The sequence below is a fragment of the Streptomyces sp. 147326 genome (assembly GCF_045000215.1).
Classification (GTDB): Bacteria; Actinomycetota; Actinomycetes; order Streptomycetales; family Streptomycetaceae; genus Streptomyces.
This window is the reverse complement of record NZ_CP134201.1, coordinates 900,534-1,015,876: the sequence shown is the minus strand read 5'-3', so window position 1 is coordinate 1,015,876 and position 115,343 is coordinate 900,534. Positions and strand designations below refer to the sequence as shown.

General features: G+C 73.7%; 52 protein-coding genes and 1 pseudogene (2 of these 53 cut by a window edge). 40 read left to right on the top strand and 13 right to left on the bottom strand.

The annotated features are described in order from the left end of the window. The 14 genes from RIU97_RS04615 to RIU97_RS04550 form a co-directional block, all read left to right on the top strand. Positions 1-273, top strand: the end of a protein-coding gene (locus RIU97_RS04615) for an amino acid adenylation domain-containing protein (protein WP_404953479.1). Its footprint begins 2,139 nt before the window's first position; the window shows 273 of its 2,412 coding nt (coding positions 2,140-2,412); its start codon lies beyond the left edge, outside the window; it ends in the stop codon at positions 271-273. Further along, positions 270-989 carry a 4'-phosphopantetheinyl transferase family protein gene (locus RIU97_RS04610; RefSeq protein WP_404953478.1) on the top strand — a complete coding sequence of 240 codons (720 nt, stop codon included), beginning with the start codon at positions 270-272 and terminating at the stop codon, positions 987-989. The genes RIU97_RS04615 and RIU97_RS04610 overlap by 4 nt, the downstream gene beginning before the upstream one ends. 227 nt (positions 990-1,216) lie before the next feature. After that, complete coding sequence (locus RIU97_RS04605) at positions 1,217-2,464, top strand: tryptophan 2,3-dioxygenase (protein ID WP_404953477.1); 1,248 nt, start codon at positions 1,217-1,219, stop codon at positions 2,462-2,464. Then, positions 2,464-3,309, top strand: coding sequence for a hypothetical protein (locus RIU97_RS04600; protein WP_404953476.1), 846 nt, complete (start codon positions 2,464-2,466; stop codon positions 3,307-3,309). The genes RIU97_RS04605 and RIU97_RS04600 overlap by 1 nt, the downstream gene beginning before the upstream one ends. Continuing rightward, entirely contained in the window at positions 3,306-7,730 is a 4,425-nt protein-coding gene (locus tag RIU97_RS04595; RefSeq protein ID WP_404953475.1) for an amino acid adenylation domain-containing protein, read from the top strand. Before RIU97_RS04600 ends, RIU97_RS04595 begins: the two co-directional genes overlap by 4 nt. Further along, positions 7,613-12,232 carry a condensation domain-containing protein gene (locus tag RIU97_RS04590; RefSeq protein WP_404953474.1) on the top strand — a complete coding sequence of 1,540 codons (4,620 nt, stop codon included), beginning with the start codon at positions 7,613-7,615 and terminating at the stop codon, positions 12,230-12,232. Before RIU97_RS04595 ends, RIU97_RS04590 begins: the two co-directional genes overlap by 118 nt. Next, entirely contained in the window at positions 12,229-13,809 is a 1,581-nt protein-coding gene (locus RIU97_RS04585; RefSeq protein WP_404953473.1) for a GNAT family N-acetyltransferase, read from the top strand. Before RIU97_RS04590 ends, RIU97_RS04585 begins: the two co-directional genes overlap by 4 nt. Before the next feature lie 57 nt (positions 13,810-13,866). Continuing rightward, complete coding sequence (locus tag RIU97_RS04580; RefSeq protein WP_404953472.1) at positions 13,867-15,183, top strand: MFS transporter; 1,317 nt, start codon at positions 13,867-13,869, stop codon at positions 15,181-15,183. A gap of 198 nt (positions 15,184-15,381) precedes the next feature. Then, entirely contained in the window at positions 15,382-16,725 is a 1,344-nt protein-coding gene (locus RIU97_RS04575) for a class I adenylate-forming enzyme family protein (protein WP_404953471.1), read from the top strand. Beyond that, positions 16,722-17,489, top strand: coding sequence for an SDR family NAD(P)-dependent oxidoreductase (locus tag RIU97_RS04570; RefSeq protein ID WP_404953470.1), 768 nt, complete (start codon positions 16,722-16,724; stop codon positions 17,487-17,489). The genes RIU97_RS04575 and RIU97_RS04570 overlap by 4 nt, the downstream gene beginning before the upstream one ends. Further along, the gene (locus RIU97_RS04565; RefSeq protein WP_404953469.1) at positions 17,483-17,749 is read left to right on the top strand and encodes a phosphopantetheine-binding protein; all 267 of its coding nucleotides are present in this window, start codon (positions 17,483-17,485) and stop codon (positions 17,747-17,749) included. The genes RIU97_RS04570 and RIU97_RS04565 overlap by 7 nt, the downstream gene beginning before the upstream one ends. Before the next feature lie 12 nt (positions 17,750-17,761). Continuing rightward, positions 17,762-18,541, top strand: a complete 780-nt coding sequence (locus RIU97_RS04560; protein WP_404953468.1) for a thioesterase II family protein — start codon at positions 17,762-17,764, stop codon at positions 18,539-18,541. Next, positions 18,541-18,999, top strand: coding sequence for a hypothetical protein (locus RIU97_RS04555; protein WP_404953467.1), 459 nt, complete (start codon positions 18,541-18,543; stop codon positions 18,997-18,999). The genes RIU97_RS04560 and RIU97_RS04555 overlap by 1 nt, the downstream gene beginning before the upstream one ends. Positions 19,000-19,190: 191 nt before the next feature. Continuing rightward, entirely contained in the window at positions 19,191-19,946 is a 756-nt protein-coding gene (locus tag RIU97_RS04550; protein WP_404953466.1) for a thioesterase II family protein, read from the top strand. A 78-nt stretch (positions 19,947-20,024) separates the two neighbouring features. Here the strand turns inward: RIU97_RS04550 and RIU97_RS04545 are convergent, their stop codons facing one another. Then, positions 20,025-20,444: an arsenate reductase ArsC gene (locus tag RIU97_RS04545; protein ID WP_404953465.1), complete on the bottom strand. Its 420-nt coding sequence runs from the start codon at positions 20,442-20,444 to the stop codon at positions 20,025-20,027. A 71-nt stretch (positions 20,445-20,515) separates the two neighbouring features. Between RIU97_RS04545 and RIU97_RS04540 the strand changes: the two genes are divergently transcribed. The 4 genes from RIU97_RS04540 to RIU97_RS04525 are packed head-to-tail and all read left to right on the top strand — an operon-like array spanning position 20,516 to position 22,887. After that, positions 20,516-20,830, top strand: a complete 315-nt coding sequence (locus tag RIU97_RS04540; RefSeq protein ID WP_404953464.1) for an ArsR/SmtB family transcription factor — start codon at positions 20,516-20,518, stop codon at positions 20,828-20,830. Positions 20,831-20,871: 41 nt separating this feature from the next. Then, positions 20,872-21,648: an aquaporin gene (locus RIU97_RS04535; RefSeq protein ID WP_404953463.1), complete on the top strand. Its 777-nt coding sequence runs from the start codon at positions 20,872-20,874 to the stop codon at positions 21,646-21,648. Positions 21,649-21,696: 48 nt separating this feature from the next. Continuing rightward, complete coding sequence (locus RIU97_RS04530) at positions 21,697-22,089, top strand: molybdopterin-binding protein (protein WP_404953462.1); 393 nt, start codon at positions 21,697-21,699, stop codon at positions 22,087-22,089. A gap of 3 nt (positions 22,090-22,092) precedes the next feature. Then, positions 22,093-22,887 (top strand): TSUP family transporter, encoded by a 795-nt coding sequence (locus RIU97_RS04525; protein ID WP_404953461.1) that lies wholly within the window; start codon positions 22,093-22,095, stop codon positions 22,885-22,887. A 184-nt stretch (positions 22,888-23,071) separates the two neighbouring features. Here the strand turns inward: RIU97_RS04525 and RIU97_RS04520 are convergent, their stop codons facing one another. Continuing rightward, positions 23,072-23,434, bottom strand: coding sequence for a metalloregulator ArsR/SmtB family transcription factor (locus tag RIU97_RS04520; protein ID WP_404953460.1), 363 nt, complete (start codon positions 23,432-23,434; stop codon positions 23,072-23,074). 111 nt (positions 23,435-23,545) lie between these two features. Between RIU97_RS04520 and RIU97_RS04515 the strand changes: the two are divergent. The 10 genes and pseudogenes from RIU97_RS04515 to RIU97_RS04470 all read left to right on the top strand — a co-directional run bounded on the left by RIU97_RS04515 (position 23,546) and on the right by RIU97_RS04470 (position 39,343). After that, positions 23,546-24,915, top strand: a pseudogene (locus RIU97_RS04515) (NAD(P)-binding domain-containing protein). 745 nt (positions 24,916-25,660) lie between these two features. Next, a complete protein-coding gene (locus tag RIU97_RS04510; protein ID WP_404953459.1) occupies positions 25,661-26,527 on the top strand; it encodes a hypothetical protein in 867 nt (288 codons plus the stop codon). Beyond that, positions 26,524-29,649, top strand: a complete 3,126-nt coding sequence (locus RIU97_RS04505; RefSeq protein ID WP_404953458.1) for a non-ribosomal peptide synthetase — start codon at positions 26,524-26,526, stop codon at positions 29,647-29,649. The genes RIU97_RS04510 and RIU97_RS04505 overlap by 4 nt, the downstream gene beginning before the upstream one ends. A 22-nt stretch (positions 29,650-29,671) precedes the next feature. After that, entirely contained in the window at positions 29,672-30,673 is a 1,002-nt protein-coding gene (locus RIU97_RS04500) for a methyltransferase (protein ID WP_404953457.1), read from the top strand. Next, a complete protein-coding gene (gene fabD, locus RIU97_RS04495) occupies positions 30,673-33,996 on the top strand; it encodes an ACP S-malonyltransferase (protein ID WP_404953456.1) in 3,324 nt (1,107 codons plus the stop codon). The genes RIU97_RS04500 and fabD overlap by 1 nt, the downstream gene beginning before the upstream one ends. A gap of 79 nt (positions 33,997-34,075) precedes the next feature. Beyond that, positions 34,076-35,335, top strand: a complete 1,260-nt coding sequence (locus RIU97_RS04490) for a cytochrome P450 (RefSeq protein WP_404953455.1) — start codon at positions 34,076-34,078, stop codon at positions 35,333-35,335. After that, positions 35,335-36,540: a cytochrome P450 gene (locus RIU97_RS04485; protein ID WP_404953454.1), complete on the top strand. Its 1,206-nt coding sequence runs from the start codon at positions 35,335-35,337 to the stop codon at positions 36,538-36,540. Before RIU97_RS04490 ends, RIU97_RS04485 begins: the two co-directional genes overlap by 1 nt. Positions 36,541-36,554: 14 nt before the next feature. Next, positions 36,555-36,971: an aspartate 1-decarboxylase gene (gene panD, locus RIU97_RS04480; protein ID WP_404962753.1), complete on the top strand. Its 417-nt coding sequence runs from the start codon at positions 36,555-36,557 to the stop codon at positions 36,969-36,971. A 28-nt stretch (positions 36,972-36,999) separates the two neighbouring features. Continuing rightward, entirely contained in the window at positions 37,000-37,959 is a 960-nt protein-coding gene (locus RIU97_RS04475) for a class I SAM-dependent methyltransferase (protein ID WP_404953453.1), read from the top strand. Between the two features lie 34 nt (positions 37,960-37,993). Beyond that, positions 37,994-39,343, top strand: coding sequence for an acyltransferase domain-containing protein (locus RIU97_RS04470; protein ID WP_404953452.1), 1,350 nt, complete (start codon positions 37,994-37,996; stop codon positions 39,341-39,343). Between the two features lie 54 nt (positions 39,344-39,397). On the opposite strand, the gene RIU97_RS04465 is transcribed toward RIU97_RS04470, so the two are convergent. From RIU97_RS04465 to RIU97_RS04430, 8 genes are all read right to left on the bottom strand, one after another. After that, positions 39,398-39,952, bottom strand: coding sequence for a DUF2087 domain-containing protein (locus RIU97_RS04465; RefSeq protein ID WP_404953451.1), 555 nt, complete (start codon positions 39,950-39,952; stop codon positions 39,398-39,400). 72 nt (positions 39,953-40,024) lie between these two features. Continuing rightward, a complete protein-coding gene (locus tag RIU97_RS04460) occupies positions 40,025-40,360 on the bottom strand; it encodes a DUF6204 family protein (protein ID WP_327418669.1) in 336 nt (111 codons plus the stop codon). Positions 40,361-40,418: 58 nt separating this feature from the next. Next, positions 40,419-42,095, bottom strand: a complete 1,677-nt coding sequence (facT, locus tag RIU97_RS04455) for a factumycin efflux MFS transporter FacT (protein WP_404953450.1) — start codon at positions 42,093-42,095, stop codon at positions 40,419-40,421. Further along, complete coding sequence (locus RIU97_RS04450; protein ID WP_404953449.1) at positions 42,092-42,841, bottom strand: TetR/AcrR family transcriptional regulator; 750 nt, start codon at positions 42,839-42,841, stop codon at positions 42,092-42,094. The genes facT and RIU97_RS04450 overlap by 4 nt, the downstream gene beginning before the upstream one ends. 120 nt (positions 42,842-42,961) lie before the next feature. Next, complete coding sequence (gene ccrA / locus RIU97_RS04445; RefSeq protein WP_404953448.1) at positions 42,962-44,314, bottom strand: crotonyl-CoA carboxylase/reductase; 1,353 nt, start codon at positions 44,312-44,314, stop codon at positions 42,962-42,964. Between the two features lie 54 nt (positions 44,315-44,368). Next, positions 44,369-44,764 (bottom strand): DUF3037 domain-containing protein, encoded by a 396-nt coding sequence (locus RIU97_RS04440; protein ID WP_404953447.1) that lies wholly within the window; start codon positions 44,762-44,764, stop codon positions 44,369-44,371. Continuing rightward, the gene (locus RIU97_RS04435) at positions 44,761-45,540 is read right to left on the bottom strand and encodes a HipA family kinase (protein ID WP_404953446.1); all 780 of its coding nucleotides are present in this window, start codon (positions 45,538-45,540) and stop codon (positions 44,761-44,763) included. The genes RIU97_RS04440 and RIU97_RS04435 overlap by 4 nt, the downstream gene beginning before the upstream one ends. Before the next feature lie 202 nt (positions 45,541-45,742). Further along, positions 45,743-46,573 carry a 4'-phosphopantetheinyl transferase gene (locus RIU97_RS04430; protein WP_404953445.1) on the bottom strand — a complete coding sequence of 277 codons (831 nt, stop codon included), beginning with the start codon at positions 46,571-46,573 and terminating at the stop codon, positions 45,743-45,745. Positions 46,574-46,899: 326 nt separating this feature from the next. Between RIU97_RS04430 and RIU97_RS04425 the strand changes: the two genes are divergently transcribed. Genes RIU97_RS04425 through RIU97_RS04400 form a run of 6 tightly spaced genes read left to right on the top strand, consistent with a single transcriptional unit; the run spans position 46,900 to position 107,045 of the window. Beyond that, on the top strand, positions 46,900-52,998 hold the full coding sequence (locus RIU97_RS04425; RefSeq protein ID WP_404953444.1) for a beta-ketoacyl synthase N-terminal-like domain-containing protein: 6,099 nt from the start codon (positions 46,900-46,902) through the stop codon (positions 52,996-52,998). A gap of 57 nt (positions 52,999-53,055) precedes the next feature. Continuing rightward, positions 53,056-66,441 (top strand): SDR family NAD(P)-dependent oxidoreductase, encoded by a 13,386-nt coding sequence (locus tag RIU97_RS04420; RefSeq protein ID WP_404953443.1) that lies wholly within the window; start codon positions 53,056-53,058, stop codon positions 66,439-66,441. After that, complete coding sequence (locus RIU97_RS04415) at positions 66,438-71,117, top strand: amino acid adenylation domain-containing protein (RefSeq protein ID WP_404953442.1); 4,680 nt, start codon at positions 66,438-66,440, stop codon at positions 71,115-71,117. The genes RIU97_RS04420 and RIU97_RS04415 overlap by 4 nt, the downstream gene beginning before the upstream one ends. Beyond that, positions 71,117-90,778: an SDR family NAD(P)-dependent oxidoreductase gene (locus RIU97_RS04410; RefSeq protein ID WP_404953441.1), complete on the top strand. Its 19,662-nt coding sequence runs from the start codon at positions 71,117-71,119 to the stop codon at positions 90,776-90,778. Before RIU97_RS04415 ends, RIU97_RS04410 begins: the two co-directional genes overlap by 1 nt. Beyond that, entirely contained in the window at positions 90,775-97,824 is a 7,050-nt protein-coding gene (locus tag RIU97_RS04405) for an SDR family NAD(P)-dependent oxidoreductase (RefSeq protein ID WP_404953440.1), read from the top strand. The genes RIU97_RS04410 and RIU97_RS04405 overlap by 4 nt, the downstream gene beginning before the upstream one ends. After that, the gene (locus RIU97_RS04400; RefSeq protein ID WP_404953439.1) at positions 97,821-107,045 is read left to right on the top strand and encodes an SDR family NAD(P)-dependent oxidoreductase; all 9,225 of its coding nucleotides are present in this window, start codon (positions 97,821-97,823) and stop codon (positions 107,043-107,045) included. Before RIU97_RS04405 ends, RIU97_RS04400 begins: the two co-directional genes overlap by 4 nt. Before the next feature lie 40 nt (positions 107,046-107,085). Here RIU97_RS04400 and RIU97_RS04395 read toward each other — a convergent pair whose 3' ends face one another. Further along, the gene (locus RIU97_RS04395; RefSeq protein ID WP_404953438.1) at positions 107,086-107,643 is read right to left on the bottom strand and encodes a GNAT family N-acetyltransferase; all 558 of its coding nucleotides are present in this window, start codon (positions 107,641-107,643) and stop codon (positions 107,086-107,088) included. Positions 107,644-107,784: 141 nt separating this feature from the next. On the opposite strand from RIU97_RS04395, the gene RIU97_RS04390 reads away from it, so the two are divergent. Both RIU97_RS04390 and RIU97_RS04385 read left to right on the top strand, forming a co-directional pair. Beyond that, a complete protein-coding gene (locus tag RIU97_RS04390) occupies positions 107,785-108,273 on the top strand; it encodes a DUF6069 family protein (RefSeq protein WP_404953437.1) in 489 nt (162 codons plus the stop codon). 44 nt (positions 108,274-108,317) lie between these two features. After that, positions 108,318-108,665: a hypothetical protein gene (locus RIU97_RS04385; protein WP_404953436.1), complete on the top strand. Its 348-nt coding sequence runs from the start codon at positions 108,318-108,320 to the stop codon at positions 108,663-108,665. Between the two features lie 129 nt (positions 108,666-108,794). On the opposite strand, the gene gdhA is transcribed toward RIU97_RS04385, so the two are convergent. Both gdhA and RIU97_RS04375 read right to left on the bottom strand, forming a co-directional pair. Then, the gene (gdhA, locus tag RIU97_RS04380; RefSeq protein ID WP_404953435.1) at positions 108,795-110,198 is read right to left on the bottom strand and encodes an NADP-specific glutamate dehydrogenase; all 1,404 of its coding nucleotides are present in this window, start codon (positions 110,196-110,198) and stop codon (positions 108,795-108,797) included. A 441-nt stretch (positions 110,199-110,639) separates the two neighbouring features. Continuing rightward, positions 110,640-111,407: a DeoR/GlpR family DNA-binding transcription regulator gene (locus tag RIU97_RS04375; RefSeq protein ID WP_404953434.1), complete on the bottom strand. Its 768-nt coding sequence runs from the start codon at positions 111,405-111,407 to the stop codon at positions 110,640-110,642. Positions 111,408-111,575: 168 nt separating this feature from the next. Here RIU97_RS04375 and RIU97_RS04370 point away from each other — a divergent pair, with 168 nt between their 5' ends. The 4 genes from RIU97_RS04370 to RIU97_RS04355 all read left to right on the top strand — a co-directional run. After that, on the top strand, positions 111,576-112,802 hold the full coding sequence (locus tag RIU97_RS04370; RefSeq protein WP_404953433.1) for an MFS transporter: 1,227 nt from the start codon (positions 111,576-111,578) through the stop codon (positions 112,800-112,802). A 26-nt stretch (positions 112,803-112,828) separates the two neighbouring features. Further along, the gene (locus RIU97_RS04365; protein ID WP_404953432.1) at positions 112,829-113,449 is read left to right on the top strand and encodes an HAD family hydrolase; all 621 of its coding nucleotides are present in this window, start codon (positions 112,829-112,831) and stop codon (positions 113,447-113,449) included. Between the two features lie 83 nt (positions 113,450-113,532). Beyond that, complete coding sequence (locus RIU97_RS04360) at positions 113,533-115,059, top strand: monooxygenase (RefSeq protein ID WP_404953431.1); 1,527 nt, start codon at positions 113,533-113,535, stop codon at positions 115,057-115,059. Positions 115,060-115,083: 24 nt separating this feature from the next. Continuing rightward, positions 115,084-115,343: the start of a TetR/AcrR family transcriptional regulator gene (locus RIU97_RS04355; RefSeq protein WP_404953430.1), read on the top strand. 445 nt of this gene lie beyond the right edge of the window; only the first 260 of its 705 coding nucleotides appear in the window; the start codon lies at positions 115,084-115,086; its stop codon lies off the right edge, out of view.

Sequence of the window (115,343 nt, the reverse complement as noted above, 5' to 3'; positions counted from 1 at the left end):
GGGGTCAAGTCCGCTGTCGTCCTCGCCCCGGAGACCGCGCACGGGCGGGAGCTGGCGGCGTTCTACATCCCGGATCGGACATCGGCCGAAGGTGCTCCGGCGGTGACACCGGACGAGGTTCTGGCGGCTCTCGGCGGCCTCCTTCCCGCGTACATGCTGCCCAGCCGTCTCACCGACGTCCCCTCGTTCCCGGTCGGCCCCACCGGCAAGATCGCCAGGGACCGGCTCCTCGCGGATGCCGGACCGGGGAACACCACCGGCGGCTCACGGTGACCGAGTCGGTCCTGACCCGGACGAAGGGCCCCGGGCCCGTCGACGCCGGTGACCGTGACGACGGGATCCGGGTCTGGTCGATGCGTGTGCCGTCGGCCCGGGAACTCGACGCCTTCGACCTGTCCGTGCTCGACGCGGAGGAGCGCCGGCGCATGACGGCGTTCCGGCGCTCCGACGACCGCGTCCGCTACGGCTTCGCGCACGTCGCCCTGCGGCGGATCCTGGCCGCGCGGCTCGACGTCGAGCCGTACGAGGTGAGGTTCGGGCGTGACCCCTGCCCGGTCTGCGCAGGGCCGCACGGGCGACCCGTGCTGGACGCGCCCTCCACGCGGACGCGGTTCTCGCTCTCTCACTGCGGGCGGCGGGTGCTGGTCGCCGTCGCAGAGGTGACGGTGGGCGTCGATGTGGAAGGCATCCCGAGCGGCACGACGGTCACGGACGTGGTCCGCGCCCTGCACCCGGCAGAGCGTGCCGCGGTCGAGGCCGTGCCGCCCGCCGACCGGGGAGCCGCGTTCGCCCGCGTGTGGGCGCGCAAGGAGGCGTATCTCAAAGGCATCGGCACCGGCCTGGGCCGAGACCTGGCCCGGGACGACACCGGCGCGCCGATCCCGGGGTGGCGGCTCGTCGACCTGCCCGTGGACGACGAGCACGCGGCGGCCCTCGCCGTGCACTCGCCACATCCACCGAGCATCGGCATTCACCGTGCACTGCCGTAGGGAACGGCGTCGGAAATGATTTCTGCCGCTCTTGAATTAGTTGAGAAAAAGGTTGACAGAGCCGATCTCGGTCAACATAGTTAAGGTGAACTGATCAAGGAACCCCGCACTGATGGTGCGATGCCCCGCTTATGAGCGTGTCATCTTCCGCGTCGCCCACCGGGGATTTCTCCCAGGAACTCACCTGACACTCTTGTCGCTGCAAGACCATGCACGGGGGATTCTTTATGCATTTCGACGAAGGAGAACTCGGCCTCCCCGGACTCTTGCTGATGGAGCTCGATTCTTGGCGGAAGTCGCCGGTGGCCGAGGAATTTCCCTCTTCCAGGGTCGTGCGCTACATCAGGTCCGTCGGCAAGCACTTCCTCGCGACGCCCGTCGTCGAGGAGCTCGTCCGGGTTCGCGCCGGCCAGTCCGATATCGTCGGCGACGACGCAAGCCGCGAACACCTGCGGCGCTTCCTGTCCGTGGTGCTGGACAAGCACGACGGGACCTACGACTACACGACCTACACGGCCCTTGACCTGCTGCGGCCGCAGAACGCCGAGCCGCTTCCGGATTTCGAGGACGAGGTCGCCACCCGCATAGCGTTCCTTCTCTACGATGCTCTCGCATTCGAATGCGGGGCGGCCCTCGGATATCGCTCCCAGTTGCCGTGCATGCGGCCGTCCCGGGACGCCGTGGAAAAACGGCTGCGGCACGGGCTCCGTGTCGCAACCGAAATGGACAGGCTGAGCGCCAAACCCATCACGCCGAGGGTATCCTCCCTCCAGGAGCGGTACGATCAGCTCGTCGACGTACTCGAAGGAGCACCGCCCGGGATGGCTCCCAGGCTGGAGCAGACCCTTCTGCCCGTCTACATCATTCACGATGAATATCTCTTCATCCGAGTGCTCCAGTCGTTCGAGTCGATATTCGAGCACCTGGCCCGACTGGCGTCCGAGGCAATTCTCAGGCTTGAAGCCCGGGATGCGGAAGAGTCTCTTCTGCTGCTTTCCTCGATCGCCCGGGTGCTGAGTCACGGGCTTCCGCTCTTCTCCCTGCTCGCCACGATGCAGCGCGAGTCGTTCGAGTTCTTCAGGAAGTTCACCGAGGGCGCCAGCGCCATCCAGTCGGTCAACTACAAAACGTTCGAAGCCCTGTGCGGCACGCCCCCGCCGGCGCGCGTCGAGTCCCCGGCCTTCCAGTCCGTTCCCGAGGTGCGCGGCCGCGTCCTGCAGAGCATGACCACCGTGCGCGGGGCCGCGGACGCCCTGATCGCGAGCGGTGCCCACGACGCGGAGGTCGAAGCGCGCCTGGCCCGGGCGATGGCGCAGATCGAAGCCGTCCACCAACGCTGGAAGCGAACCCACTACCGGTTGGCCGTCCGCATGATCGGTTCGGTCAGCGGCACGGGCTACACCGAGGGCACCCCGTATTTGAGATCCGTCATCGACAACAGGCTGTTCCGCCGAGCTGAGGAGACTACGTACTAATGGCACGACGCATCGAAGAAGGCCGGCCGGGCGAGGCCAAGGCGGTTCTCAACCCCAGCGAGTCCAACCCGCTCCTGCGTTTCGAGTACGACCGCGGCAGCAACTACGAGATGGACACCCGGATCACCCTCGCGATGGCCGCGCTGGTCCCCGAGGCCGAACTGATCAACTCCGACCACCGGATGTTCCAGATCGTCCACCTGGTCAACGAGTACGTGTGGTGCTCGATGCACCACGAACTGGGACGCGTGGCCGGGGCCCTCGACAACGACGACTTCGGGCTGGCCGCCCGTCTCATCGCCCGGACGAACGGACTGGCGGAGTTGCCCGTCCAGTGCGTCCGGATTCTGATGGACCACCTGGCCCAGGCGAGCTTCCTGCGCATGCGCGACCACCTTCCGGCCAACACCAGCGGGCTGGACTCGCCGGGCGGACGCAACCTGCGCCGGGTCTGCCGGGCGGTGTGGAAGTCGTTCGAAGCCGCCATGAAGCGGCACGACGTGACGTCCAAGGACCTGATCGAGGAGTTCGCCCGTGAGGGCGGAGAGGCGTCGGCCGCGTGGCTGAGCGGGCTGTCGTCGGTACAGACCGGACTCCACGCGCTCGACTGCAAGCTCATGGAGTGGAACCAGCTTCACCTGCGTCTGGTCCGTCAGCACCTGGGCGGTCACCCGGCGGCGCGCGCCGAGTCCACCCCCGCGGCCGCAGACGGCCCGACCAGCCTTCGCGGTGAACCCGTGAACGAGCTCGAGCGGCTGTCCGAGCGGTCCGTCTTCCCGCTCCTGTGGAAGAGCGTCGACGACGCCTACCGGCAGGCGACCCCGGACCGGACCCCGCAGATATGAGCAATGTCGTCACCGCCGGAGCCGAACAGCTCGACCTCTGGCTGGCCGCGAGCCAGGAACCGGAATCCTCCCGCTACAACGTTCCCATCTGCCTGACGTTCCAGGGCCGGGTCGACGAAGCGGCCGTACGGGCGGCGCTCGTGCGACTGTACGAGCGTCATCCGGCACTGCGTTCGTCCTTCCGGACGGACGACGACGGTACGGTCAAGCAGGTCGTCGCCGCGCGCGTCGAGCCGTCCCTGCGGGTCGTCCGGTCCGCTGCGGACCTCGACGACGCGCGCCGGACGGCATGGGCCGAGCAGGTGGGACTGCGGCCCCTCGACATGACGACGCCCGGCCTGCTGCGATCCGATCTCCTGCTGGAGCCCGGTGGGGCCGTGCTGGTCATGACGGGCCACCACATCGTGCTCGACGCCGCTTCGGTCGATGTCCTCGTGGACGACCTCTGCTCGTTCTACGAGCAGACGATCGAGCCGCGGACTGGCGAGGCCGAGGAGAGCCGGCAGGACGCCGAGGAGCCGAGCGGGGATCCGGCGGAGGACCTCGCCTACTGGCTGGGGCTCCTCCAGGAGTCGTCCGAGATGCTGGAGCCCCTGCCGGACCTGGTCCGGGGCGTGCGGCCGTCGTCCGCGGGATGCGAGGAGGCCTCGATCACCGGCGGGTCGGTGCCGGCCCTCCGGGCTCACTTCGAGTCCGCCCTGGTCTCCCCGGCGATCGGGCTCCTCGCGGCGTGGACCGCGGTCCTCCACCAGTGGAGCGGCCAGGCCGAAGGTCTCCTGGGCATCCCGTTCAGCGGGCGGTTCGGTTCGGGCGGTGACGACACCGTCGGCCTCGTTGCGCGTGTACTCCCGGTGCGATCGTCCTTCGCCCCGGAGACACCGTGGATCGACCATCTCACGGCCGTCCGCGGCCAGGTGATCGAGTCCTTCGAGCATTCGGGCGTGGACACCGGCACCCTCCGTGCGGAGCTCGCGGCGAGGGGACAGCGGTACCCCACGTTCCGGGCCACCTTCACGCACCGCACCACGGCCGACGTCAGACGCCTGTGTTCCGGCACGACCGTCACACGGCTCGACGTGCGGCTCGGCGCCGTGAAACACGACGTCGCGCTGATGGCGGTCGAAAGCAACGACGGCCTCACGCTGAAGCTGGACTACGACGCCGGCATCTACCGGCAGTCGACCGCCCGGGCGATGCTCGACCAGCTCCTCGGCCTCCTCCTCGCGGCTGCGGAGAGTCCCTCGACGCACATGGGCGACCTCCTGCTGGAATCCGACGCCATGGCCGCACCCGCGGGCGGCGCCGCCGATCCCCGGAGCGCCCACCCGACCAGGACCCCGCCGGAGATGGTCGTCGACGCCGCGACGAGCGATCCGGACCGCATCGCGGTGATCCACGGCACGGAGTCCCTCACCTACGGAGAGCTGGTCGCGGCGTCCGCCCAGGTCGCCCGATGGCTCCTTCAAGACGATCACCACGCCTCGTGCTCCGGGCAGGAGCCCGAGGAACTCGTGGCGGTCCTGCTCTCCGAGGGCATCGACGCCGTCGTCGCGTTCCTCGGCATCGCCCTGGCGGGCAAGGCGTACCTTCCGCTGGAGCCCGGGTATCCCGACGAGAAGCTCGAGTCGATCCTCCGGGACTCCGGCGTCCGCCGGGTCCTCACCTCGCCCGACGGCGTGGAGCGCCTCGCGCGCCTCGGCCACCCCGCGCACTCCGTCGCCGACGTGAGAGCCGCGGCCTCCGCCCTCCCCGCCGCCCCGCCCGCCGTCGGGCTCCACCCCGACATGCTCCTCAACGTGCTCTACACCTCCGGATCGACCGGACGGCCCAAGGGCGTGATGCTCTCGCACCTGGGCGTCTCCCGGCTGATGCAGGGCGACGGCTACGTCCGGCTCGAACCGGACGACAGGATCGCCCACTTGTCCCCGTTGAACTTCGACGGCGCGACCTACGAGATCTGGGGTGCGCTGACCCACGGCGCACGCCTCGTGATCCTCGACCGGGAGCTGGCGCTCTCGCCCGCCGAGCTGCGCGACGCCGTCGCGGAACACGGCGTCACCATGCTCATGGTCACCACCCCCCTGTTCCACAACCTCGTCACCGAGGCCCCCGATCTCTTCCAGCACCTCCGGGTGATGGTCTTCGGCGGTGACACGGCCGCGATCCCGCAGGTGGCACGCGCCGTGAAGTGGTGCGGTCCCGGCGTGCTGCTGCACGGCTACGGCCCGACCGAGAACTCCTTCACGTCGATGTTCACCAAGGTCGACGCGGTGGAGGACGGGAGCCGCACGCTCTCGATCGGCCACTGCGTCCCGGGAACGGAGGCGTACGTCGTCCACGAGGGGACCTTCGACCTCGCTCCCGTGGGATGCCCCGGCGAGTTGCTGCTCGGCGGCGTCGGCCTCGCCCGGGGTTACCTCGGCGACCCGCTCCGTACGGCCGAGGCCTTCGTGCCGGATCCGTTCAGCGGCCGGCCGGGCCACCGTCTCTACCGAACGGGCGACCGGGTCCGCCGCCTGCCCGGGGGTGAGATCGAGTTCGTCGGGCGCATGGACGAGCAGGTGAAGATCCGCAGTCAGCGCATCGAGCTCGGAGAGATCCGGTCGGCCCTGCTCGCCGACCCCGCGGTCCGCGCCTGCCACGTCACGACCTGGCGCAATCCGCGTGACGAGAAGGAGATTGCGGCCTACCTGGTGTTGCAGTCGGGCGGCACCTGGCAGGACGTGCGATCCCGGATGGGCTCGGTCCTCCCGGACTTCGCCGTGCCGACCGCCTGGGCGGAACTGGACGAACTCCCGCTCAACGCCAACGGCAAGGTCGACTGGCGCCGGCTGCCCGCTCCGCACCGCCGGTCCGGGGCACGCCCGGCCGGCGTCCGCACGGTGGTCGCACAGCGCGGCCTCGACGCGGTGCGGGCCGCGTGGTGCGAGGTGCTCGGCGAGGTCCCGCCGGACGACGACGTCAACTTCTTCGAGGCCGGAGGCCATTCGCTGCTGCTGGTGCGCCTCCAGGCCATGCTGAAGAGGCACGCCCGTCTGGAACTGAGCGTCGCCGAACTGCTCAGGTTCACCTCCGTCCGCGCCCAGGCGGCACGGCTGGGGAGCCCGGACGGCCTTCCCCAGGCCGCCCCGGCCGCGGTCCCCACCGCCGCCGACGAGCCGATCGCCATCATCGGCGTCGCCGGACGCTTCGCCCTCGCGCCGGACGTGTACGCCTTCTGGGACAACCTGCGGGACGCGCGCGACTGCGTCGCGGGCGCGGGCACGCCGGCGGTCGCGCTCGGCGACGGACGGCTGCGCATCGACCGCTGGGGTCTGCTCGACACGGCACGCGCGTTCGACGCCGAGCTCTTCCGGCTGTCTCCGGTCGAAGCGCGTGCGACCGACCCGCAGCACGCGCTGCTCCACGAATGCCTGTGGGCGGCCATGGAGAACGCCGCGGTCACCTTGGACCAGCTGCGGGGACGCACCAGCATCTACGCGGGCTGTGCGGAGACCGAGGCACAGGAACCGCTCGGCGAGGACTCCCTCGCGGAAGGGCTCTCCCAGGCCTTCTCCTCCCGCCCCTCCTTCGCGGCCACCCGGTACTCCTACCGCCACGATTTCCAGGGCGAGAGCGTCATGGTCGACACGGCCTGCTCGACCTCCCTGGTGGCGGTTCACCTGGCCTGCGCGAGCCTGCGGTCCGGCGCCAGCGACTACGCCTTCGCAGGCGGGGTGTCGATCGCCGACCCGGCGGACGGCGGATACGTCTACGAGCCCGGCATGATCTACGCCACCGACGGCGTGTGCCGGCCCTTCGACGTCCGGGCCACCGGAACGGTGGGCGGGGACGGCGCCGGCGTCGTCCTGCTCAAGAGGCTCTCCGACGCGCTCCGTGACGGAGATCCGATCCACGCCACGATCGTCGGCTCGGCGATCAACAACGACGGCAACCGGAAGGCCGGTTACACGGCGCCCGGAGCGGACGGCCAGGTGGGCGTGTTCCGGAACGCTCTGCGGTTCGCGGGCCGCGAGGCCGGCCACCTCGGATTCGTCGAGACCCACGGCACGGGTACCCGGCTGGGAGACGCGGTGGAGGCGACGGCGCTGGGCGAGGTCGTCGGGGAGCGGGCCGCTCCGCTGCCCGTCAGCTCGGTCAAGTCCGCGATCGGCCACTGCAACACGGCAGCCGGTATCGCAGGCCTGCTCACCGCGGTCTACGCGCTGGGGGAGAAGGTCCTTCCGGGCACGGTCAACTCAGGCCGGCCCATCGAGGAACTCACGCAGAACGGGAGCCTTCGCCTGCTGACCGCGAACGAGGAATGGCCGGCCGGCGACGCACCGCGGCTCGCCGGAGTGAGTTCGTTCGGAATCGGCGGCACCAATGCATGCGTGCTCGTGGAGGAATTCATCGAGCCGACCGGGGGGACCCATCAGTGACTGCACAGAACAGGGTTGAACCGCCCTTCATCCTTCCTCTCTCCGCGCGGGGCGCAACGGCCTTGGCGCACACCTCGACCGGTCTCGCGGACTTTCTGGAAGACCGGTGGGGGACCGGCCTGGGGGACGCGGCGCACACGCTCGTCCACGGTCGGGAGAGGTTCGAGCACCGCCTCGCCGTACTCGCCGACGACACGGAATCCGCCGCGGCCCTGCTCCGGCACCCGCAGGCCCCTTCGGCCGGCGTCCGGACGGGCGTGGCCGCCGAAGGCGAGTGCCGTACGGTCTTCGCCTTCACCGGTCAGGGAGGCCAGTACACCGGCATGGCGGCGGGTGCGTACGCCGCCTACCCCGAGTTCCGGGAGTGGATCGACCGGGCCCACGCGCTGCTGGACGGGGTGATGCCGTATCCGCTCCTGGACTGCCTGTTCGACGCGGGCAGGGCGGCTCAGCTCGGCCGCACGGACGTCGCGGCCCCCGCGCTGCTCGCCGTCCAGCTCGGTCTGGTGCGCGTGCTCGCGCGGTACGGCATCCGTCCCGATGCGGTCCTGGGGCACAGCGTGGGCGAGTTCGCCGCCGCGGCCGTCGCGGGAGGTGTGTCCGAGGAGGACGCGCTCATGCTGGTCGCCGAGCGCGGCAGGCTGATGGTCGAGAAGACGGAGCCCGGCACCATGCTGTCGGTCCGGTGCCGCCCCGGTTCCGCCTGGGACACCGGAAGGGTGGCCGGTCTGGCCGCTGACGAACCCCTGGTGGCGATCGCCGCGGTCAACAGCCCCCGGGACCTGGTGCTGAGCGGTGACCGGCGGTCCCTGGAGCGGATCGAGGAGGTGCTGGGCGGCGAGGGCGTGCGGACGCGCCGGCTGCCGGTCTCGCACGCGTTCCACTCCCCGCTCCTCGCCCCGATGGCGGACGACTTCCACCGGGCGGCGGACGCGATCACCTGGTCGGCGCCCACCTCCGCCGCGTGGTTCAGCTGCGCCGCCGGCCCGATGGACGCGGCGCCCGACGCCGCGCACTGGCGGGAGCACCTGCTCCGGCCGGTGGAGTTCTGGAATGCCCTGTCACAGGTGTGCACCGCGGGAACGCCGACCGTCCTGGTGGAGATCGGCCCGCACCCCACGCTCATCCAGCTCGCCGGGCAGCTGGCCGACCCGCCGGCCCTGGTGCCGACGCTCGACCGTGAGCGCGACGCGGCCGTCGCCGTGGCGGGAGCCGCGGCGCAGGCATGGTGCCTGGGCGCCCCCGCAGACCTCACCGGCGGCGTGTCCGGGCGCAGGATCCACCTGCCGGGTTACGGATTCGACCGGCGGGTCCACTCGGAGCGACCGGCACCGAAGCCGAGCACGAGCACGAGCCCGGCTCCGGCCGTCGCGCCGGCCTCCGCCCGGCCCGTGGCGCGTGACGTGCTCGAAGGCATCTGGACCGACCTGCTGGCCGTCACCCCCGACGAGTGTGCCTCGTTCGTCGAGGCCGGCGGAGACTCGCTGGCCCTGCTGCGGCTGCGGCAGCGGCTCGAAGCGGAACTGGGCACCGCACCCGGCCTGGGAGACCTGCTGGACGCCGGGACCTTCGCGGGAATGCTCGCGTTGCTGCCCGACCACGCGGCAGAGCCCTCCTCCACGCCCCCGGCTCCGGCCGCCTCCTCGACGGTGGTCGCCTCGTACCCGCCGTCCCTGGCCCAGCAGCGGATGCTGTTCGTGGACCTGATGCAGGGCGATTCCAACCAGCACAACGTCACGCTCGCGGTGGACATCGCCGGCCGGGTGGACCCGGCAGCGATGCGCGAGGCCTTCACCGACGCCCAGCGCCGTCACTCCGGTCTGCGCACCGTCTTCCACCAGAGGGGCGGACAGTTCGAGACCGAGATCCTCGGCGAGCCGGGCGTGGAGCTCTCCGTCCTCGACACGGCGCTCGGACCGGAGCGGGAAACGCTCCGTCCGCTGGCCGGGGACGACGACGTCCGGGAATGGGTGCGCGAGCTGGGGGAACCTCCCCTGCGCTGCTTCGCCGAGCCGCCCGTACGCGCGACGCTGGTCCTCGGCCCGGCCCGGAGCCTGATGGTGATCACGGTGCACCACGCGGTGACCGACGCGACGTCCATGGGCGTCATGGTCGAGGACCTGGCGCAGGACTACCACCGCCGACGGGCAGGGGACCACACGCCGGCCCGGGCGAACGCGCACCAGTTCCACGACGTCCTCGCCGAACTGGAGCGGGCCGAGCAGAACGACACGACGCGGAGCAGCGCCTACTGGCGGGAACAGCTCGAAGGCGCGCCGGACCTGGTGCCCCTTCCCACCGACCGTCCCCGACCCGAGGTGCGGGCGGGCGCCGGCGCGATCTGGGGCTGCGACCTGGACCCCGAACTGGCGTCACGGATCCGGGCACTGTCCGCCGAGCTGAACGCCACACCGTTCAGCACCATGCTGGCCGCCTACGCGGTCCTCCTGCGCCACCACAGCGGCGCGGACGACATGGCGATCGCGACACCGGTCACCAGCCGGTCCACGGAGGCGTCGCAGCGGGCCTTCGGACTGATGCTGAACACCCTGGTGCTCAGGGTGGTGCTCGGCCACGACGACTCGTTCGCCTCCTTGGCGAAGACCGTGAGCGCGGTGGTACTCGAAGGGATCCGGCATTCGGCGTTCCCGTTCGACAGACTGGTCGCCGAGCTGAATCCGAAGCGGGACCCCGGCCGCACCCCGCTGTTCTCCGTGATGTTCGCGATGCCGGTGGACTTCCCCCTGCCCGCCTTCGACGGCATGCCCAGCCGCTCGGTGGAACTGCCCGGAATCGGCGCGAAGTTCGACCTGACCCTGTACGTCACCCCGGCTGCGGACGGCGGTCTGCACCTGGACCTGGAATACGATCCGGCGCTCTTCGGCGAGGCGACGGTCCGGCAGTGGGGCGCCGACTACACGCGGCTGCTGGAAGCCGTGGTCGCCGACCCCGGCGTCCGGCCGTCCCTGCCCGAGTCCGAGGCGTCCGCGGCGAAGGCCGGCACGACGGAAGGTGTGAGCATGACGGGAGGCGGCGACCGGCCGTTCAGCGACCTCGAACGCTACGTCGCGGACCTGTGGTCCGAAACGCTGCAGGCCGAGGTCAAGGGCCCCGAGGACGACTTCTTCGAGATCGGCGGTCACTCCCTGCAGGTGTTGGCCTGCCTGGTCGAGATCCAGGAGCGTTACCCCGACACCACCATCCAGGACTTCTTCGCGTACCCGACCGTGGAGCAGTTCGCCGCCCGCCTGGCGGAACTGGACGCGGAGGTGCCCGCGCCCTCCGTCCGGGAGACGGCCGGGCTCAGCGAGGCGGCCCCCGTGGCGCGACCGGTCCGGCACACCGCGGCGACGCCGGCCGATGGTGGTGAGGTCCTCCTCACCGGTGCGACGGGCTTCCTCGGCGCGCACGTGCTGGCCGCGCTGCTGCGCGAGCCCGGCCGTCCGCTGGCGTGCGTGGTGCGGCGGAGCGGCGAGGTCCCGGCGATGGACCGGCTCGCGCAGGTGGTCGCGTACTACGCGCCGGACGTTCTCTCCGAACTGCCCGGTCGGGTACGGATCATCGAAGGCGACCTCAGCACGATCAGCCCCGAAGAGCTGGCGGCTGCCACCGAAGGGGTCCGGGAGGTCATCCACGCGGCCGCCGAGGTGCGCCACTACGGCCGCGACGACCACTACTCCGCGAACAACATCGTCCCGACCGCCATGCTCGCCCACCTGGCCCTGGCCCGCGGCTGGCGCATGGCTCACATGTCCACGCTGTCCGCCGTCGGCCCCGCGCCCGGCGACGGACCCCTGGTGACCCTGCGGGAGGACGACTTCGACCGGGGCGAGGCCTTCGACAGCCCCTATGCCCGGTCGAAGTACGAGGCCGAACTCGTCGTCAGGAAGGCGATCGCCGACGGGCTGGACGCGACCGTGCACCGCGTGGGCACACTGGTCGGCAACACCCGGACCGGCACCTTCCTGCCCGATCCGAGCGCGAACATGATGTACCAGATCCTGCGGGTGATCCTCAGCTGCGGCCTCGTCCCCTCGGCACCGGGGTGGGGCATGGACCTGACCCCCGTCGATTTCGCGGCCGACGCCGTCCTGGAGCTCTCCCGGAACCCGGCCCACTCGGGCCGCACCTTCCACGTCAGCAACCCGGTGAGGCTCCCCTCGTCCGACCTCGTGGCGATCCTCCGCGACCTCGGCTATGCCGTGATCCCCGCCGCCCCGGAGGCGGTGGGGGAGTGGCTGGGACGGCCGGGAGCCGACGCCGTCGACGCCAACGCCTATGCGTTCCTGGCCCAGTTCGTCAAGCCCGTGCCCACCATGGTCGAGTACGACGCGCAGGCCACGGCGGACGCCCTGGGTGATCTGCGCTGCCCCGAGCCCGACGCGGCCCTGCTGCGCACCCTTCTGGGCCACGGCATCGAAACGGGCTTCTTCCCGAAGTCGCGGCTCTGGGACTTCGCCACTCACCTCGACAACCCGAATGCGTTTGGAGCAGCACAGTGATCTATGACGTCGTCACCAACGACGAGGGCCAGTACTCGACCTGGCCGGTCGGGCGAGAGCTGCCCGACGGCTGGAAGCCGACCGGCTTCCAGGGCGGCAAGGAGGAGTGCCTCAGCCACATCGGGGGAGAGTGGACGGACCTGACGCCCCTGTCGGTGCGCGAGCTCCTCGAACCGCAGACCAACTCGCTCACGACGGAACGCCTCACCCTCCGGGAGCTGACTCCCGCCCAGGTGGCCGTGCTGCTCGACGAGAACGCCACCTCCGACGACTGGATAGCCGGCTACCCGCTGCCCGGCAGCAAGTTCGCCGCCGGGGGCTTCGGGCGACGCACCCCCGACCAGATGAGGTACGGGTTCGGCATGTACCAGCTCGTCCGGGCAACGGACGGCCTGGTGATCGGCGAAATGGGCTTCCACGCGCCGCCGAGCGGCGGTGTCGTCGAGGTCGGATTCGGCCTCGCGGAGTCCTGCCGCGGCGCGGGCTACGCCACCGAGGCCCTGACCGAGCTCGTCCGCTGGGCCTTCTCCCAGGCGGGCGTCGACCAGGTGGTGGGTCGCACGATGGCCGACAACACGCCCTCCCAGGGTGTGCTGACCCGGACGGGCTTCCAGCACGTCTCCCGTGACGGGGACATCGAGCGCTTCGTCCTCGGCGCGGCGGACCTCGCGCCCGTCTCGGAGCCCCTCGACCTCGACGACGAGGGCCGCGCCCTGATCGCCGGGGTGATCGAGGGACGCTTGTCGAGCGGGCGGCGCCACGAGCTGGCCTTCGCTCCCGGGACCGACCCGATGATCCGGGCGATCCGCGAGGACGGCCACACGCTGGCGTTCGTCCAGTGCGGCGGCCTGAAGGGCGTCGACGACCAGGACAACCACTTCCTGGACATCGTGGTGCGCCCGGAGGCCGCACGCCGCGGCCTCGCCTCGCGCCTGCTCGCCGAGGCCCGTGTCTTCGCCCGCGGCGAGGGCAAGACCGGCCTGGTCGCCGCCACCGCCGACGAGGACGAGATCTCCGGCGCCTGGGTGCGCAAGCACGGCTTCGAGGTGATCGGCCTGCACGGCGTGAGCAAGCGGACGCCCGACGCCCCGACCGCCGAAGCTCCCGCCCACCTGACCGTCGAGCACGTGGACAGGAGCGACGCCGCGGCCGTCGAGGAGCTCGTCGCCCTCGCGGTGGTGACCTTCGCCCAGGTGGTGCTGCCCGGCGGCGTGAAGCTCAGGCTGGAGCCGGAGACGGTTCGGCAGATCGTCCTCGGAGACGGCGACGGCCTGCTGCTCGCCTGCCGCAAGGACGGGCGCCCGGTCGGCTGGCTCGCGTCGGACTCGGTCCAGGACGGCGCCGTGAACCTGGTGGACGCCCAGGCGCTCACCGAGTGCGCCGGCGAAGGAGTGCCGGACGCGCTGCTGGCCTCGGCGGCCCGATGGGCGGACCGCGAACGGATCACGGTGACCGCGATCGTCGAGGAGAAGGGGCAGGTCGAACTCGCGGAGGCCCTCCCCCGGTTCGGCTTCGACCGCAAGGACGGCAGGACGATCTGGCGGCTCACCATCGACACCGCCGCCGCCCAGTCCTGAACCGCTCTGCCGGGGCCCGGGCACCGGCAGTTCCCGTCGAATCGAAAGATGCGTCCCATGTCTTCAACCAAGCAAAATCCGCTGCGCGTGATCGGGTTGCTGCCACGCCGCGCTCAGGCGCTGCTGGTCGCCAACGCGGTGAACTCCTTCGGCGCGGGGCTGGTCATGCCCTTCCTGCTGGTGTACTTCGGAGACATCCGCGGCCTGGACATCCGGATCGGCCCCGCCGCGATCGCCGTCACCGGCCTCTGCTCGTTCGGATCCGGGCTGGTCTGGGGCCACCTGCTGGACAAGCTCAGCTACCGGCTCGTGATGCCGGTCGTCATGATCATCGCCGGTGTCGGAACCGGGCTCTACGCCATCGCCGACCGGCCGTGGATCGCGCTGGCCGTCTCGGCCCTGTACGGCCTCGGCATGGGTGGCGTGGGCACGGTCACCAAGACGATGTTCGCCACCGTGGTCCCGAAGGAGCAGCGCACGCTGACCTTCGGCCTCGAATTCACGCTCTTCAACGCCTTCGTCGGACTCGGGGTCCTGGTCGGCGGCCTCGTGGCCTCCGGCAGCCTGCGCAGCTACCAGTTGCTCTACTTGGGTGACGGGCTCTCCTTCGTCGTCACCGCGGTGGCCTTCCTGGTCCTCCTGCCGAAGACCGCGGAGAAGCAGCACCACAAGGCCAAGGCGGACGCCGACGCGCCCGCACCCTCCTACCGCTCCGTTCTTCGCATCCCCGCGCTCGCGCTGGCCCTGTTCTGCATGCTGCTGTGCGCGACCGTCTCCCTCAGCCAGTTCCAGTCCGCGCTCCCCGGCTACGTCACGGTCAACGACGCGGTCACGCCGCGCGGGATCTCGGTGGCCTTCATCGCGAACGTCGTGGTGATCGTCCTCGCCCAGTTCCTGCTCATGCCGCGGCTGGAGGGCGTGCGCAGGAGCACGCTGATCTCGGCGTCGGGCGTCCTCTCGGCGGCCAGTTGGGTGTGCGTCTTCTTCGCCGGCCTGACCTCCGGGACCGCCGCGCTGGTGACGCTCATCGCGGGTGTCGCGATCTTCTCGGTCGCCGAGGTCATCGTGATCCCCATCGTCGCCACGCTCATCAACGGACTGGTCACCGACGAGGTCCGCGGGCGCACCAACGCCCTGTTCTCCTTCGTCATCTCCGGGGGGATGATCCTGGGCCCGCTGCTCACGACCGCTCTCCTCGAGGTCGAACACGGCAGGGCGCTGATCGTGGTGCTGGCGGTCGGGAGCCTGCTCGTCCCGCTGGCCGGCCTCAAGCTTCGCCGGAGCCTGCCGGACGAGCAGGACCGCCCCGCGGCGAAGGCGGCAACCACGGCCGAGGCCGAGTCGGACGGCGAACTGGCCGCCGCGACGGCCTGACCTCCCGGGGCTCCGGGCCGGACGGCATCGTGCCTTTCGGCCCGGCGGCCCGGCGGCCCGGCGCCCCGAGCCGGGCGCCCCGAGCCGCCCCGGATGACGAGCCATCCCTCCTCGCCTGCGACGCGATGCCGGCGGTTCGCCGCCCCATGCCCTTTTCGAAAGAAGGCAACAGTTGATGACGAACACAACGAGGAACCCGTGACGAGTTCACTGATCGATCGATTCCGTGCCTTCGGGGACGGTGACGCCCTCGTCGTCGATGGAGTCCGGTACACGTACGCGGCGCTGGCGGAACGCGTCCGGGACTGGCAGGCCTACCTCGACGAGCACGACGTCGGCGCCGGCCACGTGGTCGCCCTTGAAGGCGCCTGTGATGTCGACGTGTGCGCCGCGTTCGTCGCACTGGCCGACCGGGGCGGGATCATCGTCCCGCTGCCCCGGTCCTCGGGTGCCAAGCGCGCCGAGTACCACGAGACCGCCGAGGTGGAAGTGGCCATCACCGTGGCCGGCGGAACGGGACGCGCCGTCGAGCGGACCGGCCTGCGGGCGACGCACGCACTCCACGGACGTCTCCGGGACGCGGGAACACCGGGCCTGGTGCTGTTCAGCTCGGGAACCACGGGACGCAGCAAGGCGATCGTGCTCGACCTGGGCACGATGCTGGCGCAGTACGGCGAACCGTCGCGGGCCCGGCGCACCCTGGGCTTCCTCAGCATCGACCACATCGGCGGGATCAACACCCTGCTGCACACGTTGAACCACGGCGGCACCCTGGTCACGCTCTCGGACCGCAGGCCCGACACCGTGTGCTCGGCGATCGCCGCCTTCGGTGTCGAGGTCCTTCCCACCACGCCGACGTTCCTCAACATGCTGCTCATCTCGCACGCTCACGAACAGCACGACCTGTCGTCGCTGGAACTGATCACCTACGGCACCGAGCCCATGCCCCAGCGCACGCTGGAGCTGCTCAACCAGGCGCTGCCGTCGGTGCGGTTCAAGCAGACGTACGGCCTCTCGGAACTCGGCATCATGGCGACCAAGTCGAAGGGCGACGGGAGTCTCTGGGTCAAGCTCGGCGGCGCCGGATTCGACTACCGGATCGTCGACGGAATCCTCTGGGTGCGCTCCGACACGGCCATGCTGGGCTACCTCAACGCGGCCGCTCCGTTCGACGACGACGGCTACTTCAACACCCAGGACGCCGTGGAGACCGACGGCGACTACGTGCGGATCCTCGGCCGCGTCACCGAGTTGATCAATGTGGCCGGAGAGAAGGTCTACCCGAGCGAGGTCGAGAGCGTCCTGCTCGAAATCCCGAACATCGCCGAGGCCACGGTCTCCGGCAGGCCCAGCCACGTGACAGGGATGGTGGTGAAAGCCACCGTGAAACTGGTCAGCCCCGCGGACGCGCGCGAAGTCGCCCGCGAGGTCCGCGAGTACTGCGGCCGACGGCTGGAAGCGTACAAAGTGCCGCTCGTCGTGGAGGTCTCCGACGCCGACCAGCACTCCGACCGGTTCAAGAAGGTGCGTACTCCCGCATGACAGAGAATCTCAGCACAGCAGTGGACGAGGGCGTCGGCGCAGGACGGGTGGCCGTCGTCAGCGGCGGCAGCCGGGGGCTGGGACGCGTCCTGGTCGAACGCCTGCTCGCCGACGGCTGGCGAGTCGCGACGTTCAGCCGCTCCACCTCCGAATTCATCGCCGAATCGAGCGCGGCCCACCCGGAATCCTTCTACTGGGAGGCAGTCGACCTGGGCGAGCCCACGACGGCGCGGACCTTCGTCCGCAACGTCCACCGCGCCTTCGGCAGGCTGGACCTGCTCGTCAACAACGCCGGCCTGGTGCGCGAGGAACTGCTCTTCACCATGCCGCCGAAGGCGATCGAGGCGCAGATCACCGCCAACCTGGTCGCCCCCATCATGCTCACCCAGGCCTGCGCGCGGCTGATGACCCGCCAGGGCGGCGGGAACATCGTCAACATCTCGTCCATCAACGCCATCCGCGGCTACCGGGGCGTCTCGGTCTACGCGGCGGCCAAGGCGGGCCTCGACGGGTTCACCCGGAGCCTCGCCCGTGAACTCGGCGGCAACGGAATCCGCGTCAACTCGGTGGTGCCCGGCTACTTCGACAGCGCGATGACCGCGGAGATGCCCGCCGCGTATCGCGAACGCATCGAGCGCCGGACCCCTCTCGGCAGGCTCGCCGCGGCGGACGACATCGCCGATGCCGTCCTCTACCTCAGCTCCCCCCGGGCGGAATTCGTTACCGGGCAATCCCTGGTCATTGACGGAGGTCTCACATGCTGAACGCACAAGAGTCGATCGAAGCGGAAATCCTTCGCCTGCTGCAGGGCCCAGACGGGGAAATCCCCACGATTTCCCTGACGAGCGACCTGGTCGGGCTCGGCCTCACCTCGCTCATGTTCGCCGAGTTGCTCATCGGCATGGAGATGGAGCTCGGGGTGGACCCCTTCCAGGGCGAGACCTCGATCGTCGAGATGCGCACGGTCGGCGACCTGGTCAACGCCTACGACACTGCGCTCGGCGCAGAGTCCGCACGAGGGTGAGGTAGCGAGACCTTGAGCATCTGCGTTCTCCGCGGCCGGTCGACCGTCGCCGTGGAACCCGCTGAACTGACCTTGGTCCTCCTGCACCACGCGGGAGGATCGGCGGGGAGCTTCGTACCCCTCCTGCCCCACCTCCCCGAGAGCTGGCGGATCCTGGTCCCGGAGCTGCCGGCGCGGGCGACCGCTCCCAAGCAGCCGGTCTGCCCGAGCATCGAGAGCGCGGTGGACTCGTTCGCCGAGGACCTGGCCGGAGAACTGTCCGGACCCTACGCGGTCTTCGGCCACTGCCTCGGAGCGCTGATCGCCTTCGAGCTCGTCCACGAACTCGCGAAGCGGGGGCACCAGCCGCTGTGGGTCGGTGTGTCAGGGAGCCCGGCGCCCCAACTCGTCGTCCCCGAACCGGCGAACGGCCGGCCCGAGGACTGGACGCGCGACCAGTACGTCGACTACATGCGCTGGCTGGGCAACACCCCCGAGGCGCTGTGGGCCAACACCGTCCTGGCGGACCGCATGATCGCCGCACTCCGCAACGACCTCATCGTGAACCACGGATACCGGTACGAGGGCCACGCACCCTTTACCTCTCCGCTCTCCGTCATGAGGGGAGACTCCGATCCGCTGGTCAGCGCCGAGGAGATGCGCGCCTGGTCCGATCACGCGGGCGCCACGGATTTCCGCACCTGGCCCGGGGACCACTTCTACGTCTTCGACCGCGCGCCGGAGGTGTGCGCCCGGATCGTCGGCGCGATCACCGAAGCAGCCGCACAAACCGACATGATGGGGAGTCGTTGATGGCGACCAGATCTGCCCGCGCCGTATGGCGGGGCCCGTTGTTCGGCGACCAGCCGCAGGATGCGGGGGAGGGCTCGGTCTCCCTCGATTCGGTGGGCGTCGGCCTGCGGATGCGATGGAGCAGCAGGACCTCCGAGCCGGCCGGGGAGAGCACCCCGGAGGAGCTCGTGGCGGCCGCGCTGGCCATGGACTACGCGCAGTGCCTCACCCACAAGCTCGAAGAGCGCGGCCACCTCGCGCGCGAACTCGATGTCGAGGCCACGCTCCACCTGGAACTCGTCGAACCCGGCCGCCACTCCCTCACCTCGGGCTCCCTGACCGTCCGCGGAGTGGCAGACGTGCCCCTCGCCCTGTTCCAGGACCTCTCCGTGATCGCGCACGAGGAGTGCTTCCTCGTCATAGCCCTGGACCTGCCCATCTCGGTCCGGGCAACCCTGGCCGGCCCGGGCGACAGATAGGCGGCCCCCGACCGGAGCCCGGGGCTCCGCCGCTTCACCGCGCGAGTCGGCCGGCCCGGGACGGCCACGCCGTGCCGGGGCGGCCGCCCGGGCCCCGATCCCCGGGGACGACACCTCCCCGCGGCCGCCTTGCGCAGCAGACCGCGTGAACATGAACAGCCGACAGACCCGACGACGAGGTGCACACGAGCATGACCATCGGCACGGACAGTGACACGTGGTTCCGCAGGTACTGCGCGACGGCCACGCCCCGGCACCGCCTGGTGGTCCTGCCGCACGCGGGCGGCTCCGCCAGCTTCTTCCACCCCTGGGGCCGCTCTTTCGGCAGCGACACGGAAGTCCTGGTGGCGAAGTACCCGGGCCGGCACGAGCGACTGGCCGATCCCTTCATCCACACCATGGACGTGCTCGCCGACCAGGTCACCGCGGCGCTGCTGCCGTTCGCGGACGTACCCATGACGCTCTTCGGCCACAGCATGGGGGCTTCGCTGGCCTACGAGATGGCGCTGCGACTGGAGGAGCGGCACGGCGTCCTGCCGGCGGCCCTCCACGTGTCCAGCCGCGAGGCCCCGCACCGGGTGCTCCCCCGTGAGCGCTACCGGGAGGCGGACGCGGTGCTGATCGCCGAACTGCGCAGGCTCGGCGGGACCGACTCCGCTCTCCTGGACGACCCGGACGTCCAGGACTTCGTACTGCCGGTGCTCCGGGCGGACCTCACCATCGCGGACACCTATGGTCTGCGCCCCGCCACCCCGGTCGCTTGCCCCGTCCACGCCTGGATCGGCGACGCGGACCCGTCCACCTCGGCGGGGGAGATGAATGCCTGGGGAGATGTCGCGCCCCGCGGATTCCAGCTGCGGGTCCTGCCCGGCGGCCACTTCTACCTGGTCGAACAGCACGACGTGGTGGTGCGCGAGCTCTCGGATCAACTGGCCACCGCGGGCTGACCGGCCAGGAGCCTTGGGCGATGAGTTGCGTCCGTCGTCCGTCGTCCGTCGGGGTCGTCGCTGTCACGCCGCGTCGGCTCAGGCCTCCGGCTTGGCGTCGATTTCGGCGATCAGGCCCTCGATGAGGCCCCTGATCTCGTCGCGGATGGGGCGGACGGCTTCGACGCCCTGGCCGGCCGGGTCCTCGAGCTGCCAGTCGAGGTAGGTCTTGCCGGGGAAGTACGGGCAGGCGTCGCCGCAGCCCATCGTGATGATGTAGTCGGACGCCTGGGCGGCCTCGGGGGTGAGGACCTTGGGCTTCTGGTCGGAGATGTCGATGCCCAGCTCGGCCATGGCGGCGACGGCGGAGGGGTTGATCTGCGCGCCGGGCATGGAGCCTGCGGACCGGACCTCGACGCGGTCGCCCGCCAGGTGGCGCAGGAACCCGGCCGCCATCTGGGAGCGGCCCGCGTTGTGGACGCAGACGAACAGGACGGAGGCTGTGGGGGCGGAGGACATCTGTTCTTCCTTGGGGTGAGGCGACTGCGGTGGGCTGGTGTCAGTCTCAACTGATGTGAAAGTATCAGTCCATGATGACGTCAGTCGACACTGATCTGATCCGGGTTCTGGCCGACCCGCTCAGGCTCCGCATCGTGACCCTGCTCGCTCGCGAGACGCTCTGCACCACCCACCTCGTGGAAGAGACGGGCGCCAAGCAGACGAACCTCTCCAACCACATGAAGGTGCTGCGGGAGGCCGGGGTCGTGGACACGGAGCCATGCGGCAGGTTCATCTACTACCGCCTGCGCCCGGAAGTCATCGAGGTCCTCGCCGGTCAGTTCGCCGACCTCGCCCAGACGGCGCGGGCCACCGCCGAAGCGAACCTCAAGCGGTCCTGCCCGTAGTTTTTTCTCGCTCTGCCCCACCTGCCCGAGGAGAACCCGCCTTGACCGCCACCGAGCCCGTCGGCATCCCCATACCTGCCGGCGTGCCCCAGCCCGCACCCGGCGCGACCCCGCCCCGCACCCCGCTGATCGCGCGTGCCGCCGCCGAGCTGGTCGGCACCGCAGCCCTCGTCGCGGTCGTCGTCGGATCGGGCATCCAGGCCACGAAGCTCACCCAGGACGTGGCCCTGCAGCTGCTGGCCAACTCCACCGCCACGGTCTTCGGGCTCGGCGTCCTCATCGCGCTCCTCGGCCCGGTGTCGGGGGCGCACTTCAACCCGGCCGTGACGCTGGCCGAGTGGTGGACCGCCCGCCGCGGCGGCGCCGGCGTCAGCGCCCGCGGGGTGGCCGTCTACGTGCCCTCGCAGATCGTCGGCGCGATCGCGGGCGCGATCCTGGCGGACGCGATGTTCGGCGAGCCGCTGGTCAAATGGTCCACCCACGACCGCTCCGCCGGGAACCTCCTCCTCGGCGAGGTCGTGGCAACCGCGGGCCTGATCCTGCTGATCTTCGGCCTGGCCCGCACCGACCGCCTCCGCTTCGCCCCCGTCGCCGTGGCCTCCTACATCGGCGCCGCGTACTGGTTCACCTCCTCCACCTCGTTCGCCAATCCGGCGGTCACGATCGGCCGTGCCTTCACGGACACGTTCGCGGGCATCGCTCCGGCCTCGGTGCCCGGCTTCATCGGCATGCAGCTCGTCGGCGCCGTGGTGGGCCTGGCCCTGGTGGCGGTCATCTTCATGCGCGGCAAGACGGACACCCGGACGCCTGCGGCATGACGCGGCGCACGGGCGAGACGATTGACCTGCTCCTCTAGGGTGTGGCGCATGGAGTCCTACACCATTGGCCAGGCTGCCGACTTGCTGGGCGTGAGCATCGACACCGCCCGGCGCTGGGCGGACGCCGACCGGTTTCCCACCCGCCGTGAGGGCAAGCGGCGCATCGTCGACGGCCCCGATCTCGCCGCTTTCTGTGCCGAGTTCGCCCAAGAAGGCGCGGAGGACGAGGACGCTCCGTACACGTCGGCCCGGAACGCCTTCCCCGGCATCATCACCGGCATCAAGGTCGGCGATGTCGCCGCCCAGGTCGAGATCCAGGCCGGCCCGCACCGGGTGGTGTCCCTGCTGACTCGCGAGGCCGTCGAAGAACTCGGGATCGAGATCGGGATGCGGGCCACCGCACGGGTCAAGTCGACGAGCGTGCACATCGAACGCAGCTGACCCGTGGAGTGGGGGACAGGACTGGCCGGGCTGGCCGCAGGGCTGCTGATCGCCGTCGTCACCGCGCCGGTCGGCGTCTCGGGAGCAGTCTTCCTGCTGCCCGTGCAGCTGAGCGTGTTCGCAGTACCGAGCCCGGCGGTGACGCCGACCAATCTCCTCTACAACGTCGTCGCCGGCCCGGGCGCGCTCCTGCGCTACCGCCGCACCGGCGCGCTCCACGGTCCGCTGGTCCAGCAGCTGGTGCTCGGTACCCTGCCGGGGGTCGTCACCGGCGCTGTCATCCGCGTGTTCGCCCTACCGGGCCCGGCCGTCTTCAAGGCCTTGGTGGCCGTGTTCCTCCTGCCGCTGGGCGTGTGGCTGATCGCCCGGACGCTCCTGCCACCCCCGGACCCGGAACCGAAGCCCTCCGGTGGCGAGCCGTCGGCGCGTACGGTCACCGGCCTGGCCCTGGCCGTGGGGGTGGCCGGAGGGATCTACGGCATCGGCGGCGGCTCGCTCCTCGGCCCGATCCTCGTCGGACGCGGGATGCCGGTCGCCAAGGTCGCCCCGGCAGCCCTGGCGTCCACCTTCGCCACCTCCGTAGTCGGAGCGGCTACCTACGCACTGCTGTCGCTTGCCGACCCGGGCAACATCGCGCCCCACTGGTTCCTCGGCCTGGCCTGCGGCCTGGGCGGACTGATCGGCGGCTACCTCGGCGCCCGCCTTCAGCCCCACCTTCCGGAAAGGGCGCTGCGGTTGCTGCTCGGGACGCTGGCCGCAGGCGTCGGGGCCCTCTACGCAGTCGAGACGTTCAGCTGATCCGAAGGCGCCCAGGAGCTGACCTGCGACACCAAGCCGAGGGCGTTCGACGACTCTGGTGCAGGCGCAGAGGTCGGAGACCTTCGCGGCCGCGATCCAGCCGCGCACCTTGCCGTCGGCGTCGAGCCGGTAGATCGCCAGGGCCTCGTCCGGTGCACGCCGGTGAGTGGCGTGATCGTGATGGTCATGCAGTGGCCGCGCGGGTGAGGAGCTGGCCCATTGCAGCGAGGACGGACGGCTCGACCCGGTGATAGACCCAGGTCCCGCGCCGCTCGGAAGACAGCAGTCCGGCCTCGCGGAGCTTCTTCAGATGGTGGGAGACCGTCGGCTGGGAGACGCCGACGTCGGAGATGTCGCACACACAGGCCTCCCCGCCCTCATGGGACGCCACCAGGGAAAACAGCCGCAGCCGCACCGGGTCGCCGAGGGCCTTGAACATGACCGCGGTCCGCTCGGCTTCTTCGGCGGTCAGCGGACGCTCCGACAGCGGCGGGCAGCACGGTGCCACGGTTTCCGGCTGCAGCAGCGGCAACACCTTCGTAGTCATGCGTCCATCATCGCGGCAATTTCGATGGATGTCTATGTTGACGAACGTCGATGTCTGGTGTCACGCTGGAACCAGAACATCGACAACTGTCGAATCAAAGGGGAGCCCATCGTGAACGCATCCATCGAAGCCCTGCCCGTCGTCGTCATCGGGGCCGGACCCGCCGGACTCGCGGCCGCCGCCCACCTCGTCGACCGCGGCATCGAGCCCCTCGTCCTGGAGGCCGGCCCCGCCGCCGGATCCGCGGTCCGCGAGTGGTCGCACGTACGGCTCTTCTCGGCCTGGGGCGAGGTCGTCGACCCGGCCGCCGAGAAGCTCCTCGCCCCCACCGGCTGGGCCAAGCCCGATCCGGCCACCTACCCGTCGGGTGGGGACTGGGTCGGGCGTTACCTCCAGCCCCTCGCCGACGTCCTCGGCGAGCGGGTTCGCTACGGTGCGACCGTCACCGGGGTCTCCCGCGCCGGCCGCGACCGCATCGTCGACGCCGACCGCGAGGCCCAGCCCTTCGTCATCCAGTACGAGAGCGCCGACGGACGGGAACAGCGAGTCCTGGCGCGCGCCGTCATCGACGCCTCCGGCACCTGGTCCACTCCCGGCCCAGCCGGCGGCAGCGGCCTGCCCGCCCTCGGTGAGCAGGCGGCCCAGGACCGGATCTCCTACCGCGTCCCCGACCTCAAGGACCCGTCCGTCCGTGCGCGGTACGCCGGCAAGCGCACCGCCGTCATCGGCTCCGGCGCCTCGGCCTTCACCGCACTCGCCTACCTCGCCGACCTCGCCGAGGACGAGGGCGAGGAGCAGGGTGGGGGAACGCACGCGGTGTGGATCCTGCGCCGCGGCATTTCCGGCTCCACCTTCGGCGGCGGCGAAGCCGACCAGCTCCCCGCCCGCGGCGCCCTCGGCCTCGCCGCCAAGGCCGCTGTGGACGGCGGGTACGCGGACGCGGTCACCGGTTTCCGTACAGACGTCGTCGAACGCGACGGCGGCGGCGCCTTGTCCTCGTCGGCGAGGACGGCCGCCGCCTCGAACCGGTCGACGAGGTGATCGTCCTCACCGGCTTCCGCCCCGATCTCACCTTCCTCGACGAGCTCCGCCTCGCCCTCGACGAGCGCCTGCAGGCCCCGGTCGAGCTCGCCCCGCTGATCGACCCCAACCAGCACTCCTGCGGCACGGTCTACCCCCACGGCGTGAACGAGCTCTCCCACCCGGAGAAGGACGTCTACCTCGTCGGCATGAAGTCCTACGGCCGCGCCCCGACCTTCCTCGCCATGACCGGCTACGAGCAGGTCCGCTCCATCGCGGCCCACCTCGCCGGCGACCACGAGGCCGCCGAGCGCGTCGAACTCACCCTCCCCGAGACCGGAGTCTGCGGCGGAGCCGGTCTCTTCGACCAGCCCGAGGCCGCGGAGGAGGCCGGAGGCGGTTGCTGCGCAGCCCCGACGACCCTCACCATCGGCGCCCCGGCCCGTTCCGGCGGCTGCTGACCGGATTCACCGGGATCGACCGTTCTCGAGATGGTCGCCTACGACATCCTCGCGGACGCCCGCCGGCAGCGTCCGGCTTGGCTGATGTCTTCCATGTCCCTCGCAACGATGAGGCCGGGCCAGGGTGCGGGGATCCATTACCGGCGGTTTTTGGGATTCACGGCCTGGTGCCTGCAGTCGGCGAGGCGTGATCCCGGAAGGCCCGCGAGAGAATTCTGCGGGTGGCGCTTGCGGTGAAGTGAACCGGCTGAATTTCGTCTGGCCGGCCGTCATCCGTCGCGAACAGGTACGCAGGGCCCGGGCCGCGGCCCGGGCCGGAGGGCGCCGCCCGCCGACCCGGTGCCTCGGCCGCGTCAGGGGAATCCGGAGGCGGTCATTGCCGTCGGAAGCTGTCTCGTATGGTGGCTGTCACACGGCATATCGGGACATTCGGGAGGTTCTTCCCGGGGGGTTCCGGTCAGCCTCCCGGGTGGTCGCTGCGGGCTCGAGGGGGTGCGTGTCCTATGAAACTTCCTGGGAATGGGGCCGGGGCGTGATGCTGCTTGGCGGAAACTCCTTCCCTCGTGTCCGAAATCCTTTGGCGTGATTCTCTCGCGGTTCGGAGTTTCCCCGGCCGGATCGCGGGCAGTTCATGATCAGTTCTTTGTGGACAGCTTCGATTGACGACCCTAGGATCTGGCCTGGTCTGGCCGGAGATGGTCGAGAAAATAAATCGATGAAACTTTTACTTTCGGGGGATCTTGATATGCCCAGCCCCACCGTGTGGAATATCGTTTCGGATGCAGGATCCAGCGCCGGCACCGGCGCCGACACCGATATCGTGCTCGCGGCCGATTTCCCGGTGACGGGGAGGAACGAGGGGGGATTCGCCGATCTGGCGCCCGGTCTGAAGCTGGACTGCGACCTGTGGCAGACCGTCGCCCCGGTCCGCGATCCCGAGACCGACGCCCTGGACGACAGCTACCTGGAGCCCTGGCTCTCCGAGGTGGCCGCCTCCGGTCGCACGGTCCGCGCCGTGCTCGGCTACTGCGCGGGCTCCGTCTTCGCCGGCGTGCTCGCCGAGAAGATCGGCGCGCGGCAGGCGACCGCCCCCCGAGTGGTGCTGTTCGACCCCGAACTGGTCGACGTGCCCACCGTCCACCTCCAGTTCGGCCGGGTCGTCGGCAACATGACCACCGTGCTGACCCCGGAGGAGATAGCCGAGCTGTCCGGCGCCGCCGAGCGGCTCGCCGCGCGGCCCGACATCACCCCGGCCGCCTTCGCCGCCGGGCTGTACGCGGCCTTCCGCCCGATCGGCACCGCCGCGCTGCGCCGGGCCGGACTCGACGAGGACTACGCCGGCGAACTGGTCCGGCTGGTCGGCTCGTTCATGTCCTACCTCGCCACCGCCGCCGGTCTCGACCCGCGCCCCGGCTGGGAGGGGGCCACGGTCGTCACCTCCGCCAGTGTGACCAGCGGACTGAACCGCATGCGCACCACGCCCGGCGTCGCCCCCATCGAGGTCGCGGACGAGCGACGCTTCGAGGTCGAGCACCGGGACCTGCTGCGCACCCCCGCCATCGCCGAAGCCGTGGGCGGCGTCCTGGCAGGCAGCCCGGGGGAGCACGCGTGAGCGCCGGAACCACGGCCACCCCGGCCCAGGACGGCTCCGGTCCCGCGGCCGGGCGCGTACCGGCGAGCCGCAAGGAGACCACCCTCTGGCTCCTCGACGAGCTGGTTCCCGGCAGCGGCGCCAACAACCTGTCGCTGGCCCTGCGCGTACGGGGCCGCCTCGACGCCGCCGCCACCGCGCACGCCCTGCGGCTCCTGACGGAGCGCTTCGAGGTGCTGCGCACGGTCTACCACCGCGAGGGCGCCGAGCTGACCAAGGCCGTCGTGCCGTCCCTGGCCGTCGGGCTGGAGGAGGCGGAGCACCACGGTGGCCCGGAGGACGAACCGGCCGTCCTGACGGCCTTCGTGGCCCGCCCGTTCACCCCCGACGGCAGCCCCCTCTTACGCGCCCTGCTGCTGCACGGGCCGGACACCGACGTGCTGTGCCTGGCCCTCCACCACGCCGTGTCGGACGTGCAGTCGACGGCCATCCTGCGCGCCGAGTTCGCCACCCTCTACGAGGCGGTACTGGAGGGCGGCCACCCCGCCCCCGCCGAGGTGCCCGCCCTGCGCGAGCCCGCCCCGTCCCCCGAGAGCCGCGGCTACTGGCAGGAGCGCATGGCCGGCTTCCGCTCCTCGGGCCTGGAACTCCTCTGCGAACAGCGCGACCAGCCCGTCACCACCCTCCGGGGCGACGAGGTCACCCACGTCCTGTCGCCCGAGGCCCACCAGGTCGTACGCCGTCTCCAGCGCGAGCTGCGGGCGCCGGAGTCCGTCGTCCTCCTCACCGCCTACGCGGTCCTCCTCGCCGCGCACGGCGCCGGGCCCGACCTCACCATCGGCTCGCCGGTCAACACCCGCCCCCGCGAGGCGGTGGACGCGGTCGGCTACCACAGCAACCTCGTCGTCCTGCGCCTGCTGCTGGACCGTGACGCCACCTTCCGGGACCTCACGGCCCTGACCCGGCGGACGTTCATGGAGGCGATGGCGCACAAGGACGTACCGACCGACGACGTGCTCGACATGGTCGAACGCGACGGCTCCGGCTGGCGCAACGCGCTGTTCAAGCACGTCTTCAACTACGTCCCCTTCGCCGAGGACCAGCGCACCTTCACCCTCGCCGGCGCCGAGGCCGAACTCCTCGTCGTCGAGAACGGCTTCAGCCAGTTCGACCTCGAATTCTTCGTCTCGGCCAACCAGGAGACCGCCACGGTCCGCGCCGCGTTCTACACCGGGGTGCTGGACCGGCCGGACGTCGAACTGATGGTCCAGCGCTACGACGCCCTGCTGGTCGCGCTGGGTACCGGGGCGGACACCCCGATCGCCTCCCTGCCGTCCTGGTCGGCCCGCGACCACGCGGTCATCGACACCGCCAACGCCACGGACCGCGCGATCGGCCTGCCGTCGGTGCTCACCGGCTTCGCCCGCCGCGCCGCCGCCGACCCCACGGCCGTGGCCGTACGGGAGGGCGACCGCACGGCCACCTACGGCGCCCTGTGGTCCGCGGCCGTCGACACGGCCGCCCGGCTGGCCGAGGCCGGCGTACGCCCCGGCGACGTCGTCGCGCTCCTCCTGCCGCGCGGCGGCGCGCTGGCCGCCTCGGTGTTCGGCACCTGGCTCGCGGGCGCGGCCTACCTGCCGCTCGACCCGAACCACCCCGTGGAGCGCCTGACCTACCAGCTCGACGACACGCGGGCCCGCGTCGTCATCGTCGGCGCCGGGATCACCGCCCCGGACGGCCACGCCGCCGTGCCCGCCACCGAATGGGACCAGGTCCCCCCGGTGCCGGTGGACGAGGCGGCGGTGAAGGCCGACCCCGACGCCCTCGCGTACGTGATCCACACCTCCGGCTCGACCGGCAAGCCCAAGGGCATCCCGATCCGGCACGGCAGCCTCGTCAACCACATCGTCGACTACGCCGAACGCTTCGGCGTGGCCGGCTCCACGCGCCCCACCGGCTGGCTCAGCACGTACAGCTTCGACACCTCCTCGCTCGAACTGATGATGCCGCTGCTCCACGGCGGCCACACGGTGGTGCTCCCGGACGAGGCGCGCACGGACGGCACCCTGCTGGCGGCCGCCGTCACCGCCCACGACATCGGCCTGCTGCAGGCGACCCCCACGACGTGGCGGCTCGTCGCCCACGAGGCCGCGGAGGTGACGGCCGGACGCGTCCTCCTCACCGGCGGTGAACCCCTGCCGGCCGAACTGGCCACCCGGCTGCTCGACGCCGGCGCCGAACTGTGGAACGTCTACGGACCCACCGAGAGCACGATCTGGGCGACCGCCGGCCGCGTCCCGGCCGGCCACGGCGGAAGGGTGGACGTCGGTTCGCCCGTCGCCAACACCCGGATCTTCATCGCCGACCCGCACGGCAGGCCGCTCCCGGTGGGCCTGCGCGGAGAGCTGTGCGTCGCGGGCGTCGGCGTCGCCTCCGGCTACCACGAGCGGCCCGACCTGACCGCGGAACGCTTCGGGGAGAACGCCGAGTACGGGCGCTTCCACCGCTCGGGAGACGTGGCCCGCTGGCGGACCGACGGCAGGATCGACCTGTTCGGCCGGATGGACCGGCAGGTCAAGCTGCGCGGCAACCGCATCGAACCCGCCGAGATCGAGGCGGTCCTGCTCGCCCACCCGGACGTCGAGGCGGCGGCCGTGGTGGTCGTGGGCGATCCCGGGGCGGACGGTTACCTGGCCGCCTTCGTCCGCGTCCCGGGCCGCCCCGAGGCCGTGGACGAACTGTGGGACCACGCGCACGGGCAGCTCCCGCGCTCGGTCGTCCCGCACCGGTTCATCGCCGTCGACGCCTTCCCCCGTACCGGCAGCGACAAGGTCGACCACCTGGCCCTCGCCGAACAGGCGGCCCGGCACTCCGGCCCGGCCGTCGGCGGCCACGGCGGCGATGCCGGTGCCGGGGCCCAGGACGACCTGACGGCCACCGTCGTCGGCCTGTTCGCCGAACTGCTGGACCGCAGCGACCTCGATGCCGGCGCGCACTTCTTCGCCAACGGCGGGCACTCGCTGCTGGCCGTCGCCCTCGCCCAGCGGATCAAGGACATCACCGGTGTCCGGCTCGCGCTGACCGACGTGTTCGAGACCCCCACCCCCGCCGCCCTGGCCGACCGGCTGCGCCGGCTCGCCTGACGGAACCGAAAGAGACGCTCTCATGGAAATCCTCAAACTCGCCGTCAGCGGCTGGTTCGCCCGGGCCCTCGCGGTCGCCGCCCGACTGGAGATAGCCGACATCCTCGACGGCGGATCGATGACCTCGGCCGAACTCGCCGAGCGCACCGAGACCGACCCCGAGATCCTGCACCGCCTCCTCCAGATGCTCACCGTGCCGGGAGTGCTGGAGCGCGACGGGGAGAAGTTCCGGCTGACCGAGGCCTACGCGCCGCTGCGCGCGGACCACCCCTTCACCCAGCGCCACTTCGCCATCCTCGCCGCCGAGCTGTACGACGACGCGTTCGCCGGCCTGATGCACACCGTGAAGACGGGCAAGTCCGGCTTCCAGGAGGTGTTCGGGGAGTCCCTCTACGGTTACCTGGAGACCCACCCCGAGACGGCGGACCTGTTCGACAAGGGCATGGTCGACCTGGCGACGCCGGTGGCCCAGTGCCTGCTCGGCGTGCACGACTTCAGCGCCGTGAAGACGGTCGTCGACGTGGGCGGCGGGAGCGGCGGCCTGCTCCCCGGGCTGCTGGCCGCCCACCCGGACCTGCGCGGCACCGTCGCCGACCGGGCCAGCGTCTGCGCCAGGGGCCGCACGGCCCTGGAGCGGGTCGCGAAGCAGGACGTGCTCGACCGCATCGACTTCGCCCCGAGCGACTTCTTCGTCGGGCTCCCCGCCGGAGCCGACCGCTACCTGCTGAAGAACGTGCTGCACGACTGGACGTACGAGAACTGCGTCCGGATCCTGCGCACCGTCGCCACCGCCATGGCCGACAGCCCCGCGGACGCCCGGCTGCTCGTCGTGGAGCCGCTGGTGGAGAACGACATCGACGGCTGGCGGGCGATGTTCCAGGCCGTGGCCTGCGACGAGGGCACCACCGGGCTGGACGAGCCCGCCATGCGGCGCGCCCTCGAGGAGGCCGGCTTCGTCGTGGAGTCGGTCGGGCAACTGCCCACACAGCACAAGGTGTTCGAATCGTCCCTGCGTGTCTCCTGATGCTCACGCCGGTCTTCCTGTTCGCGGGGCAGGGCTCCCAGTACCACGGCATGGGCAAGTGGCTCTACGGGGCCGACGACGCCTTCCGTGAAGCCCTCGACTCCCTGGACGCTACGGTCCGCGAGGTGCGCGGCGATTCGGTGATCGAGGCGATCCACGGCGCCGGCCGCGGCCCCGAGCACCCGATGACGCGGTTCTCCCTCACCCAGCCGGCCATCTTCATGGTCGAGTACGCGCTGGCGCGGATGCTCCGGAGCCACGGGTTCGAACCCGGCGCGGTGCTCGGTGCCAGCCTCGGGGAGGTCGCGGCGGCGGCCGTCGCGGGCGCCGTCGACCCGGACGAGTGCCTGCGCTCCCTGCTGCGCCAGGTCGACGTGTTCGAGGCCGAGTGCCCGCGGGGCGGAATGCTCGCGGTCCTGGCCGACGCGGGACTCGCCGACCGCGACCCGGCCTTCGCGGGGGCGCACGTCGCCGCTGTGAACTCGCCGGAGAACTTCGTCCTGGCCGGCACCGCCGGGGTCCTGGACCGGATCGAACGGCACCTCCACGACACCGGCACGCTCTGCCAGCGGCTGCCCGTCCTGTTCCCCTTCCACTCGCCCCTGATCGACCCGGTCGAGGGCGTGTTCAAGGACCTGATCGGCGACCTGGCCATGAAGCCGGCCGCGATCCCGCTGATCTCCGGCACCACCGGCACGACCGTGCGGATACCCGACCCCGCACACCTGTGGCGGGTGCTCCGCGAACCCTTCGACCTGACCCGGGCGCTGGGCCCGCTCCTGGAACGGGACGACCTGCTCTTCCTCGACCTGGGACCCTCCGGCTCCATGGCCAACCTGGTGCGGGCCGCGCTGCCGGAGGGCAGCGGTTCCCGCGTGCTGCCCCTGCTGTCCCCGTACGCCCGCGACGAGGTGCTGTACCGGGCCGTCCTCGACGCCCGCCCCCGCCTCGCCGCCACCCCCGCAAGAATCGAGGTGAACCCCGTGAGCGCTCCCGCAGCGACCGCCGCGCACCGGTCCGCCGCCGCACCGACGCTCGACGTCCACGTCTTCCCCGGGCAGGGCGCGCAGGCCAAGGGCATGGGCCGGGAGGTGTTCGACCGCTTCCCCGACCTCGTCGCCCGCGCCGACGACGTCCTCGGCTACTCCGTCCGGGAACTGTGCCTGGAGGACCCGGGCCGCAACCTGCGCAACACCCGCTACACCCAGCCCGCGCTGTACGTGGTCAACTCCCTCACCTGGCTGGCGGCCGTGGGCGAGGGAGGCCGCCTGCCCGACTACGTCCTCGGGCACAGCCTGGGCGAGTTCTCCGCCCTGTTCGCCGCCGGCGTGTACGACTTCGAGACGGGCCTGCGCCTGGTCGCCGAGCGCGGCCGGCTCATGGGGCAGGTCACGGGCGGCACGATGGCCGCCGTCTCCTACGTCGACGCCGCGCTCGTGGAGCGGGTCCTGCGCGACGAGGGCCTCTCCGACCTCGACATCGCCAACTACAACGCGCCCACCCAGAGCGTGATCGCCGGTCCCGCGGACTCGGTCAACCGGGCGCTGCCCGCGCTGAAGGCGGCCGGGGCGCGGTGCGCGCCGCTGAACGTCAGCGCGCCCTTCCACAGCCGGTACATGGCCGCCGCCGCGGAGGAGTTCGGCCGGCTGCTGGACGCCACCGCCTTCGCGCCGCCGAAGATCCCGGTGATCGCCAACGTGGACGCACGGCCGTACGCGGCGGGAGAGGTGGCCGCCACCCTGCGACGGCAGATCGCCTCGCCGGTGCGCTGGACCGACAGCGTCCGGCTCCTGATGGGCCAGGGCGACTTCCGGGTGCGCGAGCTCGGTCCGGGGCAGGTGCTGACCAAGCTCATCGACCGGATCCGGAACGAGGCGACCCCCCTCCCCGCTGCGGAGTCCGCCGGGTCCGCCGCGCCCCGGCGGTCCGAGCCGGTCCGTACCGAGCCGGGCGGCACCGGGCGCGTACGTACCGAGCCCGTACCGGTCGCGCCCGTACGCCCAGCGACGGTCACGGCCCGGTCGCTCGGGTCGGAGGACTTCCGGCGGGACTACGGCGTCCGCCTCGCCTACGCCGCCGGAGGCATGCGGCAGGGGATCGGCTCCGTCGACCTGGTCGCCCGGATGGCCGGGGCCGGACTGCTCTCCTACTACGGAGCCTCGGGGCTCCCGGCCCGGGACGTGGCCTCGGCGGTCGCCACGATCCGCGCACGCGTCCCGGCCGGGGCGCCGTTCGGGGTCAACGTCACGCACGACCCCTTCGATCCCCGGGCCGAGTCCGAGCTGGTCGACGTACTGATCCGGGACGACGTCCGGTTCGTGGAGGCCTCCACCCACGTCGAGGCGACGCCCGCCCTCGTACGGCACCGGCTGACCGGCGCCCGGGTGCTGGCGGACGGCACCGTGCACGTGCCCCGCAAGATCCTCGCGAAGGTGACCCGGCCGGACGCCGCCCGGCTGTTCCTGGAGCCAGCGCCCGCCGCGCTGGTGAGCCGGCTGGTGGCGGAGGGGCTGCTCACCGCCGAGGAGGCCGAGGCGGGAGCACGCGTCGCGCTCGCCGACGACGTCTGCGCGGTGGGGGACGCCGGGGACCACTCCGACATGGCGACCCTGTGGGCGCTGCTGCCCGCCCTGCGCGGACTGCGCGCGGAGCTCGGCGCGGTGGCCGGAGCCGTGCGCATCGGGGCCGGGGGCGGCATCGGGGCCCCCGAGTCGGCGGCGGCCTCCTTCGTCCTGGGCGCCGACTTCGTCCTCACCGGCTCCATCAACGCGTGCACCGCCGAGAGCGGGACCAGCGCGGCGGCCAAGGACCTCCTCCAGGAGGCCGACGTCCACGACACCGCCTTCGCGCCCTACGGGGACCTCTTCGAACTGGGCGGCCGGGCGCGGGTGTTGCGCAAGGGCGTGCTGTTCCACGCCCGCGCGGGAAAGCTCCACGACCTGTGGCGCAACCACGACTCGTGGGAAGCGGTGCCCGCCGCGGTGCGCGCGAAGGTGGAGCGCGACTACCTGGGGGCCTCCTTCGAGGAGATCCTCGGCCGCCTCGGCGACTCCGCCGGGTCCGCCCTCGACCCCAAGCGGCGCATGGCGCTCGTCTTCCGCTGGTACTGCGCCCAGGCGGCCACCTGGGCGATCGAGGGCACGCCGGGCCGCGCCGCCGACTACCAGATCCCCTGCGGACCGGCCCTCGGCGCCTGCAACCGGTGGCTGGCCGGCACACCGCTGCACGCCTGGCGGGACCGGCACGCCGACGTGCTCGCCGATCGCCTGATGGCCGAGGCCGCCGAGGTCGTGGGCGGCGGGCTCCGCAGCCGCAGCTCCTGACCTTCGCAGGGGCGGCGCGACCACGCACACAGCCCCACCCGCACGACCGACATTCTCAGTAACGAGCGAGGCAGACCGCATGACCGAGACCCCCACCCCGGAACTCAGCACCGAATCCGACGACTTGGTGAGCGAGTTCGATCTGTCCGACCCGAAGTTCATCACCGACCCGAAGGCGGGGGAGCGCTGGCTCGGCGGCCCCCGGCCCGTCTGCCGCGGGAAGTTCGCCGACGGCAGCGACGTCTGGGTGGTCACCGGCCACCACGACGTCAAGACGGTGCTCGGCGAGCCGACCCTGCGCAGCCGCCCGCCGGGCGACTCCCACCGCGAGAGCATGCTCAGCCGGGGCATCCCCGAGGACATCGTCGACATGTTCGACTCCACCCTGCTGACCATGGACGGCGTGGACCACATGAGGGTCCGCCGCCTCGTCACCCGGGCCCTGTCCGCCCGGCGGATGCTGGCCCTGACCCCGGCCGTCGAACGCGTGGCGGAGCGCCTGCTGGACGGCCTCGCCGGCAAGTCCGAGCCCGACCTGATCGCGGACTACGCGCACCCGCTGGCCATCATCGTCATCTGCGAACTCCTCGGCGTCGACGAGGAGTACCGCGAGCAGTGGCGCGAGTGGAGCGAGACCCTCGCCCAGGCCCTGCGCCCGAACCCCGAGCAGTTCGCCCCGGCCGTACGGGGCATGGCCCGGGTGACCCGGGAACTGATCGCCGCCCGTCAGGCCGAGCCGCGCGACGACCTGATCTCCGAACTCGTGCAGGTCCACGAGGAGGACAGCGACCGGCTGACCGACGACGAGCTGACCGCCCTGGCGATGGTCCTCGTACAGGCGGGCCACGAGACCGTCCGCAACCTCGTCGCGCTCGGGGCCTTCACCCTGCTCCAGCATCCCGATCAGCTGGAACTGCTGAAGAACGACCCCTCCCTCGGCAGCCGGGCCGTCGCCGAACTGGTACGCCACACCGCGCCGGTGAAGCACACCTTCCGTCGCTTCGCCACCGAGTCCGTCGAGATCGGCGGAGTGAAGGTGCAGCCCGGAGAGGCCATCCAGGTGGTGCTGGCCGCCGCGAACCGGGACCCCGAGGTCTTCGAGGAGCCCGGACGCCTCGACGTCACCCGCGAGCAGAACCCGCACCTGGGCTTCGGCCGGGGTGCGCACTACTGCCTGGGCGCCAGCCTCGCCCTGATCGAGGGGGAAGTCGCCCTGACCGCACTGTTCAGGCGGTTCCCCGACCTGTCGCTGGCCGTCGACCCGCAGGAGATCGAGCCGCGCTACCTGCTCTCGATGCAGCGTCTTCCCGTCCGGCTGTCCCCGGAGAACGAGGTGTGATGACCGACGGCCTTCCCACGGTCCCGGGTCTGCCGATGACCCGGGGCCGGTGCCCCTTCGACCCCGCACCCGAGCTGGGCGTGCTCCGCGCCGACCACCCGGTCGCCCGCATGGAGTTCCCGGACGGGCACGTGGGCTGGCTGGTCACCGGCTACCCCCAGGTCCGCAGGCTGCTGGCCGACCCCCGGATGAGCTCCCGGGGCGACGCGCTGCGCGCGCCCATCCCGCTGCCCATGGCGACGGACCGCACCGAGCCGGCCCCGGGCATGTTCACGGCGATGGACCCGCCGGAGCACACCCGCTACCGGCGGGCGGTGGCCGCCTGGTTCTCGGCGCGCCGCACCCGCACCCTCGAGCCCCGGCTGACGGAGCTCGCCGGGAGCCACCTGGACGCCATGGCCGAAGGCAAGGGCGAGGGCCCGGTCGACCTGGTGACGGGGTTCGCGGAGCCCATGGCCGCATCGGCCATCTGCGAGCTGCTGGGCGTGCCCGTGTCGCAACGCCCGGCGTTCGCCCGGGCCATCAAGGCCCTCTTCGCGGTGCACTCCAGCGCGGAGGACGCCATCGCCGGCTGGCACACCATCACCGGCCTGCTGCGCGGCCTGGTCGAGGCGAAGCGCGCCGAACCGGCGGACGACCTCCTCGCCACCCTCGTCACCGACGGCCGGCTCACCGACGAGGAACTCGTCACGGTCGGCAGCGTGCTGCTGACCGCCGGATACGACACCAGCGCGAACATGATCGCCCTCGGCACCTTCGCCCTGCTGGAGCACCCCGAGCAGTCGGCCGCGCTGGCCGCCGACACCTCCCAGGCCGAGAGGGCGGTCGAAGAACTGCTGCGCTACCTGACGGTCGTCCACGCGGGCGGCATCCGCGCGGCGGGCGAGGACCTGGAGTTCGAAGGGCACCGGATGGCGGCCGGGGACGCGCTCTCGCTCTCCTTCGCGGCCGCCAACCGCGATCCGGTGCTCTGCGCCCGGCCGGACGCGCTCGACGTGACCCGCGAGCCCGTACCGCACCTCGCGTTCGGGCACGGCGTCCACCAGTGCGTGGGCCAGCAACTCGCCCGGCTGGAACTGCGGATCGCCTTCGAGGCCCTGTTCGGACGCTTCCCGGGGCTGCGCCTCGGCGTCCCCGCCGCCGAGGTCCGCACTCGCCCGGACATGATCATCTACGGCGTCCAAGAGCTACCGGTGACCTGGTGAACGGAGAGAACGTGCTGTACCGAGAGATGTTCAAGTCCAAGATCCACCGTGCGACGGTGACCCAGGCGGACCTGCACTACGTGGGCTCCGTCACCATCGACTCCACTCTGATGGCCGCCGCGAACCTGTTGCCCGGCGAGAAGGTCGACATCGTCGACATCGACAACGGGGCCCGCCTCAGCACCTACGTCATCGAGGGCGAGGCCGACAGCGGGGTCATCGGCATCAACGGCGCCGCGGCCCACCTCATCAACCCCGGCGACCTCGTCATCATCATCTCCTACGCCTCCATGAGCGAGGAGCACGCCCGCTCGTACGAACCGAGCGTGGTGTTCGTCGACGCCGGAAACCGACCCGTCACGACCGGCACCGACCCCGCCGACGTACCCGACGGATTCGGCCTGGTGCGCGGCGACACCGTCAGCGCCTGACCACCCACCCTGCTCACCGGAGACCCACATGAGTGCCACTCCTGACGTCATGACCGCCTTCACCAGCGGTCTCGCGGACATCAACCTCGACGAGTCCGGCACGGCCCGCCGCGGCGAGAACGCCGCCGGCATGAAGTCCGCCAGCGCCACCATCTACGACATGGCCGCCACGCTCTCCGGCCACGGGGCCCTGTGGAACTGGGGCATGCACGACCCCGCCCTCGTCGAGGAGATCCGCGCCCGCGTGCCCGGCTTCGGCGAGCCCTGGACCGACGGCTTCAGCGAGCAGCTCTACTTCCTCGCCCTGCGCGACCTCCCCATCGACCTCGACGACTACGCCGGACGCCACGTCCTGGAAGTCGGCTGCGGCATGGGGGAGGGCCTCAACCTCCTCTCCCGCATCGCCCCCGGCGCCCGCATGACCGGCCTGGACCTGTCACCGAAGGCCGTCGCACGGGCCACCGCCACCCTGTCCCGGGGCGACGCGCTCACCTTCGTCCACGGCGACGCGGAGGACCTGCCCTTCGAGGACGGCTCCGTGGACGTGCTCGTCAACATCGAGAGCTCGCACACCTACCCCGACCTCGGCAGGTTCCTCGCCGAGGCCGCACGCGTGCTGCGCCCCGGCGGCTTCCTCAGCCACATCGACGTCTACACCCGCCAGCGCACGGAGACCATGCGGCGCACGGCGGAGGAGACCGAGGGCCTGGAATGGACGGCCGACCACGACATCTCGGACCGGGTCCGCGCGGCCGTCCGCCGCCGTATGGCGCCCGGCAGCCACTTCCGCACCACCCTCGGCAAGCAGCGGATGAACCCGCTGGTGCGCCAGGTCGCCGCGCACAGCCAGATCCTGATGTTCGGCGGCATGTTCGCGGGCTACCAGCCGCCGCCCGCCATCAAGGCGCTCAGCAAGCTGGGCATCGTGCCGTGGATGAGCGGCCTGCCGATGGAGAGCTACCGCCACCGGATCGCCGTCCGCCGATGACCCGCCGCCCGGGCCGAAACCGAAAGGGGGAAGCATGAGTGCGCAGCTGTTCGCCGTCGCCGCCGACAGCGAGGACCTGCTCCAGGTCCTGCTGTACGCCCACATCGACAGGATCCGTGCCGGACGCGAACTGCCCTCGCTCGCCCGGTACTGCCACGAGGCGGCGACGGGCACGGCCGGCGCCCACCGGCTCGCCTTCCCCGTCGACTCGTACGACGACCTGCGCACGCAGCTCGAAGAGGCCTGCGCGGGCGAGGTGGGACGGGTCCCGGCAGAGGTCACGGCCCGGCGCCCCGGGCTGGTGTTCGTCTTCGCCGGGCAGGGCGCCCAGTGGTACGGGATGGGCCGCGAACTCCTCCTTCGGCAGCCGGTGTTCCGCGAGGCGATGCACCACTGCGACCGGCTGGTACGCGAGTTCGCCGGCTTCTCCGTCGTCGAGCAGCTGAGGCTGCCGGCCGAGGAGGCCCGGCTGGACGAACTGGACGTCCTCCAGCCGACGATGGTCTCCTTGCAGATCGCCCTGACGGCGCTCTGGCGCAGCTGGGGCATCACGCCCGACGCGGTCGTCGGGCACAGCATGGGGGAGATCGCAGCCGCCCACACGGCCGGCGGACTGACCCTGCGCGAAGCCTTGACGGTCGCCTGCCGGCGCAGCGCGCTGCTGCGCCGGATCTCCGGCAAGGGGGCGCTGGCCACGACGGAACTCTCACCCGCAGAGGCGCGGGCGGTCGCCGAGGCGAGCGGCGGCGGGATCAGCGTGGCGGGGGAGAACAGCCCCCGCTCCACGGTCCTGGCGGGGGACTCGCACTCGCTCGCCGCACTCGTGGGCGAACTGGAGGCGCGGGACGTCTACTGCCGGGTGATCAAGGGGACGGTCGCCTCGCACAGCCACTACGTGGAGGAGCTGCGCGAGGACCTGCACGCCGCCCTGCGCACCCTGGAGCCGGCCCCCACCCGCCTGCCGATGTACTCGACCGTGACGGCCGAGCCGGTGCGGGGCGCCGGGCTCGGGGCCGCGTACTGGATGCGCAACCTGCGGGAACCGGTCCGCTTCGCCGCCGCGGTGGAGCATCTGAGCACCGCGGGACACGAGGTGTTCCTCGAGGTCAGCGCCCATCCGGTACTGCTGAGCCCGGTGCGCCAGACCCTCGAACACGGCGAACGGCAGGGATGGCTGCTGCCCTCCGGCAGGCGGCGGGCCGAGGTCCGCTCCATGCTCGCCTCGCTCGGGACCCTGTACGCCTGCGGGCGGGAGCCGAACTGGGCCGCGCTGATCCCGCAGGAGCGGGCGAGCTCCCTCACCCCGTACCAGGCCGCCGTGCTGGAGGCGGTACGCCGGCCCCGGCCGGCACCCGTGGCGGCGGGCCGGGCCGCCCCCGCATAGCGGAGACGAGCGAGCCGAGGGGCCCCCGTCCGGCCGGACGGGGGCCCCTCGGCGTCAGGCGGCGCCGACCGGAGCGGCGGTGAGGCCGTACAGCCCCGACTCCCGGCGCAGCACCCCGAGGTCGACGAGGGCCCGGCGCAGTGACACGGCGTCCAGGACACCGCTCTCGCACCACGGCTCCAGACGCTCCGTCACCGTGCGCTCGTCGTACTCCTCGCCCGGGGCGAAGGTGGCCTCCCCCACGTGGCGCAGCACCGTGCGCCGCGCCTCGTGGTCGGCCTCCTCGGGCAGACCCACCAGCACCCGGTCGCGTACGAAGCCGCGCAGCCGGGCGTCGGGCTGCTCGGCGGCGGCCTCCTCCTCCCGGCGGCGGGCGGCGGTCCGCGCCGCCTCCTCCAGGGCGCCTTCGTTGACGACGAGCCGGCCGCGCCCCTCGGGCACGAGCAGACCCGTCCGGGTCAGCTGCCCGATGGCCTTGGCCGCCACCGGGGTGTCGAGCCCCGCGGCCGTGAGGATCTCGGACGAGGTGGACGAGCCGAGCGCGACCGCGGAGAAGACGCGGCGCAGCGTCGGGTCGGACAGCACGAGGGTGAATTCATCAGGTGTCATCAGAGTGTTCCGCGTTCCTGCCGGTGCGGGCCGGTGCGGCGCCCGGGCGCCGCACCGGCCGGGACCTTCGGGTCAGCGCCCCTTCCGCTTGATCTTGATGCTGGCCAGGTCGGTGGAGACCGACTTGAGGTCGAGGCATCCGGCGCCGAGCTTGGCGACGGCCGCCACGGCGAGCTCCTCGGCCTGCGCCAGGACGAGTTCCTCGGTGTCGTCGTCGGTCGCGGGGATCAGCACGCGGAAGGTGAACCCGTGCAGTCCGCGCTCGTAGTTCACCGTGCCCTCCTCGGTGAACCGGGCGCTGAGCACGCCGTGGTCGTCGACCTGGGCGAGCAGCGACGCGCGCTGCTCCTCGTCGAGGGGCGCGAACTTGCCCCGGGTGAGGACCTGGTAGGTCGTACTGCTGCTCATGATGGGAGGTCTCCCGATCTGGTTCTGGGGTTCGACTGGTCGTCAGAGGCGCGGCGCACTAGGCCATTTCCTCCCGCCGGACCCGGTGGTGCGGCAGGAGCAGCACGAGGGCGGTGACCGGGACGAGGCCACCGGCCGCCCAGTACAGCGTCTCGCTGTAGGTGGACACGAACGTCTTCGCGCGGATCTCTCCGAGCGCGCCGTTGATCGTATCCCGGGTGCCGTCGTCGGCGCCCTGCACCAGGGTGGAGCACGTGTCCGGAACCTTGGCCAGGTCGTCCTGGCCGAGTGCCTCGGTCGCGCAGTCCTGGAGGTCCGCGGCCTGCTGGGGCGACACCGACTGCACGGTGGGGGCGACCCGTTCGGCCTGCGGTCCGGCGTTGCCCGCGAGCGCCGCGAAGAAGAGGCTGCCGATGACTGCCACGCCGAGCGCGGCACCGAGCTGGCCGGTGGCGTTGATGATGCCGGAGGCGGCGCCGGCCTCCTGCGGCTGGACCTCCCTGAGGACCAGCGCCGTCAGCGGGGGCATGAGCAGACCCATGCCGGAGCCGATCAGGAGCATCGACGGGATCGCGTGCCAGGAGGTGATGTCCGTACCGAAGTGGTCGGCGGCCCAGGCGTAGGAGACGATGCCCGCGAACATCAGGACGGCCCCCGCGAGCAGGCAGTAACGGCCGTAGAGCGGGGAGAACTTGCGGACGGCGAGACCACCGACGACCGGCACGCACAGGGAGAACGGGATCGCCGTCAGACCCGTGTGCAGGGCCGACCAGCCGAGGCCGGCCTGGAGGTAGAGGGTCCAGCTGAGGAAGAAGCCGGCGGGGATGGCGCTGAAGAGGAGCTGCACGCCGATGCCGGCGCCGAACGCGCGGACCTTGAACAGGGACAGCGTCACCAGGGGCGAGCCGTCCTTGCGGGTCTTGTGGCGTTCGTAGACCACGAACAGCACGAGGACGGGGGCGGCGGCGACGAGCGAGACGATGCTCCAGAGCGGCCAGTCGAGTTCGCGGCCGAGGGTCAGCGGCACCATGAGCAGCAGCAGTCCGAGGATCACCAGCAGCATGCCGATCATGTCCAGGCGCTTCGCGTGGGGGGAGCTCGACTCCCGCATCCACTTCGCGGCGCCGATCAGAGCCACCACGCCGACCGGCAGGTTCACCACGAAGATGCTGCGCCAGCCGAGGTCCAGCGGGCTCCAGCTGATCAGGGCGCCGCCGATGAGGGGACCGGAGACGATGGCCAGGCCGACCATGCTCGCGTAGAGGCTGACGACGCGGCCGATCTCCTGGGGAGCGAAGGAGACGTGGATGAGCGCGAGCACCTGGGGCACCATGATCGCGGCGGTGAGCCCCTGGAGCGCACGGGCGACGACGAGTAATTCGGTGGTGGGCGCGGCGGCGCACAGGGCGGACGCGAGGACGAAGCCGCTGACGCCGAGGAGGAACATCCGCTTGCGGCCGAAGATGTCACCGAGCCGGCCGCCGGTGATCAGCAGGACCGCGAAGCTCAGGGTGTAGCCGGCCGTCATCGCCTGGATGGCGACGGTCGAGGCGCCGAGGTCGCGTTGGATGCTCGGGATCGCCACGGTGATGATGTTGGCGTCGAGCAGGTCCATGAAGGTGGCGACCAGCAGGACGGTCAGCGCGAGCCACCGCTTCGGGTCGGGCTCGGGCGCGTCGGGGGTGGCAGGTGGGCCGGCGTTCGCCGGCTTTTCTGCCTGCCCTGCCTTGTTCATGGGTTCTTCTCCAGGTTCTCGATCGGGGGTTCGGTGGTGGGTGCCGTGGTGGGTGCCGCGGTGGGTTCGGCAGCGGTTGCGGTGCTGCGGGCGAGTGCGGTCCAGGACTTCATCAGGAGCTCCACCACGTCCACGACGGAGTCCATGCCGCTGTCGGCGGGGGAGAGCACGCGCTGGATGGACAGTCCGTCGTTCAGCGCGTGCACGATCAGGGCCAGCAGCTCCACGGGAGCCGGCGTGCTCACGCCGCGCGCGGTGAAGCCCTGCTCCAGCGACTGGGCGATCGCCTCCCGGGAGCGGCGCTCGCGGTCCGCCAGTACGGGCAGCAGTTCCGGGTCGCGCAGTCCGTAGAGCCAGAGTTCGGTGCGCAGGGCGAGCCAGCTGGCGAGGTTCTCGTCGCGCCGGCGGTGCCAGGAGCGGAGGTGGTCGAGCATCTCCTCGAAGGTGGCCGCCTGGCGGCTCATCGCCTGGATCTCTTCCAGCTCGTGCTGGGTCCGCTGTTCGAGCAGGGCGAGGACGAGCTCGTGCTTGCCCTCGAAGTTGCCGTAGAAGGCGCCGCGGGTGTATCCGGCGGCCTCGACGATCTGCTCCACCGAGGTGCCGCTGACCCCCTGGCCGGCGAAGAGCGCTGCCGCCGACTGAAGGATCTGCTCGCGGGTGACCTGCCGGCTCTGCTGCCGGGTGAGTCGCTTGGTGATGGTGATCGCCTCCTTGACGCGCTTCCCAGATACGAGACTGTATCCCAATACGGAGCTGTATCTGAAACGCATTCAGGGAGGGCGGCCGCGCCGCGGGGCGACACGCATGCGAACGGGCTGCCACCGGTGCCCGAAGGCGTGGTGGCAGCCCGTGGCCGAGCCGCAGGATCAGGCGGACGGCGGCGCCGGGACCCGGAAGCGGTTGATGGCGTCGAGGTGTTGGGCGCGCAGTTCCAGGTCGCGGACGCCGAGGCCCTCCTCGGGGGCCAGTGCGAGGACCCCCACCTTGCCGTGGTGCAGGTTGCGGTGGACGTCGTACAGGGCCTGGCCCGTGTCCTCCAGCGCGTAGACCCTCGACAGTGTGGGGTGGATCCTGCCCTTGGAGATCAGCCGGTTCGACTCCCAGGACTCCCGGTAGTTCGCGAAGTGGGAGCCGACGATCTTCTTCAGGGACATCCACAGGTAGCGGTTGTCGTACTCGTGGTGGTAGCCGGAGGTCGAGGCGCAGGTGACGATCGTGCCGCCCTTGCGGGTGACGTACACGCTCGCGCCGAAGGTCTCGCGGCCCGGGTGCTCGAAGACGATGTCCACGTCCTCGCCACCGGTGAGCTCGCGGATGCGCTTGCCGAAGCGCTTCCACTCCTTGGGGTCCTGGGTGTGCTCGTCCTTCCAGAACCGGTAGTCCTCGGCGCTGCGGTCGATGACCGCGGTCGCGCCCATCGCCCGGCAGATGCCGGCCTTCTGCGCGCTGGAGACCACGCAGACCGGGTTGGCGCCGCCGGCGAGGGCGAACTGGGTGGCGTACGAGCCGAGCCCGCCGCCGGCACCCCAGATCAGGACGTTGTCGCCCTGCTTCATGCCGGCGCCGTTGCGGGAGACCAGCTGGCGGTAGGCGGTGGAGGCGACCAGCCCCGGGGCAGCGGCCTCCTCCCAGCTCAGATGCCGGGGTTTGGGCATCAACTGGGTGGACTTCACCAGGGCGATCTCCGCCAGGCCGCCGAAGTTCGTCTCGTAGCCCCAGATGCGCTGCTCCGGGTCGAGCATCGCGTCGTCGTGGCCGTCCGGCGCCTCCAGTTCGACCGAGAGGCAGTGCGCGACGACCTCGTCACCGGGCTTCCAGGCGTGGACGCCCGGGCCCGTGCGCAGGACGACACCCGCGAGGTCGGAGCCTATGACGTGGTACGGCAGGTCGTGGCGCTTGGTGAGCTCGCTGAGCCTGCCGTAGCGCTCCAGGAAACCGAAGGTCGGCAGCGGTTCGAAGAGGGACGACCAGACGGTGTTGTAGTTGACCGAGGAGGCCATGACGGCCACCAGGGCCTCACCCGGGCCGAGTTCGGGCACCGGAACCTCGTCCAGGTGCACCGACTTGCGCGGGTCCTTGTCGGGGGTGGCGAGCCCCGCGAACAGGTCCGTCTCGTCCTTGTGCAAGGTGACGGCCCGGTACGCCTCGGGGAGGGCGAGCGCGGCGAAGTCCTCCCGCACCGCTTGCCCGCTCACGACGGCATCGATGATGTCCTGCATGTGGTGTCCTCGGTACGGGCGCGGGCGCGGGCGGTGGTGCGGGAGGGCGGCGGCTCAGCGCACCAGACGGTTCATCAGCCGGGCCAGTTCGGCCGTCGGGTCGGCCGTGAGACCGCCGTGCACCGGTCCGGTCTGGACGACCGCGCTGCGCGGGGCCGTCAGCCAGCCGAACCGCGAGCGCAGCGTGCCGGCGCCGGCCTGGCCGGCCTTCGGTTCGCCCGCGCAGATGGCGCGGATCGCCTCGAGGGCGTCGGTGACACCGGTCAGGTCGACCTCGGGGTCCAGGGCGCGCAGGCGTGCGGCGTCGATGTGGATCTCGGCCGCGAGGAAGTCGGCCTGCTTGCAGTAGAGCAGCGCGCCGACGTTGATCCGCTCGCCGCGGTCCACGCGGGGAACGGCCTGCAGCAGCGCGTAGTCGAAACCGAGGGAGGGGGAGACGTGAGTGCTCATGCCGCCGCCTCCGGCCACCAGGCGCGCTCGCCCGCCAGACGGGCCAGCAGGTATTCGCAGTAGCGTTCGCGCAGGGTTTGCGGGTCCGCGCCGTTCGCCGAGTTCATGGTGGCCAGGAAGTCGTCGGGCACGAGTCCGAGGATCCGCTCCAGCGCCTCCGGCGTCACGAGGGCGGCCAGCTCGGCGTCGAGGGCGTCGAGGACCGGGGGCTTCAGCGTGGAGACCCGCTCGGACAGGACGTGCGAGCCCAGTCCGTAGTCCCGGTTGGCCCAGCCTTCCACCGATGGCCACGAGTGCTGGAAGATCAGCGCCGCACCGTGGTCGATCGCCCACAACTGGCGGTGCCAGATGAGGAGGTTGGGGTTGGACCACGTGCGGTCCACATTGGCCGTCAGGGCGTCCAGCCAGTAGATGCGGGCGGCCTCCTCCGCCGGCGCCCGCCAGGCGATGCCGTCGTAGCCGACCGATCCGGGCAGGAAGTCCATGGCCAGATTGGGGCCGGTGCTGGCCTGGAGGAGCTGTTGCACCTCCTGGTCCGGCTCACGTCGGGCCAGTTCGGCGTCCACGTCGAGGAGGACCAGGTCGGGGACCCGGATGCCGAGGTGCCGGCCGAGCTCGCCGACCACGATCTCGGCGACGAGGGCCGCACTTCCCTGGCCGGCTCCCCGGAACTTGACGACATAAGTGCCGTCATTGTCGGCCTCGACGATACCGGGAAGTGAACCGCCCTCGCGCAGGGCCGTCAAATATTGCGTTCCTTTTACTTCTTGCAGCATGTCGATCACCCTACTGGCGCGCGATGGGCCCTCCAAGGGTGTGATCGAGTTCCGGCCATTGACCGGGCGGCTCCGCGACGGGTCGGCCGCGCGGGGTTCGACGAGTTATTTGGCTGATTTCCTGCGGAGCCCGCCGGGGGAATGCGCTTGCATCCCATGAATTTCGGCCATCCGTCGAAAGTGACCGGAATCCGACATCCAGTCACCGGTCACCGGACACTGCGGCGGGGGCGGCCGGTACGACGATCCCCGTCGCCACGTACTCGACGCCCTCCCGGAGGACGGTTCGCCAGTGCCCGGTGAAGGTGTTCACCCGGCGCCCGCCGACCACCGGGCCCGGCACGTGCAGCGAGCTGTTGAAGGTGCCCCGCTCCGGATCGGGGGTGATGGTGCAGTCGCTGAAATCCAGCAGCCGGCCCATGAGCGGGAAGCAGGTCTTGTACGTGCTCTCCTTCGCGCTGAACAGCAGCCGGTCCCAGGCCACGGCGGGATGGGACAGGGTGAGGCGGTCCAGCGTGCGCCGCTCCTCGGGCGAGGCGACCATCCTCTCGACGCCCCTGGGCAGCACGGAGTTCGGTTCCGCGTCGATCCCGACCGCGGCGACCGTCGCGGTCCTGGCGACGGCCGCCGCCCGGTAGCCGGGGCAGTGGGTCATGCTGCCCGCGACGCCCTCGGGCCAGGCCGGGGCCCCGGCGGGGCCGGGGAGGATCGGCCCGGGCGGCATCCCGAGCCGGGCCAATGCCGTGCGGGCGCACAGCCGGACGGTGGCGAATTCTCGTCGGCGCTTGTCGACCGCGCGCTTCACCCTGTCCGCTTCCTCCGGATAGAGGTGGACGTCCGGCGGGTCGGCGAACAGCTCCACGATCTCGACGCCCGGCAGCGTACCGACGAGTAGGCCGGGCCCGGCGGCGACGGGGAGCGGCCCGGGCCCCGACCCCGGGCGGGGTACGGAGTTCGCGCCATCCGGCCAGGCCGGCCCGGGTTTCCGTACGGGATGGCGGATGCCGAGATCCGGCTCTGGAATTCCTGACACGAGCGACCCCTCCACTTGCGTAACCAGGCATGATCATCCACGATGCATTCTCGTCGGCCCTTGAATTCCGGAGACGGACAAGGGCCTGGCCGAGGGTAGTTTCAGTGGTCAACCACCTCGGTGGTCACTGTGCTATACAGGGCCTTGCGGGAGTAGTTTCAATGGTCAACTACTTCGGTGGCCGGTGTGCTAGACAGGGTCTTCAGGGAAATGCATCGGGGGATGTCGATGATTCAGCGCTGTCATCAGTCGTGGTCGCATCCGGGTCGGGGCGCACGCCGGCCCGCAGCGGCCGCCGAGCGTACTGAGGCCGGACGGGTGCCCATATGCTGACCCGCCGGATCGTCCTCGGTCTTCCCGCACTCTCCGTCGGCGGCCTCTCCGAGAACTGGCTGTTACGCGAAGCAGGTGACCTCCACTGGTCGCTGATCGGCGAGCACTTCGGCCTCCCGGTCGCCGAACTCGCCGACGCCGACGGCGAACGGCTGCTGCCCGCCTTCACGCGCGCCCGGCTCACCGCGGCCGACTCGCTCCGCTTCTTCACCGAGCACGACGAGGGAGAGCTGACCGGCACGCTCGCCCGGCTCGACGAGCACGCCTTCGTCAGCGACATCCGCTTCGCCACGCCCACGACGTCGGTCGACGTCCGGCTCCTGACCTCCTTCGTGCGCAGGGGCCCCGGCAACTGGCTCGTCCCCGGCACCCCGCGCCACGAAGGCCGCGGTCCCGTGGCGGACGCGAGCACGGAACACCGCGACTTCCAGGACGAGTTCCGGGCCCTGACCCGGCTGGAGCCCGACGGCGCCACCGGCCTCTACACCGACACGTACGAACTGAACCCCTTCGCGGACGTGAACGCGGCGGGCCTGCTCTACTTCGCCTCGTACCCGCACATCAACGACCGCGGCGAGCGCAAGTACGTACGGTCGGTGGTGCCCGGCGGCGAGTGGGCCGTCGACGCCGCCACCCTCAGCCGGGACATCGTCTACCTCGGCAACTGCGGCCTGGCCGACGCCGTGCGCTACCGCCTGGACGGGTGCCGGCGGGAGTCGGAGGACCGGGTGGTCCTCACCTCCTCCCTCCTGCGCGAGCGCGACGGCCGGACGCTCGCCCGCCTGGAGACCGTCAAGCGGCTCCTCCGGCCCGAGACCTTCGCGGCCCTCCCGGACGACGGCGCGGCCCCGGACGCGATCGGCTCCGCCCCTCCCCGTCCTGCTGCTGCCTCCGCTTCCTCCGAGGCGCCGCGCGCTCCCCTGCCCGAAGACCTCGAAAACCGGCTCCTGGCCCTGCTGGAGACCGTGCTCGGGGAGCCCGCCGGCTCGCTGACCGCGGACGACGACCTGCGCCCGCGCGGACTGGACAGCCTGTCCCTGTCGGAGGCCGCCGTACGCGCCGAGGACGAGATCGGCTGCGAGATCGACCCCAGCACCCTGTTCCAGGCGTTCACGGTCACGGCCATGGCCCGCGTCCTGCGCGGCGAACGCCCGGATCCGGCCGCGGTCTTACCGTCGGCAGTGCCGGCGGTCCTACCGGCCGAGGCGAGGGGCGCCGCCATGCCGATCGCCGTGATCGGCATGGCCGGCCGGTTCCCCGGCGCGCCGAGCGTGCCCGAACTGTGGGACCTCCTGGGCCGCGACGAGGACGCCGTCCGCGATGTCCCCGCGGACCGCTGGAACGCGGCCGACCATCCCGGTCTGATCGGCAAGGCGGCCCTGCTCGACGACATACGCGGCTTCGACCACGAGTTCTTCTCCATCAGCCCCCGTGAAGCCGCCCTGATGGACCCCCAGCAGCGGCTGCTGCTGGAAACCGTGTGGGCGACGGCCGAGGACGCCGGATGCGATCCGGCCTCGCTCACCGGCAGCCGCACCGGCGTCTACGCGGGCGTGTGCCACTCCGACTACGCCGCGCTGATCGCCCGGCACGCCGGGCGGGACGAGCCGCACCTGAGCGTCGCGGTCTCACCCTCCCTGGTGGCCAACCGCGTCTCGTACGCCCTCGGCCTGCGCGGGCCCAGCGTCGCCGTGGACACCCTCTGCTCCTCGTCCCTGGTCGCCGTCGCACAGGCCGTCGCCGCGCTGCGCGCCGGCGCATGCGACCAGGCGTTCGCGGGCGGCGTCAACGTCCTGTGCGACCCGGCCCGGCAACACGCCTACCAGCGCACCGGCGTCCTGAGTCCGCGCGGCCGCTGCCACACCTTCGACGAGGACGCGGACGGATACGTCCGGGGCGAGGGCGTCGCCGCCCTGCTGCTCAAGCCGCTGGACCGGGCACTGGCCGACGGCGACCGCGTGCACGCGGTGATCCGCGGCGTGGCCGTCAACCACGGCGGGCAGGCCCAGTCCTTCACCGCCCCCAACCCGGACGCGCAGGCCGACCTGCTCGTCGCCGCCTACAACGAGGCGGGCGTCGACCCGCGCACCGTCGGCTACATCGAGGCGCACGGCACCGGCACGCGCCTGGGAGACCCGATCGAAGTCTCCGGCATGGTCGCCGCGTTCGAGCGGCTCTACGCGCAGTGGGGCCACGCGCGGCCCGCCGAGCCGCACTGCGCCGTCGGCTCGGTCAAGACGAGCATCGGCCACCTGGAGGCGGCCGCCGGAATCGCCGGCATGGTCAAGGTGATCCTGGCCATGAGGCACCGTACGCTGCCGGCCGCGCGCAACCTGAACCGCCCGAACCGGATGATCAAGATCGACGGTACGCCCCTGCGGCTCCAACGCGACCGCAGCGCATGGGAGCCGCCCCTGGGCGGCGGCCCGCTGCGGGCCGGAGTCAGCTCCTTCGGGATGGGCGGCACCAACGCGCACGTGGTCCTGGAGGAAGGCCCCCGCCCGGCGGCGGCCCCCGCCACGGCCGCTCCGGTGGTCGTGCCCGTCTCCGCCCGGACCCCGCTGGCCCTGCGGGAGGCCGTGGCACGGCTGCTCGAGGCGGTCCGCGCACCGGACGCCCCGCCGCTCGCGTCGATCGCGCGGACCCTGTGCACCGGGCGCGCGGCACTGCCGTACCGCGTCGCCGTCGAGGCCTCGGACCTCGGCGAACTCGCCGCGCGGCTCGCCTCGGTACTCGACACCCCGCCGAACGCGCCCGTGAACGGGCAGTCCGAAGGGGCGGGACCGGCCCGGACGGCCCCGGACGCACCGCCCGTGTCACTGCCGACCTACCCCTTCGGCCGCGACCAGCACTGGGTGGCACCGGTCGCGGGCGCGGAACTCCTCACCACCGAGTGGGCGGACGCACCCGCGCCGGACACCGACGAGACCGGCCGGCTGCTGGTGGTCACCACCGACCCGGAACTGGCCCGTTCAGTGCTCGGGGAACGCGCCGTCGCGCACGTCCCCGGGGACCCCGTACCCGATCTGGCCGGCCTCGGCGGGATCGTCGACCTCGTCGACTGGTCCGCCCCCGGCACCCTCGTCACCGAGCGCATCGCCCTGCTGCAGCGGACGCTCACCTCCAACCCCCGGGTCGGGCTGCGCTGCGTACACGTCAGCGGCGCCGAACGCTCCGCGCTCGCGGGCTTCTACCGTTCCCTGTCCGGCGAGTTCCAGGCCCTCCACGGCCGCACCGTGCGCGTCGACGGCGGCGCTGCCGAACTCGCCGCCGCCGTCCGGGCCGAGACCGCCGCCGTCGACCGGGAGACGGAGATCCGGTACGAGGGCACGCGCCGCCGCCGCCCCGTGGCCGCCTTCGCCCCGGCGCGGGCCGCCGAGGACCTGCTCGCGGGCGTCGACCGCGGAGCGGTGCTCATCACCGGCGGCCTCGGCGGCATCGGCCTGCGCCTCGCGGCCCACCTGGCCGACCGGGGAGCCCGCCACATCGTGCTCGTCGGCCGTTCCCGGGTACCGGTCCGCAACCAGTGGGCCGCCCTCGTCGCCGCACCCGCCACGGACCCGGCGCTGCGCGCCCGCCTCACCGCGCTGCTCGCCCTCGTCGAGCGAGGGGTGACGCTGACCGTACGGACCGACGCCCTGGAGGACGTCGCCTCCCTGCGCCGGCTGATCGGCCGGGTCAGGAAGCAGGCCGGCGGGATCGACGCCGTCTTCCACTGTGCGGGGGTGATGGACCCGCCCACGTCCTTCCTGTCCCGGACGCCCGGGGAGATCTCCCGGGTGCTGCGGCCCAAGACCGACGGGCTGCGGGTGCTGTGGTCGGCCTTCGGAGCCACACCGCCCCGGCTCATGGTGCTGTTCTCCTCCGTGGCCGGAGCGCTGCCGTCCCTCGCCGCGGGCCACCTGGACTACGCGGCGGCGAACGGCGTGCTCGACGACTTCGCCGCCGCCCACGACACCGGCGACTCCGGGTGCGTGGTGCGCGCCCTGCGCTGGCCCCTGTGGCGGGGCGTGGGCATGGGGCTGGAGCGTACGAGTGCGAGCGGCGGCCTCGGCATCCCCGACCTCGCCGCCGACGACGCCCTGGAACTGCTCGACCTCGCCCTGCGGGTGCCCGGCGACCCCGTGTCCCTGCCCTGCCGGGTGGAGCGCGCCGCCGTGGCCGCCGACGAACTGTTCCTGGCACCGCGGCGCACCGCGGAGCCGCGCCCGGCGGTGTCGGCCGTGGCCGCGCAGGTCGAAACCGCACCGGCCGCGACCGCACCGGCCGCGACCGCACCGGCCGCGACCGCACCGGCCGCGACCGCACCCGCCGCGACCGCACCCGCCGCGACCGCACCGTACGGCGACTCCGCCACGGCGGCGGCGCCGGACTGGCTGTACGCCGTCGTGGCCCGCACCACCAAGGTCGACCCCGGCCTGCTGGGTGCCGGCACCCTGCTCGGTGACATCGGCGTGGACTCGCTGCTGATGGCCGAACTCGTGCGCGACCTGGAGGAGATCCTCGGCCACCCGGTCGATCCGAGCCTTCTCCAGGAGCACCCGACGCTCGGCGGCCTCGCCGCAGCGCTCGGCACGCCCCCTGCCGGCCTCGTACCCGAGCCCGCCGGCCCGTCCGCCCCCGCGGCGCAGACGCAGCCGGCCCCGGCCCAGGCCGAACCCCGGGCCCAGGCCCGGCTCCGGACCCCGTCCCCGGACGGGCGGCCGACGCCCATCGCCGTGATCGGGATGGGCTGCCGCCTGCCGGGCGCAGCCGACCCGGCGCAGTTGTGGGAGGCCCTGCTGGCGGGCCGCGACCTCGTCACCGAGGTGCCGGCCGACCGCTGGGACGTGGCCTCCTTCTACAGCCCGGACGGCGGACCGGGACGCAGCCAGAGCAAATGGGGCGGCTTCCTGGACGACGCCGCCCTGTTCGACCCGGAGTTCTTCGGATTCGACGCCGAGGCGGCACGCCACCTGGACCCGCTGGCGCGCAAGGCGCTGGAGGTGTCCGTGGAATGCCTGCGGGACGCCGGCTACCGCGAGGACGAGGTACGGGGAGGGGCGGTCGGCGTCTTCGTCGGCACGCGCACGGGCAACCACCGCGCGCACCTGCAGCCCCCCGAGCGGGCCTACATCGCCGGCGTCAACCAGAACTTCGTCGCCGCCCACATCTCGCACTTCCTGGACCTGACGGGGCCGAACCTCGTGGTCGACAGCGCGTGTTCCTCGTCGCTGGTGACCATCCACCTGGCCGCGCGGAGCCTGGCGGCGGGCGAGTCGTCGATGGCCCTGGCCGGAGGCGTGGACCTGCTGTTCGACGAGGAGCCCTACCTCATGCTCAGCGCCGGCAAGGCGCTGTCGCCGAGCGGCCGCTGCCGTACCTTCGACGAGTCCGCCGACGGCCTCGTGCCGGGCGAGGGCGCCGGGATGGTGCTGCTCAAGCGCCTCGACGACGCCCTGCGCGACGGGGACCGCGTCATGGCCGTGATCGAGTCCTCGGGGGTCAACAACGACGGCCGGACCATGGGGCACACCACGCCGAGCGGCCGCGCCCAGCGCGCGCTGGTCTCCGACGTGTTGACGCGCGCCGGGGCCGACGCCCGCACCGTCGGCTACATCGAGGCCCACGGCACCGGCACGATGATCGGCGACCCGATCGAGCTCCAGGCCCTTACCGCCGTGCACCGGACGTACACCGAGGACCGCGGCTACTGCGGCATCGGCAGCGTCAAGAGCTCGATGGGACACCTGCTCAGCGCCGCGGGCGTCGCCGGATTCATCAAGGCGGTCCAGATCCTGCGGCACGGCCGGCTCGTGCCCACGCTGCACTGCGACCGGCCGAACCCGCGCTTCGCGTTCGCCGACTCGCCCTTCTTCCCCGTCACCCGGGTCACGGACCTGCCGGCCGGGAGCCGGGTGGGCGTCAGCGCGTTCGGCTTCGGAGGCACCAACGCCCACGTCCTGCTGGGCCCCGGCACCCCCGGGGAACCCGGACGGCCGGCCCTGCCGAAGCCCGCCTACCGGCGCAGCAGATTCTGGCGCCGGCCCGCCGCACCCGGACCGGCCCCCGCGCCGGTCCGCTCGGCCCGGCTCGACCTGACCTTCCCGTAACCCGGCGCGGCCGGGCCCGAACACGCCCCCGCATCGCCGACCACCAGGAGAGAACACGTGGACCGAAGGTCCGTTCGCTGTGCCCTGCACCTGAAGCGGGACAACCCGATCGTCGACGACCACCGGGTGCACGGGGTGCGCACCCTGCCGGGTGTCACCTTCCTCGACATCGTCTACCGGCTGCTCGCCGCCCGCGACGTCCCCCTGGACCGCACCGAGTTGAGCGACGTGCTGTTCGTCGAGCCGGTGGTCACCACCGACTCTTTCGACCGTGAGCTGACCGTCGACATCGCACCCGACGGCGCCGTCTTCCGGGTGACGGCGACCAGCCGCCGGGTCCGCGACGCAGTGCCCGTCGACGACAGCGTGACCACCCACCTCCGGGCCACCCTGCGCACCGACCTGCCCCCGCTCGCCGACGCCCCCGGACCCCAGCCGTCCGGCACGCCGCGCGATGGCGGCGAGGTCTCCGACGTCGGCGAGGTCTACGCCATCGGCCGGTCGGCCGGCATCGAGCACCGGGCGTTCATGCGCTGCGCGGGAACCCTCCGGGCCACGGCGGACCGGGTACGTGCCGAGATCGCGCTCGGTGACGAGGCGCGGAGCACGGTGGGGGACTTCCTGCTGCACCCCGCCCTGCTCGACGGCTCGACCATGCAGTCGTACGCGCTCGCCTTCGACGGCACGGACGCGGACGGGCGCCCCCTCATACCCCTGCACATCGGCTCCTTCCGCGCCGCCCGCACCCTCGGGGACGCCTGCACCGTCGATCTGCGCATGCACCCGGCCGGGGCGGGCGCCGGGGACGACGTGGTGAAGGCCGACATCGAACTGCGCGACGGGTCGGGCGCGTTGGCCGCCCGGTTCACGGACCTGACCTTCAAGCGCGTCCGCTCCGCCGCCGCCATCACCCGGCTCGCCGCCGAGCGGACCGACCCGGCCCCGCGCGCCGCGGCCCCGGCCGTCCCCGCGCAACCGGAAGGCCCCGCGGACCCGGTCCGCTCCGCCGCCGGACCGGCGGACATCCGGGCCGAGGTCGTCGAGCTGGTCCGCCGGGCGGTCGGCGACCCCGCACTGGTGGTGGAGGGCGACCGCGGCTTCTACGACCTCGGCCTGGACTCCTCCCACCTCCTCACCCTGGTCCGGCTGTTCGAGGAACACTGGGACATCGCGCTCTACCCGACCCTGCTGTTCGAGTACCCGACCGTCGACGCGGTCGCCGCCCACCTCACCGGACTGCTGCCCGCCGAACGGCCCGCCCGCCCGGCCGTCCCCGCCCCGGCGGCGGACACCCCCGCCCGGACCCACTGCCTGACCGGCCTGTGGCAGGCGGCGCCGCGCCCCTTCGCACCGGCCGCCGGACCCCTGCTGGTCATCGGCGACCAGCGGGTGCGGACCGACCAGATCACCGTCCGGCGCGGTCCCGCCTTCCGCCGGACCGCCCCCCACACCTACGAGCTGCGCCCCTGCGAGACCGGGGACCTGAGGCTGCTCCTCGCCGACCTCGCAGACCTCGGTACGGCCCCGGAAGCGGTCCTGCACGTCGCGGACCAGGACGCCGCCGACCTCCCCGAGGCCGTTCGGTCCGCCTGCGGCGAGGTGCTCGCCCTGGCCCAGGTCCTCACCGACCGCCCGGTCCCCGTCGTGCACGTGGGTCCGGCCCCCGTCGCCGCCGCCGTGGCCGGACTGGCCCGCACGGTACGCCTGGAGCAGCCGCGCCTCGCGATCACCGCCGTGGAACGCGAGGGCCCCGCCGATCCGGACGCCCTGCTCGCGGAGTTCGCGGACCACGGGGAGCCCTGGGTACGGCACGACCCCGGCGGCCGCCACGTCCGCCGCTACCGCGACGCCGACCCCGGCCCCGCCGTTCCTCTCCGGCCCGGCGGCGTCTACCTGATCACCGGCGGCGCGGGCGGCATCGGCCGGGAACTCGCCGCCCGGATGGCCGCGCGCGGAGCCACGGCCGTCCTCGTGGGACGCACACCGCGCCCGGGATCCGAGGGCACCTACGTCCGCGCCGACATCACGGTGCCCGCCGAGGTCGACGCCCTGATCAGCGGCATCCTCGAACGGCACGGCCGACTGGACGGCGTCGTTCACGCGGCGGGCGTCCTGCGCGACGGCCTGTTCACCACCAAGCCCGCCACGGACCTGGAAGCGGTCCTCGCGCCCAAGGTGCGGGGAGCCGTGCTGCTGGACGAGGCGACCCGCCACCTGGACCTCGACTTCTTCGCCCTCTTCTCCTCGGTGACCGGTGTCGCGGGCAACGCGGGGCAGAGCGACTACGCGGCCGCGAACGCCTTCCTGGACGCCTACGCCCGCGACCGCGGACTCCTCTCCGTGGCCTGGCCGCTGTGGGCCGAGGGCGGCATGCGCACGGACGCCGCCGCCGAAGCCCTGTTCGCCCGGCAGGGCCAGGCCACGCTGCCGACCACGGCGGGCCTGGACGTGTTCGAGCGGGCCCTCGCCCTGTCCGGCACCGAGCTGGTCGTGCTCCACGGCGACCCGGAACGGGCCCGCGAAGCCCTGGGCCTCACCCCCGCCGACGCCGTCTCCACCGGCGCCACCCCCACCGAGGCCCCCGTGGCCCCCCGGCCCGAGGGGAACCACGGCACACCGGAGGACGACGACCGGGACATCGCGGTGATCGGCGTCGCCGGCCGCTACCCCATGGCCGAGGACCTCGACCGGTTCTGGAGCAACCTCAGCGCCGGGCGGGACTGCGTCACCGAGATCCCGGCGGACCGCTGGACCTCGGACGGGTTCTACCGGCCCGACCGCGCGCCCGGCCACTCGTACAGCAAGTGGGGCGGATTCCTGGAGGGCATCGACGAGTTCGACCCCGGCTTCTTCCGGATCACCCCGCGCGAGGCCGCGGGGATGGACCCGCAGGAGCGGCTGTTCCTCCAGACCTCCTGGCACGCCCTGGAGTCCGCGGGGCTCACCCGCGCCGACGTGGCCGGCCGCATGGTGGGCGTCTTCGCCGGAGTGATGTTCAACCAGTACCAGATGCTCGGTCTGGGCGCCGAGGACCGGCTGCCCGTACTGCCGACCTCCTTCTCCTCCGCCGTGGCCAACCGCGTCTCCGCCTTCCTCGACCTGCGCGGCCCCAGCCTGGCCCTGGACACCATGTGCTCCTCGTCCCTGACCGCACTGCACCTCGCCTGCGAGAGCCTGCGGTCCGGGGACAGCGAGCTGGCGCTGGCGGGCGGTGTGAACCTGATCGTCCACCCGTACAAGTACCTGCACCTCAGCCAGGTCGGCTTCGTCTCCTCCGACGGCCGGTGCCGCGCCTTCGGCGCCGGCGGGGACGGCTACGTACCCGGCGAGGGCGTCGGGGTCGTCGTGCTCAAGCCGCTCGCCCGCGCCCTGGAGGACGGCGACCGGGTCCTCGCGGTGATCAAGGGCAGCGCCGTCAACCACGGCGGGCGCGCCGGGGGCTTCTTCGTCCCGAACCCCGCGGCGCAGGCCGACGTGGTGCGCCGGGCCCTGGGCAGGGCGGGCGTGGACCCCGCCTCCGTCGGTTACGTCGAGGCGCACGGCACCGGCACCTCCCTCGGCGACCCCATCGAGATCACGGCCCTCTCCCAGGCCTACGGCGACGCGCGGAGCCGGCTCGGATCGGTGAAGTCCGGCATCGGACACCTGGAGTCGGCCGCGGGCATCGCCGGGCTGACCAAGATCCTCCTCCAGCTGCGCCACCGCACCCTGGTCCCCTCCCTGCACGCCGACCCGGCCAACACGAGCATCGACTGGGACTCCGCGGGCCTGCGCGTCCAGCGCGAGAGCGAGCCGTGGCCCCCCGGGGCCGCCGGCGGGCCGCGCCGTGCCGGAATCAGCGCGTTCGGGGCGGGCGGGTCCAACGCCCACGTCATCGTCGAGGAGTTCCAGCAGCAGACGCCGGCCCCCGAGGGCCCCGCCACCGCCGGACCGCAGGTGGTGCTGCTCTCCGCCCGCACCCCGCAGGCACTGCGCGAGCTCGCCGAGCGGTACGCGGAGCCGACGGCGGGCGACCCGCTCGACGCGGTGGCCGACGTGGCCGAAGCGGCCGGTCTCGCCGGCGCCGACCCGGAGGCCGAGCTCGACGAACTCGGCCTGGACGTCGCCGACCTGCGCAGGCTCGCGCGGGTCCTCGCCGACCGGTTCCCGGGACGGGCCCCGCACGTCGACGCCCGTTCCACCCTCGCCGGTCTCGCCGAGGCCGTCTCCGCGGGCGCCGGACCGGAGGCCGCGCTGGCCGACATCGCCTACACGACCCAGATCGGCCGGGAACCGCTGGAGGAACGGCTCGCCGTGATCGCCTCCGACACGGCCGGACTCCGTACCGCCCTCCACGCCTTCCTCGCCGGCTCGCCCGCGCCGGGCCTCCACCGGGGCACCGTCACCGGGCAGCGCCCCGCCGGCGACCCGCTCGCCGGGGGCCCGCTCCCGGCCGACCCGTCCGCGTGGGCGCGCGGCTGGGCGGAGGGCGCCGCACCCGACTGGCGCGCCCTGCACCGCGACCGGCAGCCGCGCAAGGTGGAGCTGCCGCAGTACCCGTTCGCCCGCGTGCGGTGCTGGGTCGACGTACCGGTCCCGGGGCGGCAGGCCGCCCTTCCGTCCGCCGGAGCCGCTGCCGAGCCCCGCGCCGAGGCGCTCCCGCTGGACGTCCCCACCTGGGAGGCAGTCCCCGCGCCCACCGCGACGCCGGCTCCGGACGGTGCGGTCGTGGTGCTCCACGCCCCCGCCCGCGCGGGCCTGGCCCGCGAGCTGGCCGCCCGTCACGAGGGCGCCGTTCTCGCCGAACTGGGCACACCGCTGCGGGTGACACCCCGTCTGGTCTACGTCCTGACCGGGCCCACCGACACCACCGACACCACCGTGGACGAGGCCGGGCGGGTCGCGCGCGCCGAGGCGGCGGGCGTCAAGGCCCTCGCCCCGTACGCCCGGGCCTGGTCCCACGCGCGCACCCTCGACTGGGTGGTCGTCACCACCGGCGCCGCCGCCCCGCCCGGACGCCCCGTCACCGACCCCTACGCCGCCGGGATCACCGGCTTCGCCCGGGTCATGGAGAACGAGCACCGCGGCTGGTCCGTCGCCTGCGTCGACCTCGACCCCGCCCACGCGTCCGCCGCTCTCCTGGCGCCCGCACCCCGGGGAACGCGCGTCGCGTACACCGGAACCGTCCGCCACGCCCAGGTCCTGCGGCCCGCCCCGGCCGCCGACGGGCCCGTCCCGCTGCGCCGGGGCGGCACCTACGTGATCGTCGGAGGCGCCCGGGGCATCGGCCTCGCCATCGCCCGCCGCCTGGTCGAGGACTGGGACGCCCACGTGGTGCTCGTCGGCCGCAGCGAGCTTGCCGACCCCGACCTCGGGGAACGGATCCGCTACGCCCGCGCCGATGCCACCGACCCCGGTCGGCTGGCGGCCGTACTCGACGAGGCGGGCCCGGTGCACGGCGTCGTCCACGCGGCGCTGGTGCGGCGCGACCGGCTGGTACGCGACCTCACGGACACCGACCTCGCACAGAGCCTGGCGGCCAAGTCCGGCGTGGCCGCGGCCCTGGCCGACGCCCTGCGCGGACGGAACCCCGACTTCCTCGTGTTCTTCTCCTCCGCCCAGTCCTTCCTCGGCGACCCCGGCCTGGCCAACTACGCCGCCGGCTCCACCTTCCTCGACGCCTACGCCCACGCCCTCGACGCCCGCCTGCCCTACCCGGTGCGCGCCGTCGACTGGGGCTTCTGGGGCACCGTCGGGGCAGTGGCCGACGACACCCACCGGGACCGCCTGACCGCCGCCGGCTTCCGGTCCATCACACCCCGGGCGGGCTTCGCCGCGCTCGTCGAGACGCTCCGGAGGCCGGCGCCCCAGAGCGTCGTCGTGCCCGGCACCGAGGCCCTGCGCGAGCGCATGGCAGCGAACAGGAAAACGGAGAGCACCGACGTGACGCCCACCAGCGGGCGGCCGAACGCCGCCGACCTGCGCGTGGTGGAGGACTTCCACGCGCTCGACCGACAGATGACCCGCATCGCGGGCGGGGCCCTGCTCGCCCTGCTCGACGACCTGGGAACCTGGCACGGACCCGACCCCGACGCGGACGAGGTGCTGCGCCGGGTCGGCGTCACCCCCCGGTACGAACGCCTGCTGCGCACCGTGCTCGACGCGCTCGTCGGCGACGGCCTGCTCACGGCCGACGCCGGACGCCTGCGCCCGGTCCCGGACGCCCTGGCCGGCGCCCGTGCGGGCGGACACCTCGGGCAGCTCGCCGCCCTCGCCGACGCGCACCCCGAGTCCGCCGTCTTCGTACGGCTGCTGGCCCTGTGCCTGGAGCGCTACCCGGAGCTGCTCCGCGGCGAACTCCTCGCCACCGACCTGCTGTTCCCCTCCTCCGGCACCTCGCTCATGGAACGCGTGTACCGCGGCAATCCCATCAGCGACCTCTACAACGACCTGCTCACCCGCCGCCTCGTCGCGTACGTGGAGGAACGCCTCGCCGGCTTGCCCGCCGACGCCACCGTCCGCATCCTGGAGGTCGGATCGGGCACCGGCGGCACCTCCGCCGGACTGCTGCGCGCCCTCGCACCGTACGGCGGCCGGCTCGAGTACTGGTACACCGACCTGTCGGTGACCTTCCTCGCCCACGGCAGGCAGGAGTTCGGCGACCGGTACCCCTTCCTGCGGTTCAAGCGCCTCGACCTGGACACCGACCCCGTCGGCCAGGGTTTCGACGAGGGCGGCTTCGACCTCGTGGTCGGCGCCAACGTCCTGCACGCCACCTCGGACGTCGGCCGTGCCCTGCGCCACCTGCGACGGGTCCTGCGCACCGGAGGCGAACTGCTCCTCAACGAGCTGACGACGGTCACCCTGTCCGGCACGCTCACCTACGGCCTGTTCGACGGCTGGTGGGCCCACGGAGACACCGGCCTGCGCCTGCCCGGCTCCCCGCTGCTGGACGTTCCCGGCTGGACCGGAGTGCTCGGCGGGGCCGGGTACGAGGCGGTGACGGCCTCACCGGACTCCACCCGTACCACCCGCAACTTCCAGCACGTCCTGGTGGCCAGGGCGGCGGCCGACACCACCGCACCCGCCGACCCGCGGGCGACGGGGACCACGCAGGCCACCGGAACCACACAGACCACAGGAACCGCGCAGGCCGCAGGGGTCGCCACGGCCGCCTTCACCGACACGCTGCTGGACCTGACCTCGGACGCCTCCGGCATCCCCGTCGGCGAACTCGACCTCGACCGGCAGATCGGGGACTACGGCTTCGACTCGGTCAGCTACAACCTCCTCGCCAGCCGGCTCAACGAGGCCTTCGACCTGGACGTGACGCCCGCGCTCTTCTACGAGACCCCCACCCTGCGGGCCCTCGCCGACCGTCTCGCACGCGACCACTACAAGCCACTGCCCACCGCCGCGCCGCCCGCCCCCCGGGCCCCGGAGGACCAACCCGCCACGACTCCTGCCGCGCACCCCGCCGACCCGGAGGCCATCGCCGTCATCGGCATGAGCGGACGGATGCCCGGCAGCGCCGATCTCGGCGAGTTCTGGGACCACCTGGTGGAAGGGGACGACCTGGTCACCGACGTCCCCGCGGACCGGTGGGACCGCCACGCGCTCCCGGAAGGCGTACACGCGAGCCGCGGCGGCTTCATCCACGACGTCGACCGCTTCGACCCCCTCTTCTTCGGCATCTCCCCGCACGAGGCCGAGGGCATGGACCCCCAGCAGCGCCTGGTGCTGGAAGGGGTCTGGACGGCACTGGAGGACGCGGGCCTGGCGCCGGGCAGCCTCGCGGGAGCCGACGTAGGACTGTTCGTCGGGGCGGGATCGAGCGACTACGACGAGATCCGCAAGGCCGCCGGTCTCGCCGTCGACGCGCACGCCGCCACCGCCACCGCGCACTCCATCCTGGTCAACCGGGTCTCCTACCAGCTCGACCTTCACGGGCCGAGCGAACCGGTCAACACCGGCTGCTCCAGCTCCCTGGTCGCCATCCACCGGGCCGCCGAGTCCATCCGCTCGGGCGAGTGCGACATCGCCGTGGCCGGCGGGGTCAACCTGGTGCTGTCCCCGCACAACCACGTCCTCCTCAGCAGCACGGGCATGCTGAGCCCGACCGGACGGTGCCGGACCTTCGACGCCCGCGCGGACGGCTTCGTACGCGGCGAGGGCTACGGCTTCGTCGTGCTGGCCCGCGCCGAGCGGGCCCGGGGCCGTCAGGTCCGGGCCTGGCTGCGCGGCAGCGCCGTCAACCACGGGGGCCGGGCCCGGTCCCTGACCGCGCCCAACCCGGCCGCCCAGGCGGCGATGATCGTACGGGCCCACGAGCGTGCCGGAACCGACCCGGCCACCCTGGGCTACCTGGAGACGCACGGCACCGGCACGGAGCTCGGCGACCCGGTGGAGATCAACGGCCTGCGGCTGGCCTTCGACGAACTGCAGAGCCGCCGGGGCACGCCCCCGGCCGCCGAGCCGTACTGCGCCATCGGCGCGGTCAAGGCCAACATCGGCCACCTGGAATCAGCCGCCGGCGCCGCCGGAGTGATCAAGGTGCTCCTCGCGATGGAGCACGGCGTGCAGCCGCCGCTGGCCGGACTGCGGGAACAGAACCCGCACCTGCGCCTCGACGGCAGCCCCTTCCAGCTGCTCCGTTCGGCGCGGGCCTGGCCGCTGCCGGCCGCCGGGCCGCGCCGCGCGGGCGTCAGCTCCTTCGGCTACGGAGGAGTCAACGCCCACGTGGTCCTGGAGGAGGCCGGAGCCGCGCCCGAGGTGCGGCGGCCGCACGGCCCCTGGGTGTTCCCGCTGTCCGCCCGCACCCCGCAGGCCCTGCGCCGGTACGCGACCGCACTGCTCGCGGCCGTCGAACGGGCGGACCGGACACCGGAACTGGCCGACGTGGCCCACACCCTCCAGCACGGCCGCGACGCCATGGCCGAGCGCCTCGCGGTCACCGCCGCCGACCGCTCCACGCTCGTCGCCGCCCTGAAGGCCGCCGCCGACGGCGCCGACCACCCCGCGCTGGCCCGGCCCGCGGGTGGGGCGGACGCAGACCGCTGGGTGGCCGGAGACGCGGTCGACTGGCCGCTGGGCGGGGTCTCGATCCCGCTGCCCACCTACCCGTTCGAACGCCGCCGGTGCTGGGTCGCCCCCGTGGCGTCCCCCGGTCCGGAGACGGACGCCGCCCCGGCGGCACCTGCACCGGTCCCCGCGGCAGCGGCCCCGGCGTCGGCGCCCCCGGCCCCGGTCCCGGCAGGTGCCTACGCCCTGCGCCGGCAGCCCGTCGCCGACGTGGCCCTGCGCGGACCGGTCACCGGCCCGGTCTGGGTGCTCGGCCCCGCCGAGCTGCCGGGGGCCGAGGTCCACCGGATCGGCACGGCGCCGCTGGAGTCCCTGCCGACCCCCGCCGCGGTCCACGCCGTGGTCGAGGGCGAGCGCGGGGTCCTCGACCTCTTCCGGATCGTCCACCACCTCCAGGCGCGCCCCGGAGCGGGCGGCGAACTCGAACTGACGGTCGTGACCCGCGCCGGGACCGACCCGGCGTCGGCCGCGGCCCTGGGCCTCGCCCGGTCGGTGCGGAGCGAGTGCGAGCGCTGGCGGGTGGCCACCGTCGACGTCGGCCCCGAGGACCCGACGGCGGTCCCCGTCGCCGCCCCCGGCGACTACGCACTCCACGCGGGCCGTTGGTACCGCGAGGTGCTCCAGCCCGTCGACGCGACGGCCGTGGCCGCGCCCGTCCTGCGAGAGGGCGGTACGTACGTGATCGTCGGCGGGACCGGCGACGTCGGGCTGGACATCGCCGAGCAGCTCGTACGGCGCCACCGCGCCCGGGTCGTCCTCGTCGGGCGCTCCGTGCCGGACGAGGACCGGGCGGCCCGGATCAGGGCCCTCGACCCCTCGGGCACCCGGGTGGAGGTCCACCGGGCGGACGCCTCGGAGCCGGGCCGACTGCGCGCCGTGCTCGACCGAGTGGGCGTCGTCCACGGGGTCCTGCACTCGGTGACCGTGCCGAGCGACCGGTCGCTGGCGGCCATGGACGAGGAGTGGTTCCTGCGGGGCATGGCGGCGAAGAGCCGCACCACCGAGGCCCTCGCCGAGGCGCTGGGCGACCGGCGGCCGGACTTCCTGGCGCTGTTCTCCTCGGTGCAGTCCTTCCTCGGCAACCCCGGCCAGGCGGCCTACGCGGCCGGGTGCACCGCCCAGGACGCCATCGGCCGCGCGCTCGCCGCGCGGCTCCCCTACCCCGTCCGCGTCGTGAACTGGGGGGCCTGGTCCGGCTCCGCCCTCACCGAGCGCCACCTGGGCCGGCTGGCCGCGGCAGGGGTCCACCCGCTCTCGCCGGAGGCGGGATTCGAAGCGCTGAGCCGGGTGCTCGGCCGACAGGAGGTTCAGGTGGCAGTGGTCTCGGGCACGGACGAGTTCCTCGGCCGGATCGGTGTCCCGGCGGCCGGTGCGGACGTACGGCAGCAGCAGCCTGCGACCGCGAGTGAGACCGAGGCCACGCCCGCGGCCGGGTCTTCCTGGCGCGCCGCGGCGGCCGACGAGATACTGGCCGTCCTGCGCGAGGTGGCCGGCATCCGGCCCGAGGAACTCGCGCCGGACGACCTGCTCAGCCGGTTCGGCTTCGACTCGATCACGTACACGAGGCTGAGCTCCCGGATGAACGCGCGCTGGGACCTCGACCTGACCCCGGCCACGTTCTTCGGCGTGGCCACGGCCGACGACCTGATCGGCAAGGTCCTCCAGCAGCACGGAGCCGCTCTCGCGGCGCACTGGAGCGCGGACGCACCGCCCGGGCCCACGGCATCCGACGGAGCCACGGCATCCGACGGGACCCCGGCGCCCGACCGGGCCCCGGCAGCCGAAGCTGCCCGCGCGCCCGAACCGGCCCGCGCGCAGGCCGTGGCCACCGGGCACTCCCCGGCGGCCTCCCTTCGGGCCGCCGCCCCGGCGCCCGTCACCAGCGAGCCCGTCACCAGCGAGCCCGTCACCGGCGAGCCCGTCGCCGTCGCCATCGTCGGCATGGCCGGGATGCTCCCCGGCTCGAACGACCTGGACGAGTTCTGGGAGCACCTGACGGCGGGCGACGACCTCGTCGACGAGATCCCGGCCGACCGCTGGGACTGGCGCCGCCTGCACGGGGATCCGACGCCCGGCGAGTTCCGCACGACGGCGAAGTGGGGAGGGTTCCTGCCCCGGGTCGACCTGTTCGACCCGCAGTTCTTCGGCATCTCCCCCCACGAGGCCGTGGCGATGGACCCGCAGCACCGGCTCGTGCTGGAGGCGGCCTGGAGCGCGATCGAGAACGCCGGCATCCGGCCGTCCGCGCTCGCCGGCACCGACACGGGCGTCTTCATAGGCAGCAGCACCTACGACTACTTCGAGCTCCAGCACGCCCTCGGCGTCCCGCTCGACGGCTACAGCACGGTGGGCAGGGCCCACGCGATCATGTCCAACCGGGTCTCGTACCTGCTGGACCTGCACGGCCCCAGCGAAACCATCGACACCGCCTGCTCCTCCTCGCTCGTCGCCGTCCACCGGGCGGCCGAGGCGATCCGCGGCGGCGACTGCGAGGTCGCGCTGGCGGGCGGCGTGAACGTCATCGCCTCGCCGACGCTGTTCGTGGACATGAGCCAGGCAGACATGCTGAGCCCGGACGGCCGCTGCCGTACCTTCGACGCCCGCGCCAACGGCATCGTCCGTGCCGAGGGCGTGGGCGTGGTGGTGCTCAAGCGCCTCGACGCGGCGATCGCCGACGGCGACGTCATCCACGCCGTCCTGCGGGGCAGCGCCGTCAACCACGGCGGCCGCACCAACTCGCTCACCGCCCCGAACCCGGACGCGCAGGCCGCCTGCATCGTCAAGGCGCACCGCCGCGCCGGTGTGGACCCGCGGACCGTCGGCTACGTCGAGACCCACGGCACCGGCACCGAACTCGGCGACCCCGTCGAGGTCGAGGGCCTGAAGTCGGCCTTCGGGGAGCTGTACGCCGATCACGGCGCGGCGCCCGGGCGGCCGCACGTGGTGCTGGGCGCGGTGAAGACCAACACCGGCCACCTGGAGGCGGCCGCGGGCGTCACGGGCCTGATCAAGGCGCTGCTCGCGATGCGCCACGGGTCGATCCCCGGCAACATCCACCTGGACGAGCTCAACCCGCACCTGCGTCTCGACGGCAGCCCGCTGCGCCTGCCGTCCGGGAAGGAGTCCTGGAACCGGGTCCGCACGGCCGACGGGGCCGAGGCACCGCTGAGGGCGGGAGTGAGCTCCTTCGGCCTCGGCGGGGTCAACGCGCACCTGGTGGTGGAGGAGTACCGGGAGGCGCCGGTCCTCCCGACGGCGGGGGAGCGGCTGTTCGTCCTGTCGGCGAAGACCCCGGAGCGGCTGCGCGACTACGCGGTGCGCCTGGCCCGTTGGGCCGCGGACCACGAGGACGTGGACCCGGCGGCCCTGGCCCACACCCTGAGCACCGGCCGGGAGGCCTTCCCCGAGCGTCTCGCGGTCGTCGCCGACTCGCCGCGTGCGCTGGTGGCCGCCCTGGAGGCGTGGCAGGCCGGCGGACCGGTCCCGGGCGTCTTCGCGGGGGACGGCAAGGACGCCACCACCGCCCTGCTGCTGGACGGCCCCGAAGGCGGCCGGTACCTGCGGGCCGTGGTGGACGCGGGCCGACTGGACAAGGTCGCCCGACTGTGGGTCGGAGGCGCCCCGATCGACTGGGCGGAGCTGTGGCCGGGAACGGCGCCCCGGCGGGTGCCCGCACCGACCTACCCCTTCGCCCGGGAGAGCTACTGGCTCACGCCCGGAGCCCGCTTCGACGCCCTCCAGGCGGCCGAGTCGGGCCTGGTCGCCGACACCGCCGCCGAGGCGGATGCCGACACCCCGGCCGACACCCCGGCCGACGCCGACGCCGACGCCGCAGCCCTGGCCGCGCCGCAGACCCGGGCCGGATCGGAGACCGCGACCGGCGTCGTGGCCGCGGCGCGAACACCTGCCGACGCGGAGGCACTCGCCCCCGCGCAGCCGGCCGAGGCCGGGGCTCCCGCCGGAGACGGCGCCGAGGGTGCCGTCCGTACCCACGTACGCGGGCTCCTCGCGGCCCACCTGGGCATGCGGCCCGAGCGCCTGCCCCTGGACCGGGCGCTGTCGGACGCGGGAGTGGACTCGCTGGGCCTGCGCCGGCTGAGCCGTCGCCTCGGCGCGGACTACCAGGTGGAGGTGCCGACCCGGATGTTCGGGGTGGCCCAGACGGTACGGGCGGTGGCCCGGGCCGTGTTCGAGGCGTACGGGCCACTGCCCGCGCCCCAGGAGCAGACGCAGACGCAGACGCAGACGCAGGACCGGGAGCCGGGCCCGGCCCCCGCCGCACCGGCCGCGGACCAGGTGGCCGCTCTGCTGGCCGGGCTGCGCGACGGAACCGTCCGCGTGGACGACGCGCTGGCCGTACTCGAAGGAGGGGCGGGCCGATGAGCACCGACCTGCGTGAACTGCTGGCGGCCATCGCCGCCGGCAAGCTGTCCGACGAAGTGGCCGAGCTGCTGGTACGGGGCCTGGTCGACACGACCGCACCGGCCGCCGCACCCGCCCCGGTCCCGCCGGCGGCCGCCGTCCCGAAGGCGCCCGCCGGGCCGTACCCGCTCAGCCGCGGGCAGGCCGCGCTGTGGGCCCTGCACGCCGACGATCCGCAGACCGTCTCGTACAACCTGCCGCTGGGCCTGTGGCTCGGGCAGGACGTGGAGGAGGACCGGCTCGTCGAGGCACTGGCCGCGATGGTGCGCAGGCACCCGGAACTGGGCGTCTCCGTACGCCTGGACGCCACCGGGCCCGTACAGGAGGTCACCGGCCGGGCCCCGGAGGTGACCCGCCTGGACCTCGGCCACGTGACCGACGGGGAGTTCGCCGCCCGCGTGCGCAACCTGGTGCGCCGCCCGTTCGACCTGGAGCAGGACCCGCTGTACCGGATGTGGCTCGTCACCGCCCCCGGCGGCGCCACCCTGCTGCTCCTGGTGTTCCACCACCTGATCACCGACGGGGTCTCCAGCCACCTGCTGCTGCGCGACATCGTCGCCTGCCACGACGCGCTCGGCCGGGGACGTGAGCTGCCGCCCGTCGAACACGCCGCCCCCTACGCCGAGTTCGTGGAGTGGCAGCGGACCATGCTCGCCGCCCCCGAGACGCAGGAGCACCGGAGCTGGTGGCTCGACCGGCTGACCGGTGCCTCCACGGCGCCGGTCCTGGACGCGCTCGCCGATCGCCGGCGCACCGGATCCGCCTCGCACACCGGCGGTGAGATGGTGCAGTTGCGGCTCCCGCACTCCACCTGGGCGGCCGTCCAGGACACCGCCCGTGCGGGCGGGCTGACGCCCTTCAGCGTCGTGCTCGGAGCGTTCCTCGCGCTGCTGCACCGCCACTCGGGACACCGCGACCTCAGCGTGATGGTGCCGACCGACGGCCGTCCCGCGCAGCGCTTCGACCGCACCGTCGGCTACCTGATCAACCCGGTGGTCCTGCGCGTGGACTGCGACCCCGACCACAGCTTCGGTGAGCTCGCGGCCGCCGTCGGAGCCCGGATGGCGGAGGCCGAGGAGCACAGCGCGTACCCCTTCGCCTGCGTCGTCGACGACCTGCGCCGCGCGACCGGCACCGCGGCCGGCTTCGACATCGGCTTCTACATGCAGCAGGGAGTCGGCGGCGACCAGGACATGGCGGCCGGGCAGACCGTGTTCCGCGACGCGCTCGACCTGACCCAGGAGGGCGAGAACGACCTCGTCATCGAGGTGGTCGTGCGCGACACCGGAGTGCTCCTCTACCTCAAGTACGACCCGGAGCGCTTCGACCGCTCCACCGTCGAACGGCTGGCCGAGCACTACCGGCTGCTGCTGGACACGGTGACGGCGGACCCCTCCGTACGCCTCGGGGACCTCGACCCCGCCACCCCCGCCGAACGGCGTACGGTCGAGCGGGCCAACGCCACGCGCGCCGAGCGGCCGCGCGACGTCACCGCCGCCGACCTGGTGCTCGCCCGCGCCCGGCGCGGCCCCGGGCGCACCGCCGTCGTCGACGCGACGGGATCGCTGACCTACGGGGAACTCGCCGGGCAGGTGCACGCCCTCACCCGGATCCTCACCGAGCACGGCGTACGCCCGGGCGACGCCGTGGGCGTCCTCGTCGCCCGCCGGGCCGCGCTGGTCGTCGCCCTGCTCGCCGTCCAGGCCGCGGGGGCCGCCTACGTCCCCCTCGACCCGGAGTTCCCGGCGGCCCGGCTCGCCCACATCACCGCCGACGCGGCACCGGCCGCCGTGATCGTCGATCCGCACCTGGCCGACCGGCTGCCCGAGGACGCACCCGGCGTGCGCGTCCCCCTGACCCGCCTGGAGCCCGAGGCGCAGAGCGTCGCCCCGGTCGCCCGCCGCGACGACGACCTCGCGTACGTCCTCTACACCTCCGGATCCACGGGCGAGCCCAAGGGCGTCGAGGTCTGCCACGGCAACCTGGTCAACCTGCTGGTGGCGACGGCCGAGCGGCCCGGCTGCTCCGAGGACGACACCCTGCTGGCGGTCACCACCGCCGGCTTCGACATCTCGGGTCTGGAACTGCTGCTCCCGCTGACCCGGGGCGCCACCGTCCACATCGCGTCCGAGGACGTGGTCCGGGACGGGTTCGCGCTGGCCGACCTCATCGGCGACGCCGGAGCGACGGTCGTCCAGGCCACCCCGGCCACCTGGGAGATGCTGCTGCACGCCGGCTGGACCGGACGCGTGCGCAGGCTGCTGTGCGGCGGGGAGGCGCTCACCGCCGAGCTCGCGGACCGGCTGCTGGACCGGTGCGACGAGCTGTGGAACATGTACGGGCCGACCGAGACGACCATCTGGTCCTCCGCCCAGCGGATCCGGCGGGGCGGACCCGTCACCGTGGGCACCCCGCTCGCCAACACCACGTTCCGCACCGCCGGTCCCGACGGCACCCCCGTGCCCTTCGGTGCGGTCGGCGAGCTGCTCATCGGCGGCGACGGCGTCGCCCGCGGCTACCGGGGCAAGCCGGAGCTGACCGCCGAACGTTTCGTGCACGACCCGGCGACCGGGGAACGGCTCTACCGCACCGGCGACCTCGCCCGCTGGTCGGCCGGCGGGGACATGGTGCTGCTCGGGCGCGCCGACCGTCAGGTCAAGCTGCGCGGGCACCGCATCGAACTCGGCGAGATCGAGGCCGCCGTCCGGCGCGCCGGAGCGGCGGGCGCCGCCGACGGCATCGGCGAGGTCCGGGTGGCCGTACGCGAGGACCTGCCCGGGCAGCCGCGCCTGGTGGCCTTCGTCCTGGCCGCCCCGGAGGCCGCGGAGGCCGCGGTCGGGGGGATCCGGGCCTGGCTGCCCGCGTACATGGTCCCCTCCCGCACGGTCGCGCTGGCGCGCTTCCCCCTGACCCCGAACGCCAAGGTGGACACCGGTCCGCTGACGCGCCTGCCCATCGAGGAACTCGTACGCCGCTTCGGACACGAGGACCGTCCCGCCGAACGGCACGGGGAAGCCGGCCGGCGGCCCCGGCCGGCCGGCCACGAAGACCTGGCGGAGCGGCTGCGCCGGAGCGCGGCGGCCGTCGCCGGGCTGCCCGTGGAGGAGATCCCCCTCGACCGGCCCCTGGGCGAGGTGGGCTTCGACTCGATCGGCTTCACCCGCCTCGCGGTGGCGCTGCGCGAGCGGTTCGGCGTCACGGTGCGTCCGACCGTCTTCTACGCACGCCCGGACCTCACCTCGCTGGCCGCCCACCTGAGCGCGGCCCACCCCGAGGTGTTCGCGACGGACCGCCGACCCGCCGCCCGGACCACGTCCGAGCCGGCGGTCGCGGCGCCCGCGGCGCAGCACGGATTCGCGCCGGTGGCCGTCGTGGGCATCGGCGGACGGCTGCCCTCCTCCTGCGGCCTGGAGGAGTTCTGGCAGCACCTCGCCGCCGGACGCGACCTCACCCGGCCGTACCCCATGGAGCGGGGCTTCTCCGCGCGGGTGTTCCCGCAGGGCCTGCGCGGCTCCTTCGTCGAGGACGTGGACGCCTTCGACGCGGCGCTCTTCCGCATCTCCCCCCGGGAAGCGGCGCAGATGGACCCGCAGCAGCGGCTGCTGCTGCACGCCGCGCACGAGGCCGTGCTCGACTCCGGCCAGGTCCCGGGCGCGCTCACCGGCAGCCGCACGGGGGTGTTCGTCGGACTCAGCGGCACGGACTACCTCAGCCTGCTCGGCCCGGGCTCGCCGGAGATGGGCGACCACTTCCTGATCGGCAACGTCCCCTCGATCGCGGCCAACCGCATCTCCTACGTGTTCGACCTGCACGGCCCCAGCGCCGTCTTCGACACGGCCTGCTCCAGCTCGCTCGTCGCCGTCCACCGCGCGGCCCGCGCCCTCCAGCAGGGGGACTGCGACATGGCCCTGGCCGGCGGAGCCAACCTCCTGCTGTCCCCGCACGGGTTCACCGGCCTGAGGCGTGCCGGGATGCTCAGCCCCGACGGCCGCTGCAAGACCTTCGACGAGCGCGCGGACGGCTACGGCAGGGGCGAGGGCGTCGTGCTCCTCGCCCTCAAACTCCTCGACCGGGCCCTGGCCGACGGAGACCCGGTGCACGGCGTGCTGATCGGCTCGGCGGAGAACCACGGCGGGCACACCCACTCGCTCACGGTTCCCAACCCGCAGGCGCAGCGCGACGTCGTGCTCGCCGCCCACCGGTCGGCCGGGGTCGCGCCCGACACGATCGACTACATCGAGGCGCACGGCACCGGGACCCCGCTCGGCGACCCGATCGAGATCGACGCCCTCAAGGAGGCGTTCGGCCGCCTGTACGCCGACTGGGGGATCCCGGTGGTTCCGGGACGCACCGGCCTCGGGTCGGTCAAGACGAACATCGGCCATCTGGAGGCCGCGGCGGGCGTCGCCGGCGTCGTGAAGGTCCTGCTGGCGATGCGTCACCGCACGCTCCCCGGCCTGGTGGACCTGAGGACGCCGAATCCGATGCTCGACCTCGACGGCAGTCCGTTCCGGATCCAGGCCGCAGCACAGACATGGGAAACACGCGAGGGGACGCCGGCCCGGGTCGGCGTCAGCTCGTTCGGCATGGGAGGCAGCAACGTGCACGTGGTAGTCGAAGAGGCGGGACAGCGTTGATGAGCGGCACCACCGAGGACAGGACCGCCCGACTGGTCCTCCTGTCCGCCGACGGCCCCGAACAGCTCGACCGGTACCGGGCCGAGCTGTGCACCTGGCTCGACGAGCACCCGTCGGCCTCCCTGGACGGCATCGCGCACACCCTGCGCGTCGGCCGGGAACCCCTGCGGGAGCGCATCGCCCTGGTCGTCGGGAGCGTCGCCGAACTGGCCGCGCGCCTGCGCGACGGGGAAGGCCTCGTGACCGGCACCGCGACGGCCGACGCCCCCGCGGCCTCCGGCGGCGGGGCCGGGCCCGTGGCCACCGACGATCCGGCCGAGGCCGCCCGTCTGTGGGTCACCGGCCGGGACGTCGTCCTGCCCGAGCCCTCCGGCGACCGTCCTGCCCGGCTCTCCCTGCCCCTGCCGCCCCGGCCGACCCGCCGCTACTGGATCAAGCCGCCCGCCGGCCTGGCCGACGGACCCGGCGAACGGCTGCTGACCGGCGAGGAGTTCTACCTGCGCGACCACGCCCTGGGCCGGATCCGGATCCTGCCCGCCGTGGCGGCACTGGAGTTCGCGGTGGCCGCCGCCGAACAACAGGGCCACGGCCGCGCCACCGGCATCGTCAACGTGCTGTGGGCCCGGCCCGTGCTCGTCGAGGACGAGCCGGCCCGCGTGCGCCTGCACCTCGAACCCACGGCCGACGGGGTCTCCTACGAGGTCCGGCTCACGGACGGCAGCGCCGAAGGCGCGCTCTGCTCCGCCGGCACCCTCCGCTTCGGCGCCCGTGCCGAGGCACCGCGCCTCGACCTGGACGCGATCCGCGCCCGGCTGCCCCGTACGGCCACCGCCGAGGAGTGCTACGAGGTCTTCAGCGCGCTCGGCGGCGGCTACGGGCCCAGCCTCCAGGGGCTGCGCTCGGTGCTGTCCGCGCCCGGCGAGGTCCTCGCGCACGTCGCCGTGCCCACGGCGGCGGACCTCCCCTTCTCCGACTTCGCCCTCCACCCCTCCCTGCTCGACGCGATGCTCCAGGCCTGCCTGTGGACCGACGAGGCCCCCTCGGCCCCGCGCGCCCGGGAACTGCCCTTCTCCCTGGACGAGGTCGAGATCTTCGGACCGCTCCCCGAACAGGGCCACGTGCACGCCGTGCGGACCCCGGCCGGCCACGACGTCGCCCTCGCCGACGAGCAGGGCCGGGTCCGCGTGCGGCTGCGCGCCGTCGTCACCCGGCCGGTCGACGGCGCCGCCCGCCTGGACCGAACCATCGGCGCCCACCTGCTCGCACAGCGCTGGCAGGACGCCCCCGCCCCGGCCGCCGGCCGGACCGTGCGCACCCTCCTGCTCGGCGAGGAGACCTTCACCGGAGCCGAACGCACCACCGAGGACTCCGTCTTCCCCCGCGACGGGGAACTCCTCCTCGTCCACACCTCGGACGGCGACCCGCTGCCCGCCCTCACCGGGCTGTACCGGTCCTGGGCGGCCCAGCCGACCCGCCACCCGGTGCGCGTCCTGCACGTGTTCCGGACATCCGGCGGGGTCGAGGACGCGCGCGCCGAGGCCCTGGACGGGTTCGCGCGGGCCCTCGCCAACGAGGACCCGCAGTTCCTCGTCTCCGCGGTCGACGCGGGCACGGCGGGCCTCGCCGCCACCGTCGAGTCCGAGGCGCGCGCCGCCCACGAGTTCCGGGTCCGGTACACGGCAGCCGGCCGGCAGGTGCCGCGCTGGGAGCCCCTCGCCCCCGCCCCGGCACCGCTCGCCCCGCGCGGCACCGTGCTGGTCACCGGCGGCGCGGGCGCCCTCGGCCGCCGGCTCGTCGCCCACCTGGGAGGCGACGCCCGCTACGTCCTGACGGGCCGTTCGCCGCGGGCCGACCTCACGGAGCTGCGCTCCGCCGGTCTCGACGTCCACTACCTGGCCGCCGACCTGGGCGCTCCCGGCGCCGCCGGGGACCTCGTCGAGCGGATCCACGCCTCCTTCGGGCCGCTCCACGGGGTCCTGCACCTCGCCGGAACCACCCGGGACGCGCTGCTGATCGGCAAGAGCGACCAGCAGAGCGCCGCCGTGCTCGGCCCCAAGGTCCGCGGCACCGTGGAGCTGGACCGGGCCACCGCCGGCGACCCGCTGGACTTCTTCATCTCCTTCTCCTCCATGTCGGGGGCCGCGGGAAGTCCCGGCCAGACCGACTACGCCTACGCGAACCGCTTCCTGGACGCGTTCACGGCCTGGCGCCGGGGCAGCGGCCGGCCGGGCCGCAGCCTCTCCGTGCTGTGGTCGCTGTGGGCCGACGGGGGCATACGCGTCGAAGCCGACGCGGCCACGGCGGCCCGGATGGCCCGTCAGGTCGGACTGGTGGCCATGCCCACCGAAGCCGGACTGGAGGCCTTCGACCGGGCCCTGGGCCACGACGGCGACCACGTCCTGGTGGCGCACGGCAACCTGGCGCGCCTGCGCGAGGTGGTGAACGCGCCGGCGCCCTCGGCCCCGTCGGCTCCTTCCGCCCCCGCCCCGCGCGCAGCCCCGTCCGTCCCGTCCGCCCCGCTCCTCCCGGCCGGGCAGCCGGAGGCGCCGTCCGCCGACGCGGCCGAGGAGTTCCTGCGCGGCGTGCTCGCCGAGGTCTTCGAGTTCCCGGCCGAGGAGATGGAGGCCGACGCGCCCTTCGAGCGGTTCGGCATCGACTCGCTGCTGATCATGGACCTGACCCGCCGCCTGGAGGACCACTTCGGATCCCTGCCGAAGACCCTGTTCTTCGAGTACCAGGATCTGCGCTCCCTCGCCGGCTGGTTCACCGAGCACCACGGCTCCCGCCTCGCGGAACTGGCGCCCGCGCCCGAACCGGTGACCGCGCCGGCCCCCCGGGCGGAGGCGGCTCCGGAGCCGGTGGCCGCCGCCCCGGCCGCGGCCCTGCTCCCGGTGGCCGCCCCGGCCCCCGCCCCCGCCCCCGCCCCCTCCGGGCCCATGCCGATCGCCATCGTCGGCGTCGCCGCCCGTTTCGCCGAATCGGACACCCTCGACCAGTTCTGGGACCACCTCCAGGCGGGCCGGGACCTGATCACCGAGATCCCGACGGACCGGTGGGACTGGCGGGACTACGACCAGGCCACCCCCGCCGACCGGGCGGCCCGCTACAGCCGCTGGGGCAGCTTCCTGCGCGGCGTCGACATGTTCGACCCGCTCTTCTTCGGCGTCTCGCCCCGCGAGGCGGAGATCGTCGACCCCCAGGAACGGCTCTTCCTCCAGACCGCCTGGCACGCCATGGAGAACGCCGGACGCACCCGCGCGGACCTGCGCTCCCACCGCGTCGGCGTGTACGTCGGCGCGATGTACGGGCTCTACCAGCTGCACGAGGCCGAGGACGGCCGGATCGGCGCCTCCTCGCACGCCTCCATCGCCAACCGCGTCTCCTACACCCTCGGCCTCACCGGCCCCAGCCTCGGCGTGGACACGATGTGCTCCTCCTCGCTGACGGCCATTCACCTGGCCGTGCGCGACCTGCGCGCCGGGGACACCGACATGGCCGTCGCGGGCGGGGTCAACCTGCACGTCCACCCGTACAAGTACCGTTTCCTCGGCCAGGGCAGCTTCACCTCCAGCGACGGCCGCTGCCGCAGCTTCGGCGCGGACGGCGACGGCTACGTCCCCGGCGAAGGCGTCGGCGCGGTGCTGCTCCGGCCGCTCGCGGACGCCGTCCGGGACGGCGACCACATCCACGGCGTCATCCTCGGGACCAGCGTCAACCACGGCGGCCGCACCAACGGCTTCACCGTGCCCAACCCCGTCGCCCAGGGCGACCTCGTCGCCCAGGCGCTCGGCGAGGCGGGCGTGGACCCGGCCACCCTCGGCTACCTGGAGGCGCACGGCACCGGCACCGCCCTCGGCGACCCCGTCGAGATCCGCGGACTCGCCCGCGCCCTGGCCGAGGCCGGACTGCCCCCGCGCAGCCTTCCGATCGGCTCGGTCAAGTCCAACGTCGGCCACCTCGAATCGGCCTCCGGCATGGCCGGGCTGTGCAAGGTGCTGCTCCAGATGCGGCACGGCCGGCTCGTGCCCTCGCTGCACGCGGACCCCCTCAACCCGAACATCGACTTCGACTCGACCCCGCTGCACGTACAGCGCGACCTCGCCCCGTGGCCCCGGCCCGCGGGCGCCCCCCGGCGCGCGGGCCTCAGCTCCTTCGGCGCGGGCGGGGCCAACGCCCACCTCGTGGTGGAGGAGTACGTCGCCCCGCCGGCCGCCGGGCAGGAGCCCGGCCCGTACCTGTTCCCGCTCTCCACCCGGGTGCCCGAACGGCTCCCCGTGCTCGCCGCCGAACTGGCGGACGCCCTGGAGCGCGGCCTGGCGGACGGATCGTCACCCCGCCTCGCGGACGTGGCGTTCACCCTCCAGCAGGGGCGCGAGGAGTGGGCGGACCGCATGGTCGTCCTGGCCTCCACCGTCACCGAGCTGGTGGCCCGGCTGCGCGGGGACGACCCGGCGGGAGTCTGGACCGGCAGCGCCCGCGGCCGCGCCGCCTCCCGAGCCGCCGCCCCCACGAGCAGCGACCCGGCGTCGATCGGCGCCGCCTGGGCCGCCGGAGCCCCGGTCACGTGGCCGGCAGGGAACGGCAGCCGCGTTCCGCTGCCGGGCTACCCCTTCGAGAAACTCCGCTGCTGGCTCACCGACAGCATCTGGTCGCCGCCCGTACCGGCCGCACCGGCCGCCGGGCGCACCGCAGCGGGTCCCGTGCACCCGCTGCTCGACGCGATCGACCCGGCCGAGAGCCTGGACGGCCTGACCTACCGGACGGCCTTCGACCCCGAACACCCCTACATCGGCGGCCACCGGCTCGGCGAGACCCGCCTGCTGCCCGCCGCCGCCGTCCTGGAGATGGCCCGTGCCGCCGCCGAGGCGGCCGGGGCGGGGGAGCGGCTGCGGCTGTCCAACGTCCGCTGGCTGCGGCCCTTCGTCGTGTCCGGCGCCGAGCGCACGGCCAGGACGCGGCTGCGCCGGGGCGACCACGGCACCCGCTTCGACCTGCGCGACGACACCGGCGAACTCCTCGCCGAGGGCCGGGTGGAGCCCCTGTCCGCGCCCGCCGGGGAGACCCTGGACATCGACGCCGTACGGGCCCGCCTCGGCAGCCGCCACGAAGGGGCGGCCCTCTACGCCGACCTCACGGCGGCGGGACTGTTCTACGGCCCCGCCCTGCGGGCCGTCGAATGGATCGCCGCGGGCGGGGGAGAGGCGCTCGTACGCCTGCGGATCCCCGCCGAAGCCGCCCGCTTCGCCGGCTCCGCCCTGCACCCCTCGGTGGTCGACGGCGCCCTGCACGCCTTCGCCGTCCTCCGGGACCGGGACAACGGCCCCGCGATGGTGCCGTACGCCCTCACCGCGGCCGAGGTCCACGCCCCGGTGACGGACCTCGGGTACGCCCACGTCCGCACCGTCGGCACCGACCGCTACGACCTCACCCTGACCGACTCCGAGGGGAACGTCCGCGTGCGACTGCGCGACCTGTCGCTGCGGCCCGCGCCCGGTGTCGCCCAGGCCCGGCCGGCCGTATCCCCCGCCGCAGCGGCCGTATCCGCCGCGGCGGCGGCCGCCGCGGACGACCTGATGTTCGTACCGCGCTGGACCGAACTGTCCGGCCGGTCCCCGCAACCGCTCCCCGACGGGGCCACCACCTGGCTCGTGAGCGGACCGGACTCGGCACCGCTGGCGGCCGCCCTGCGCGCCCGCCTCGGCGGCGCCGTCGTCGAACTGGACCACGACCGCGTCGCCACCGCGACCGGCCGGCCCGACCACGTGATCCTCCTCGCCCCCCGCGCCGGGGGCGGCACCGACGACACCGCCGCGCTCGAAGCGGCCCAGGAACGCGGTGTCCTCGCCCTGTTCCGGCTCGCCAAGGTCCTCCAGCGGACCCGCTCGGCCGTCCGCCTCACCGTGGTCACCGAGGACGTCCTCACCACGGCGGGCGAACCCGTCGCCAACCCGTACGCGGCCGGCCTGCACGGCCTGGCCCTGTCGCTGGCCCAGGAACACCCCCGCTGGCAGGTCGCCGTCGTCGACCGCTCCTCCGCCGACGCGCCCGCCGCGGACGTCCTCGACGCCCCCGCCGGCGGCCCCTACGCACTGCGCCGCGGCGTGCTCCACCACCGCCGGCTCGCCCCGGTCGCCGTCACGCCCCCGCAGGAGCGGATCCGCCGGGACGGCACCTACCTGATCCTCGGCGGGGCCGGGGGCATCGGCCTGGAACTCACCGAATGGCTGGTGCGCGGCTACCGGGCGAAGGTCGTCCTCCTCGGCCGCAGCGAACTGGACGCCGAGCGCCGCGCACGGCTGCGCGCCATAGACCCGGACGGCACCCTCGTCTCCTACCGCAGGGCCGACGCGACCGACCCCGCCGCGCTGCGGGAGGCCGTCGAGTGGACCAGGAGCGCCCACGGCGCCCTGCACGGCGTCTTCCACGCCACGATCGTCCTGCGCGACCAGACCGTCGCCACGATGACGGAGGAGACCTTCCGCTCCGTCCTCGACGCCAAGGCGCACACCTCGGTCGCCCTGCACGCCGCCCTGAGAGGCGCGGGCGGCCTGGACTTCGTCCTCTTCTTCTCCTCGGCGGTCGCCCTGTCCGGCAGCGCCGGCCAGGGCAACTACGCGGCCGGATCCACCTTCGAGGACTCCTTCGCCCACCACCTCGACTGGATGCTCGAGGCCCGGGTGGCCGTCATCAACTGGGGCTACTGGGGAACCGTCGGCATCGTCGCCGACGAGCGCTACCGCGAGCGGCTCGCCGCCACCGGAATCCACTCGATCACCCCCGAGGAGGGGATGGCCGCCGTGCACGCCGTGCTCGGACGCGAGGACCGGCAGGTCGTCGTGGTCAAGGCCGACGAGGCCGCACTCGCCGCGGTCGGCGCCCAGCCGCGCCGGGCCGCCGGGCAGCCGGCCGGCCCGGGGGCGACGCCGTCCGACCCGGGGACGCCCTCCGACGACCCGGCCCTGGTGCCGTCGCTGGCCCAGCTCCCCCCGGTCGCCCGACTGCTCACCGAGGCCGACGACGCCCGCCTGACCGAGGTCATGTGCGACTGGCTGTGGACGCTCTTCCGGCGCGAAGGGGTGTACCTCGGCGAGGCCGAGAGCTGGCGGCCCGACGCGCTCGCCGAGCGGCTGCGCGTCGTCCCCGCGCAGCGCAGGCTCTTCGCCGAGCTCCTGCGCCAGCTGACCGAGGGAGGCTTCCTCGACGACCGGGGCGGAGCACTCGTCCCCGCCGGACGCCGGGCCGCCGAGGACCCCGAGGCGGACCTGGTCGAGCTGTGCGAGCTCAAGCCCGCGCTCAACCGCTTCGACCGGCTGCTGCGCCCCTGCATGCAGAACCTCTTCGGCGTGCTGCGCGGCACCGTCCGCGCCACCGACGTGATGTTCCCGGGCGGCTCCAGCGCCCTCGTCGAGGGCGCCTACCGGGGCAGCCCGGTCGTCGACCGCGCCAACGAACTCGTCGTGGGCGCCGTCCAGGACCTGCTGTCCCGCCACGAAGGCCCGCTCACCGTCATCGAGATCGGCGCGGGCACCGGCGGCACCACCGCGAGCGTCCTCCCCGCCCTCGCCGCCTCGGGCACGGAGGTGACGTACGTCTACACGGACATCTCCCGCGCCTTCCTGCGGCACGGGGAGCAGCGGTTCGCCGAGGCGCACCCGTACGTCCGCTTCCAGCGGCTCGACATCTCCGCGGACCCCGAGACCCAGGGCTTCACCCCGGGCAGCGCCGACCTGGTCGTGGCGGCCAACGTCCTGCACGCGACCGCCGACCTGCTCGCCACCCTGCGCGCGGTGACCCGGCTGCTCAGGCCCGGCGGACGGCTGGTCCTCAACGAGGCCAGCAGCAACGTCCTCACCGCCACCCTCACCTTCGGCCTGCTCGACGGCTGGTGGCTGCACGAGGACGCCGAACTGCGCCTGCCCGGCTCCCCGTTGCTCTCCGCGCCCGGATGGCGCAAGGCCCTCGCCCTCGCCGGCTTCACCCGCAGCCGGGCCGTGCCGGCCGACGAGGGGCTGAGCCAGCACGTGGTCGTCGCGGAGACGGCACCGGGCGGCACGCCGCCCACCGCGGCCGCGGCGCCCGCCGCGCCGCCGCGTACCGCGGAGCCCGCGCTCCCCTCGTCCGGGCCGTCCGGCACGGAGGGCGACGCGCTGCTGGAGGCCGCGCGGGAGTACGTGAAGGACGCCTTCGCGCAGATCCTGCAGGTGCCGCGCGAACGGCTCTGGCTGGACGAGACGTACGAGAACTTCGGCGTCGACTCGCTGACGGTGCCCCTCATCGTGGACGTCCTCGCCGAGGGCATGGGCGAGCTGCCGGTGTCCCTGCTGTTCGAATACCCGACCGTCCGCGAGGTCGCCGACTACCTGGTCGAGCGGCACGCCGAGCGGGTGCGCGCGCTCCTTCCCGAGCCCACCGCCGAGCCCGCCGCCGAGCCCGCCGCCGAGCCCGCCGCCGAGCCCGCCGCCGAGCCCGCCGCCGAGCCCGCCCCGGCACCGGTCGCCGTTCCCGCCGCCGCCCCGGCGCAGGTCGCCGTCCCGGCCGTCCGGGCGTCCGGTGCCGACGTGCGTCCGGCCGCGCGCCCGGCGGAGCCCGTGCCGGCCGCCGACCACCGCGTCGCGATCGTCGGCGTGGCCGGCCGCTACCCCCAGGCCGAGGACCTCGACGCCTTCTGGGAGAACCTGCGGTCCGGCCGCGACTGTGTGGGCCAGGTCCCCGCCGACCGGTGGGACCACCGGGCTCCCGCCGACGCGGACGGCCAGCCGGTGAGCCGCTGGGGCGGATTCCTGGACGGGATCGACGAGTTCGACCCCCGCTTCTTCCAGATGTCCCTGCGCGAAGCCGAACTGACCGACCCTCAGGAGCGGCTGTTCCTCCAGACCTCCTGGCACGCGCTGGAGGACGCCGGCTACACCCGGGCCCGCCTCCGGGGCAGCCGCGTCGGCGTGTACGTGGGCGTCATGTACGGGCACTACCAGCTGTTCGAGGACGAGCGGGGCCTCGCCGGCGGCATGGGCTACGCGTCCATCGCCAACCGGGTCTCGTACTTCTTCGACTTCCACGGGCCGAGCCTGGCCGTCGACACCATGTGTTCCTCCTCCCTCACCGCCATCCACCTCGCCTGCGAGGCCCTGGCGACCGGTCAGGCGGACTACGCGCTCGCCGGCGGCGTCAACCTCGCCCCGCACCCGCGCAAGTACCGCCAGCTGGCGGCCGGCGGGTTCACCGGCGAGAGCGGGCGGTGCCGCAGCTTCGCGGCGGACGGCGACGGCATGGTGCCCGGTGAGGGCGTCGGCGCCGTCCTGCTCAAGCCGCTGGCGGCGGCCGAGCGCGACGGGGACCGCATCCTCGGCGTGATCCTCGGCAGCTCCGTCAACCACGGCGGGAAGACGGGCGGATTCGCCGTGCCCAGCCCCGGCGCCCAGGGCGAGGTCATCGCCCGGGCCCTGCGCACGGCCGGAGTGCCGGCCGACGGGATCTCGTACGTCGAGGCGCACGGCACCGGGACCGCGCTGGGCGATCCGGCCGAAGTCGCCGGACTCGTACGGGCCTTCGGCGACCTGCCGGCCGGCTCGGTCGCGCTCGGCTCCGTCAAGTCCTCCGTCGGCCACCTGGAGTCGGCCGCGGGCATCGCGGCCCTCACGAAGGTCCTGCTCCAGATGAAGGCCCGTGAACTGGCGCCCTCCCTGCACGCGGACACCCTCAATCCGGCCGTCGACTGGAACACCGTGCCCTTCCGGGTGCAGCGCGACCTCGCCCCCTGGACGGGCTCCGGACCCCTGCGCGCGGGCGTCAGCGCCTTCGGCGCGGGCGGCTCCAACGCCCACCTCGTGGTCGAGGAGCACCGGACCCCGGAGCCGCGGCCCGACGGCCCGGCGGGAGCGGACGTCTTCCCGTTCTCCGCGCGGGACGCGGAGGGACTGCGCCGCGTCGTCGCGGGCATGCGGACCTGGCTCGGTTCGACGGGTGCCGGTGCCGATCCCCGGGACATCGCGGCCGCGGCCGGCGTCCCCGTCACGGCGGTGGACGAACCCCTCGACGAACTGGGCCTGGACCCGGCCACGATGGTGCGGCTGATCGGCCTCGGCGACTCGGTCGGGGCGGGTTCCGTACACGGCGGCACGACCCTGCGCGAACTCGCGGGCCGCGCCGGGGCCGGCGCCGGCGTCGACCTCGTCCGGCTCGCCCGCACCCTCCAGACCGGCCGCGAGGCCATGGCCCACCGGTTCGCCGTCGTCGCACGGTCGGCGGGGGAACTCGCCGAGGCGCTCGACGCGTTCCTCGACGGGCGCCCCGGCGGCCACACCGGCGTCGTGACGGCCGAGCCGGGGGCCGCGGCCCTCCCCTCCGCGGCAGATCCGCACGACACCGCCCGCCGCTGGGCCGGGGGAGAGGTCTTCGACTGGGAGGCCGGCCGGCCCGGTCCGGTACCGGCCCTGTCCCTGCCCGGATACCCCTTCGCGCGGACCCGCTGCTGGATCGACGCCGTCACCCCGGCCGCCCCGGTGGCCTCCGCGGCCCCGGTGGCCCCGAGGGCATCCGGGACCGCGGACGTCCCCGCCCGGGGCACTCGGCTCCGGGACGCCGTACTGACCCTGCTGGGCACGGTCAGCGGATACGCCCCCGCCGACCTCGACCCGGCGGGCTCCTTCCACGAGCACGGCCTGGACTCCCTCGGCCTGATCCGGCTCGCCGACGAGGTGTCCAACGCCTTCGGCGTGCCCGTCGGCCCCGACCAGCTGCTCGCCACCCCCACCCCCTCCGCGCTCGCCGAGTGGCTGGAGAACGAGCACCCGGACACCGCCCCGCCCCGGCCGGCCGACCCCGCGGGGGACCTGCCGGCCGAGGACGACCCCGTCGTGATCGTCGGCATGGCGGGCACCCTGCCCGGCGCACGGAACCTCGACGAGTTCTGGGCGGCCCTCCAGAAGGGCGGCGACCTCTTCTCCGAAGTGCCCGCCGACCGCTGGGACAGCCGCGCCCACTACGGGGACCCGGCCCGGCACCCCGACCGGACCCGGATCACCCGGGGCGGCTTCATGCCGGACATCGACCGCTTCGACCCGCTGTTCTTCGGCATCTCGCCCCGCGAGGCCCGCTGGATGGACCCCCGCCAGCGCCTGCTGCTGCGCACGGTGTGGTCGGCGCTGGAGGACGCGGGCATCGACCCGACCCGCCTCGCCGGCACCGACACCGGCCTGTTCGTCGGCGTCGGCTCGTCCGAGTACGCCGAGCTCGTGCAGCGTTCGGACACGGCCACCGACGCCTACTCCTCGACCGGCCTGACCCCCTCCATGCTGGCCAACCGCATCTCGTACCACCTCGACCTGCGCGGCCCCAGCGAACCCGTGGACACCGCCTGCTCCAGCTCGCTCGTGGCCCTGCACCGAGCGGCGGAGGCCCTGCGGCTCGGACACTGCGACACCGTCATCGCGGGCGGCGTCAGCCTCATGCTGTCCCCGGTCACCTTCGCCTCCCTCGAACGGGCCGGCATGCTCAGCCCCGACGGCGTGGGCCGGGCCTTCGACAAGGACGCCGCGGGGTACGTGCGCGGCGAGGGCGTCGGAGCCGTCGTGCTCAAGCGGCTCAGCCGCGCCCGCGCCGACGGCAACCCGGTGCTCGCCGTCCTGCGGGGCACCGCCGTCAACCACGGCGGCCGCTCCAACTCGCTGACCGCGCCCAACCCGCGCGGCCAGGCCGAGGTGATCGTGAAGGCCCACCGCGAGGCGGGCGTGGACCCGGCGACCATCGGGTACGTCGAGACCCACGGCACCGGCACGGTCATCGGCGACCCCGCCGAGACCAACGGCCTGCGCCAGGCCTTCGCCGAGCTCTACCGCGACTGGGGCCACCCGGCTCCGGCCGCCCCGCACTGCGCTCTAGGCGCCCTGAAGAACACCATCGGCCACCTGGAGCCGGCGGCCGGCATCGCCGCCGTGCTGCGCGTCCTGCTCTCGATGCGCCACGGCCGGATCACCGGGGACCCGCACGGCCCGGAACTCAACCCCCACCTGGCGCTGGAGGGCACGGCCTGCGAGGTCGCGGTGGAGGCACGTGACTGGAAGCCCGTGGCGCCGGGTGTCCCGCGCCGCGCCGGGGTCAGCTCCTTCGGCTACGGCGGGGTCAACGCCCATGTCGTGCTGGAGGAGTACCCGGCCGACGAACCGGCGCCGTCCGGCCGCCCGGCCGTGTTCGTCCTCTCCGCCCGCGACCCGGAGCGGCTGCGGGCCACCGCCCGCTCCCTCGTCGACACCCGGGACGGCTGGGAGCACGACCTCGCCGGAACCGCCCGCACCCTCCAGTCCGGCCGCACCGAACACGCCGAACGCCTCGCGTTCGTCGCGGACTCGGGCGAGCACGCGGTGGACACCCTGCGCCGCTACCTCGCCGGGGACTTCGCCGGCATCCACCAGGGGAGCGTGGAACGGCACGCCGACCGCGCGCCGTTCGACGGGCGGGGCGACGAGGAGACCGCCGCCGCGTGGGTGCGCGGCGCGACGGTCGACTGGTCCGCCCGGTGGGAGCGGACGCCGCAGCTGCGTTCGCTGCCGCCGTACCCCTTCGCCGCCGAGCGGTACTGGTTCACCGACGGCGCTCCCGCGGCGGCTGCCGCGCCGGCAACCGTCCAGGCGACCGTCCCGGCGACGGCCACCGCGACCGTCCCGGCGACCGAGGCGCAGGACGCCGCCGGGTCCGCGTCCGGGTCCGCTCCCGAGTCCGGCTCCGGCTCCCGGGCGGCCGACGGCCCGGCCGGCCCGGCACCCGTCAGCCTGTTCACGGCCGAATGGGTGGCCGAGCCCGTGCCCCCCGCCGCCCCGCACCCGGGCCGGGTGCTGGTCTTCGGCGACCTGCCGGTCCCCGGTGCCGTCACCGTACGGGCCGGATCCGCGTACGCCGACGAGGGCTCCACCGTCACGATCCGCCCCGGCGAGGCCGAGGACTACGCCCGGCTGCTCGCCGCCGGCGCGGACCGGATCGTGCACCAGTGGCCGCTGCTCCACCCCGACCGCCCGGACCTGGGCATCGAGTCGGCCTTCCTGCTCGTACGCGCCATGACGGCCTCCCGGGCCGCCGCGCGGATCCAGGCCCTGGTGCCGGAGGGCGCCATGGCGGAGGCCTGGGGAGGGTTCGACACCTCGCTGCGCGCCGCCCTGCCCGGCACCGCCTTCGGCGTCGTACGCGTCGCCGGCCGGGTCGAACCGGCCGCCCTGCTCGCCGAGGTGGCCGCCGAGCGGCTCTCCTCGGCAGCCGTCCGCCTCTCCGCGACCGCCCGCACCGTGCGCGTGCTCACGGAGACCGACCCGAGCCCCGTCACGGAGTCCCCGCTGCGCCCGGGGGCCGTCCACCTGGTGACCGGCGGCGCCGGCGGCCTCGGGCTGCTGCTCGCCCGTACCCTGCTGTCGCGCGGCGCCCGGGTGGCCCTCACCGGCCGGTCCTCCGCCGCGGACCGGGCCCGGGAACTCGCCGGCCTGCGCGCCCTCGGCGACGTGGCCTACTTCCAGGCGTCCGTGGAGGACCAGGCCGCCATGGCCCGCGTCGTGGCGGACGTCAAGCAGAAGTGGGGCGCCCTGCACGGGGTCTTCCACCTGGCGGCGACCGCCTCGCGCACACCACTGCCCGGCAAGGACCTCGCGGAGTTCCGCTCCCACCTGCGGGCCCGCTTCGAGGGCACCCGTGTCCTCGACGACGTGACCCGTGACGAACCGCTGGACCTGTTCGTCCTGTACTCCTCGCTGGCCGGGCAGCTCGGCGACTACGGCCTGGTCGACTACGCCGTCGGCGCCCGCTACCTCGACGGGTTCGCCGAGGAGCGCGCGGCGCTGCGTACGGCCGGCCGCCGCAGCGGGCACACGGTCTCGGTCGACTGGCCCATGTGGCGTGCCGGAGGCATGCACGTGGAGGCCGAGGACGAGCGCCGCTACCTCGCCGACACGGGCTTCCGCTACCTGGAGGCCGAGGAGGGCGAACGGCTGCTCGACCTCGCCCTGCGGCTGGGACGCCCCCAGGTCGCCGTACTGCCCGGAGCGCCCGAGCGGATGCGCGAGCAGGTCGAGGCGACGCGGATCCGGGAGCACGGGCACCGCCCCCGCCCGGTCGCCCCGGCGCCTGCCGCCGCCCCTGCCTCTCCCGCCGCCCCCGCCGCTCCCGTGCACGCGGGCGATCTGACCGAGCGGCTGCGGGAGCTCGTCGCCGAACTGCTGGGCCTGGCGCCGAAGGCGCTCGACCCGGAGGCCGGCTTCGGGGAGTACGGACTGGACTCCTTCGGGCTGCAGTCCCTCTCCGTGGCACTGGAGGAGCGATACGGCGTCTCGGTGCCGACGACGACCCTGTTCGGCGAGAACACGGTCGAGAGGCTCGCCCGGCACCTGCTCGCGGAACACCCCTCCCTGGTGGAACGGAACCGGACGCCCGCCACCGCCACAGCCGTCTCCACCGCCACCGCCACAGCCGTCTCCACCGCCACCGCCACCGCCACCGCCCCCACCCTCTCCACCGCTCCTTCCGCCGTTTCGTCCACCGCGCCGGCCCGGGAGGACGCCGTCGCCATCGTCGGCATGTCCGGATGCTTCCCGGGCTCGCAGGACCTGGCGGAGTTCTGGCGGCACCTCAGGGACGGTGAGGACCTGATCACCGAGACCCCCGCCGACCGCTGGGACTGGCAGGAGGTGTCCCGGCGCTTCGGCGGCACCGCCCGCTGGGGCGGTTTCCTGAGCGACGTCGACCGGTTCGACGCGCGGTTCTTCAAGATCTCGCCCGCCGAGGCGGAGGTCATGGACCCGCAGCACCGGCTGTTCCTCGAACACACCTGGGCCGCCCTGGAGGACGCGGGCTGCCGGGCCGACCGGCTCGCCGGCCGCCGCGTCTCCGTCTTCGCCGGCGTCCAGTTCAACGACTACGAGTCGATGGTCCTGCGCGGCGAGCAGGTCAACCCCCACTCGGGCACCGGGCTCGCGCGGACCATCCTGGCCAACCGCATCTCGTACCTGCTGGACCTCAAGGGCCAGAGCGAGAGCATCGACACCGCCTGCTCCAGCTCCCTGGTGGCGCTGCACCGCGCCGTCCGAGCCCTGCGCGCCGGGGAGAGCGAGCTCGCCGTCGCCGGCGGCGTGAGCCTGGTGCTCTCGCCGCAGACGGTGGTGGCCGGGAACCAGCTCGGGGTGCTCTCCCCGGACGGCCGCTGCAAGGCCCTGGACGCGACGGCCGACGGGTACGTCAAGGGGGAGGGCGTGGGCGTACTCGTCCTCAAGCCGCTCTCCCGCGCCCTCGCCGACGGCGACCGGGTGCACGCGGTGATCCGCGGCAGCGCGGTCGGCCACGGCGGGCACGCCTCCTCGCTGACCGCCCCCAATCCGCTGGCCCAGGCCGCCCTGCTCGTCGAGGCCTACCGGGACGCGGGGGTACCGGTCGGGACGGTGTCCTACACCGAACTCCACGGCACCGGCACCTCGCTCGGCGACCCGGTGGAGATCGACGGCCTCGTCCGGGCCCACCGGACCCTGGCCGACGGACCCGCCACGCCCTGCGGCATCGGCACCGTGAAGAGCAACATCGGACACCTGGAGCCCGCCGCAGGCGTCGCCGGAGTCATCAAGGTGGTGCTGGCGATGCGGCACCGCACCCTGCCGAAGACGCTGCACCTCCACACCCTCAACCCGCTGATCGACCTCACCGGTACGCCGTTCCGGCCCGTACGGGAGACGACCCCGTGGGCGCCCACGGACGCCGACGGCGCGCCCCTGCCGCTGCGCGCGGGCGTCAGCTCCTTCGGCTTCGGCGGCGTCAACGCGCACGTCGTCCTGGAAGAGGCACCCGCCACCACGCCGCCGGCCCCGCTGCGGGACGACGCCGAGGAGGTGTTCCTGCTGTCCGGCAGGGACGAAGCCGCCCTGCGCCGGTACGCCGCCGCGATGGTGGAGTTCCTCGACGCGGACGCGGAAAATGGCAGCGGCAGCGGCACGGACGTGCCCGCGCCGTCGCTCGCCTCACTCGCGTACACCTCCCAGGTCGCCCGCGTCCCCATGGCCGCCCGGCTCGCGGTGGTCGCCCGCTCCACCCGCGACCTGCGCGAGCAGCTGGCCGGCCACCTCGCGGCCGAGCAGGCCCATGCCGGTACGGACGGCGACCACGCCTGGCTGTCCGAACCGGAGGGCGCCGAGTACCTCGCCCGTCTGGTCAGGGAGGGACGGCTCGACCGGCTCGCGCGGCTCTGGCAGGACGGCGCCGACATCGACTGGGCCGTGCTGCGCACCGACCGGCCGCAGCCGGCGTCCATGCCGACCTACCCGTTCGCCCGCGAGCGGCACTGGCTCACGACGCCGGCCGCCACCGGGGGCGCGTCCGCCCCGCAGGACTCCTCCCTGCTCCTGGTCAAGCGGTGGGAGGCCGCTCCGCTGCCCCCCGCCGAACTGCCCGCCGCGATCCTGGTGCTGGCCCGCGCCGAGAACGAGCCCCTCGCCACGAGGGCCTTCGGCCCCGCCGCCACCGTGGTCCGCGTGGACGACGGCGACGAGGACGCCGCACGGCGGATCGCCGAAGCGGCCCGCCTCGCGACGGCCGTGATCGACCTGGCCGACGTGTCGGACGCGCCGCTCACCACGCCGGACGCGGACTGGTCGCGGATCGCGCTCCTGCGCGAGCTGGTCACCGAGAACCGCACCCGCGGCTTCACCTACCTCCACCTGACCCGGGGGCTCACCACCTTCCGGACCGAGCGGCCCACGCTGCGCGGCGCGGCCTACGCGGGCCTCGTCCGGATGCTCACGGCCGAGTACCGCGGCCTGTCCGCCCGCACCCTCGACCTCGACACCCTGGAGCCGGCCGCGCTGCGCGAGGCGGCCGCCGCCGAACTCGCGGCGACCGACCCGGTCACCGAGGCCTGCGTACGGGCGGGCGTACGGCACCGTCCGGTGCTGCGCCCCGCCGACGGGGCACCCGCCTCCGCCGACTGGTCCGCGGACCTGGCCGGCCGGACCGTCGTGATCACCGGAGGGACGGGCGCGCTGGGCCGGCTGCTCGCGGCCCGGCTCGTCGAGCGGGGCGCCGACCGGCTCGTGCTCCTCGGCCGCACCCCGCTGCCCGCCCGCACCGAGTGGCCCGCCCTCCTCGCGGACCCCGGCACCGACCCGGCCCTCGCGGCCAGGCTGCGCGACCTCGCGGCCCTGGAACGCCCCGGGGTCCGGGTGGTGTTCGAGACCGGCCCGCTGGACGGGATCGCCGAGGTGCTCGACCGCGCCCGGCGCGAGATGGGCCCGATCGTCGGCATCGTGCACTGCGCCGGACTCGGCGTCATGCGCGACCCGGCCTTCATCGGCAAGCGGACCGAAGACGTGCAACGGGTCCTGGAACCGAAGACCGTGGGGCTCCAGGCCGTCCTGGACGGCTGCGCCGGCGACCCGCTGCGCTTCGTCGTGCTGTACTCGTCCGTCGCGGGCGGCGTGCCCGCGCTGGCCGTGGGCCTCAGCGACTACGCGCTGGCCAACTCCGTGCTGGACCGCGTCGCCGAGTACCGCACCGCCACCGGCGGTGCCTCTGCCCCCGTCGTCCGGTCGCTGCAGTGGCCGAGCTGGCGGGCAGCGGGCATGCCCGAGGTCGACACCCCGGCCTACCGGGACCTCGGCCTGCGCACCCTGGCCCCCGAGGCGGGACTGGACCTGCTGGACCGCGCCATGAGCGGTCCCGACCCGGTCGTGCTGCCCTGCGTCGTGGACACCGGACGCTTCGACGCCGCCCGGCTGCTGGCCGTGCCCGCGCCGGGCCGGCCGGACGGGACGGCGCCCGCGCCGGCTCCGTCGGCCTCCCCGCGCGGGGTACCGGCCGCCCACGGCCTCGTCCGCCGCGTGACCGGGGTCATCGCCTCGACGCTCCGGCTGGACCCCGGGGCGATCGGAGGGGACGAGGACTTCGCCGACCTGGGCGTGGACTCGATCATGATCGCCCAGATCCTCGCCGCGCTGGAGCGGGAGCTCGGCGTCGTCGCGGAGCCCTCGACCATCCTGGAGAACCCGACCGTGGCCCTCCTCGCCGAGGCCCTGCGCGACCAGGTGCCGGACCTCGCGGCCCCTTCGCAGGACGCCGGCCCGGCCATCGCGCCCGCCGCCCCGCCGGCCCTTGCCGAGGTCACCGCCCCGGCCCTTGCCGAGGTCGCCGCCCCGGCCGCGGCCGTTGCGTCCGGCGTCGCTCCCGCCGCCGGAGCGGCCGCACGGCGTGAGGACATCGCCGTCATCGGCATCGCCGCCCACTTCCCCGGCGCCCCCGACCACGGGACGTTCTGGCGGAACCTGATGTCCGCGACGGACTCCGTCACGGAGGTGCCGCCCTCCCGCTGGGACAAGGACCGCTTCTGGCGGCCCGATCCCCAGCCCGGCACCACCGTCAGCAAGTGGGGCGGCTTCCTCGATGCCATCGAGGACTTCGACCCGGAACACTTCCGGATCGACCCGGCCGGGGCCGCGCACGTCGACCCCCTGGTCCGGCAGGTCCTGGAGACCGGCGTGGAATGCCTGGCCGACGCCGGACTCACCCCCGAGGAGGTCGCGGGCCGGCGCGTGGGCGTCTTCGCGGGCGCCCGTGCGGCGAACTTCGGCGCGCACGTCGCCGCCGCCGGTCCGCACTCGATCAGCGGAATGGCGCAGAACTTCATCGCCGCGCAGCTGTCCCACCACCTCGACCTGCGAGGACCGTCCGTCGTCGTCGACACGGCCTGCTCCAGCGCGCTGGTCGCCGTGCACATGGCCGCCTCCGGCCTGCGGTCCGGGGAGTGCGACCTGGCCTTCGCGACCGGGGTCGACATCCTCCTCGACGAGGTGCCCTTCGTCGGGATGAGCGGGGCGGGCGCACTGTCACCCACGGGGCGCTGCCACACGTTCGACGAGCGGGCCGACGGCATCGTCCTCGGCGAGGGCGCCGGCACGCTGCTGCTCAAGCGGCTGTCCGACGCCGTGCGCGACGGCGACCGGATCTACGCGGTGATCGAGGGCAGCGCCGTCAACAACGACGGCCGCACCATGGGCATCACGACACCGAACCCGCGCGCACAGCGGGAGGTGATCGAGGCGGCCCTGGCCGACGCCGGTGTCTCCCCGGCCCAGCTGGGCTACGTAGAGGCCCACGGCACCGGCACCATGATCGGTGACCCGATGGAACTGAAGGCGCTCACCGAGGCCTTCCGCGCCCGCACCGACGAGGTCGGCTTCTGCGGCGTCGGCAGCGTGAAGACCAACATCGGACACACCCTCAGCGCGGCCGGGATGGCCGGACTGATCAAGGTCCTGCTGTCGGTCCACCACGCGCAGCTGCCGCCGACACTGCACTGCGCGACCCTCAACCGCCGTTTCCGCTTCGAGGAGTCCCCGCTGTTCCCCGTACGGGAACCGCGCGGGTTCACGGGCCGCGACGGCACGCGCCGGGCCGCCGTCAGCTCCTTCGGGTTCGGCGGCACCAACGCCCACATGGTGGTGCGCCAGGCACCCGAAGCCCACGTCCCCGCGCGCGGACCGCTGGACCCGCCCCGCTACCGGCGGCGGCGCTTCTGGTTCGACCAGCCCGCGCACACCGCCGTACGACTGCCCGCGCACACCCCCGTACAACCGCCCGCGCGAACGCCCGCACCGGCCCCCGCGCCGTTCTTCGAGCTCGAGTTCTCCGCCGTGCCGGAAGGAAAGAAATGAACCCGTTGGACGGCCTGACCTGCTCCGTGGTGGTGCGCGGTACCGACCCGGTGCTGCGTGACCACCGCGTGCACGGCACGCGCATCCTGCCCGGAGTGTCGTTCCTCGACATGATCTACCGGATCCTGCGGGCCCGCGGTGTCGACACCTCCCGCGTGGAGCTGCGCCGCGTGCTGTTCCGCAACCCCGTGGCCGCCGGCCCGGACTTCGACACCGAGCTGCGGGTGGAGTTCACGGCGGACGCGGACGGCCACCGGGTCTCCGTCACCGGAACCCGCCGCCCCACGGGCGAGACCGAGCCGGTCCTCGACTGCCGGCTCCATCTGGACGTGCCCTTCCCGGCCGAGGCCGTCGACCTGTCGGCCCTGCGCGCGGGCATGCCCCGTACGGCCGACATGGCCGACCTGTACGCGCTCGTCCGCCAGACCGGCATCGAGCACGGGGAGTTCATGCGCGCCCGGGGCACCCTGCACGTAGGCGACCACGAGCTGCTCGCGGACCTGTCGCTGGGCCCGGAGGCCGCCGCGTACGCGGACTACTTCCACCTGCACCCGGCCGCGCTGGACTCGTCGACGCTGCTGCCGACGCAGTTCGCCACGGCCGGGGCCGGCCCGGCGGCCCGGCCCTACATCCCGATGCTCATCGACTCCTTCCGGGCCCGGGGTCCGGTCGGGGACCGCACCCTGGTGCACGCCACCCCGCCCCGCGCCACCGGCCCGGCCGGCGATCTGACCACCTGCGACCTGCGCTTCCTCGACGCCGACGGCGGCGTCCTGCTGTGGCTGCGGGGCCTCACCTCGAAGCGCGTCCGGGAGGAGGACGCCATCACCCGGCTGGACGGCTCCCCGCGCACGGCGGAGCCGGCCGGGACCGCGCCGTCCGGGGCGGTGCCCGTCGGGGAGACCTCCGAGAGCCTGGTGCGCGGCCTGCTCGCCGAACGGCTCGGCCGGGCCGAGTTCGACGAGGAGGCGGGCTTCTACGAGCTGGGGCTGGACTCGACGGCGCTGCTGGGCATCGCCGCCGACCTGGAGCGGGCGTACGGCACCGACTTCTCGCCCACCCTGCTCTTCGAGCACAGCTCCTTCGCGGCCCTCGTCGCGTACCTGGGCGGGTACGCACTGCCCGAGGGCGGGGCCGGCCGGGCCGTCGGGGCACCGCCGGAGCAGGACGTACGCGAGGACGTGCCCGCCGAGGTGGTCTGGTTCGAGCCCCGCTGGCGTGACGCGCCGCTGCCGTCGGCACCGGTACCGGCACCGACGCCCGCCTCCGTCCTGACCGTCGACGGGAGGACCGCGCGCGACTGGGCGGCCCTGCTCACCGGGCACGACGCCTCCGACGTGCTCTGGACCCCCGCCGATCCGCAGGACGTCGAGGGCGAGGCCGTCGCCCTGACCGGCTTCGCGGCCGCGCTGCTGCGCAACCGGCGCGGCCCCGTACGGATCGTCTGCCACCTGCCCCTGGGCGCGGCGGCCTCGGCGGTCACGGGTCTGCTGCGCACGCTCCACCGGGAGCAGCCCGGTGTACGCGCCGCCGTCGTGTGCTCCCCGGAGCGCGCCGATGCCCTGGCCGAGCTCGCGGCGGGCGTACCGGATGCGGAGGTGCGCTACGAAGAGGGCAGGCGCACGGTGCGCGAGATCCTGCCCGCCCCGGCCCCGGACCACCCGGCCCGGCTGCGCGAACGGGGCGTGTACCTGATCACGGGCGGGCTCGGCGGCGTGGGCCTGTCCCTGGCCCGCCACCTCGCGCGGACCGTGCGGGCCCGGCTCGTGCTGTGCGGACGGACGGCCGCCGACTCCGCGGCGACCGCCGCGCTGAGCGCCGAACTGACCGGCCTCGGAGCCGAGGTGCAGGTGGTCGGCGCGGACGTCTCCCGCGCCGAGGACGTGCGCCGCGTGGTCGGCCTGGCGCTCTCCCGGTTCGGCGCGCTGGACGGGGTGGTGCACGCAGCCGGTGTGCTGCGCGACGGGCTGATCGCGGGCAAGAGCCCCGCGGACGTCCGTGCCGTCCTGGCGCCCAAGGTCACCGGCACGCGGCTGCTGTACGAGGCCACCCGGGACCTGGGGCTGGACTTCCTCGTGCTCTGCTCGTCCACGGCGGCCGCCTGGGGGAACCAGGGCCAGGCCGACTACGCGTGCGCCAACGCCTTCCTCGACGCCTTCGCCGAGGGCAAGCCGGGGGTCGTGTCGATCGGGTGGCCCGGCTGGTCGGACGGAGGCATGCGGCTCGACGACCGGGCCCTGCGCCGGATGGGCCTCAAGGCCATGGACACCCCGACCGCGGTGGACATCATGCTGCGGGCCGTCGGCAGCGGCCGGCCGCACCTGGTGGCCCTCGTGGGCTCGGCGGCCGAGATCACCGAACGGTTCACCCCCGCCGTTCCGGCACCCGCCGTTCCGGCACCCGCCGTTCCGGCACCCGCCGTTCCGACCGCGGCCGTTCCGGCACCCGCCGTTCCGACCGCGGCCGTTCCGGCACCCGCCGTTCCGACCGCGGCCGTCACCGCCGTCACCGCCCCCGCGCCCCCCCTGCCGGGGGACTCCGCCGTCACCGGTGACGAGGACGACGCGATCGCCGTCGTGGGGATCAGCGGCCGCTACCCGGGCGCCCGCACGCTCGACGAGTTCTGGGAGAACCTCAAGGCCGGCCGTGACGCCATCACCGAGGTGCCCGCCGACCGCTGGGACCACCGCTCGATCCACAGCGACGCCAAGGGCGTGCCCGGACGCTCGTACGGCCGCTGGGGCGGATTCGTCGACGGCGTCGACGAGTTCGACGCCGTCTTCTTCCACATCTCGCCCAACGAGGCCGCCGTCCTCGACCCGCAGGAGCGGCTGTTCCTCCAGGAGGCCTGGCACGCCTTCGAGGAGGCGGGACACGCCCCCTCCGCCTGGCGGGGCCGCGCCGTCGGCGTGTTCGCGGGCGTGATGTACAACCAGTACCAACTGCACGGCGTCCGCGAGGAACCGGGCCTCGTGCCCTCGTCGTTCAGCGCGTCGATCGCCAACCGCGTCTCCTACTTTCTCGACCTCAAGGGGCCGAGCATCGCGCTCGACACCATGTGCTCCTCCTCGCTGACGGCGCTGCACCTGGCCGTCGAGGCGATCCGGCGCGGCGAGTGCGAGGCCGCGCTCGCGGGAGGCGTCAACCTGCACGTCCACCCCAACAAGTACCTGCTGCTCAGCCAGTCGTCCTTCCTCTCCACCGACGGCCGCTGCCGTGCCTTCGGCGAGGGCGGCGACGGCTACGTGCCCGGCGAGGGCGTCGGCGTGGTGCTGCTGAGGCCGCTGCGCGACGCGCTGCGCGACGGGGACCACGTACACGCCGTCATCCGCGGTACGGCCCTCAACCACGGCGGTCACACCGGGGGGTTCTCCGTGCCCGACCCGGCCTCGCAGGCCGCCCTCGTCCGCGACTCCCTCACGGGGGCGGGAGTGGACCCTGCCGACCTCGGCTACCTGGAGGCCCACGGCACCGGCACCAGCCTGGGCGACCCGATCGAGGTCACCGCCCTGGAGCGGGCCTTCGACGCCGTCGGCGCGGGCCGGGGGCCCTGGCCCATCGGCTCCGTCAAGTCGAACATCGGCCACCTGGAGTCGGCGGCGGGCATCGCCGCGCTCACCAAGGTCGTCCTCCAGATGCGCCACCGCGAACTGGTGCCCTCCCTGCACGCCGAGCCGCTCAACCCGGCCGTGGACTGGGCGGGTTCGCGATTCCGGGTGCAGCGCACCCTGGAGCCCTGGAACCCGCCCGCGGACGCTCCGCTCACCGCGGCGATCAGCTCCTTCGGCGCGGGCGGCGCCAACGCCCACGTGGTGCTGGCCGAACACCCGCTCGCGCGGGGCCCGCAGACCCCGGAAGAGGACCGGCCCCGGCTCTTCGTGCTCTCGGCGAAGGACGCCACCCGGCTCGACGAGAGCGTGGCGCGGCTGCTCGCGCACCTGGACCGGGCCGGCCGGGGCGCGGACCCCGACGCCCTGGAGCGGATCCTGACCGAGGTCGTGGGCTTCCCCGTCGATCCCGGTGAACCCTTCGCGGAACTCGGCCTCGACTACCCGCGCCTGTCCCGCCTCGCCCGGCGCGTCGAGGAGGAGTTCGGCGTCCGGCTCCACGTCGACGGGGGGACGACCCCGGCCGAGCTGACGCGCCGCCTCACCGGCACCGGCACCGGCACCGGCGTGGACCCGGCGGCGCTCGCCTTCACGCTCTGGTCCGGACGCGACCACCTCGACGAGCGGCTCGCCGTCGTCGCCACGACGACGGCCGAGTTCGCCGACGCGCTCCGCACCGGCACGGGGCAGTACCGCGGCCGCAGGCGCCGCTCCGCCGCACCGGCCCACGGCGACGACCTGCGCGAGCTGGCCCGGGCCTGGGTCGAGGGCTCCGCGATCAGCCTGCCCGTGCCCGACCGGCCGCGGCGGCTCTCGCTGCCCGGCTATCCGTTCGCCCGCGAGCGCCACTGGGTCGACACCACCCGCACCCCGTCCGGGAGTTCCCCGGGCTTGGCCGAAGAGGTCGACCTGCCGGACGGACACGTGTTCAGCACGCGGATCTCCACGGCGGAGCGGCCCTGGCTGGCCGACCACACCGTGGACGGCGTCGTACTGGTTCCCGGAACGTACTTCGTCGACCTGGCCCTCCGGGCGGGAGCCCGGCTGCACTGCCCCCGGATCGCCGAACTCGTCACCCACACACCGCTGGCATCGGGCGAGGCCGACCTGCGCCTCGTGGTGGACCTCGCCGAGCCCGACGGGACGCGGGCCTTCCGGATCCACGCCCGCACCGGGGACGGCGGCTGGACGGGCCACGTCACCGGCGTCCTCGCCCCCGCGCCCGAGGAGCCCCCGGCCGCCCCTGCCCTGCCCGGTGACGCCGAGGAACTCGACGTCACCCGCCTCTACGAGACGCTCACGGGGTACGGGCCCGCCTTCCGGGGCCTGCGCCGCGCCTGGCGCACCGCCGACGCCGTCTTCGCGGAGGTCGCCGTGCCCGAGGGCGTCACCGACGGCGATCCCGGGGCGCACGCGCTGCACCCGGTGCTCCTCGACGCCGCCCTGCACACGGTGGCCCTCACCTCGGCCCTCGACGGGGACAGCCCCTACCTGCCGTTCGCCTGGTCCGGCATACGCGTGCACGCCCCCGGGGCGACCGCCGCCCGGGTACGGGTGGTCCACCACCGGGCCGACGCGGTCGAGCTCCTCCTCACGGACCACGCGGGCGCGCCCGTGGCCTCCGTCGACTCGGTGGTGCTGCGCCGGGCAGACGCTCCGGCCGAGCCGCTCCACCATGTGGAGTGGCTGCCCGTCGAAACCCCCGAGCCGTCACCGGGGGCCCGCTACGCGGTCGTCGGCCCGGACCCGGAGGGGATCGGAGCCGCCCTGGAGGCTTCCGGGGCGAGGCTGGTGCGGGCCGAGGACCTGAACGCCCTGACGGAGGTGCCGCCTGTGGTGGTCCTGCCCGTCCCGGCCGCCCCGTCCGCCGCCGCCGAGGGGGCCCCGGCCGCCCGCGCCCTCACCACCGAGGTGCTCGGCCTGCTCCAGCAGTGGCTCGCCGGCCCGGGGTTCGCGTCCGCGCGGCTGGTCCTCGTCACCACCGCCCCCGGCCTGGCCACGGCCACGGCCTGGGGACTGGTGCGCTCCGCCCAGTCCGAACACCCCGGCCGCTTCGGCCTCGTGGACGCCGAGGACCTCGCGCTGCTGCACCGCGCGCTCGGTTCCGACGAGCCGCACCTGCGCCTGTTCGACGGCCGGGTGCTGGGAGCCCGGCTGGTCCGCGTACCGGCCGCGGCGCCGGCGCCCGAACCGCGCCCGGACGGTACCGTCCTGGTGACCGGAGCGAGCGGCGCCCTCGCCGGACCGGTGGTCCGCCACCTCGTGGAGCGGCACGGCGTACGCGACCTGCTGCTGGTCAGCCGCAGCGGCAGGGTCCCGGCAGGCCTGGCCGGGCTGGACGCCCGGGTCGAGGCGGCCGCCTGTGACGTGGCCGATCGCGCCGCCCTGGAGAGCCTGCTGGCAGGCCGCCGGGTGACCATGGCCGTGCACGCCGCCGGAGTGCTCGACGACGGGGTGGTCACCGCCCTCGACGCGGAGCGCCTGGAGCGGGTGCTGCGGCCCAAGACCGAGGGCGCCGCCCACCTCGACGAACTGCTGCCCGACGCCGAACTGGTGCTGTTCTCCTCCGTGGCGGGCGTACTGGGCGGCCCGGGGCAGGGCAACTACGCCGCCGCCAACGCCTTCCTGGACGCCCTCGCCCGGCGGCGCGCCGCAACCGGCCGCCGGGCCGTGTCCGTGGCCTGGGGGCCGTGGGCGCTCGACGAGGGCATGGCCGCCGACCGGGACCGCCTGGCCCGCGGCGGCATCGAACCGCTCCCCACCGGGGCGGCCCTCGGCCTGCTCGACGCGGCCCTCGGCGGACCGCACCCGGCGGTCACCGTCCTGCGGCTCGGGCGCGGTCCGGCCGCCGCCGTACCGCACGTGCTGCGCAGCCTGGTGCGGACCCCGGCGGCATCCCCCGCCGCCGACCCGGGCCTGGCCCGCCTCAATCCCGGTGAGCGGCGCGCCAGGCTGTCGGCGCTGGTCCGGGGACAGGCCGCGGCCGTCCTCGGCTACGCGGACGCCACCATGATCGAATCCGACCGGTCCTTCCAGGAACTCGGCTTCGACTCGCTGAGCTCCATCGAGTTCCGCAACCGGCTGGGCACGGCCGTCGGCCTGTCGCTGGAGGCCACGCTCGTCTTCGACCACCCCACCCCGGCCGATCTGGTCACCCACCTCGACGAGCGGTTCGCCGGCGAGTCCGAGGCGACCGACCTGCCGACCCTGTTCGCGGCCTTCGACCGCCTGGCCGCCGCCCTCACGGCGGCGGCCACGGACGACGTGTCCCGCGACCGCACCGCGGAACGCGTCCGCGGCCTGCTCGACCACCTGACACCCCGCACCGCGACGGAACCCGTCACCGCGTTCGCCTCGGCGACCGACGACGAGGTCTTCGCCCTGATCGACGCCGAGCTCGGCAGCCCGCTGCCGGGACTGGAGGAACGCTCCCGATGACCAACGAGGACAAGCTCCGCGACTACCTGCGCCGGGTGACCGCGGAACTGCAGTCGACGCGGCAGCGGCTGCGCGACGTGGAGGAGCGCTCCGCCGGGCCGGTCGCCATCGTCGGCATGGCCTGCCACTACCCGGGCGGCGTCGAGTCCCCCGACGACCTGTGGTCGCTCGTCGCCGAGGGCCGGGACGGGATCACCCCCTTCCCCGGCGACCGGGGCTGGGACCTGGACACGCTCCACCACCCCGACCCCGACCACCCGGGCACGACCACCGTCCGCGAGGGCGGATTCCTGCACGGCGCCGCCCGGTTCGACGCGGGATTCTTCGGGATCTCGCCCAAGGAGGCGCTCCACACCGACCCCCAGCAGCGGCTGATCCTTCAGACCTCCTGGGAGGCCGTCGAGCGCGCCGGCCTGGACCCGAGCACGCTGCGCGACAGCCGCACCGGCGTGTTCACCGGCGTCATGCACCACGACTACCCGGGCGCCCAGGGCGCCGGCAGCGTCGTCTCCGGCCGCGTCGCCTACCAGCTGGGTCTGCGCGGCCCCGCCATCACGGTGGACACCGCCTGCTCCTCGTCGCTCGTCGCCCTCCACCTGGCCGTCCGGTCCCTGCGCCGGGGCGAGTGCGACATGGCCCTCGTCGGAGGGGCCACGGTGATGGCCACCCCCGCCGCCTTCGTGGAGTTCAGCCGCCAGCGCGGCCTGGCCCCCGACGGCCGCTGCAAGCCCTTCGCCGCCGCGGCGGACGGCACCGCCTGGTCCGAGGGCGCCGGCGTCATCGTCGTCGAACGCCTCGCGACCGCCCTGGCCGCCGGCCGCCGCGTACTCGCCGTGGTCCGGGGCACCGCCGTCAACTCCGACGGCGCCAGCAACGGCCTCACCGCGCCCAACGGCCCCGCCCAGCAGCGCGTCATCCGCGAGGCCCTCGTCGACGCCGGCCTGACGCCCCAGCAGGTCGACGCCGTGGAGGCACACGGCACCGGCACCCCCCTGGGGGACCCGGTGGAGGCCCAGGCCGTGCTCGCCGCCTACGGCAGGCAGCGCACCCGGGCGCTGCGCCTGGGATCGGTCAAGTCCAACCTGGGGCACACCCAGGCCGCCGCCGGCGTCGCCGGGATCGTCAAGATGGTCATGGCGATGCGGCACGGAATCCTGCCCCGGACCCTGCACCTCGACGCCCCGACCCCGTACGTGGACTGGTCGGCGGGCGGCGTGGAACTCCTCACCGAGGACGCGCCCTGGCCCGCCGGGACGGAACCCCGCCGGGCGGCCGTGTCCTCCTTCGGGGTCAGCGGCACCAACGCCCACGTGATCCTCGAGGAACCTCCGCTGCCGGTGGACGACCGGACCGCCGAACGGCACGACGACCGGCCGGCGGACGCGGCGATGAGTCCCGCGAGCGCCGAAAGCCCCGCGACGGCGCCCGCCGCGCCCGGCCCCCTGGCCTGGACCCTGTCCGCCCGCTCCGGCGCCGCACTGCGCGCCCAGGCCGCCACCCTCACCGCCTTCCTGACCGGGCACCCGCACGAACCGCGCCCCGAGGACGTGGCCCTCTCCCTGGCCACCACCCGCGCCTCCCACGAGCACCGCGCGGTCGTCCTCGGCGGCGACCGGGCCGAACTCCTCGCCGCACTGGACGACCTGGCCGCCGGCCGGCCCTCGCCCACCGTCGTCGAAGGGACCACCGGGCAGAGCGGCGGCGTGGCCTTCCTCTTCCCCGGCCAGGGTTCGCAGTGGCGGGACATGGCCGTGCGGCTGCTGGACACCAACGCGGTGTTCCGGGAACGGATAGCCGAGTGCGAGAGCGCCCTCGCCCCCTACGTGGACTTCGAGCTGACCGCCGTCCTGCGCGGGGAACAGGACCTGGACCGGGTCGACGTCGTCCAGCCCGCCCTGTTCGCCGTCATGGTCGCCCTCGCCGAGGTGTGGCGCTCCCTCGGCGTCCGCCCGGCCGCCGTCGCCGGACACAGCCAGGGCGAGATCGCCGCCGCCTGCGTGGCCGGCGCCCTCACCCTCCAGGACGCCGCCCGCGTCGTCGCCCTGCGCAGCCGGGCCCTGACCACCCTCTCGGGCCGCGGCGGCATGATGTCCCTCGCGCTGCCCGCCGACGAGGCACGCGACCGGCTCCGCCGCTGGGACGGCAGGCTGTCGCTGGCCGCCGTCAACGGCGCGGCCTCCGTGGTCGTCTCCGGCGACACCGACGCCCTCGACGAACTCCTCGCCGCCTGCGAGGAGGACGGCGTACGGGCCCGGCGCGTCGACGTGGACTACGCCTCGCACAGCGCGCACGTGGAAGGCGTCCGCGCACAGGTCCTGGAGGCCCTCGCCCCCGTCAGGCCGCTCGCCCCCGAAGTCCCCTTCTTCTCCTCCGTGGAAGGCCGCTGGATCGAGGCCGCCGACGCCTTCGACGCCGACTACTGGTACCGGAACCTGCGCGAGACCGTCCGCTTCGACGAGGCCGTCACCGCCCTCGTCCGGCGCGACTGCACCACCCTGCTGGAGGTCAGCCCCCACCCGGTGGTCACGACCGGCGCACAGGAGACCGTCGACGCGCTCGGCACCGACACCGCCGTCGCCCACACCCTGCGCCGCGACGAAGGCGGCCCCGAGCAACTGCTGTACGCCGTCGCCCAGCTGTACGTGAAGGGCGTACGCCCCGACTGGTCCGCGCTCTGGCCCGAAGCCCGCCGGATCGACCTGCCCACCACCACCTTCCTCACCGAGCCGTACTGGCTGCGCCCCGGCCCCGGCGCCGGCGGCGCGGGCGCCCTGGGCCTCGACGAGGTCGACCACCCCGTCCTGCGCGCCGCCGTGCCCGCCGCCGAGGGCCTGGTGCTCACCGGCCGGCTCGGCCTGGCCGCCCAGCCCTGGCTCGCCGACCACACGGTCGAAGGACGGGTGGTCCTGCCGGGCGCGGCCCTCGCCGAACTCGCCTCCCGGGCGGCGGACGAGGCCGGCTGCGCCGCCGTCGACCAGCTCACCCTGCTCACACCGGTCCTCCTCCCCGACGAGGGCGACGTCCGGCTGCGCGTGGACATCACGGCCCCGGCCGAGGACGGCTCGCGCGGACTGACCCTGCACACCCTCACCGGGGCGGGCCACTGGACCACGCACGCCACCGGCGTGCTCCTGCCCGGCGCCGCCGCACCGGTCCCCGCCACCACCGCGTGGCCGCCGCCCGGCGCCGAACCCCAGGACGTCGAAGCCCTCTACGCGACCCTGGAGGACGCGGGCCTGACCTACGGCCCGGCCTTCCGCGGCCTGCGGGCGCTGTGGCGGGGACGCGGCGGGGACCTCCACGCCGAGGTCGCCCTGCCCGACGCCGACCAGGCCGGCGCCTTCACCCTCCACCCGGCCCTGCTCGACGCGTGCCTGCACCCCGTCGCCCTCGGCGGGTTCCTCACCACCGGCGACGGCCGCCGCCCCGCGCTGCCCTTCGAATGGCAGGGCCTGCGCTTCCACGCCGCAGGTGCCGACACCGTACGCGTGACCCTGTCCGCCGCGGGCCCCGACGCCGTCCGCCTCACCCTCACCGACCCCACCGGGGCACCCGTCGCCTCCGTCGACACCCTCGTGCTCCGCGAGCTTCCGGCGGGCGCCCTCGGCCGCCCGGACCGGGGCGACCTGCTGCGCCCCGACCGGGTGACCCGGGCCCTGCCCGGCGGCGCGCACGAGGACTACGCCGTACGCGACCCGGAACTCGCCCGGCAGCTGGGCAAGCAGCCCACCCAGGACCCCGCGCGCCACGTCCTGGTGCCCGCTCCGGCCGGCGGGCCCGGAGAGGCCGTGCGCGGCGCGCTCGCCCTCGTCCACGACTGGCTGGCGGACGAGAGCCACACGGAGTCCACGCTCGTCCTCGTCACCCGCCGGGTCCACGAGGACGTGGCGGAAGCCGCCGTCGCGGGCCTCGTACGGTCCGCCCAGCTCGAACACCCCGACAGCTTCCGGGTACTGGACCTCGCCGACCTCGACGGGACCACCCTCGCCGCGATCCCCGCCGCCCTCGCCACGGACGAACCCCAGCTCACCCTGACGTCCGGGACCGCGACCGTACCCCGGCTGGTCCGCGCCCTCCCCGCTCCGGCCGAGACCGGCGAGCTCGGCAGGACCCTGGTGACCGGTGCCTCCGGCACCCTGGGGCAGCTCGTCGCCCGGCACCTCGTCCACGCACACGGCGTACGCGACCTGGTGCTGGCCGGCCGGCGCGGCTCCGAGGCACCCGGCATGGCCGCCCTCACGGAGGAACTGACCGGCGCCGGAGCACAGGTCCGGGCCGTCGCCTGCGACGTCACCGACCGCGCCGCTCTCGCGGTGCTCGCCGGCGGAGCCTCCTTCACGACCGTCGTCCACGCCGCCGGCGTCCTCGACGACGGCCTGGTGACCGGACTGACCGCCGAACGCCTCGACCACGTGCTCGGGGCGAAGCTCGACGCCGCCCTCCACCTCCACGAACTGCTGCCCCAGGCCCGCCTGGTGCTGTTCTCCTCGGCCGTGGGCATCCTCGGCGGCCTCGGCCAGGCCAACTACGCCGCCGCCAACGCCGGCCTCGACGCCCTGGCCCGCCGCCGCCACGCCGCGGGCCTGCCCGGGATCTCCCTGGCCTGGGGCCTGTGGGACGCCACGAGCGGCATGACGGACGGCGTCGACCGGGCCCGCCTGGGCCGTTCCGGCTTCCACCCGCTCCCGACCGCGGACGCCCTCGCCGCCCTGGACGCCGCCCTGGCCTCCGACGAGCCGGTGCTCGCCCCGATCCGGCTCGACCCCGGCGCACTGCGGGCACAGGGCGAGGACGTCCCCGCGCCGCTGCGCGACCTGTCCGGGAAACCGGCGCGCCGTACCGCAGCCCTCGGAGGCGGCGCCGCCGTCTCCGAACTGGCCGCCCGCCTCGCCGGGAAGACCGGCCCCGAGCGCCTGCGCACCCTGCTCGACCTGGTCGCCGGGCACACCGCCGCCGTCCTCGGGCACACCTCGCCGGAGGCGGTCGACCCGGGCCGGGCCTTCAAGGACGCCGGCTTCGGCTCGCTCGCCGCCGTCGAACTGCGCAACCGCCTCGCCGGAGCCACGGGCCTGCGCCTGCCGGCCACCCTGGTGTTCAGCCACCCCAACCCCGCGGCGGTCGCCCGCCACCTGGACGAACTCCTCGCGGGCACGGCCCCGGCGGCCGCTCCCGCGATCCGCGCCACGGCCGCCGACGCGGACGACCCCGTCGTCCTCGTCGGCCTCGGATGCCGGCTCCCCGGCGGCGTCCGCACCCCCGACGACCTCTGGGAGATGCTGGTCTCCGAACGCGACGGCATCGGCCCGTTCCCCGACGACCGGGGATGGCCCCTGGAGCGCCTCTACGACGCCGACCCGGCCGCCCCCGGCACCACCTACACCCGGCACGGCGGTTTCGTGGCCGACGCGACCGCCTTCGACGCCGCCTTCTTCGGGGTGGCGCCCCGCGAGGCCGTCGCGATGGACCCGCAGCAGCGGATCCTGCTGGAGACCGTCTGGGAGGCGTGCGAGGACGCCGGCATCGACCCGGCCTCGCTGCGCGGCACCCGGACGGGTGTGTTCGTCGGCGCCATGTACCAGGACTACGGCCGCCTCCTGGAGAACGCCGCCGCCGAGGGCTTCCTCGCCCCGGGCGTCGGCGGCGGCGTCCTGTCCGGACGGGTCGCCTACACCTATGGGCTGGAAGGCCCGACCGTCACCGTCGACACGGCCTGCTCCTCCTCGCTGACCGCCCTGCACCTCGCCGCCCAGGCGGTCCGGGCGGGGGAGTGCGACCTCGCGCTCGCCGGCGGAGTGACCGTGCTGTCCACACCGGTGCCCTTCGTCGAGTTCAGCCGCCAGCGCGGTCTGGCCGCCGACGGACGGTGCAAGCCCTTCGCCGCCGCGGCCGACGGCACCGCACTGGGCGAGGGCGCCGGAGTGGTGCTCGTCGAACGCCTCTCCCGGGCCCGCGCCCAGGGCCACGAGGTGCTGGCCGTACTGCGCGGCAGCGCCCTCAACTCCGACGGCGCCAGCAACGGCCTCACCGCCCCCAACGGCGCGGCTCAGGAGAAGGTGATGCGCGCGGCGCTCGCCGCGGCCGGCCTGCTCCCCGCCGACGTCGCCGCCGTCGAGGCGCACGGCACCGGCACGGCCCTCGGCGACCCCATCGAGGCGCAGGCGCTCCTCGCGGTCTACGGCCAGGACCGGCCGGCCCCGCTGCTGCTCGGCTCGCTCAAATCCAACGTGGGCCACGTCCAGGCGGCCGCCGGCATCGCGGGAGTGATCAAGGCGGTCCTGTCCATCCGCAACGGACTGCTGCCCCGGAGCCTGCACATCGACGAGCCCTCCCCGCACGTCGACTGGACCGCCGGCGACATCGCCCTGCTGGACCGGGCGCAGCCATGGCCCGAGGAGACCGGGCCGCGCCGCATGGGAGTCTCCTCCTTCGGCATCAGCGGCACCAACGTGCACGTGCTGATCGAGCAGGCACCGGGCTCCGAGGACACCCCGGAGCCGCTGCCCGCCCTGGACGGCGTGCCCTGGCTGCTGTCGGCGCGCTCCGAGCAGGCCCTGCGCGGCCAGGCCCGGCGACTGCTGGAGTCGGACACCTCCGACCTCCCCGCCGTGGCGCGGGCCCTGTCCACCACCCGGGCCGCCCACCGCCACCGGGCCATGGTGACCGGCGCCGACGCACAGCAGCGGCGCGCCGCCCTCACGGCCCTGGCCTCCGACGGCACGGCCGACGGCCTGCACCGGGCCCGGGCCGTCGGGCAGCGGCTCACCCTGCTCTTCACCGGGCAGGGCAGCCAGCTCCCCGCGATGGGAAGGGGCCTGTACGAGACCTTCCCCGTGTACGCGCAGACCTTCGACGAGGTGTCCGCGCACTTCCGGCTCGACACCCCGCTGCGCGAAGCGGTCTTCGGGCGGGAGGGCCTGCTGGACCGCACCGAGTACACCCAGCCGGCCCTCTTCGCCCTCCAAGTGGCCCAGTTCCGGCTGCTGTCGAGCTGGGGCGTCACCCCCGACTCCCTGATCGGGCACTCCATCGGCGAGCTCTCGGCGGCCTGCGTCTCGGGCCTGATGCCCCTCGCCGACGCCGCCGCCCTCGTCGCCGCCCGCGGCCGCGTCCTCGGCGAACTGCCCGCAGGGGGAGCCATGGTGGCGGTACGGGCGACGGAGGAGGAAGTCCTCGCCGTCCTGGAGGGCCGCGCCGACCGCGTGGGCGTCGCCGCCGTCAACGGACCCCGGTCCGTCGTCCTGTCCGGGGACGAGGAGGAGGTCCTCTCCGCGGCCCGGGAACTCTCGGAGCGAGGGCACCGCACGCGCCGGCTGCACGTGGACGTCGCCTTCCACTCGCCCCGCGTGGACCCGGCGCTCGCCGACTTCCGGGCGGCCGCCGCCGGGGTCCGCTTCGGACGGCCCGCGATCCCGGTCGTCTCCACCGTCCGCACCGCACACCCGATGGACACCCCCGACTACTGGGTGGACCAACTGCGCGGCCCCGTGCGCTTCTTCGACGCGGTCCGCGAGGCCCACGACAACGGAGCCACGGCCTTCCTGGAACTGGGGCCCGACACCGTCCTCGCGCCGGCCGTCGAAACGTGCCTGCCCGGCCACCCGGTGCGCCCCGTCTCGCTGCTGCGCCGCGACCGCGACGACGTGCGCACCGCCGTCGAGGCCCTGGGGCTCCTGCACACCCACGGAGTGGAGGCCGACTGGTCGGCCGTCCACGCCGGCCGGCCGACGAGCCGGGTACGGCTTCCGAAGTACGCCTTCCAGGACCGCCGTTACTGGCCCGAACCGGCCGCCGTGGCGCAGGCCGCTCCCGCGCCCGTACCCGTACGTGAGGCGGGGGAGCGGGCGCCCGTGCTCGATCCGTTCTGGTCGGCCGTCGACAGTGCCGACCTCGGCGCCGCCCTCGACCTGCTGAACCTGCGGGGCGACGAGACACCGGCGCAGGTGCTCGACGCCCTCGGCCGGCTGCGCTCCGGAGCGGGGGCGACGGTCCTGGAGGCGGCACGGTGGCAGCGGGTGCCGGACGGTCCCGCCCCCGAGCTCGCGTACGACGTCCTGCTGCTCGCCCCCTCCACCAGCGGCGAGGAGCTGGCCGACGCGGTCGCGGGCGCCCTGGTCCGGCACGGAGCCCGGGTCCGCTCGGGCGGTGCCGGGCGCCCGGACCTCGTGGTGGCCCTGCCCGGGACCGAACCGGTCGCCGAGGCGGGGGTGCCCCGGTGGGCCCTCGTCGACGGCGGCGGCGTGGTGCCCGCCTGCGACCACGCCGTGACCCTTCCGAAGGAGTTCGACGCACCCGCGCGCGGCCGCCTGTGCGCGGCCGTCGCCGAGGGGTACCGGGAGACCCGGATCGAGCCGGACGGCATGTTCGTACGCGCCTACGAGCCGCTGGGCCGGACCGGCGCGTGGCGTCCCGAGGGGGACGTCCTGGTGGCCGGCCCGGCGGACGCGCTCACCGCGGCGACCGTCGACGCCGTGCTCGCGTCGGGGGCGCGCTGCCTGGTGGCCGGCGGTGCCGACCGCCCGTCCGGCGCCCTGGAGTTCGGGGATGCGCAGGGGACCGTACGGCTCGCGGCGGCGATCGTCCGGGCCGGCAGCGGGTTCGAGGACGTGGCGGCGCCGCTGGTGGCCGTCGTGTCCGTGGGGGAGACCGTGCGGGAAGCGGGTGCCCCGCTCGCCGTGGCGGTCCACCCCGACCTCGACCCGAGGGCTGCGGTGAGCGGGCTGTGGCGGGCCATGTCCACCGAGGAGACGGCCGTACGCCTCCTGGACGCCGCGCCCGTGACGCGGCCCGCGCCGGCCGCGGAGCCGGAAGGGGCCACGGAGCCCGAAGAGGCCATGGAAGAGGCCAGGGAAGAGCCGGCGGCCCCGACGCCGGAGCCCGAGCCGGAGTCCGAAGCGGAGTCCGAGGCCGACGGTCCGCAGCCCCAGCACTTCGAACTCCGGGCCGCCCTCGCGGGACTCCCGCGCGCAGAGTGGGCGGAGGTCGTGCTCAGCGGTGTACGGGGCCTGGCGGCCGCCGTGCTCGGGTACGAGTCCGCGTCCGAGATCGACGCCGAGGGCGAGTTCTTCGACATGGGCCTGACCTCGGTCACCGCGCTCGAACTGCGCGACCACCTGACCCGGTTGACCGGCCTGGAGTGGCCCGCGGACCTCCTCTACGAGTGCCCGACACCGCAGGTGCTGGCCGACCTCGTGGTCGAGCAGCTGAGCGCGACCTGCGCCTGAGCCGCCAGTGGCCGGGCCTGCGGGGCGCCGTACTGATCCCTCAGTGCGGCGCCCCGCGGATCAGGACGTCCGGCTTCCAGTCCTGGGCGAGGAGTCCGAGCAGCACGTCGTCCAGGAACTCGCCCATCACCCAGGCCGAGGAGCGCAGCACGCCCTCGCGGACGAAGCCGTTGCGCTCGGCGGCGCGCAGCATCGCGGCGTTGTCCGACAGCGTCTCGATGGCCAGCCGATGCAGGCCGCGCACGACGAAACCGTAGTGACACATCACCGCGACCACGTCGGTGCCGTAGCCCTTGCCGCGGGAGGACGGCCGCAGCCCCAGCCCGATGTGCGCGGACCGGTTGTGGTGGTCGATACCCCACAGCGTCACCGTGCCGACCAGCGTGCCGCCGTCCAGCTCCACGACGGAGAACGAGACGTGCCCTTGCTCCTTGTCGTCCACCACGAGCCGCGAGTCCTTCGAGCCGGGCGTGATCGGCCGCCACGGCCGGAGTTCGGACCGCGAGTAGTTGACCACGTCGTCGTGGAGCTCGGTCTGCAGGATCGGGATGTCGTCCTCGTGCCGGGCCCTGAGCCCGACCTTTCCGCCCCTCAGCATGCAAGGTTCCTATCCGACCGGGCGGGCCGGCGGCAAACCAATTGGACAGGGATTGACCTCAAGTGAGGTTCGGGTCGGAGGCTTCTTCGTGTGCCGCCGGCCATCGGGCAGCGCAGCACTTCACACGTTGGAGGAAGCCTCATGTCGAGCAGTGCCGTTCCGAACTCCGGCCCCGCTGTGCCCGCCGCACCCCCGGTCCACCGTCCCGGCCTCACCTGGTGGAAGGCGCTGGTCACCGGCGCGGTCGGCGCGGCCGTGGTCAATCTGACCGTTCTTGCCGTCGCCGAGCTGGCCGGTGCCTCGCTCATCGTCGTCGACGCAGGCGCATCGCACCCGATCACGGTCGGGGGCGTCATCGGCGCCTCGGTCGTCCCGCTGCTCGTCGGGACGGGCGCTGCCTTCCTACTGGCCCTGTGGAAGCCGGTCTTCCTGCGGATCGCGCAGTACGTCGGCGGTGGGCTGGCCCTGTTGTCGGTTGCCGGCCCGTTGTCGTCCGACGCCGACGGCGGCACCGTCGCAGCCCTGTCCCTCATGCACATCACCCTCGGCGTGGCGGTCGTCATCACCCTGAACCTCCACCGCCTCCACCCTGCGCGCGGGGTGAGTACGGGCGCACGTGCCGGTGAGTAGCCGGACGGACTGTGCCGGGCCTGAAGGTTTTGTTGGATCAGGGCATGAACACAGCCTCTGCGTTTGCGACTCCGCCGGACCAGGTGACGGCCTCGGGAAGGGACCGCTCCCGCTTCTGGGCCGGCCTGGCAGCCGCGCTGTTCCCCGGGGCCTGCCTGGCGGCAGGCATGCTGCTCCTGTCATCCGTGCAGGTGTCGGGTTGCATCACGCACGGGGTCCAGTGCACCAGGGGGCTGCCCGGGTGGCTGTTCCTCTGGAGCGCCGGCATCGGCGCCGTGGCGTTCGTCGTCGCCCTGGCCGCACCCGCCCTCGGGGTACGGCAGGCAGCGCTCACCACCCAGCTCCTCGCGGAATGCGCGGCGCTGCTGGTGATCCTCAGCTACTACGCCTGAGGCGCCGGCCGCGACCGCGAGGAGGCAGGACGCGGCAGAGCGGCCCGGGAGGCACGTCCCGGACCGCTCCATCAGGTCACGAGCGCAGCAGGCCAGCCCGATGCATCCGGGCGCGCCCTGCTCGTCGGATCAGATGACGCCCTGCGCCAGCATCGCGTCCGCGACCCGCTCGAAGCCGGCGATGTTCGCGCCGGTGACGTAGTCGCCCGGGGCGCCGTACCGCTCGGCGGTCTCGTGGGCGACGGCGTGGATCGAGTGCATGATGGCGGCGAGCTCGTCCTCCACCCGCTGCGCGCTCCAGGCCACCCGGCCGGCGTTCTGGCTCATCTCGAGGGCGCTGACCGCGACCCCGCCCGCGTTGGCGGCCTTGCCTGGCCCGAACGCGACCCCGGCCTCCTGCAGGATCCGTACCGCCTCGGGAGTCGTCGGCATGTTGGCGCCCTCGGAGACGGCCTTGACCCCGCCCCCGACGAGCGTACGGGCGTCCTGCGCGTCCAGTTCGTTCTGCGTGGCGGAGGGGAAGGCGACGTCCGCCGGTACCTCCCAGACCCGCCCCCCGGGCACGAACCGCGCCGAGGATCCGCGCCGCTCCGCGTACTCGCTCACACGCCCGCGCTCGACCTCCTTGACCTGCTTGAGCAGTGCGAGGTCGATGCCCTTGTCGTCGACGACGTAGCCCTGGGAGTCCGAGCAGGTCAGCGGGTTCGCGCCGAGCTGCTGGAGCTTCTCGATCGTGTACAGCGCGACGTTGCCGGAGCCGGAGACCACCGCGGTCAGCCCGTCCAGCGACTCGCCCCGGACCTTCAGCATCTCGGCCGCGAACAGCACACTGCCGTAGCCGGTCGCCTGCGGCCGGATGGCGGAGCCGCCCCAGCCCTGCCCCTTCCCCGTCAGGACGCCGGCCTCCCAGCGGTTGGTGATGCGCCGGTACTGCCCGAAGAGGTAGCCGATCTCGCGGCCGCCGACACCGATGTCCCCGGCGGGCACGTCGGTGTGCTCCCCGATGTGCCGGTGCAGCTCGGTCATGAAGGACTGGCAGAACCGCATGACCTCGGCATCCGACCTGCCGTGCGGGTCGAAGTCGCTGCCGCCCTTGCCGCCGCCGATCCCGAGGCCGGTCAGCGCGTTCTTGAAGATCTGCTCGAAGCCGAGGAACTTCACCACGCCGATGTCCACCGACGGGTGGAAGCGCAGGCCGCCCTTGTACGGGCCGAGCGCACTGTTGAACTCGACGCGGTAGCCGCGGTTGACGTGGACCCGGCCCCGGTCGTCCTGCCACGGGACGCGGAAGAGGATCTGCCGCTCGGGCTCGGTGAGCCGCTCCACCAGGGCCACGGCCGGGTCGGCGTACTCGGGCCGGGCGGTGAAGACGGGGGCCAGGGTCTCGAGGACCTCCCGTACGGCCTGGTGGAACTCGGGCTGCGCGGGGTTGCGGCGCTCGATCTCGGCCCGCAGTGCTTCCAGCCTGTCCTTCGAGTCCTTCACGTGTGTCCCTCCAGGGAGTGCGCGGTGCGCAGACGACGGCAGGTGCATGGTGCCCGCGGGTCCGCGAGTACCGGTCGATTTCGAGTGCAGCGCCCTCCGAACGCGCGCTTTCGGAAAGGGTTTTCCGGAGGGCGGCCCCTTTGCGGAGGCTACCGCGCACGGCGCTGTCCTGGGAAAAGCTTCTGTCCCGCGGACAAAAACGTCCCGCACGCCGGTGTGTGTCGGCCGGGTCGGACTCAGGGCGTCAGGGTTCGCCGACCGGGCGTCCCGGGCGTCGCCGAAGTCCCACGGGCGGACCACGGAACGGTCGCCGCCGGTGGACCGGACCGGGACGTCGACCTCGGACAGGAACGAGGTCAGGTACGGCTGCCGGCCCGCCCACCGGGCCCCGAACCACGGGCCGACGTCTTCGCGCAGCAGCGGCTCGGCCATCGCCCAGTCCGCCCGGGGCTGTTCCACCGCGGTCGCGGGCCGGGTCGGCCGCCGGGCTCAGTCGTCCGCCGGATGGACCACCTCGACGCCCTGGTCACGGAGCGCTTCGACCGCGGGGGAGTCCGCGGGGGCGTCCGTGATGACGAGGGCGACCTCCTCCATGGAGCAGATGCGGCCCAGTGCCGCACGGCCGATCTTGTCGGCGGTCGCGACGAGGATCACGCGCTGCGCCGAGGCGACCGCCGCCCGCTTCACCTGTACGTCTTCGAGGTTGTAGGCGGTGGCGCCCTGGACGGGGTCGACCCCGCAGCAGCCCAGGACGAACGTGTCGAAGCACAGGTCCTTGAAGGTCTGCACGGGTGCGTGGCCGTAGAAGGACAGCTCCTCGGGCCGCACCTGCCCGCCGGGCATCACCAGTTGGATCCCGGGGTGCCCGGACAGGGCGAAGGCCGCGTGCAGTGAGAGGGGTGCGACGGTGAACTGACGGTCCGACATGGCCTTCGCGACGGCGACAGCTGTCGTGCCCGTGTCCAGCGCGACGGTCTCGCCGTCGGTGAGGAGCGCGACCACGGCGCGCGCGAGCCGTTCCTTGGCCTGGGTTCCGGACATGGCCCGGATCGCGTAGGGGGGCTCGACGCCGCCCGGCAGGCTGCTCACGGCACCGCCGCGCACCCGGCGCAGTGCTCCCCGGGACTCCAGTACCTCCAGGTCCCGGCGGATGGTCATCTCGGACGCCCCGGTGGCCCGGGCCAGCTCGGCCACCGTCGCGCGGTTCTGCTGCATCAGCAGTCCCACGACGAACTTGTGCCTCTCCATCACGTTCATGTGTCTGCTTTTAGCACAGATGGGGCAGCAGGGAGCCTGATGAGCGTTCCGCACATCTTCACTGTTGAAATGAACATTCTCACTGTGTACTGTGATCGAAGTGATGTGAGTTTTCGGCCGTTGTGAACGTCAATCATGTTCATTCGGCCGTGACCGATGAGGAGAGCCGTGACCGCCACCTGTGAGGCCGATCTGTCAGAAGGGGGGAAGCCCCTCCTCACCACCCTCGCGATCGCGGCCTCGTGCCTGGCGTTCGTGGTGATCGGCGCCCTCCAGGCGCTCTACGGTCCGGCGATTCCGGCCCTGCGGGACGAGTACGGCATCAGTCCTGCCGTGGCCGGGCTGAGCCTCAGCGCGCACTTCGCCGGCGCCCTCCTCGGAGTGCTGATCTACCACCTCCTGCGGGGTCGCCTGACCAACCGGGTGCTGCTCGGCGGCTCCTACGTGCTGATGGCCGTCGGGGCGGCCGTCTTCGCCTTCTCCCCGAGCTGGGCCCTCGCCCTCGCCGGCACGTTCGTCATCGGCCTGGGCTTCGGCGGCATCGACTACGGCCTCAACCAGCTCTTCGCCGTCGGTTTCGGCCACCGCGGCACCGCCATGCTCAACCTGCTCAACGGCCACTTCGGCATCGGCGCGATCGCCGGCCCCGCCCTGATCGGCTGGCTCGGGGCGGACAGCTACCCGGAGATCTTCGTCGGCGCCGGCGTGATGAGCCTGCTGATCCTCGTCACTCTCGGCGGGGTGGCCGCCCGGGAGCCCGCCCCCGCCCCCGCGGAGGGTGTCTCGGCAGGCGGCGCCCGGGTGCTTCAGGTCATCGGGGTGTTCATCGGGGTCTACGTCCTGCACGTCGCCGTCGAGACCGGCGTCGGCGGCTGGGAGCCCACCCACCTCGAAGCCGTCGGATACGGCGCCGCCACCGCCGCGACAGCGACCTCCGCCTACTGGGCCGCCATGACCATCGGCCGGTTCGTCGCCGCGCCGATCAGCCTGCGCTGGTCCGCGCCGTCGATCCTCCTCGTCTGCTGCCTCGGCATGGCCGGCTTCCTCCTCCTGGCGACGGTCCCGGCCCTCGCCCCGTACGCGTACTTCGGCGTCGGCCTGATGATCGCGCCGATCTTCCCGACCTGTCTGCCCTGGCTGAACCGCGCCGTGCCCGGAGTGGCCGGCGCCGGCGCCTATGTGATCGCCGCCTCGATGATCGGCGGGGTGGCGTTCCCGCCCCTGCTGGGCGCCGTCATCGACGCGGTGGAGGTGAAGACGGTGCCGCTGCTGCTGTTCCTGCTCGCCGTCATCTGCGGCGTGCTGAGCCTGTGGCTGCGCCGCAACGCCCCCGACCCCGGCGGCGCACCCAGGCCGCGCGACCCCGCGCGTACGGACTCCGTCCCCACATCCTGAACCCGTAGAACGTGAGGAGCCGAAGGATGAAAGCCGTCCTCTTCGACTTGTTCGGTGTCATCGCGCGCGTCCAGTCGCCCGAGTCCGTGACCGTTCTGGAACGCACGGCCGGCGGCGACCCCGACCGCTTCTGGGCGGCGTACTGGTCACAGCGGCCCCGCTACGACCGAGGCGAGGTCACGGGGCCCGGCTACTGGCAAGCGGTCTGCGCACAACTGGACATCCCGTGCGACCGGAGGCTGACCGACGCCCTGACCGCCGCCGACCTCACCGGCTGGAGCGAGATCGACCAGCGCGCCGTGGACCTGCTCGGCCTCCTTGCCGACAGGGGAATCGTGCTCGGCCTCCTCTCCAACATTCCCGAGGACCTGGCCGTCCTGTACGAGGTCACCCAGCCGTGGCTGGAGCGGTTCGCGGTCCGCGGACTGTCCTGCCGGATCGGCAGCGCCAAGCCCGAGCCCGCCGCCTACGAGTGGTGCATCCGCGAGCTCGGACTGCCGCCGGAGGAGATCCTGTTCGTCGACGACCGGGCCGAGAACGTGCACGCCGCATGCCAACTGGGCTTTCAGGGTCATGTGTTCACCTCGCCCGAAGGGCTGCGGGACGCGCTGGAGGCGGCGTTGCCGAGGACTCCGGGCCGGAATTGACGCGGCGCGCGCTCCGCCATCTATAGTGAACGCTGTTCATGTGAACATCGTTCACTAAAGGTGGGATTCCCGAGAGGACACCCATGACCACTGACGTGATCGTCGTCGGGGCCGGACCGACCGGCCTGATGCTCGCCTGTGAGCTGGCCCTCGCAGGCGTCGCCACCCGCATCGTGGAGCGCCGCGACCGTGCGCAGCCCGATTCGCGGGCCCTGACCCTGCATCCGCGCAGCATCGAGCTGCTCGATCTGCGCGGGATCGCGCCACGGTTCCTCGCCCTCGGCAGGCCGATGCCCGGCTGGCACTTCGCCGGCCTGAACACCCGGCTGGACTTCAGCGCGCTCGACAGCCGCCACCCCTACACGCTGTTCCTGGCCCAGGCGCGCACGGAGGCCCTGCTGGAGGAGCGGGCCCGTGAGCTCGGGGTCGAGATCCTCCGCGGGCACACGGTCGCCGGCATGCGCCAGGACCCCGCCGGCGTCGAGGTCGACGTGTGCGGCCCGGGCGGCGAGGCCACGATGACGGCGGCGTACGTCGTCGGGTGCGACGGAGCGCGCAGCGTCGTCCGCACAGCGGCCGGAATCGAGTTCCCCGGTACCGACGAGACCCTCACCGGAATCCTCGGCGACTTCGAATCCGTCGACGCCGCGGATCCGGCCCTGCGCCGGGCCCAGGCGCACGGGGTGCTCGTGGCCCCGGTCGAGGACGGGGTCACCCGCCTGGTCCTCATCGACCCGGCCCGGATGCGGGTCCCGTCCCGAGAGCCCGTGACCCTGGAAGAATTCCGGGCCTCGCTGACCGGCCTCTGCGGTTCCGACGGCGGCATCGGCAGGCCTCGCTGGATGTCCCGCTTCGGCAACGCCACCCGGCTCGCCGCGCGTTACCGCTCGGGCCGGGTCCTGCTGGCCGGCGATGCCGCCCACATCCACTTCCCCGCCGGTGGCCAGGGCCTCAACACCGGACTCCAGGACGCCGTGAACCTGGGGTGGAAACTGGCAGCCGCCGTCCACGGCTGGGCACCGCCCGGACTGCTCGACACCTATGACGCCGAGCGGAGGCCCGTCGGCCGGGCCGTCACCGAGAACACCGAGATCCAGACCCTGCTGGCCGAACTGCCCTTGGTCGAGCAGTACGCGGGCCCCGCCGGCGCCCTGCGCACGCTCCTCGACGAACTCCTCACGATGCGGGACGTCAACCGCCACCTCGCCGACCGCGTCTCCGCCCTCCACACGGCCTACCCGACCGGTCCCGACACCGGTGCCCTGGCCGGCCGGCGCATGCCGGACATCGCACTGACGGCCGCCGGTTCGCATGCCACGCGCGTCTACGAACTCCTCCACGACGGCCGCTTCGTACTCCTGGACCTCATCCCGTCCGACGCCGAGCCCACCACCGCCCCGGCCGCGCGGGCGGAGCGCGTCCGCGCCGTCGTCGTGACCTCTCAGGGCCGCCACGCCGAACTGTCCGGCGTCACGGAGGTGTTGATACGGCCCGACGGCCACATTGCCTGGGCGGGCCGCAGCACCGACCCGCAACAGCGCCGGACCGAGCGAATCCGGGCACTCGCCGCCTGGGCCGGTGTCCAGGGGGAGAGCCGCGACAGCGCGTGAACGTCGTTCACTACAGTGAGCGGCATGAGTACTCCGCCCACCCCCACCGGATCGACGACCACAGGCCCGGGCGAGTCCGCCCGCACCGGACGCGGTCGGCCGCCGCGTCTCGACCGGACCCGAACGATCGAGACCGCCCTCGCGCTGCTCGACGAGGGCGGTCTCGACGCGCTGACCATGCGGCGGCTGGCCGATGCGATGGGGGTCCAGGCCGGGGCGCTCTACCGGTACTTCGCGACCAAGGAGGACCTGCTGACCGCGATGGCGGAGCGCATGACAGCGGA

Coding starts and splice junctions, on each gene's coding strand:
- RIU97_RS04510 (WP_404953459.1), top strand. CDS start 25,661: ATGCCCAGCCCCACCGTGTGGAATATCGTTTCGGATGCAGGATCCAGC.
- RIU97_RS04395 (WP_404953438.1), bottom strand. CDS start 107,643: ATGCTGAGGGGCGGAAAGGTCGGGCTCAGGGCCCGGCACGAGGACGAC.
- RIU97_RS04435 (WP_404953446.1), bottom strand. CDS start 45,540: ATGCTGCAAGAAGTAAAAGGAACGCAATATTTGACGGCCCTGCGCGAG.
- RIU97_RS04440 (WP_404953447.1), bottom strand. CDS start 44,764: ATGAGCACTCACGTCTCCCCCTCCCTCGGTTTCGACTACGCGCTGCTG.
- gdhA (WP_404953435.1), bottom strand. CDS start 110,198: ATGCACCTGCCGTCGTCTGCGCACCGCGCACTCCCTGGAGGGACACAC.
- RIU97_RS04555 (WP_404953467.1), top strand. CDS start 18,541: ATGGCGACCAGATCTGCCCGCGCCGTATGGCGGGGCCCGTTGTTCGGC.
- RIU97_RS04580 (WP_404953472.1), top strand. CDS start 13,867: ATGTCTTCAACCAAGCAAAATCCGCTGCGCGTGATCGGGTTGCTGCCA.
- RIU97_RS04465 (WP_404953451.1), bottom strand. CDS start 39,952: ATGACACCTGATGAATTCACCCTCGTGCTGTCCGACCCGACGCTGCGC.
- RIU97_RS04605 (WP_404953477.1), top strand. CDS start 1,217: ATGCATTTCGACGAAGGAGAACTCGGCCTCCCCGGACTCTTGCTGATG.
- RIU97_RS04415 (WP_404953442.1), top strand. CDS start 66,438: ATGAGCACCGACCTGCGTGAACTGCTGGCGGCCATCGCCGCCGGCAAG.
- ccrA (WP_404953448.1), bottom strand. CDS start 44,314: ATGCAGGACATCATCGATGCCGTCGTGAGCGGGCAAGCGGTGCGGGAG.
- fabD (WP_404953456.1), top strand. CDS start 30,673: ATGCTCACGCCGGTCTTCCTGTTCGCGGGGCAGGGCTCCCAGTACCAC.
- RIU97_RS04460 (WP_327418669.1), bottom strand. CDS start 40,360: ATGAGCAGCAGTACGACCTACCAGGTCCTCACCCGGGGCAAGTTCGCG.
- RIU97_RS04545 (WP_404953465.1), bottom strand. CDS start 20,444: ATGTCCTCCGCCCCCACAGCCTCCGTCCTGTTCGTCTGCGTCCACAAC.
- RIU97_RS04400 (WP_404953439.1), top strand. CDS start 97,821: ATGACCAACGAGGACAAGCTCCGCGACTACCTGCGCCGGGTGACCGCG.
- RIU97_RS04360 (WP_404953431.1), top strand. CDS start 113,533: ATGACCACTGACGTGATCGTCGTCGGGGCCGGACCGACCGGCCTGATG.
- RIU97_RS04390 (WP_404953437.1), top strand. CDS start 107,785: ATGTCGAGCAGTGCCGTTCCGAACTCCGGCCCCGCTGTGCCCGCCGCA.
- RIU97_RS04550 (WP_404953466.1), top strand. CDS start 19,191: ATGACCATCGGCACGGACAGTGACACGTGGTTCCGCAGGTACTGCGCG.
- RIU97_RS04475 (WP_404953453.1), top strand. CDS start 37,000: ATGAGTGCCACTCCTGACGTCATGACCGCCTTCACCAGCGGTCTCGCG.
- RIU97_RS04570 (WP_404953470.1), top strand. CDS start 16,722: ATGACAGAGAATCTCAGCACAGCAGTGGACGAGGGCGTCGGCGCAGGA.
- RIU97_RS04365 (WP_404953432.1), top strand. CDS start 112,829: ATGAAAGCCGTCCTCTTCGACTTGTTCGGTGTCATCGCGCGCGTCCAG.
- RIU97_RS04425 (WP_404953444.1), top strand. CDS start 46,900: ATGCTGACCCGCCGGATCGTCCTCGGTCTTCCCGCACTCTCCGTCGGC.
- RIU97_RS04490 (WP_404953455.1), top strand. CDS start 34,076: ATGACCGAGACCCCCACCCCGGAACTCAGCACCGAATCCGACGACTTG.
- RIU97_RS04500 (WP_404953457.1), top strand. CDS start 29,672: ATGGAAATCCTCAAACTCGCCGTCAGCGGCTGGTTCGCCCGGGCCCTC.
- RIU97_RS04405 (WP_404953440.1), top strand. CDS start 90,775: ATGAACCCGTTGGACGGCCTGACCTGCTCCGTGGTGGTGCGCGGTACC.
- RIU97_RS04595 (WP_404953475.1), top strand. CDS start 3,306: ATGAGCAATGTCGTCACCGCCGGAGCCGAACAGCTCGACCTCTGGCTG.
- RIU97_RS04540 (WP_404953464.1), top strand. CDS start 20,516: ATGATGACGTCAGTCGACACTGATCTGATCCGGGTTCTGGCCGACCCG.
- RIU97_RS04385 (WP_404953436.1), top strand. CDS start 108,318: ATGAACACAGCCTCTGCGTTTGCGACTCCGCCGGACCAGGTGACGGCC.
- RIU97_RS04375 (WP_404953434.1), bottom strand. CDS start 111,407: ATGAACGTGATGGAGAGGCACAAGTTCGTCGTGGGACTGCTGATGCAG.
- RIU97_RS04410 (WP_404953441.1), top strand. CDS start 71,117: ATGAGCGGCACCACCGAGGACAGGACCGCCCGACTGGTCCTCCTGTCC.
- RIU97_RS04470 (WP_404953452.1), top strand. CDS start 37,994: ATGAGTGCGCAGCTGTTCGCCGTCGCCGCCGACAGCGAGGACCTGCTC.
- RIU97_RS04590 (WP_404953474.1), top strand. CDS start 7,613: ATGGCCGGCCGGCGACGCACCGCGGCTCGCCGGAGTGAGTTCGTTCGG.
- RIU97_RS04485 (WP_404953454.1), top strand. CDS start 35,335: ATGACCGACGGCCTTCCCACGGTCCCGGGTCTGCCGATGACCCGGGGC.
- RIU97_RS04600 (WP_404953476.1), top strand. CDS start 2,464: ATGGCACGACGCATCGAAGAAGGCCGGCCGGGCGAGGCCAAGGCGGTT.
- RIU97_RS04520 (WP_404953460.1), bottom strand. CDS start 23,434: ATGACTACGAAGGTGTTGCCGCTGCTGCAGCCGGAAACCGTGGCACCG.
- RIU97_RS04530 (WP_404953462.1), top strand. CDS start 21,697: ATGGAGTCCTACACCATTGGCCAGGCTGCCGACTTGCTGGGCGTGAGC.
- facT (WP_404953450.1), bottom strand. CDS start 42,095: ATGAACAAGGCAGGGCAGGCAGAAAAGCCGGCGAACGCCGGCCCACCT.
- RIU97_RS04565 (WP_404953469.1), top strand. CDS start 17,483: ATGCTGAACGCACAAGAGTCGATCGAAGCGGAAATCCTTCGCCTGCTG.